This window comes from Streptomyces fumanus, assembly GCF_014655295.1.
In the GTDB taxonomy this organism is placed as follows: Bacteria; Actinomycetota; Actinomycetes; order Streptomycetales; family Streptomycetaceae; genus Streptomyces; species Streptomyces fumanus.
On sequence record NZ_BNBI01000005.1, the window covers coordinates 396,577 to 508,759 of the forward strand.

Genomic DNA, 112,183 nt, shown 5'->3' on the forward strand with positions numbered 1-112,183 from the left:
GGTTCGCCCTGAACGTCTCCGGCGGGCGGCTCAGCGTCGGCGAGGCGCTCAACGAGGTGCTGTGGCTGGACACCCCGACGCAGAACTTCGTCGGCCGCTGGGCGGTGCGCGACACCCAGCTCGGCGGGCGGCGGATCCGGGCCGGCGACTGCGTGGTGCTGGGGCTGGCCGCCGCCAACACCGACCCGCAGATCTGGCCGGAGTCGCACGTCGGCGCCGAGAACAGCGCCCACCTGTCGTTCAGCAACGGCGAGCACCGCTGCCCGTACCCGGCGCCGCTGCTCGCGGACGTGATGGCCCGTACCGCGGTGGAGACGCTGCTGGAGCGGCTGCCGGACCTGGTCCTCGCGGTGGAGCCGGAGGAGCTGACCTGGCGGCCGTCGATCTGGATGCGCGGACTGACCGCGCTCCCGGCGGAGTTCACGCCGGTGGTGCAGTAGCGGCGTCCGGGCCCCGCCCCGGGGCCCGGACCGACCGCGCGGGGGATCAGGCCGCGACGGGCGTGAACCGCACCGGCAGCGCCTGCGGTCCCCGGGTGAACACCCCTTGCTCCGCCGGGTCGAAGCCGTCGGCGAGCCGCAGGTCCGGCATGGCGTCCAGGAGCTGGTCGACGCCGATCTCCACCTCGGCCTTGGCCAGCAGCGCGCCCACGCAGAAGTGCCGGCCGAGCGCGAAGGCGAGGTGGTCGGCGGCGGCCGAGAAGGCGGTGGTGGTGGTCAGGTCGTCGCGGTGGATGTCGAAGCGGTCGGGGCCCCGGTACCGCTCCGGGTCGCGGTTGGCGGCGCCGATCAGGCAGGTGACGGTGGCCCCGGCGGGGATGGTGCCGCCGCTGAGCGTGACCTCGGTGGCCGACTGCCGCATGATCATGTGGACCGGCGGGGTGTAGCGCAGGGTCTCGGCGAAGGCCCGCGGGATCAGGGAGCGGTCCGCGCGGACGGCCGCCAACTGCTCGGGGTGGCGCAGCAGATTGGCGAATATGCTCGCTATCGCCTTGTCGGTGGTCTCGCCGCCGGCCGCCAGCAGCAGGCTGCAGAACGCCTTGATGTCCTCGTCGCTCATCCGGACGCCGTCGACCTCGGCGGCGCAGAGCGTGGACAGCAGGTCGTCGCCGAGGTTCTCGCGCCGCTCCCGGATGATCGGCAGCATGTACTCGGCGAACTCCACGCGGGTGCGCTCGCCGGCCGCCGTGACCTCCGGGTCGCCGGAGAGGTTGCCGAGGAAGGCGATGACCGCGGTGTACCAGCGGTGGAACCGGGCGTGATCGGCCTTGTCCAGCCCGAGCATGTCCGCGATCACGTTGACCGGGAAGCGGGTCGCGTAGTCGGTGACCAGGTCGGCGGAGCCGGTGTGCCGGAACGCGTCGATGAGTTCCCGCGAGTTGCGCTCGATGACCGGGAGGAACTTCTCCTGGAGGTCCGTGCCCCGGAAGGCGGGGGCGACCAGGGCCCGGCGGACCGCGTGTTCCCGGCCACTGAGCTGAAGGATCGTTTTCCCGTGCACGGGTTCGATCTGCCAGTCGTAGTTCTCGGTGGTGAACTGGCCGGCCTTGTCCTTGAAGACCCGTTCGACGTCCTCGTACCGCGAGACGATGTAGCTCCGGGTGGCCTCGTGCCAGATGAGCGGGGCGCTCTCGCGCATCACGCGATAGGCCGGATAGGGGTCCGCTGCGAACTCGGGCGAGAGGATGTCGGGGACCTGCTGCGCGGTGGACATGGAGCTCCCTGGGTCAGTAACGGGCGTACGCCCCAAGGTTATTGATCATCCGCCATACGAAACAGGGGGTGCGGCCCGCTCGGGACCGCCCCGGAGTCTCCTTGGCCGAAAACCGGCTCCCCCGGAGGGGACCGGCTGCACGGAACCGGGCTTGCCCCTGACCCGCGGGTCAGGGATTAGCGTCGGGCCCCGGTCCGGAGCAGCGGTGCCCGGCCGGTCAGCCACGCCCGAGGAGGCCCCCCCGTGACCACCACCGCCCTGCCGCGCACCAGCCGGGAAGTGCGGCTCGCCGCCCTGCCCCGCGCGCTGCCCGAGACCGCGGACCTCACCGTCGCCGAGACCGCCACCCCCGCCCCGGCGCCGGGCCACGTCCTGGTCCGCAACCGCCACTTCCAGGTCTTCGGGGGCCTGCGCACCCTGATCGGCGGGGTGGCCGACGACACCCCCGTACCGGGCCTGCGCCCCGGCGACGCGCTGTACGGGCCCGCCGTCGGCGAGGTCGTCGCCGCCCCCGACGCGGGCCCGTTGCGCCCCGGCGACCTGGTGACGCACCTGCTGGGCTGGCGCGAGTACGCCCTGGTGCCGGTGGCCGAGTGCCGCCCGGCCGACCCCGCGCTGCCCGACCCCGCCGCCCACCTCACCTCCGGCTCCGCCGCGTACGGGGCGCTGACCCGGCTGGCCCGGGTGCGCGAGGGCGACGTGGTGCTGGTCACCGGCGCGGCCGGCGGGGTGGGCTCGCTGGCCGGGCAGATCGCCAGGCTGCTCGGCGCCGCCCGGGTCATCGGCACCACGGGCACCCCCGGCAAGGCCGCCCGGCTCACCGCGGAACTCGGCTACGACACGGTGCTGACCGCCGGTTCCTGGCGCGAACGCGGCACCGGCGACGCGGACGCCGGGTACCGCGCGTTCGCCGCGCGGCTCGCCGAGGCCGCCCCGGACGGCATCGACGTGCTGCTGGACAACGTGGGCGGCGTCCAGCTCACCGCGGCCGTGGACGCCGCCCGGCCCGGCGCCCGGCTGGCCCTGGTCGGCGCCCTGTCCGGGCAGTTCGACCCGGCGGGCACCGGCAACACCGCGCCCGCCCGGATCGACAGCTTCCGGCTGCTGTTCCAGGGGGCCTCCCTGCTCGGGTACACCGGCCGTGACCACCCCGACGTGGAGGCGGAGTGGACCGGACGGTTCGGCGCCTGGCTGCGCTCCGGCGAGATCCAACTGCCGCTGACCCGCGTCACGGGCATCGAACGGGCCCCGCGGGCGTTGTGGGAACTGACCAGGGGAGAGACCTTCGGCACGGTCGTCGTCGACCTGCCCTGACACGGGCGACGACGGCCGTGCCGGAGAGACGGGAGGGACGTATGCGCATCGGCGACGCGGCGGCCGCGATCGGCGCGACCCCCAGGGCACTGCGCTTCTACGAGCAGCGTGGCCTGCTGTCGCCGCCCCGCCGCACCAGATCGGGGCAGCGGGACTACACCGCCGAGGACCTCGCCGTGCTCCGGGGCATCCGGTACCTGCTCGGCCTCGGGCTCACCGTCGAGGACCTGGCCGGCCTCGCCGACCGCCTCCCGCTGCTCGCCGCGCGCCCGCCCGGGCCCTGCCGCCCCGACGAGCCCGGTGAACCGGCCATCATCGGCACGACCGTGGTCCGGCGGCGCATCGCCGCCCTCGACGCGGAGATCGAGCGGCTCACCCGGCTCCGGGACGCCCTGCGGGAGGGCCTCGCACCCATCCCGGCGGGCGAGCCGTCCCCGGCGGCCGGGGTCAGCCCTCCGCGAAGGCGGTGACCTGTTCCAGGGTGCCGTTGAACCGGTCGTGGTCGCCGACGATCGGCCCGGTCGAGGTGTACTGCCACATCGTGTGGTACTGCCACCCGGCAGGCAGCGGCCCGGGCGAGTCGGCGTACCGGGCGATCCACAGCGGGTTGACGGCACCGAAGCCGTCGTCGTCGCCGGTGCACTGCTTCCACCAGGCGGTGGAGGTGTAGATCACCGCGGCCCGGCCGGTGCGGGCCCGGTAGCGCTCGGTGAAGTCCCGGATCCAGGACACCATCTGGGCCTTGGTCTTGCCGTAGCAGGTCGACCCGTACGGGTTCCACTCGATGTCCAGCACCCCGGGCAGCGTCCGGCCGCCCTTCGCCCAGGCGCCGCCGTGGTCGACGAAGTAGTCGGCCTGGGCGGTGCCGCTGGAGGAGTCCGGCGTCGCGAAGTGGTAGGCGCCGCGGATCATGCCGACGTCGTACGAGCCGTCGTACTGCTGGCCGTACTTGGGGTTGCGGTAGGAGGTGCCCTCGGTGGCCTTCACATAGGCCCACTTCACCCCGCTCTTCCACAGGGCCGGCCAGTCGACGTCGCCCTGGTGGCTGGAGACGTCCACGCCCTCGGTCTGGGCGGCCCGGGTGCCGGTGGGCCGGCCCTGGACGCCCTCGTGGGCGAGGACCCCCACGCCCATGTAGGCCGAGCCCCGGGCCGGGGACTCCTCGGCCACCGGCGGGTCCCCGGACGGTGGACCGTCGTCGGCCGCCGAGTCCACGGCGCCCAGGGCGGTCAGGAGCGACAGCGCGGCGAGGACGCCGCCGGTCGCGAGCATGCGGATACGGCCGTCCGCCACGGCTACGGGTCTGCGCACGCCTTCATCTGATCCGCTGCGCCGCCGCGCCGCATCTCACAGGCACCCGGACGGTCAGCCGCCCGCCGCCGCGCCGCCGTCCCGCCCGGTCTCGCCCCCGCCCTCGCCGATGGGCCGGAACTCCACCGCCACCACGCCGTCGACATGCCGGCACATGTCCTCCAGCGCCGACACCGACACCCGCCCCGGGAGCCGTCCGCTGAGCACCACATGGCCGTGCGCCACGTCGACCTGCACCGTGGAGGGCGCCAGACCGAGGGCCCGGACCAGGATCTCCTCGATGATCTCGGTGCGGATCTCGCGGTCCTTGCGCAGGAAGACCCGCAGCAGATCGCTGCGGCTGACCACCCCGATCAGCCGGTCGGCCTCGTCGGTCACCAGCAGCCGCTTGATGCCGTGCCGGGCCATCACCCGCGCCGCGTCGACCACGCTCCAGTCCTCGCGGGCGCAGACGGCGGGGGAGGTCATCAGGCCCGCCGCGTCGGTGGCCGACGCCTTGGCCCGGACCGGATCGGCGGCGTCCCCCGGGGCACCGCCGAGGATCTTCTGCAGGAGGTCCGCCTCCGACACCACCCCCACCGGCCGGTCGTCGGCGTCCACGACGGGCACCGCGGTGATGTCGTACTCCTGCAGCAGGTGGGCGATCTCCTTGAACGGCGTGCCCCGCTGGACGCGGACCACGGCGTCGCTCATCAGCTCGCGCACCTTCTGGTGGTTCATCAGGATCTTCCTCTCCGCTGCCGGTCCCCGTCGACCGGCATCCGACCTTCTGCCTGTGCGAACGTCCGGGGCGCCCCAGGGGTGCCCCGGTGTCACGCGGAAGGCGGCGGCGCGGCGAGGAGGTAGCGGTGCACCGGCGGCAGACCGGTGAGCAGACCGGGCCGGACGGTGTCGATGACCTGCGCGCTCGGCGTGAACAGCGGCCGGGTCAGCCGGGGCAGGTCGGCGGGCTCGTGCCACTCCCAGCGGTGGATCAAATGGGGCTCGGTGACGACGGGCTCACCGGCGCAGCCGGGGACGTGCACCGCCGCCGTCACCCGGGGCATCCCGGCGGCGGTGTCCAGCAGCAGGGCGGTGAGGCGCGCGGCGGCGGGGTCGGCGACCAGCCCGGTCTCCTCGGCCAGCTCCCGGACAGCCGCCGCCACGAAGTCCTCCCCGGGGTCGGTCTTGCCGCCGGGCAGTTCCCAGACCCCGCGCACCGACCAGCCCAGCAGGAGCCGCCCGTCCGGCCGGGTGACGACGACCCCGGCGCCGGTCAGCGCGTGCGCGGCGGGCCGGCCGCGGTCGGCGCAGGTCAGACGGGCGGGCAGCGGGTCGCGCAGCAGGACGACGGCGAGGCCGTCCGCGTCGTGGCGGGCCACGGTCCCCCAGCCCGCGCCGAGCAGGTCGAGCTCGTCCCGGTCGAGGGCGATGCGGCGTCTGCCGGCCGGGACGTTGCCGGCCAGCGGGGTGATCACACAGAGGGTGCCGCCGGGGCGCAGCCTCTCGCGCAGCCGGTTCAGCACCCGGGTGCGGTCGCCGACGAAGGCCCAGCTCAGCCGGAAGGTGATCAGGTCGTACGCGGGGTGCGGCAGGTCGTCGAGCCGGTCCCGCTCGATGTCGAACCGCCGGAACCGCACCGCCGTGGCACCGGACGCCGCCTGCGCCTGGGCGAGGGCCACCGGGGAGTGGTCCACGGCGTCGACCTCGTACCCGGCCGCGGCCAGATGGCGGGCGAGTTCCCCGAGCCCGCAGCCCACGTCGAGGGCGACGCCGCCCTCCGGGGCCGGGGCGTGCTCGGCGAGCAGGCGCCGCTCCGTGTCGCCGAGCGGCCGGAAGCCGCGCCCCGCGGCGTAGTACGCGTCCCACTCGCCGGCGCCGATGTCTGCCACCCGCCTCTCCTCGTCCCGGGGCCCGCCGCCGGTCAGCCGGCCTCGGTGAGGTCGGGGAGGTACCGGCGCAGCTCCTCCACGCCGATCGCGCCGGCCCGGCGCAGCACGGGGGTGTCGCCGGTGAGGTCCACGATGGAGGAGGGCACGGCGGCCGGGGTGGGACCGCCGTCGAGGTAGACGGCCACGGAGTCGCCGAGCATCTCCTGGGCGGCGTCGCAGTCCTGCGGCGAGGGGTGCCCGGTCAGGTTGGCGCTGGAGACCGCCATCGGCCCGGTCAGCGCGAGCAGTTCGAGGGCGAGGGGATGCGCGGGCATCCGTACCGCGACCGTCCCGTGGGTCTCGCCCAGGTCCCAGTCCAGCGTCGGCCGGTGCGCGGCGACCAGGGTCAGCGCGCCCGGCCAGAACGCCTCGACCAGGGCGGCCGCCCGGTCCGGCAGCTCGGTGACGAGGTCGGACAGGGCGTCGGCGGAGGCGACCAGGACGGGCGAGGGCATGTGCCGGCCGCGTCCCTTGGCCCGCAGCAGCCCGGCGACCGCCGCCGGGTCGAAGGCGTCGGCGCCGATGCCGTACACGGTGTCGGTGGGCAGCACCACCAGTTCCCCGCGCGAGACGGCCGCGGCGGCCTCCGCCAGGCCCTCGCGGCGCCCGGAGGCCACCGCACAGTCGAAACGACGGGTCATCATCAGTCCTCTCGGGTCACGGCCGCCCGGCCGCGCGCCGGGAGGGGCGCGGCGGCCGGGGCGTCATGACGGGGCGGCTCAGGCGTCCGGGGCGTCGGCCGGGAGGTCCAGGCCGCGGGAGGCGACGAGCCGGGCGCGGCCGTCGGCCAGCGCGTAGCCCAGCCCCACCACCGCGGTGCGGCCCGCGGCGACCCGGTCGGCCAGCGCGCGGGAGCGGTCCAGCAGCAGGTCCACGGTCTGCCGGATGTGCTCGTCCAGCGCCGCCTCGGCCGAGTCGTGGCCGGCCGCGCGGGCCGCCAGCACGCTGGGCGTGACCCGCTCGACCACGTCCCGGACGAAGCCGCCCGGGGTGGCGCCGCCGTCCAGCGCGGCGCGGGCCGCGCCGATCGCCCCGCACGAGTCGTGCCCGAGCACCACCACGAGGGGGGCCTGGAGCACCCCGGCGCCGAACTCGATGCTGCCCAGCACCTCCGCACCGGTCACATGGCCCGCCGTGCGGACCACGAACAGGTCACCGAGGCCCCGGTCGAAGATGATCTCGGCCGCGAGCCGGGAGTCGGAGCAGCCGAACACCACCGCGAACGGCGCCTGGGACGGCGCCACCTCGGCGCGCCGCGCCGCGTCCTGGTGAGGGTGTTCCACGGCGCCGGAGACGAACCGCCGGTTTCCGGCCATCAGCAGATCGAAAGCCTCCTGAGCGGAGGTGTGCGAGGCAACGTCCATGGCCACAGGCTACGACGCCCGCCCCCGATCGGCCGCGCCGGGGCCGCCGTGTCGGACCGCGATCTCCCGCGGCCGACCTGATGCCGCGTCAACTCTCCCTGGCCCAGGTGTCGTTGCGATCACAGCGGGCACCTGGGTGGGACACAGGGAGACGGAACGAAACGGTAGGGGAGCGTACTTTCATGGGCGTAACCGGCAGGACGTCACGGATGACCGCGATCGCGGCGGCCGGTGTGCTGGCCGGCACGGTGCTGACCGCCTGCGGCGGCGACGGCGGCGACGCGGGCACCGAGGACGGGAAGGGCCAGGGGCAGCAGCGGACACAGGGCGCGGCGGCGGTGCGCGGGGCGTACGACAGGACCGCCGAGGCCGGGACCGCGCGGATGACGCTGAAGGTGACGACCGCCGCCGAGGGCCGGTCGGTCACCGCCCAGGGGAAGGGCGCCATCGACCTGGCCGAGGGCGACAGCGTCATGACGGTCAGCGCCGAGGGGCAGCGGATCGAGCAGCGCGTGGTGGACCAGGCGCTCTACCAGAAGCTGCCCGGCGGCAGCGGCGGCCAGCGGACCGGCGGCAAGCCCTGGGTCAAGATCGACCTGAAGAAGGCCGCCGCCCGCGGCGGGGCCGGCGACCAGGGCATCGGGGACCCGGCGCGGTCCGTCGCGTACGCCAAGGGCATCAGCGAGAAGGACGTCACCAGGACCGGCGAGGAGAAGGCCGGCGGGGTCAACACCACCCGCTACCGGGTGAACGTGGACGTCGCCGACCTGCCGCAGGGCGACACCCTGCGCGAACAGGTCGGCCCGACCCTGCCGATGGACGTCTGGCTGGACGAGCAGGGCCGCATCCGGCGCCAGCAGATCGACATGACCGTCAAGGCGTCCGGGTCCGGCGGCAGCGCCTCCCCGCAGCAGGTGAAGGTGCGCACCGTCACCGAGTTCTCCGACTTCGGCACCGAGGTCGGGGCCGAGCCGCCGGCCGCCGGTCAGGTGACCGACGTGACCGACAAGGTGCTCAAGGGGCGGTCGGCGGCCTGACGGGCGGGGCGGCGGCCGGCCGCCGCCCCACCGGACCGCTCAGCGGGCGAGCAGTTCCAGGGTGTCGATCACCCGGTGGGAGAAGCCCCACTCGTTGTCGTACCAGGCGACCACCTTGATGTGCCGCCCGTCCACCCGGGTCAGGGCCGAGTCGAAGACGGACGAGGCCGGGTTGCCGGTGATGTCGGAGGACACCAGCGGGTCCTCGGAGTACTCCAGGATGCCCGCCAGCGGCCCCTCGGCCGCGGCCCGGTACGCCGCCAGCACCTCGTCGCGGGTCACGTCCCGGGCGACGGTGGTGTTCAGCTCGACGATCGAACCGACCGGCACCGGCACCCGGATCGAGTCGCCGGACAGCTTGCCGTCCAGGCCGGGCAGGACCAGCCCGATCGCCTTGGCGGCACCCGTCGTGGTCGGCACGATGTTGACGGCGGCGGCACGGGCCCGGCGGGCGTCGCGGTGCGGCCCGTCCTGGAGGTTCTGCTCCTGGGTGTACGCGTGCACCGTCGTCATGAACCCGTGCTCGATCCCGGCGAGGTCGTCCAGCACGGCGGCCAGCGGCGCGAGCGCGTTGGTGGTGCAGGAGGCGTTGGAGACGACGGTGTGCGCGGCCGGGTCGTAGGCGTCGGTGTTCACGCCGTAGGCCAGCGTGACATCGGCGCCGTCCGACGGCGCGCTCACCAGCACCTTGCGCGCGCCCGCCGTGAGGTGGGCGCGCGCCGCACCGGCGGAGGTGAAGCGGCCGGTGGACTCCAGCGCGATGTCGACGCCCAGGTCGGCCCAGGGCAGCTTGGCCGGCTCCCGCTCGGCGAGCACCTTGATCCGGCGGCCGTCGACGACCAGGGTGTCCCCGTCGACGCTCACCGGGCGGCCGAGCCGGCCGGCCGTCGAGTCGAAGGCCAGCAGTTGGGCCAGCGCGGCCGGTTCGCTCAGGTCGTTGACGGCGACGATCTCCAGGTCGCTGTCGCGCTCCAGCAGCGCGCGCAGCACATTGCGTCCGATGCGGCCGAATCCGTTGACGGCGATACGAGTCATGAATGGCGTCCCTTCGTTCGCCCCCAGGCTCGCGCGCGCGGCCCGCGCGGGACAGCGGCGCGAGTGCCATGGTTCGCAAGGATCCCGCCAGGCGCTCCCGCGTCCGCCGCCACCCGCGCCCCCGCTGCTTCCGCTGCTCGGGCGCACCCCGTGCGGCGGTCCGGTCAGGTGTCCCGGGCGAAGGTGCGCCGGTACTCGCTCGGGGTGGTGCCGAGCACGCGCTGGAAGTGCAGCCGCAGATTGGTGCCGGTGCCCAGGCCCACGTCGGCGGCGATCTGCTCGACACCGAGCTGGGAGCGTTCGAGGAGTTCCCGGGCGAGGTCGAGCCGGGCGCGCAGCACCCACTGCATCGGCGTGTAGCCGGTGTCCTCGACGAACCGCCGGGAGAAGGTGCGCGGCGAGACCGCGGCGTGCCGGGCGAGCGCCTCCAGGGTGAGCGGCTCACCGAGCCGGTGCAGCGCCCACTCCCGGGTGGCGGCGAACCGCTCGCCCAGCGGCTCGGGCACACTGCGCGGCACGTACTGCGCCTGGCCGCCGCTGCGGTAGGGCGCGGCGACCAGGCGGCGGGCCGCGTGGTTGGCGGCGGCCACGCCGAGGTCACCGCGGAGGATGTGCAGGCACAGGTCGATGCCGGAGGCCGCGCCGGCCGAGGTGAGCACGCTGCCCTCGTCGACGAAGAGCACGTTCTCGTCGACCCGTACGCGCGGGTGCCGGGCGGCCAGCGCCCGGGTGTAGTGCCAGTGGGTGGTGGCGCGCCGGCCGTCCAGCAGGCCGGTGGCGGCGAGGGCGAAGGCGCCCGTCGAGATGGCGGCGAGCCGCGCGCCCCGGTCGTGCGCGGCGACCAGCGCCTCGACGACGGCCCCCGGCGGGTCCTCCCGGTCCGGGTGCCGGTAGCCGGGCACGAACACGATGTCCGCCCAGGCCAGCGCGTCGAGGCCGTCGGCGACGTGGTACGACAGGCCGTCGCCGCCGGTCACCAGCCCCGGCGCCGCCCCGCAGACCCGGACCTCGTACGGCATGCTCGCCCGGGTCGTGAACACCTGGGCGGGGATGCCGACATCGAGGGGCTTGGCGCCTTCGAGGACCAGGACGGCCGCGCGGCGCGGGCGGGAGGCTGACACGGGAACAGGGTAGGCGGGCCGGTGACACGCGGTGAGAGGCGTGGTGTCCGCGTGTCCTGCGGTCGTTGTGGTGCTTTCTGAACGGCGTGCCCGGAACGGTGGTACCAGGGACCGGGTTTGAGCGCGCAGTGACGGAAGTTGGTCGCTGGGAGAGCGGTGGAGCGCCGATAACCGCAATCATGCCATTTACGCACGGTAGTTGTAGGCATTCGTTTGGGTGAGCAGGTAGCGTCCCCACACACACGAGCGGACCCCGGCGCGGCGGGCAACCAGACCGGGGTCCGACTCAACCATGGTTCAACGATCGGAGAGATGGCATGTCCCCCGACCCGAACAGTCACTTCGGCCGGTTACTGGATCCGTCCCGGCCCAAGCGGTTCGACCGTAACATCCCGCAGCCGGGCGCGGTTGAAACCCACGATCTGCGTGACAAGGAAGTCAACATGCAGGTAGGGGCGTTCATCGCGGCCCCGGTCCTGGGCGTCGTGCTGGTGCTGCGGCCCGAGGCGTACGAGTTCGGCGCGGCGGCGGTCGGTCTGCTGCTGGCCGCCACCCGCCGCTCGTACCTGCGCTACCGGCGGCTTCGCACCACCTGACCGCACGGTGGCCGCCGCACGGTCCGGCATCCACCGCCGTGCGGCGGCCACCCGGCCGGCTCCGTATCCATGTCACCCGCGCGGACCGTGCGGGGGATCGGTGGACGGCTTCCGCCGAAACCCGCGATTTCCGCGACCGCCCTGCCGGTAGCCCATGCCCGAGAGGGACGCATCCGCCATGACGCCGAAAGACCCGGGACCTTTCCGCTGCCTCAACCCCGAATGCGGCAAACCGATCGACCGCACCGGCGGCTCCGGCCGCCCCCGCAACTACTGCAACGACTCCTGCGGCCGCGCCTACCGCCGCGCCCGGGAGAAGGACCCCACCCCCGACACCCTCGCCCACAACCACTTCGCCGACGGGGTCGCCGACGACCTCTCCGACGCGGTGCGCGCACTGCGGCACCTGACCCGCGAACGGCGGCCGCTGGACGCCCTCGCCCTGCTGTGCACGGTGGAGCGGGACCTGGAGGACCTCAAGGCCGCGCTGGTCCAGCAGGCCCGCGACCAGCGGGAGAAGAACGCCGAGATCGCCCGCGCGCTCCGTCTGGCCCCCGACCAACTGACCCGCAAGCTCTCCGCCGAGGCGGTACGCCGCCGGATGGCCGCCCGCCCGCTGCGCCCCCGTACCGGCCCGGCCCGCCCCGCCGCCGCGCCCGTCGGCGTGCCCGCCACCGTGGTCCGCATCCCCCGCCAGCGCCGCTCCGCCGCCCGGGACGCGGGTGCCCCGCCGTCCCGGGCCAGGGAGCCGGACACGGCGACGGCCGGCCCGGCCGCCGTCCTCGCCCGCGCCCTGTCGCACCTGCAGCGGCTCAGCGGCAAGACCTACCGGCGGCTCGCCGCGGACACCGCCATCTCCACCTCGTACGTCTCCCGGGTCCTGAACGGGGAGCGCTGTCCGTCCTGGACCGTGGCCCGCGCCCTCACCGAGGCGTGCGGCGGCGACCCCGCCGAGATCCAGCCGCTGTGGGCGGCGGCCCGCGGCCGGATACCCACGCCGCGCGGCAGTCTGACCGCCGCCCTGCGCGGCCTGCACCTGGCCGCCGCGCGGCCCCCCACCGGCGACCTGGGCGAGCGCACCCGGCTCACCGCCACCGCCATCACCGGCATGCTCAACGGCGCCGCCCTGCCCGCCTGGGAGGACGTCGAGGAACTCGCCCACGCCCTGCACGCCGAAGCCCAGCCCCTGCGCCCGCTGTGGAACGCCGCCCGTGCCGCGGCGGCCGGACCCCCGCCGCCGCAACCGCAACCGGCCGAACCCACCGCTCCCCGTCTCCTTGCCGAGGTGCCGCGATGAGTCCCTACGCCCGCCCCTACGCCCTGCGGTCGGCCCCGCGTCTCCCGGCCGCCCACCCCGTCGTGCCCCGCCGGCTCCGGACCGGCGCCCCCTACCTCCAGCAGCCCCCGCTCACCCCCGCGCTGCCGCCGGCCTTCGAGGCGTTCTGCGCCCTGCACCGGGACCGCTACCTGGACTACGCCCGCGCCCACCTCCCGGACGGCGAGGCGCACCGACTGGTCCGCGCGGTCCTGGGCGAACTCGCCGTCACCTGGTCGCGGATCGTCGGCCATCCCAACCCCGCCGCGCAGGCGTGGGCCCTGGTCGGCGGCCGGGTCCGGGAGGCCCGCCCGCTGCCCCCGCCGCTGGAGCGGTGCCCGGCCCAGCAGTACGACGCGCTGGTGCTGCACTGCCTGCTCGGGCACAGCAGCGGCGACACCGCGGCGGTCATGGGCCTGGAACCGAGCAAGATCCGCTACCTGGTGTGCTCCGCCCCGGCCGCCTGCCGCCGCGCCGTCCGGCAGCTCAAGCCCGCGCCCCCGGAGGCCGGTTGAGCGGTTCCCCGCCTCCCCGTCCTTGGAGCGGTCGGGCGTGGCCGGGCGGGTCCGGCCGCGCGGCGCCGCCCGGCCGCCGTGGGTGACCGGTCCGGCCGCGCGCCGGGCCGGGACCGAGCGGGGCACCGGTGCCGGCTCCATCCCGTGCACGGCGGTCGCTCAGCGTCCGGGGAAAAATACCTACTGGTACTTTTGCCGGCGGGAGGTGGAGCGGTGGCGCTGCAGGAACGGGCGGTCCGGACCCGGAGGGCGGTCCTCGTGGCGGCGGCCGCCGTGTTCGCCGAAGTCGGGTACGAGGCGGCGACGATCACGGAGATCCTCAGGCGCTCCGGAGTGACCAGGGGCGCCCTGTACTTCCACTTCGGCTCCAAGGCGGAACTCGCCCAGGGCGTCCTCGCCGAACAGGCCCACGCCCTCCCGCGGGTGCCCGAACGGGCCCTGCGCCTCCAGCAGTTCCTCGACGAGGCCCTGCTCCTGGCCCAGCTCCTGGAACGGGAGACCGGCGACCCCATAGTGCGCGGCAGCGTGCGGCTCACCGTCGAGCAGGGGGCGGCCCAGGAGGTTCTGGACTGCCGGACGCCGATGCGGGCCCGGGTGGAGCACACCCACGCCCTGCTCAGCGCCGCCCAGACCAACGGCGAACTGCTGCCCCACGTCGACGCCCTGGGCCTGGCCCGGCTGGCCGTCGGCGCGTTCACCGGCGTCCAACTGCTGTCCGACATCATGACCGCCCGCGCCGACATGGCCGAGCGGGTCACCGACCTCTACCGCGACCTGCTGGCGGCCAACGCCGTGCCCTCCGTCCTGTCCCGCCTCGACTTCGGCCCCGACCGGGGCGCCCGCGTCTACCGCGAGGCCACGGGGGAGCGCCGTACCGCCACGGTGCCCCCGGAGTAGGGTCATGGTCGTCACCGGACCGAGGAGGGGTCGCAGTCATGGGCGGGAACGTCACGGCGGTCAGCAGCAACGGCGAGTACTCGTTCACCAAGCCCAACCGGGAGAGCATCACCCTGCTCGCCGGACTGGGCGTCGAGGGTGACGTCCACGCCGGTGTGACGGTCAAGCACCGCTCCCGCGTCGCCCAGGACCCCACCCAGCCCAACCTGCGCCAGGTCCACCTCATCCACGAGGAACTCTTCGCCGAGGTCGGCGCGGACGGCTTCCGGGTGGCCCCCGGCGACCTCGGCGAGAACATCACCACCCGCGGCATCGACCTGCTCGGCCTCCCGGTCGGCGCCCTGCTGCGCCTCGGTGACACCGCGGTGGTGGAGGTGACCGGCCTGCGCAATCCCTGTGTGCAGATCGACCGCTTCCAGGACGGCCTGCTCAAGCGGGTCGTCGGCCGCGACGGGAACGGCCGCCTGGTGCGCAAGGCGGGCATCATGAGCATCGTGCGGGAGGGCGGTGTGGTGCGCCCCGGTGACCCGGTCACCGTGGAACTGCCCAGCGGGCCGCACCGCCCCCTGGACCGGGTGTGACCCCGGGCCCGCCCCGCCGGGCGGCGTAGTCCGTCATGCGCCCGCGGCCGTTCCCGCGCACCCTGGTGACATGGCCGGCGCCCCGCACGTAGTGATCGACCCGCCCGACGAGCGGGGCGGACGCCGTGTCCGCGTGGCCGGTGAGGTCCTGGGCCGCGCCTACGGCCTGCGGGACGTGACCGAGTTCCTGCGCCGGGCCGGTCTGGAGGACGTCGACGAGGAACAGGTGGCGGCGTCCGCGCTGATCGAGTGGCGCGGCGGCGGCCCCGCCACCTGGGACGCCTAGGCCACCGGCGCCGCGGGCCCGCGCCCGTGACGGGCCCGCCTGCGACGGTGGTGCCGCGGACCTCCCGCGCGGGCCGCTCACTCGCCCTGGTCGGCTCCCGCCTCCGGCTCGGAGGTGCCGGCGGACGCCGGGGCGGCGGGCGCGGTGTAGTACACCGAGGTGCCCTGCTTGCTGCGCTGCACCTGGTTCTTGGCCACCAGGCTCTCCAGGGTGTTGCGCGCCACCGTCGTCTTCACCTGGCGCTCGGGGTGCGCCTCGTTGAGCGCGGTGGCGACCTCGGCGGCCGAGCGCGGCTCGGTCTGCTCGGTGAGCACACCGAGGATCAGCTCACCCAGGGTCGGGGCGCCCGCCTTCTTGCCGCCCTTCGCCGGGGACTTGGCCGGTGCCTTGCCCGCCGGTGCCTTGCCCGCCGGCGCCTTCTTCGCCGTACGCCGCTGCGCCGGGGCGGACTTCTTCGCCCGGGACTTCTTGCCGCGGGTGCCACCGGCGGACCCGGCCTCCGGTGCCTTGTCGGCGGGTGCCTCGCCGGCCGGTGCCTCGGTGGCGGTGGCCCCGGTCTCCGGTGCCTCGGTCTCCGTGCGCGGCGCGGGCAGGGCGGCACCGACCAGCTCGGCGGTGCCGGCGAGTGCCTGGCGGATGTTGACCAGCACACTGTGGTCCCGCTGCAGCGCGGCCAGTTGTTCCTGCAGCGCGGCGATCTCCGCGGTGAGGCGCTCCTGCTCCTTGGTGTTGCGGTCGAGGTCGTCGGACACCTGGGTGGCGTACTGCGAGGCGATCTCGGTCGCCGGGTTCGCTGTCTCCGTCATGGTGGGTGGGTCTCCTCGGATCGGTTGCTGCCGACGGGCAATCGCCTGACACGGCACATGCCCTGGGATGCAGATAGTACGTACAAGTGGTGCCACATGTTCCCCCCACGACGGTCCGCCCGCCCCCGGATGTGCCGGAGGCGGGCGGAAGAACGGTCACCCGGGACGTTCACACGGCTGTCACCGGGTGCCGTACGACCGCGTCGAACAGGTATCCCTGGGTGTTGTGGACGGTGGTGTCCGGCTGGGTGTTCCCGGCGGTGTCGGTGGCCCGGGCCAGCAGGGTGTACGGGCCCGGCGCGGGCGGCCGCCAGTCGGTGGACCAGCGCACCCAGTCACCGCGGCGCGGGGTGTCGCGCAGCCCGGCCCGCCGCCAGGTGGTGCCGCCGTCGGTGCTGATGTCGACGTGCGCGACACCGGCCGCGCCGGACCAGGAGCGGCCGGTGAGGCGGTGGGTGGTGCCCGCCTTCAGGGTGGCGTTCCACTCCAGTTCCCAGGCGCTCTTGACGGTCTGCCGGGTCAGCGGCGCGCTGCCACCGGCGGGGTAGGTGTCGCCGAACAGCCGGTAGAAGTCGGTGTTCCACGGTGAGTACAGGGGCCGCGCGGACACCTCGATGTCACCGACCCACTTGATCGAGGAGATGCCGACCCAGGACGGCACCAGCACCCGCACCGGGTGGCCGTGGTCGGGCGGCAGGGGCGCACCGTTCATCTCGTAGGCGAGCAGCACGTCGTCGAGGGCCTTGGCGAGCGGCAGCGGGCGGCGCACCCGGCCCAGGTCGGTGCCGTCGGCGGTGACGTAGGGGGCGTCGAGGCCGCGCGGCATGACGTCCACGGCACGGTGGCCGAGGCCGGCCCGGCGCAGCACGTCGGCGAGCCGGACCCCGCGCCAGCGGGCGGTGCCGATGGCGCCGAGCGTCCACGCGGTGCCGGTGACGGTCTGGCCCTGCTGGCTGGTGAAGAAGCTGCGTCCGTTGCCCGCGCACTCGACGAACGCGGTACGGCTGACGGCCGGGAACGTCTTCAGGTCGTCGAGGCCGAACTCGACCGGGCGGCCGTGGGTGAGGCCGTCGCCCCAGATGGTGAGCGTCCAGTCGGTGGTGTCCAGGACCGGGGTGGCGGTGTGGTTGCGGACGAAGAACCGGTCGTTGGGGGTGCGGTGGCCGGTGCCGGCGAGGGCGGCGAAACGGGTCTCGGCGTTGGTGCCGCGCACCGTGAACCACTCCTCGGGCAGCGGCTTGACGATGCCGGTGGCGGTGGCTCCCGTGGTGTGCGGGGCGGCGGTGGTGGCCGCAGCGGCCGGGGCGGTGAGGGCGGTGGGGAGTCCGGCGGTGAGCCCGGCGGCCGCGAGCAGGCGGAGCATGTCGCGCCGGGCGACACCGTCGGCACGGGCGTCGCCGGCCAGCCACTGGCGCAGCCGGTGACGGTCGTAGCGGGCTTCGGGAGTGAGCATGGCGTCGGCCTTTCGCGGGGTCGGGCGGTCGGTCATCTGGTGCCGGCCGTGGGGACACCGTCCTCCGGTGTGCCGGCGGGGTGCCGTGCGGACAGGGTGCGCAGCAGCGCGCGGGCCACCGCGTCGTTCTGCCGGAACGCGGGGGCGTTGGTGCGGGGCCGGGCGAACGCGGCGACGGACCGGCTGTCGGTGGGCGCGCCGAGGGCGATGCGCCGGGGGTGCGGGCCGCCGAGCCGCGGGTCGATGACGTGGGCGTCGGCGGGGGAGACGGTGAGGAGCCCGGAGCGGTGGGTGTGGGTGGCGTCCGTGATGACCTCCTCGGTGAGGGTGCCGGCCCGGTGCAGGTGGCGCAGCAGCGGGTCCTCGGTGCGGTCGAGGGAGTGCCGGGGCAGATATGCCTCGACCAGGGCGGTGGTGTGCACGGTGTGCCCCGGCACCGAGGCACTGCCGACCGTGAAGGTACCGGTGGTCTCGTCCGTGCCGATCCTGATGCCGGCGCCGGCGAAGCGCACGATCCCGGCCCGGGACAGGGCGTGCAGTTGGCGCAGCCGGAACCCGGGCGGGCCGGAGGCGAGGAAGCTGAAGAAGCCGTGCCACCAGCCGTCCAGCCCCTCGGCGACCGAGCGGGCGGACAGCCTTCCCCCGGCCACCAGGCGCGGCAGTTGGCCGTAGACGGAGAGCAGCGCGAGGAACGCGCCGAGGTCGGCGCTGAAGGCGGGGTCCTCCCGGCGGGCGACGTCCCGGGCGATGTGTTCGCGCACGTGTTCTTGGAAGGCGTCCGGTGTCGCGAAGGTGACACCGGCCAGTGGACGGTCCAGGGCGTCCAGGTCGAGCCGGTCGGCCGGGTCGGGGACGGCGGCGGTGACGAGGGCGGTCATGGCGTCGGAGTACCAGTCCGCAGCGTCGTAGGCGGAGACGAAATCCGGCCAGGGCAGGGCGGTGCGCTCGGGGTGGGCGTGGAACAGCTCGTGGTAGTGGCCGAAGCCGATCTCCTTGGCCATCAGCGGCCACACGTCCCGCCGCAGGTCCAGCGGGCGGTCCCCGGCGAGCAGCGCGTCGACCGCCTCGGGGCCGAAGTGGCGGGGGAGCGGGGGCGGGGGCCCCTGGAGCCGGTAGTGGGTCTTGGAGTGGTACGGCACCCCGCGGCGCGAGCCGACGTGCAGGACGGGCTCGCGGCCGGAGGGCAGGTAGGTGAGGGTGCCGTCGGCCTCGGTGCGGAAGGTGCCGCCGCGGCCCTCGGTGAGCAGGGCCATCAGGTCGACGAAGGCCAGCCCGAAGCCGCGTACCGCGACGTGTTCGCCGGGGCGCAGCCCGGACAGGTCGGCGTCGGCGGTGAACTCGGGCGGCAGGTGGAAGCGGCCGTGGCGGCGGGCGAAGTCGGCGTGCGCCCGGTGTTCGGGGGCGGGGGCCGAGCCGAGGTGGCCCTGGGCGAGAACCACCAGGTCGGCGGTGAGCGGGGTGGCGCGGTCGGCGAGGGACACCTGCTGGGGGCCGTCGGCGGGGCCGGTGACGGCGGTGGCGGTGGTGCGGTGCCACACCACGGTGACGGACGGCGGGAGTTCGCTCAGGGCCCGGCGGAACACCCAGTCGAGGTAGGCGCTCTGGGCGCGGCGGGTGGGGAAGTCGGCGCCGTCGAGGGTCCGCAGTTCGGCGAGCACCTCCGGGTCGGCGGGCTCCGCGTACGGGGCGTGGCGGGGCCCGCCGGCGAACTGCGCGGCCCACTCGGCCAGCGAGGGGCCCGGCCGGACCGGGCCGTCGATGACGGAGGAGGCGTCGGTGAACATGGTGACGTCCTCGGCCATGGAGTTCATCCGCAGCAGCGGGGACTGCTCGTGCCGCCAGATCCGGCCCGGCCCCGGCGGATGTGGGTCGATCAGGTGGATGCGCAGTTCGCGTCCGCCGTCCCACAGCTCGGGCGCGTTGGCCGCGATGCGCTCCAGCAGGCCGGTGGCGCGCGGTCCGGCGCCCACGACGGCCAGGACGGCGGGGCCGGCGGAGGTGCCGCTCACCGGTCACCGCCGATCAGCGGCCGGGCGTCGGCGGCCGTGGTCTCCCGCAGCCGACGGCGCAGCGCGGCCAGCCGCAGTCGCAGGCGCTGCACGGGGGTGGGCGGCAGGGCGCGGGAGGCGCCGCGGGCGTAGTACCGCTCGACGTAGAACTGTCCGGCGCTGAGCACGGTGGTGACGGCGATGTACCACAGGGTGGCCACCATCAGCAGCGGGATGACCTGGTAGGTCTGGTTGTAGACCAACTGCACCGAGTACAGCAGGTCGTGCACGGCCAGCACACTGACGATGCTGGTGCCCTTCAGGGTGCCGATCAGCATGTTGCCGGCGGTCGGCACGATGGAGCGCATGGCCTGCGGGATGACCACGCGGCGCAGCGTACGGCGCCGGCTCAGGCCGAGTGCCTGGGCCGCCTCGGTCTGCCCGGGGTCGACGGAGAGGATGCCGCCGCGCACCACTTCGGCGGCGTACGCGGTCTCGTGCAGGGTGAGGCCGATGACCGCGGTGAGGGTGGGGCCGAGCAGGTTCACCGTCTTGACGGTGACGAACTCGGGGCCGAACGGGATGCCGAGCCCCAGGGTCGGGTACAGGGCGCCGATGTTGAACCAGAACAGCAACTGCACCAGCAGCGGTGTGGACCGGAAGATCCACACATAGCCCCAGCTCAGGGTGCGCAGCACCGGGTTGGCGGAGAGCCGCGCCACGGCCAGGACGGTGCCGAGCAGGAAGCCGAGCACCATCACCGCGGCGGTCAGCCACAGGGTGAGCCACAGGCCCTGGAGGACCGCGCCGGTGGTGAAGTAGTCGCCCACCACGTTCCACTGGAAGGCGTCGTTGCGGACGACGGAGTTGAGGACCATGGCGAAGAGCAGCAGCGCGCCGGCGGCGGCGGCCCAGCGGCCGGGGTGGCGGCGCGGCACGATGCGCGGCGGGTCCGCGTCCGGGGTGTTCGGTGACCGCGTGCGGCCGGTCTTCGTGACGGAGCGGGTGTCGGTGACTTCGGAAGGCGTGACCATCGTAGGGGTCTCCGGGGATCGCGGGCGTGGGTGACCCCGGGGGCGGGCGCGGCCGGGCAGGGGTGCCGGGCCGGTCCGGTGCGGCCGGGGGTCCGGCGTCGTCACGCTCACCGCGTCCCTCAACGCGGCCGGAGGCGCCGCCGCGTACGGCGGGGACCTCCTGTGCCGTCGATCGTATGTGCCCCTGGCATCGATGTGTCAACCAGGAGGAGCGGCCGGTCCGGTATCCGGTCGCGGCTTGACGGGGCGCGTGTCGTCCTGCTCAATTGGTCGCATGACTGCCCAGCAGCGTTTGGTCTCGCGCGGCCACATCGACTTCGGTCGGGTGTGGTCGGCCGCGTGTTGCGCCTGACTCGGCAGCGGGCCGTCTGACCGGCCCTTCCCTCCCTCGGTGACCCCGTCGCGGGCCGAGTCCTGCCGCCGCGCCGCCCCCGGGCACCCGTGCCCCGGTCCGGTGCCGCGGCCCCCGGACGCCGCTGCCGCCCCCGCCGCCCTCCCGCCATCCGGCGCCGTCACGCCCGTTTCCCCCGGTTCTCCGACCCACACTCTCTGACGCACGTCCTCCGACAAGCGCTCTTCGACACACCTTCTCTGACGCACCGTCAACATCCGGACGTCCAGCGGCCGTTCCGTCGTGCCCGCACGCGTCCGGCAGTCCCAGTGAAAGGCTCCCCCATGCCCGTGGAGTTCCTCGGCATCGCCGCCACCAACGACGGCTCGGAAACCACCCCGCGCTCCGGCCCCGCCTTCGACAAGGAGTACACGCTCCGGCTCGCCCGGGCGCACGAGGAACACGGCTGGGACCGGGTGCTGTTCGCCTACGGCTCCGGCTCCCCGGACCCCGCGCCCGCCGCTGCGTACATCGCGAGCCGCCTGGACCGGCTGCAGATCCTGCTCGCCCACCGGCCCAACGTCTCCTACCCGACCTTCGCCGCGAAGACCTTCGCCACCCTCGACCAGATCAGCGAGGGCCGGCTCACCGTGCACTTCATCACCGGCGGCAACGACCACGAGCAGGGCCGCGAGGGCGACACCCTCACCAAGGACGAGCGGTACGCGCGCACCGGCGAGTACATCCGGATCGTCAAGAAGATCTGGACCAACCACGAGCCCTTCGACCACGAGGGCGAGCACTACCGCTTCCACGACTTCGTCAGCGATGTCTTCCCCGTCCAGCAGCCCCGCCCCGGCGTCTCGTTCGGCGGTTCGTCACCGGCCGCCTACGCCGTCGGGGGCGCCGAGGCCGACATCTACTGCCTGTGGGGCGAGCCGCTGGCGAAGACCGCCGAGCAGATCGAGTCCGTGAAGGCCGCCGCGAAGGCCGCCGGCCGCACCGACGTGCCCCGCATCCAGGTCGCCTTCCGGCCGATCATCGCCCCGACCGAGGAACTCGCCTGGGAGAAGGCGCACCGCACGGTCGGCGCCATCCGCCGGCGCCGCGAGGCCGGTGTCGTACGGCACCACCGCAGCGGTGCGCCGGAGAACACCGGTTCCCAGCGGCTGATCGCCATCGCCGAGGCCGGCGAGCGCTACGACCGCGCCCTGTGGACCCCGACCGCCGCCGCCACCGGGGGCGCGGGCAACTCCAACGCCCTGGTCGGCACCCCCGAGACGGTCGCCCAGGCGCTCCTCGACTACTACGACCTCGGCGTGGACATCCTCTCCGCCCGCGGCTACCACCTGCTCGACGACGCCATCGACTTCGGCCGGTACGTGATCCCGCTGGTCCGCGAGGAGGTCGCCAGGCGCGACGCCGAGCGCGCGGCGCGGGACGGCCAGGCCCTCGCGGCGGTGCGCGGATGACCACCCCCGCACTGACCGTGCTCCGCACCGAGGTGTCCGACCCCCGGGTTCGCCCCCTGCTGCGCGAACTCGGCGAGGAGTACTCCGCGCGCTACGGCAAGGACGCCCACGCCGAGCTGGCCCGCTACCCCGACGAGGAGTTCACCGCGCCGTACGGCGGTGTGCTGCTGCTCCTGCTGGAGCGGGACGAGCCGGTGGCGGGCGGCGCGTTCCGCCGGTACGACGGGACCACCGCGGAGCTGAAGCGGATCTGGACGCACTCCGCGCACCGCCGCCGCGGTCTGGCCCGCCGGGTCGTCGCCGAACTGGAGCGCGAGGCCGGCGCCCGCGGCTACCGGCGGATCTATCTGACCACCGGTCCGCGCCAGCCCGAGGCCCGGGGCCTGTACCTGGCCACCGGCTACACCCCGCTCTTCGACACCCGCGCCGACCCGGAGTCCATCGGCCCGCTGCCCTTCGAGAAACACCTGACCCCCTTCGAGGAACACCTGACCCCCGGCCCGGCCGCCGAGCCGGCCCCCGCCCCGACCCCCGCCCGAAAGGAGACCGGCCGGTGAGCCCCGCCCTCCGGATCCGTCCGCGCCTCGCCACCGCCCTCGCGCTGCTGCCCCTGCTGGCGCTCACCGCCTGCGGCTCCGGCTCCGACGGCTCCGGCGGCACCGCCCCGGCCGGCGCGCGGGCCGCCGCCGCACCGACCGACGACCCCGTGGCGGACGTCCGCGAGGTCCCGTCCGTCGCCGCCCTGCTGCCCGCCGAGGTCCGCGAGGCGGGCACCCTGCGGGTCGGCAGCTCCATCGGGTTCCCGCCCGGCGCCTACTACCCGAACGGCTCCGACAAGGCCCCCGCCGGGCAGGACATCGACCTCGCCGACGCCGTCGCCAAGGTCCTCGGCGTGAAGCTGCAACGCCAGGACGCCTCCTTCGAGACGATCCTGCCCGCCCTCGGCAGCGGCAAGTACGACGTCGGCACCGGCAACTTCGGCGTCACCGCCGAGCGCCTGAAGACCATCGACTTCGTCACCTACATCAACGACGGCCAGGGCTTCGCCGTACGCAAGGGCGACACCGCCCTCAAGGCCCCCGTCACCGACCTCACCCAGCTCTGCGGCCTGACCGTCGGCACCGGCGCGGGCACCACCTTCGAGACGACCCTCACCGCCCAGAAGGGCGTGTGCGCCAAGGCCGGCAAGAAGCCGTACGACGTGAAGGTGTACTCGGAGAACGGGGCCACCCTCACCGCGCTCCAGCAGGGCCGCATCGACGTGATCATGTCGACCATCAACGGCCTGCGCTACCAGGCGGCCCAGCCCGCGTCCCGCACCGCCTTCCTCGGCGAGTACCACCGGCTGGACGTCGGCTTCGCCTTCAAGAAGGGCTCCCCGCTCACCAAGGCGTTCCGCGCCGCCGTCGATGAGCTGATCGAGGACGGCACCTACGCCCGCATCCTCAAGAAGTGGGGCACCTCCGCCTCCGCGATCGAGACGTCGCGGATCAACCCGCCCGAACACACGTAGAGCCGACCGGGAATCCCGCCATGACACTCACCAGCGACGCCGCCACCGTCCCCGCGGCCCCGCCCGCCGCCGACCCGGCGGCCCTCCAGGTCGTCCCCGCCCGCCACCCCGCCCGGTGGGTCGCGGCCGCCGCCGTGACCGTGCTGGTGGCCCAGTTCGCGCACGGGCTGGCCACCAACCCGGTCTGGGAATGGGGCGTGTTCGGCGACTACGTCCTGTCCGACACCATCGTCCAGGCGGTCTGGGTCACCCTCCAGCTCACCGCCTACGCCAGCGTCCTGGGCTTCCTGCTCGGCACCGTCCTGGCGTTCATGCGGCTGTCCCGCAGCCCGCTGCTGCAGACCGTCGCCTGGACCTACATCTGGGTGTTCCGGTCCATCCCGATGATCGTCCAACTGGTGTTCTGGTTCAATCTGAGCGCCCTGTACGAGCGGCTCGGCCTCGGCATCCCCTTCGGGCCGGTGTTCTGGTCGGTGGACAGCGACAGCCTGATCGGCACCATCGGCGCGGCCGTCATCGGCCTCACCCTGCACCAGGCCGCCTACGCCGCCGAGATCGTGCGCGGCGGGGTGGTCTCCGTGGACGGCGGCCAACTGGAGGCCGCGGCGGCGCTCGGCATCCCCCGGCTGCGGCAGATCCGCCGGATCGTGCTGCCGCAGGCCATGCGGGCCATCCTGCCCACCGCCGGCAACGAGATCATCGGACTGCTCAAGGGCACCTCGGTGGTCTCGGTGATGGCCATCGGCGAGCTGTTCTACCAGGCCCAGGTCATCTACGGCCGCAACGGCCGGGTGATCCCGCTGCTCCTCGTCGCCACCGCCTGGTACGTGGTGCTGACCTCGGTGCTGTCCGTCGTCCAGTACTACGTGGAGCGCCGCTTCGCCCGCGGCGCCGACCGCACCCCGCCGCTCACCCCGCTCCAGCGCGCCCGGCGGTCCCTGCGCGCCCTGCGCGCCGCGGCGGCCCGGCGTGACCGGCCCGTCGTACCCCTGAAGACCCTCCACCCCGCGGAACCCCTGGAAGGCACCCGATGAGCGATGTGATGGTGGACGTCCGAGGCGTCCACAAGAGCTTCGGCCCCCTCGACGTGCTGCGCGGCGTCGACCTCCAGGTCCGCGCCGGGCAGGTCACCGTGATCCTCGGCCCCTCCGGGTCGGGCAAGTCCACGCTGCTGCGCACCATCAACCACCTGGAGAAGGTCAGCCGGGGCTGGATCAGCATCGACGGCGAACTGGTCGGCTACCGCCGCTCCGGCGGCAAGCTGCACGAGCTGAAGGAGAAGGAGATCCTGAAGCAGCGCACCCGGATCGGGTTCGTCTTCCAGGACTTCAACCTCTTCCCGCACCTGACCGTCCTGGAGAACCTCGTCGAGGCCCCCGTCTCCGCGCTGCGCCGCCCGCGCAAGGAGGCCGAGGAGACGGCCCGCCGACTGCTGGACCGGGTGGGCCTCGCTGACAAGGCCGGCGCCTATCCCCGGCAGTTGTCCGGCGGCCAGCAGCAACGGGTGGCCATCGCCCGAGCGCTCGCCCTGGAGCCGAAGGTGCTGCTCTTCGACGAGCCGACCTCGGCGCTCGACCCCGAACTGGTCGGCGAGGTGCTCGACGTCATCAAGGACCTGGCCGGCACCGGCACCACCATGATCGTCGTCACCCATGAGATCGGCTTCGCCCGCGAGGTCGCCGACACCGTGGTGTTCATGGACGGCGGGGTCGTCGTCGAACAGGGGCCGCCCGCCGCCGTCCTGGACGCCCCGCGCCACGAACGCACCCGCGCCTTCCTCGCCAAGGTCCTCTGACCCCCTCCCGTCCCACCCCGTCCCGTCCCTTCCCCCTTTCGCACGCAAGGAGCCCGACCGTGCCCACCCTCACCGCCCGCCGGACCGCCGCCGCGGCCACCGCCGCCGTCACCGCCCTCGTCCTGACCGCGTGCGGCAACCCCACCGACGGCGGCACCACCGAGGTCGCGGCCACGACCGGCACCAAGGCGAAGATCGACCTCAGCCCGGACCAGCACCGGATCACCACCGCCAAGGTCGACTCCATCGCGGCGCGGGTGCCGGAGAGAATACGGAAGTCGGGGGTCCTGAAGACGGTCGCCTCGGCCGGCTCCGCCGTACCGCTGACCTTCTACGCCACCGACAACAAGACCGTCATCGGCGTCGAGACCGACATCGCCCACCTGATCGGCGACGTCCTCGGCCTCGAGGTGCGCATCACCCCGGTCTCCTGGGAGAACATCTTCGTCGGCCTGGACAGCGGCAAGTACGACGTGGGCGTCAGCAACATCACCGTCACCGAGGAACGCAAGGAGAAGTACGACTTCGCCACCTACCGCGAGGACAACCTCGGCTTCGCCGCCAAGAAGGGCAGCGGACTGAAGGTCACCGGCCCCGCGGACGTGGCGGGCAAGAAGGTCGCCGTGAGCAGCGGCACCAACCAGGAGAAGCTGCTCGTCGAGTGGTCGAAGGAGAACGAGAGGGCCGGCCGCGAGCCGGTGGACATCAAGTACTACCAGAACGACAGCGACACCTACCTCGCCCTGCGCTCCGGGCGGATCGACCTCTACCTCGGCCCCAACCCCACCGCCGCCTACCACGCGGCCGCCACCGGGCAGACCGAGGTGGTCGGCACCTACTCCGGGGCCGGTCCCACCCTCCAGGGGCTGATCGCGGCCACCACCAAGAAGGACAACGGACTCGTCGGCGCGCTCGCCGCCGCCCTCGACACGGTCATCGACAACGGCACCTACGCCAAGGTGCTGGACCGCTGGGGCCTCGCCGACGAGGCGGTGACCGAATCCGAGATCAACCCGCCCGGCCTGCCCAAGACCGGCCAGTAGCGCGGTCGGCGGGCGGCCCGGCGGGCCCACCGCACCTCCCGGTCGACGGCCCAGGCGTCGGCGACCGGGCCGAAGCGGCCTAGCGCGTCCATGGGGTGCTCCCGTGTGATCGTCGGTGCCTGTGTTCACGGGACGAGACAGCCCGGCGCCCTGTGCCACGAGCCGGTGTGACCTGCGTCTCCCCGCCGCCGAACGGGCCGCGGATGGCCGGTAGTCGACGCCCGCGCGGCCGGTCGACGGCCCCCCGGGCCCGTATTGTCTATTATCCCTACCGGATTCATAGGAAAGCGTTGACTCCGGATGCTCCGGGTGCGCAGGATGGAACACATGTCCACTCGGTGTGCCGGTCCGTCACGCGCTCCGGTACCGCCTGATGCGAGGGGAAGGGACGTGACGCCGATGGACCCGGTCTCGGACGAGCGGCAGGGCCGCGCCCGCTGGCTGCACATCGCCCGCGAGGTGGCCGACGACCTCGCCGCCGACGCCGTCGCCCGCGACCAGGCCGGCAAGCTCCCGTTCGACGAGGTCGCCCAATTGCGCGAGGCCGGACTGCTGACCCTGCTGATCCCCGCCGAGCACGGCGGGGGAGGGGCCGACTGGAGCACGGCGCACGCCGTCGTCCGCGAGATCGCCGCCGCCGACGGCGCGATCGGCCAACTCCTCGGCGGTCACTACGTCCTGTCCTGGACGGCCCGCTTCTTCGCCGGCCCCGACCTCGCCGACCGGGTGGCCCGGGAGTCCGCGGCCGGCCAGTGGTGCTGGGGCGGGGGCTTCGCCGCCCACGAACCGCCGCTGCGCCTGACCCCGGCCGCCGGGGGCGGCTTCCTGCTGAACGGCCGTCAGGGCGGCGTCGGCGGCGCCCGGGTCGCCGACCGGCTCGCGGTCCGCGCCGCCCGCTCCGACACCGGCGAACCCCTGGCCGTCCTCGTCGACCCCGCCCACCCGGGCGTGGTCGGCGGCGACGACGGGGACGCCTTCGGGCAGCGCCTGTCCGGCAACTGCAGCGTCGACTTCGACGCCGTACCGGTCGCCGAGGACGCCGTGCTCGGCTCGCTCTCCGCCGACGAGGGCGCCCAGCCGCCGTTCGCCGGGCTGGCCGCCGCCACCGGACGCCTGGTCTCCGCCCAGCTCTGCCTCGGCATCGCCGAGGGCGTCCTCGCCGAGGCCCGCGAGTACACCCGGGCCCGGGAGCACACCCTGGCCGGCGAGTACGGCACGTACCTCGGCCGGGTCGGCGTCCCCGTCTGGCAGGGCGGCCTGGCCCAGGACCCCCATGTGCTCGTCACCTACGGCGAACTCACCGTCGACGCCCGCGCCGCCTCCGCCCTCGCCGACCAGGCCGCCGCCGCCCTCGACGACGGCCTCGCCCGGGGCGAGGACCTCACCGATGACGAGTGCGCCGAGATCTCCGTGCTCGCCGCCGCGGCCGAGGCCGCCGCCGCCCGCGCCGTCCACGACGTCACCACCCGCACCCTGGACGTCATCGGCCCCGGCGCCGCCTCCTCCCGCCACGGCTTCGACCGCTTCTGGCGCAACGCCCGGACCCACACCCTCTCCCACCCCGTCGCCCACGGCCTGCGCGAGGTCGGCGACTACTTCCTCAGCGGCGCCCACCCGCCCTTCGCGCTCCCCGCCTGACGGCATCCGGCCGCACCCTTGACGGTCCGGGACGGCTGATCGACACTCGGTCAGTATCCCTAGTGAACCGGTAGGAAAACGCGGGGTGCCGGGAGACCGGCGCCGCCTCCTCGCCGCCCCCGGGGCCGCGCCGACGCCGCCGCGCGCCCGCCACCCACCCGACCGTCCTTCAGGGAGAGACATGCCAGCCACGCCCCCGTCAGACGCCCTGCCGCCGTTCCGGGGCCGGATCGGCCGCGACGCCCGCAGCGGCCACTACGCCGTGCCGCACCGCTACCGCCTCCACCTGTCCCTGTCCTGCCCGCACTGTCTGGGCATCGCCATCACCCACCGCCTGCTCGGCCTCGACGACGCCCTGCCGCTGACCCTCCTGCCCGACGTGCCCGACGAGCCGGACGGCGGCCACTCCGTCCTGCGCCCCCTGTACGAGGCCAGCTCCCACCGCTACCCCGGACCGGCCGCCGCCCCCGTGCTGAGCGACGACTGGACCGGACGGATCGTCAGCACCCACGCCCCGGACATCGCACGCGACCTGGCGGAGCACTTCGGCACCGGCGGACCCGCGCTGTACCCGCGCGGCACCGAGGCCGAGATCGACGCCGTACGGCACCTGTGCGCGCAGGGCGTCACCGCCGCCGCGCAGACCGCCGGAGCGGCCGACACCGACCCCGAGGAGCGCGCCCGCGCCCTGGCCGGCCTGCTGCGCGTCCTCGGCTCCCTGGAGTGGCGGCTCGCCGCCCGGGACTTCCTGCTGGGCGACTCGATCACCGCCGCCGACGTGGAGCTGTGGGTGACGCTGGTGCAACTGGACACCGTGCACCGCTGGCACCTGGACGCCGCCGCCGTCCACCGGATCGCCGACCACCCGCGCCTGTGGGCCTACGCGCGCCGCCTGGCCGCGCACCCCGCCTTCGCCGCCCACCTCGACACGGACGCCATCGCCCGCCGCCACCACGCCCAGTGCCGGGGCCTGGAGGCGGCCGGAGCGGCGGTCCGCATCCTGGACTGGGGCGTGCGCGCACCCGACGGGGTGCCGGCCGACGCCGTATGACACACACGTACGGGGAAGGCACCGGCCGCGCGGCCGGTGCCTTCCCCGGGAACGGGACGCGGGTGCGGTCAGCGGCTGACCAGCAGTCCCCGGCCGCGCAGCACCCGCCGCTCCAGCGGGCTGAAGATCAGCAGGTCGATGGCGATGCCCACGATCAGGATCAGCAGGATCGCCAAGAACACCTGCGCCATGCTGGAGTTGTTGCGCCCGTTCTCCAGCAACTGCCCCAGGCCGACGCCCAGATCGGGCGAGGAGGCGATGATCTCGGCGGCCATCAGCGACCGCCAGGAGAACGCCCAGCCCTGCTTGAGCCCCGCGAGGTACCCGGGCAGCGCGCCCGGCAGCACGATGTGCCAGGACTCGCGCAGCCCGGTCGCCCCCAGGGTCCGTCCCGCGCGCAGGAACAGCGGCGGGATCTGGTCGATGCCGGACACCAGGCCGTTGGCGATCGACGGCACCGCCCCGAGCAGGATCACCGCGTACATCATCCGGTCGTTCAGGCCCAGCCAGATCACCGCGGGCGGCACCCAGGCCACCGACGGCAGCGACTGGAGCCCGGACAGGATCGGTCCGATGGCCGCCCGCACGAACCGCACCCGGGCGACCAGCAGACCGAGCGGCGTGCCGATGACCAGGGCCAGCAGGAAGCCCAGCAGACCCCGCGAGACGGAGGTCCACACATAGTCGAGCAGGGTGCCCTCCAGCCACGCCGTGGACAGCTCGTCCCACACCGCGGACGGCGAGGGCAGCTTGTACTCCGGCGCGACCCGGGCCCACACCAGCACCTGCCAGACCACCAGGACCAGCGCGACCGCGCTGACCGGCGGCAGCACCTTGCGGGCCAGCGTCTCGCGCAGCGGCGTGCGCCGGCCGGCGGGTACGGTGTCCAGCGCGTCGAGCCCGGCCTCAAGGCCCGCGAGGTCCGGTACGTCCGCCTTGGGCGGCGTGGTGGTGCTCTCAGTCCCGGCCATGGCGGCGGATCTCCCCCCGTAGTTCCTCGGTGATCTCGGCGGACAGTTCGGCGACCGCGGAGTCCTCGATCCGGCGGGGCTGCGGGATGCCGACCGTCCAGGTGCGGGCGATCCGGCCGGGCCGGGAGGACAGCAGCACCACCCGCTGGGCCAGCTTCACCGCCTCGCGCACGTTGTGCGTGACGAACAGCACCGACACTCCGGTCTCCTGCCAGATCCGGGTCAGTTCGTCGTGCAGCACGTCCCGGGTGATGGCGTCGAGCGCGGCGAACGGCTCGTCCATCAGCAGCAGCCTGCTGTCCTGGGCCAGCGCCCGGGCGAGCGCCACGCGCTGGCGCATACCGCCGGAGAGTTCGTGCACCCGCTTGCCGTGCGCGTCCTTCAGCCGGACCAGTTCCAGCAGCCGCTCGGCCTCGCCCCGGCGCTCGGCCTTGGGCACCCCGCGCAGCCTCAGGGCGAGTTCGATGTTCCGGCCGGCCGTCAGCCAGGGGAACAGGGCGTGTTCCTGGAACATCAGCGCGGGCCGGCCGGCGGTGCCGATGGTGCCGGCGGACGGGGCGTCCAGCCCCGCCACCAGGTTGAGCAGCGTGGACTTGCCGCACCCGGACGCCCCCAGGAGGGTGACGAACTCACCCGGTGCCACATCGAGGGTGATGTCGTCCAGCACGAGCTGCTGTCCGCCCGGCGCCCCCGGGACGGGGAAGGACTTCGACACGTGCGCCACTCGGGCGGCGTGCGTCACGGCCGTGGTGTCCCCCGCGGACTCGGCGGTCGTGGTGGTCATGGTCGTCACCTCCTGGGTGCCTCACTCGTTCCGGTCCGCCGTCACCGGACGCCGAGGCCGGCGTCGTCGACCGCGGGCTCGCCCTCGGCCTTGAGGACCTTGTTGAGCGGGGCGAGGTCGTAGATGCCCTTCAGGTTCGGCTTCTCCAGCAGACCGGCCTGCACCGCGTGCTCGGCCTCGGTGTCGAGGGTGGAGGCCAGCGGGTCGTCCAGGAACTGGACGGACTTCCAGGCCGGGTCCAGGACCTCGGCGGGCAGCGCCTTGCCGGAGAGCTTCTCCAGCGCCTTGTTGGCGGACGCCTTGGCCCGGTCCGGGTCGGCGTTGATCCACTTGTTGGTCTTCACCGAGCCGCGCAGCACCGCCTCGACGACGTCGGGGTGCTCTTTGAGGAACTTCTGCGACACGATGATGTTGGTGATCACGAACTTCTTGTCCGGCCACAGGTCGGCCTCGTCGAGCAGCACCTTCGCGCCGTCGGCGACCAGCTTGGACGCGGTCGGCTCCGGCACCCAGGCGCCGTCGACGGAGCCCGACTTGTAGGCGTCCGGGGTGACCTTGTTGTCGCTGCGCACCACGGAGACGTCGCCCTTGCCGCTCTCCGCGTCGACCTTCCAGCCCTGCTCGGCGATCCAGTTGAGGAACGCCACGTCCTGGGTGTTGCCGAGCTGCGGGGTGGCGATCTTCTTGCCCTTGACGTCCTTCAGGGACTTGATCTTCTCCGGGTTCACCACCAGCTTCACGCCGCCGGAGGCCGAACCGCCGATGATCCGCAGGTTCTTGCCCTCGGACTTGGTGTAGCCGTTGATCGCCGGGGACGGGCCGATCCAGCCGATGTCGATGGAGCCGGAGTTGAGCGCCTCGATCTCGGACGGGCCGGCGTTGAAGGTCGACGGCTTGATCGTGGTCCCGCCGAGTTCCTTCTGGAACAGGCCCTCCTGGACGCCGACCAGCGCGGTGGCGTGGGTGAGGTTCGGGAAATAGCCGATGCGCACCTCATCGGCGGAGAGCTTCTCGGCACCGGCGGCGACCTTGCTCTGCTGGTCGTCGTCGTCGGACTCGGAGCCGTAGCCGCAGGCCGTCAGCAGAAGGGGAAGCGCCGCTATGGCGGCGAGGGTGCGCAGGGTGAGCGGTCTGGCGGCAGACACGACAGGTGTCCTTTCGACGGAAGGGCTGCGGAGTGCTTCTCGGTGCGTGGGGGGTGCGTGCGGGCGCCGGGAGGCCGGTGGCGGCGGGCACGGTGACGGGCCGCCGGGGACGGACCGGGGCGCGGGGGCCCCGCCGGTGCCGCGGGTCTCAGACGCGCGGGCGGACGGGGCGACAGCAGGAGCTGGACGTGCGCAGCAGATCGATGTGCCGGCGGGAGGTGAGCATCGGCAGCGGTCTGCCGGCACGGCCGAACGGCACCATGATCCCCCCCTGCTCGACGAAAAACGGCCGGTGATCCCTAGTTTCCCCACCGGGTTGATAGGGATCGTGGCAGAAGGCGACGGCATCCCCAAGGGGTGTTCCGCATAGTGGGCACCTGTGTCTCAGGGAGTGAGATCAGGGGTTGGTCCAGGCCCCCGGGACGTCCGTCAGCGCCATGACTCCGGCGGGCAGCCGGGCGGCGGCCACGTCGGCGAGCGACACGCCTTCGAGGATTTCCCGCACATTGGACCGCAGCGCGATCCACAGCGGCAGCAACGATTCGGCGGGGCCCGCGTAGGACAGTTCCGGCGGGCGCACCCCGCGCACCGACACCAGCGGGCCGTCCACCACGCGGATGACATCGGCGATGCTCACGGACTCGGCGGGCCGGGCCAGCCGGTAGCCGCCGTTGCCGCCGCGCTGGCTGACGACCAGGCCGCCGCGCCGCATGTCGTTCAGGATGCCTTCGAGGAACTTGTGCGGAATGTCCTGGGCTTCGGCGATCGCCTCGGCCTTCACCGGTCCGTCGTGTCCTGACGCGGCGAGTTGCAGCGCGGCACGTACCGCGTAGTCCGCCCTGGCTGAGATCCGCATACGGGCATTATCCCGTACGGTCACGGCCGGGGCGCCCGGCCCTCGCCTCCGCGGCCGCTCACCCGATCACGAACGGCAGCCTCCCCGCGATCCCGCCCAGCGCGGCCCGTTCCGCACCGGTCGGGGCGCGCCGGCCGGTGCCGACGAGCAGCGCGTCGCGGTCGGTGAACGACGCGGGGAACACCGTACCGGTGCGCCGCTCCAGCATCTCCCGGGACCGGGCCAGCCCCGCCGCGGGCGGTCCCGCCCGGTCCGGCAGGTGGGCGACCAGGTCCAGGTGGTGCAGGGTCCACTCCAGGACGTACGCCGAGAGGTAGTCGCCCGCGGTGAGGACCTGGTCGCGGGTGCTCACCCGCAGGTGCGGGTCGGCGAGCTCGGCGGCCCGGCCGGCGGCGGACCCCACGTCGTCCAGGTGGAACCTCAGCAGCCACGGCTCCTGGTACGCGGCGGCCAGCCGGACGGTCAGCGCGTCGAGCGGGTCGTCGCCGGTGGGCGGGGTGGTGCCGACCTCCCAGTAGGTCACCGCGTCCCGGGTGGGTTCCGCCGTGGCCGGGGTGACCAGCGTGATCAGTACGTCCTGGGCGTCGACGACGAGGTGGCACACCAGGTCCCGCACCAGCCACCCGGTGCAGCCGGACGGCTTGGCGAAGTCCTCGTCCGGGAGGCCGGCCACCGCCGCGCGCAGCGCCGACCAGGAATGCGAGAAGAGATCCATCCCCGGCACGGTAGTGCGCGCACCGGGACCGGACAACGGCCGGTCACCTGGTCCCGCCCCGCGGGCCCGGAACCGGCCAGGGATCATCGTCGTCGCGGTCCAGCGGGCGCGCCGGGCCGCCCGGCCGGGTGCCGCGCCAGTCCAGGCAGAGCACGGTGGCGTCGTCCCTGAGCCGTCCCCGGCACGCCTCGTGCACCGCGCTCACCAGCGTCCGTACGGTCTCCCGGGGGTGCAGCGAGCGGGAGTCGCGGGTCAGCGCGGCCAGGTCGACCTTGGCGGCGGCCCGGTCCTGCATCCCGTCGGTGAGCAGCAGCAGCCGGTCGCCCGGCCGCAGCCGCAGGGTCTGGACGGTGTATGACAAGGCGGGCGGGACCGGCACACCGAAGGGCAGGTTGGCGCGCAGTCTCACTTCTTCGACCGTGCCGTCGCGCATCAGCAGGGGCCGCGGATGACCGGCGTTGACGAGCTGGACGACACCGGTGTCGAGGTGGACGCGGAGCAACTGGCCGGTGGCGAAGCCCCGGTGGTGTTCGATGAGCGCCTGGTGCGCCCGGCGGGCCTGTTCCGCGATGTCGCACCCGGCGCGGCGTGCCCCCCGCAGGGCGCCGAGCAGCAGGGTGGCCAGCAGCGCGGAGTCGGTGTCGTGGCCCATGGCGTCCGTGATGGACAGGTGCAGGGTGTCCCGGTCCAGGGCGTAGTCGTAGGTGTCGCCGCCGATGTCGTCGGCCGGCACCAGGCCGCCCGCGAGGGAGAACTGCGGTGCCTCGCAGCACGACGCGGAGGGCAGCAGGTGGTGCTGTATCTCGGCGGCGAGGCTGGTCGGCGTGGTCCGCCGGCCCCAGTGGTACAGGTCGGTGAAGCGCCGGTCGGTCACGATGATGTACGCCAGGGCCAGAGCCGCCCGGTTCACCTCCCGCAGCACGCTCCGGCCGGTGTGCGGGAGGGTCATCTCCAGCACACCGACGCAGTCGCCGCGGTTGGTGACCGGCGCGATGGCGAGGAAGCCGCCCTCGGCGTCCGGTTCCACCCGCAGCCGCTGGGATCTGAGCACCTTCTCGTAGACACTGCCGCGCAGTTCGATCCGTTCCGGATGGTCCCGCTGCGGGCCGTCGGCCGTGGTGATCCGGACCAGTTCCTCCCCGATGAGGTCGACGAAGAGGAAGGACACGCACATCGCGCCGAAGCGCTTCTGCAGATGGCGTGCCACGACATCGACCGACTCCACGGGCGACGCCGACCCGGCCTCCACCAGGACGTCTCCCAGACCGAACTCGTCACCGTTCAACGCCGCCTCCCTCCGCTGCCGCATCTTCTTCCCCCCGACCGCCCGGATCTCACCTGGCAGAGCGTCGAGGGATCACGGCTGAACGGCGATGACCGGTCGGAACCGCGTGGGCAAGGCGCTTGCGCGGTTCCGGATCGTTCCGGTGCGGCCTCGGTTCCGGTGCCGGCCGAAATGGCGCCGAACCGGGTCAGTCGAGTCCGAGGACGGCCATGGTGTGCTCCGCCATGCGCCGCTCGCCGAGGGCGTTGGGGTGGACCGGGACGAGGCTGTCGGAGAACAGGAGCGGCTCGATCCACCGGGTGCCCCGGTCCGCGCAGGCGTCGTGTCCCTCGGACACCGCGGAGAGGTCCACGTAGACGGCGCCGGTCTCCTCGGCGGCGCGCTGCACGGCGGCGTTGAGGTGGGCCTGGATGTCGCGCAGATAGGGGATGTCCCCGGCGGCGAGGGGCAGTTTGACGAAGCAGGACGGGTCGGCGGCGGCGGGCGTGATCCAGGGGTAGCCCAGGGCGGCCACCCGGGCGCCGGGCGCCTTGGCGCGGACCTCGCGCAGGGCGGCCTTGAGCGCGGGGTAGGTGTTGGTGTCGATCTGGTCGGTGAAGGTGCTGCCGTGCTTGTCCTTGCAGGGGCTGCCCTTGCCGCCGGTGAGCAGGCCCGCGCTGCCGCAGGCCGTCACGGCGTTGATGAAGGTGTTGTTGTCGTTGCCACCGATGGTCAGTGTCACCAGGTCGGTGTCCGCCTTCAGCGCGTTGATCTGCGGGGGGACGCCCGGGTACTGGGCCTCGGTGAAGTCCTTGGTCTGGGCGGCGCCGCAGGTGACGTCGTTCAGGCGGGCGCCGGTTCTGGCGGCTATGACGTGCGGGTAGTTGGCGGTGGAACGCAGACACAGCAGGTTGGACAGGTCCACGGGCAGCACCCCGGAACCGGCGCTGTAGCTGTCGCCGAGGGCGACGTAGTCGAGCGGTGTGCTCGCGTGGGCGGCGGGGCCGGCGAGGCCGAGGGACAGGGCCCCCGCCGTCGCTGCTGTCGCGGTCATGACACGCAGGGCGGTGTGCTTCCGCATGTGCTGCCTCTTCTCGGTGGTCGGGCGGGACACGGGCGTGCGGGCAGGGGGAGACGGCCCGCCGGGGCGTGCGGTGGTACGGGAGGGCGTCACGAGACGCGGGCGGCTCGGACGGAGCAGCCGACGGCGTTACCGCGAGGTAACACCGACTAGTAATGTGCGTCCCGTAAGACACGGAGTCAACACGGGCGACGGGACTTCTTGCCGCCCGTCCGATGCACGGCGCCGCGCTGACGCGACGGACGTACCGCGCGTCGTCCCGCCCGGGCCCGCCGGCGACTCCGTACCCGCGTCGGCCGCCCGGCCGCCCCGGCGCACGCGGCGCCGGGTGCGGTCAGGGCTTGGTCAGGGACCGGAACCCGGTGGGGGTCACGCCGGTGCGGTGGCGGAAGAAGGCGCGTAAGACGGTGGCGTAGCCGAAGCCGACGCGTTCGCCGCGGCAAGCACGGTGCCGTCGCCGCCCGTCTGCCCGGCGGGGAACCGGAGCACCTGGCCGGGCCGCACCCACGGCCGGTCACCGGGGCCTGCCGCGCCCGCACGCTGGACTTCGCGCGCCGCTGCGCCACCGGCTGAGGCGCCCGGCGGGGAGGGGCCGGGGACGTGCCGCGTTCCGGACGAAATGCACGCCGGGGGAACGAACCTTTCCGCCGCTGGTGTTGTATGGAGGCATGACTTCACTGCACAAGCTCGGCACCTCCGATCTCGAGGTCTTCCCGCTCGCGCTCGGCGGCAACGTCTTCGGCTGGACCGCCGGTGAGGCACAGTCCTTCGCGGTCCTCGACGCCTACACGGCGGCCGGGGGCAACTTCATCGACACCGCGGACGCCTACTCGGCCTGGGCCGAGGGCAACCGCGGCGGCGAGTCCGAGACGATCATCGGCAAGTGGCTGAAGCAGCGGGGCAAGCGGGCCGATGTCGTCATCGCCACCAAGGTGAGCCAGCACCCCGAGTACCAGGGCCTGCGCGCCGACACCATCAAGGCGGCGGCCGACGCCTCGCTGCGGCGGCTCGGCACCGACCACATCGACCTGTACTACACCCACTACGACAAGCCCGAGGTGCCGGTCGAGGAGATCATCGGCGCCCTCGACGAACTCGTACGGGCCGGCAAGGTGCGCTACATCGCCGCCTCCAACATCTCCGCCGAGCGGCTGCGGGCGTCCCTGGAGTTCTCCGAACGCGAGGGCCTCGCCCGGTACGTCGCGCTCCAGCCGCACTACAACCTCGTCTCCCGCGACACCTACGAGGGCCCGCTCCAGGACGTCGCCCGGGCGGCCGGACTGGCCGCGCTGCCGTACTACTCGCTGGCCTCCGGCTTCCTGACCGGCAAGTACCGCCCCGGCGCCACCGTGGAGAGCGCCCGCTCCGAGGGCGCCGCCCGGCACCTGGCGACCGACCGCGGGCAGAAGGTCCTCACCGCGCTGGACGAGGTGGCCCGCGCCCACGCCGTCCCGCTCGCCACCGTCGCCCTGGCCTGGCTCTCCGCGCAGCCCACCGTGCTCGCGCCGATCGCCTCGGCCCGCACGGTCGAGCAGCTCCCCGCCCTGCTGGGCGTGGCCGAGCTGCGGCTCACCGACGAGGACGTGGCCAAGCTGACCGAGGCGTCCGCCTAGCCGCACCGGTCAGGAATCGAGAAGCGCCGGCCACCGCACCGGCCTAGCGTGACGGACATGGCATCCATCGACTCCGTCACCCTGGAGGTGGCCGACCCCACGGCCGCCCGGCGCTTCCTCACCACCGCCTTCGGGCCGGACCCGCGGATCGGGCTGAGTACCGCCGAGGCACCGGCGACCGGCTTCCGCGGGTTCACCCTCTCCCTCGTCACCTCCCAGCCGGCCGACGTGCGCGCCCTGTCCGACGCCGCCGTGGCCGCCGGTGCCGAGGTGCTCAAGCCCGCCGCCAAGTCCCTCTGGGGCTACGGCGGTGTCGTGCGGGACCCCGACGGGACGATCTGGCAGCTCGTGTCGTCCGCGAAGAAGGACACCGGCCCGGCGACCGGGCGCGTCGACGAGATCGTGCTGCTGCTCGGCGTGGCGGACGTGGCCGCGAGCAAACGCTTCTACGTCGGCCAGGGCCTCACCGTGGCCAAGAGCTTCGGCGGCAAGTACGCCGAGTTCGCCTCCGGGCCGGACACCGTCAAACTGGCCCTCTACAAGCGCCGCGGCCTGGCCAAGCTCGCCGGTGTCGCCGCCGAGGGCACCGGCTCCCACCGGATCGCGATCGGCTCCGCCGCCGGGCCGTTCACCGACCCGGACGGCTTCGTCTGGGAGGCCGTGTCGCCGGCCGGAGTGGGCGGGCCTCAGAAGACCAGGCAGAGGTAGCCGCCCTGCTCGCCGGTGCCGATCCGGTCCACCGGCGGCACCAGTGCGGGGTCCGGCCGCCCGTACGCGGCCACCGCGCACGCCGGGTCGCCCACCACCCCGGCGGCGGCCATCCGCCGCGCGGCGGCCTCGGCGACGGGGGACGTGTACCACGTCGTGCCGGGGGGCGGGGTGAGGGTGAGAGTCGGGGGCGGGGTGACCGGGTTCGTCCTTGTGGGTGTCGCAGCGCGTGTCGGTGTGCGTGTCGGTGTGCGTGTGGGGGCCGACGGGCGGGTGCTCGGACTCCGTACGGGTGGCGACGGTGGTGTGCTCGGACTCCGTACGGGTGGCGACGGGCGGGTACTGGGACTCCGTACGGGTGGCGAGGAGCGGGCGCTCGGGCTCCGTACCGGCGTCGACGGCCGCGCGGTCGGTGTGCGTGCCGGTGCCGTCGTGTGCGTGCCCGGCGTGCTCCGGGGCGTACGGGGCGTACGGGGCGTCGGCGTGGCCGGGGTGCCGGGGCGGGTCGGGCGGGTGCTCGGCGGGGCGGGCGGTCGGCCGGTGCCGGACGTCGCCGTGGGCCGGGGAGTCCGTGTCCGGGGCCCCGGCGACGCGGTGCCCGGGGTGCGGGTCGGTGTCGGCCGTGCTGTGCTCGACGTCGCGGACGGCAGCGGTGCCAGGGTCGGCAGGGACAGGTCGGCGGAGGACGACGGCGAGGGTTCGGGCGTGCCGTCGTCCTGGTTCACCAACGCCCACACACCGACCCCGCCGAGGATCAGCGCGGCGGTGCCGCCCGCGATCCAGGGGGCACGCCGGGGCGGGCGTCGATGACGGTTCATGTGCCCACTGTCCACCGAGGGCCGACCGGGCGCGCGTCGAACGGGCGGCGCGTTTGGTCCGGTCGGCGGTGGGTAGCGCCGACCGCCCGCACGGGACCGTACGGCCTCGTGGTCCTACAGCGCCTGGAGCCGAGGACGGCCGGCCGCTTCCGGCTGCCGGCGCGCGGGGTCGGCGGACTCCAGGCGGAGCATGGCCTCCTCGTCCGCGGTGCCGGGGACGGCCTGGTAGACGACCATGCGCTGGCCGCCCGACCGGGCCAGCCGCATCACCTCGTAGGTCAGGGTCATCAGGCCGGCCTCGGGATGCCGGAAGGTCTTCTGGCCGCCGCCGCGCTCGCAGACGTCGTACCGCTCCCAGAGGGTGGCGAACTCCGGTGACTTCAGGACCAGTTCGCCGACGAGCGCGGTCAGCTCCGGGTCGTCCGGGTCGGCGCCGGCGACCGCGCGCAGATGGGCCACCGAGCGGGCCACCGTCTCCTCCCACGGCTCGTACAGCGTCCGGCCGACCGGGTGCAGGAAGAGGTAGCGGGTGAGGTTGCGCCGCTCCTCCGGCCAGTCCCACAGGCCGGTCAGCAACCGCCGGGCGGGCGGGTTGGCGGCCAGGACGCGGTTGTAGCGGGTCACCACGTAGGCGGGCAGCGGACGGACCGACTCCAGCATCCGCAGGACCGAGTCGCGGACGGTGTCGTCGGGGGTGGCCGGCAGCTCCGAGGGCCGCCCGGAGGCCAGTTCGGCCAGTTCGTGCAGCCGCTCGTAGGCGTCGCCGCGCAGCCTCAGGGCGCGGCCGAGGGCGTCCACGACGGCGGGGGAGGGGTTGGTCTCCCGGCCGCGCTCCAGCCGGATGTAGTAGTCGACGCTCACCCCGGCGAGGGCGGCCAGCTCCTCGCGGCGCAGCCCGGGGGTGCGGCGCAGGCCCGCGCCGGCCGGCAGACCGACGTCCTGCGGACGCACCTGCGCCCTGCGGGCCTTGAGATACCGGCCGAGTTCCGTGCCTCGCGCGTCCGCTGCTGCCATCCCGTCATTGTCGCAGCCCCGGGAGGCGCGTGAGGGGCCGTGTCAGGGCCTGGAACACCGCACCCGGGTACGCCGCGGTCTGCCGCCCGGCCGCCGGAAGGCGGAGAGTCGGCCGGGAGCGGGCGGCCCGGCCGGCCGGGACCCAGGGGGTGCGTGACACCGGACCGCGGCCCGGACACCGGCCGGGGCCGCCCGCCGCGCCCCGTCCGGACCGCTCGTACAGGAGTCGTTCACCATGCCGAGCACGCCGTACCGCCCTTCGTCCCCGTCCCCGGCCCCGGCCGCCGCGCCCGGACGGCCGTCGGCGCGGGCCCGGCCGGCGGTGCCGCGGCGCGGCGGCACCGCGCTGGTCGCCTCGCTGCTCGGCTTCACGGTGATCACCATCGACGTCTCGGCGGTGAACATCGCGCTGCCCGCGATCCGGGACTCCCTCAGCGGCGGCATGACCGGCCTGCAGTGGGTGGTGGACGCCTACACGCTGATGTTCGCGGCCCTGATGCTCTCCGCCGGTGCCCTCGCCGACCGGGTCGGCGCGCGCCGCGCCTACGGCTGGGGCGTCGCCCTGTTCACCCTCGCCTCCCTCGGCTGTCGCGCTCGCCCCGGGGATCGGGGTGCTGGTCGGCGCGCGGGTCGCGCAGGGCGCCGCCGCCGCGGTCGTGCTGCCGGCCTCGCTGGCGCTGATCCGGCACTCCTACGACGACGCCCGGGCGCGGGCCCGCGCGATCGCGCTGTGGACGGTGGGCGGCTCGGTGGCGATGGCCGCCGGGCCGGTGCTGGGCGGGCTGCTCACCGACTCGGCGGGCTGGCGGGCGGTGTTCCTGCTCAACCTGCCGGTGGGCGCCGCGATCCTGCTCCTGCTGGTCCGGGTGGAGCGCTCGCCGCGCCGGCCCGCCGCGCTGGACCCCGGCGGCCAGCTCACCGCCGTACTGGCCCTGGCCGGGCTGGCGTTCGCGGTGATCGAGGGCGGCCATCTGGGCTGGACCAGCGGGCCGGTGCTGACCGCCGCCGCGCTCGCCGCCGTCTCCGGGTGCGCCTTCCGGGCGGTCGAGGCCCGGCACCCGCGGCCGATGGTGCCGCTGGGCATGCTGCGCAACCGCGGGGTGGCCGTGCCGCTCGCGGTCGGCTTCGCCCTCAACGCCGCCTTCTACGGCGGGATCTTCGTGCTGGGGCTGTACTGCCAGCAGGTGCGCGGCATGTCGGCGATCGAGGCCGGGCTGATGTTCGTGCCGATGTCGGCGGTGGTGACGGTGACCAACCTGGTCTCGCCCCGGCTCGCGGAGCGGATCGGGCGGCGGCCGGTGATCGTCGCCGGGCAGGTGGTCTTCACCGTGGCGATGCTGGCCCTGCTGCCGCTGGCCGCGCACACCCCGGTGTGGCTGGTGCTGGTCCTGCTGCTGCCGCTGAGCGTCGGCGGGGCGCTCGCCGTGCCCGCGGTGACCGCGCTGCTGATGGACGCCGTGCCCAGCGAGCGGGCGGGGACCGCGTCCGGGCTGCTCAACGCCCTGCGGCAGACCGGCGGCGCGCTCTCCGTCGCCCTCTTCGGCGGTCTGCTCGCGGGCGGCGGCGACGGGTTCTCGCTGCCGGGCCTGCGCGTCGGGCTGGTGGCCGTCGCCGCCCTGCAGCTCGGCACGGCCGGGCTCGCGCAACTGGTGCTGCCCCGGGGGTGAGCGCACCGGCCGGGGCCCGGCCGTGACGCGCGTGAGCCCCGCACCGGGGCCGGTGCGGGGCTCACGCGTACGGGCGACGGGCGCGGCGGATCAGTCGGTGCCGGACTCCATCGCGGCGCGGTCGAGCAGCTCGTCGTCGCCGGAGACCTCGCCGCGCGAGGCGATGGCCTCCGCGCCGCCCTCCGGCATGCTGCCGATCAGCCCGGTCGCGGCGGCCTGGGCGGCGCCGATGGCGGGGCTCGCGGTGCCGATCAGCCCGAGACCCGCGTACTGCTCCAGCTTGGCGCGGGAGTCGGCGATGTCCAGGTTGCGCATGGTGAGCTGGCCGATCCGGTCCACCGGGCCGAACGCCGAGTCCTCGGTGCGCTCCATGGACAGCTTGTCCGGGTGGTAGCTGAACGCGGGGCCGCTGGTGTCCAGGATCGAGTAGTCCTCGCCGCGCCGCAGCCGCAGCGTCACCTCACCGGTGACGGCCGCGCCGACCCAGCGCTGGAGCGACTCGCGCACCATCAGCGCCTGCGGGTCCAGCCAGCGGCCCTCGTACATGAGGCGGCCCAGGCGGCGGCCCTCGGTGTGGTACTGGGCGAGGGTGTCCTCGTTGTGGATGGCGTTGACCAGCCGCTCGTACGCGGCGTGCAGCAGGGCCATGCCGGGGGCCTCGTAGATGCCCCGGCTCTTGGCCTCGATGATCCGGTTCTCGATCTGGTCGGACATGCCCAGGCCGTGCCGGCCGCCGATGGCGTTGGCCTCCATCACCAGGTCGACGGCGGAGGCGAACTCCTTGCCGTTGATCGTCACCGGGCGGCCCTGGTCGAAGCCGATGGTCACGTCCTCGGTGGGGATCTCCACCTCCGGGTCCCAGAACCGCACGCCCATGATCGGCTCGACGGTCTCCACGCTGGTGTCGAGGTGCTCCAGGGTCTTCGCCTCGTGGGTGGCGCCCCAGATGTTGGCGTCGGTGGAGTACGCCTTCTCCGCGCTGTCCCGGTAGGGCAGGTCGTGGGCGAGCAGCCACTCCGACATCTCCTTGCGGCCGCCCAGCTCGGTCACGAAGTCCGCGTCCAGCCAGGGCTTGTAGATCCGCAGGTGCGGGTTGGCCAGCAGCCCGTAGCGGTAGAACCGCTCGATGTCGTTGCCCTTGAAGGTCGAGCCGTCGCCCCAGATCTGCACGTCGTCCTCGAGCATCGCCCGGACCAGCAGGGTGCCGGTGACGGCGCGGCCGAGGGGCGTGGTGTTGAAGTAGGCCCGCCCGCCCGAGCGGATGTGGAACGCGCCGCAGGCCAGCGCGGCCAGGCCCTCCTCGACCAGCGCCGCCCGGCAGTCGACCAGGCGGGCGACCTCGGCACCGTAAGTCTTCGCGCGGCCGGGCACCGAGGCGATGTCGGGTTCGTCGTACTGGCCGATGTCGGCGGTGTAGGTGCACGGGACGGCGCCCTTGTCGCGCATCCACGCGACCGCGACCGAGGTGTCGAGGCCGCCGGAGAAGGCGATGCCGACGCGCTCGCCGGCGGGAAGGGAGGTGAGGACCTTGGACATAGCAAGAGTATGCATCAACTCGCATGGTCATGCAAAGCCATACTCAACAACACGCGGGGCAAAGAAAGTTGAGCAAAGCAGATCAACATCTGGTTGGATTGGGTAGATGATCTTGAGTTACCGTCCTTGAAAGGCGACCGCTGATGACTTCCGTCCTCGACCCCGGTGCGACGACGGCCCGCCGCCGTCCGGCCGGCCGCCCCGGTGTTCCGCAGGCCCACGGTCACGGTCGCGGGGGGTTGATCATGTCGATGTCCCAGTACCCGTCCGACGCGGCGCCCGACGCCAGAGGCACCGGCCTGCTCCGGCTGATGGCCGACCCGCGCACCCCGGTCTTCGTCACCGTGTACGCCGGTGGCCGCCGCCGCTACGGCTACTGGCAGCCGTACGACGCCCGGACCGGCCGGGGCGGGTGCTACGTGGCGCTGCCGACGGCGGTCTGCGACCGGCTGTACGACACGGGACGGATCACGCTCGGCGAGCCCCTGGTGGACCCCACCAAGACGACGTACCGGGTCCGCCCGGCCCGCACCCCGGCCCCGCCGGCCCGGGCCCAGGTGGCGCCGGTGCGCATCCCCGAGGCCCCGGTGCGGGCGTCGGCGCAGCGGCTCGCCGCCTGACCGGTCACTCCGGCGGGAGCCGCCCGGTCAGCTTCCGCCAGTCCTCGCGGGCCTCCTCCAGCGCGGCCCGCGCGGCCGCGCGCCGGGGGTCCTGGCGGTTCAGCTCGCGCAGCCGGGTCAGCCGTTCGCGTGCCGTGTCGACGGCGCCGGTGTCCGCCCGCAGCTTCGCCAGCTCCGCCTCGGCCCTCTCCAGTTCCTCCGGGAGGCGGTCGCGGAACAACCTCTCCTCGGCGATCGCGTTCTGGACGGTCACGGCGAAGTCGCGCACCCGGTCCTCGTCGTAGCGGGGCTCGCTGGGGTCGGTGGCGGGCGGGGAGTGCGGGTACTTCGCCCGGTGCACGCGTCCGGTGGCGTCGGTGCAGTACACGGAGTGGTTCAGCCGCCCCGGTTCGAAGCGGACCTCCAGGTCGGCCAGCCCGATCGTCCGGGTGCCGGTGGACGTTCTGATCACGAGCCGGTGCCGGAACAGGGTGAGCTCCCCGAGCGCGTCCAGTCGCTCGCCGCGGCCGGGGGCGCGCAGCGCGGCGAGGTGCCGTTCGGCGCCGGCCAGCCGCTCCTTCCGCCCGGCCTCGGCCCCGGCCAGTTCCCGCTGCGCCCAGGACTCGTCCTGCTCCACCCTGCGCGCCCAGGCGCGGACCCCCTCGCGCGCCGCCGCCAGGGCCCGCCTGCGGTCCCGGTGCCGCCGGCCGAACGCGTGGCCCCAGGCACCCGGATACCTGGTCCGGTGCCGGGCCGCCCAAGCGAGCGCGCCCAGCACCACGAGCAAGCCGATCCCGATCAGCATCACACCCGTCCCCTCCGCCGCGATGACCCAGTCATACCGGGACCGGGCCGATCACGGCAGGGGGCACGGGCGGCCGGGGCCGCGCCGTCCGTGCCTCAGCGTGCCGCCGCCTCCCGGCGCTCCGCCCGCCGCAGCGCCGCCAGGGACGGGTCGAGGGCGGGCACGGCGGCCAGGAGCTGCCGGGTGTACGGGTCCCGGGGGGAGCGGTAGATCCCGTCGGCCGGGCCGTACTCGACCACGCGCCCCGCGCGCATCACCGCCAGCCGGTCGCTGACCTGCCGGACCACGGCCAGGTCATGGGCGATGAACACCAGTGCCAGGCCCAGCTCGCGCCGCAGCTCGTCCAGGAGCGCCACGACCTGGGCCTGCGTGGTCACGTCCAGCGCCGAGACCGGCTCGTCGCAGACCAGCACGCGCGGGTCGGCGGCCAGCGCGCGGGCGATGCCGACGCGCTGCCGCTGGCCCCCGCTGAACTCGTGCGGGTAGCGGTCGTAGTGCGCGGCGTCCAGACCGACCCGCTCCAGCAGTTCCGTCACCCGGGCCCGGACCGCCGGGTCCCGCTCGCCCCGGGCGCGCAGCGGGTCGGCGACCGACTCGCCCACGCTGCGCCGGGGGTTGAGCGAGGAGACCGGGTCCTGGAACACCATCTGCACGTCCCGGCGGACGCCCGTGACGGCCACGCCGTCGCGGCGGACCTGCCCGGCCGTCGGCTCCAGCAGCCCCACCAGCATCCGGCCCAGTGTGGTCTTGCCGCTGCCGCTCTCGCCCACCACGCCCAGCGTCTCGCCGCGCCGCACCTCGACCGACACGTCGTCGACCGCCGTGAACGCCTTCGCCCCGCGCCCGAAGACCCGGCGCAGCCCGACGGCCTCCAGCACCACCTCGCCCGGTGCCGCGCCGGCCGGGGGACGCGGGCGGGGCACGTCCACCCGGGGCACCGACTTCAGCAGTCGCCGGGTGTACGTCCGGGCCGGCGACCCCAGCACGGAGGCGACCGGGCCGTGCTCGACGGCGCGTCCGTGCCGCATGACGAGGACCTCGTCCACGCTCTCCGCGGCCACCCCCACGTCATGGGTGACCAGCAGCAGCCCCATGCCCGTCTCCTCGCGCAGCGTGTGCAGCAGGTCGAGGATCTGGGCCTGCACGGTCACGTCCAGGGCGGTGGTCGGCTCGTCCGCCACGAGCAGCTCGGGCTCACAGGCCAGCGCCATCGCGATCAGCGCCCGCTGCCGCATCCCGCCGCTGAACTCGTGCGGCCGGGACCGCGCCCGCCGGGCGGCGTCCGGGATGCCCACCCGGTCCAGCACCCGCACGGCACGCGCGCGTGCCGCCCGCCGGGACACCCGGCGGTGCGCCCGGTACACCTCGGCGATCTGGTCGCCGACCGCGTAGTACGGGTCGAGCGAGGACAGCGGGTCCTGGAAGACCATCGCCGCCGTCCCGCCGCGCAGCGCCCGCAGTTCCGCCTCGGAGGCGGTGCCGACGTCGGTCCCGGCGACCCGGACCGTGCCGGTCACCTCGGCGCCGGTGCCCCGGTGCAGCCCGAGCAGCGCCGCCGCCACCGTGGACTTGCCCGAACCGGACTCGCCGACCAGGCCGAGCGCGGCCCCCTTGGCCAGCCGCAGGGAGAGGTCCTCCACCGCGCGCACGGCACCGAAGGAGACCGACAGCCCGTCGACCTCGACCAGACTCATGACAGCACCGTCCTCCGGTCGGCCACCGCGTACAGCACGTCCGCGACGGCACTGGCGAGCACCACGAAGAACCCGGTCAGCAGGACCATGCCGACGACGACCGGCAGGTCGACGACGTTCACGGCGTGCACGAGTTCCCGCCCGATCCCGGGCAGTCCGAACAGCGACTCGGTGAGCACCGCCCCGCCGAACAGCGACCCCAGGTCGTTGGCGTTCAGCGCGATCAGCGGACCCACCGCACCCCGCAGCGCGTGCCGCCGGACGATGGCCCGCTCCCCGACGCCGTAGGCGCGGAAGGTGCGCACATGGTCCTCGGCGAGGGTCTCCAGCATCGCCGCCCGGGTCAGCCGCGCGTACTTGGCGGCCTCGATCAGGGCCAGCGACAGCCACGGCAGCAGCAGGTTCCACGCCCACTGCTCCGGATCGTCGGTGAACGGCACGTACTGCGGGAAGGGCAGCCACCGCAACTGGCCGCAGACCAGGACCATCAGCAGCAGCCCGATGACGAACACCGGCGTGGCCCAGCCGGCCAGGGTGATCCCGGTGAGCACCCGCTCCTCCAGGCGCCCGCGCCGCCACACCGCGAGGACACCGGCGCTCACCCCGAGCAGCAGCCACAGCGCCATCGCGCCGAGCGCCAGCGACGCGGTGACCGGCAGCTTGGCCAGGATGAGCCGGGTGACCTGCTGGTCGCTCTGGTACGACAGGCCCAGGCACGGTGCCGGGCAGTGCTCGGCCGAGGTGCCGGTGGAGTAGTCGTGGCCGGCGAACAGGCCCTGCAGGAAGTGCAGGTACCGCACGTACAGCGGGTCGTCGAGCCGCAGTTGCTGCGCGACCTGCTGGACCTGGGCGGGGGAGCAGCGCGGGCCGCAGGTGATCTGGGCGACGTCGCCGGGAGCGGCGTAGAAGACCAGGTACACCAGGACCGAGATGGCCAGCAGGGTGACCAGCGCGCCGAGGGCGCGGCGCAGGGCGAAGCCGAGGAAGCCGTGCGGGACGCTCACGCGCGTGCCTCCTTGCGGCGGCCGGTGCCGACACCCAGCCGGGAGGCGGCGCGCGGGTCGAGGGCGCGGCGCACCCCGTCGCCGAGGACGGTGAGCGCCAGCACGGTGACGAACAGCAGCCCGGCGGGCAGCAGCAGATACTGCGGCGCCGCCTGGTACCAGACGTTGGCCGAGGTCAGCATCTGCCCCCAGGACGGGGTCGGCGGCTTCACCCCGGCGCCGAGGAAGCTCAGCGCGGCCTCGGCGGAGATGTTCACCGGGACCAGCAGCGCGGCGTAGGTGATGACCGGCGCGCCCAGCGCGGGCAGCAGCTCACGGCGGGCGATCCGCCAGGAGCCCCAGCCGCTGAGCCGGGCGGCGGCCACATGGTCGAGCTGCTTGAGGGCCAGCGTCGACGCGCGGACGATCCTGGCGATGGAGCCCCAGCCGATCAGCCCGATCACGCTCGCGACCAGCACCGGACGCGGGAACCCGGCCGGCACCACGGCCAGCAGCGCCAGCGACATCACCATCAGCGGCAGCGCCACCACCACGTCCGTGAACCGGCTCAGGGCCTGGTCGACCCACCGGTTGCCGAGCCCGGCGGCGATGCCGATCAGGACCCCGAGGCCGACCTGGACCAGGGTCGCGGCGAGCGCCACGCCGAGGGAGACCCGGGCGCCGTACACCAGCCGCGCGAACAGGTCGCGGCCGGTCTGCGGTTCGACGCCGAGCCAGTGGTCGGCGCCGATGCCGCCGAGCGCGCCGACGGGGACCCCGCCGCGCGCCGAGTCGACCAGGCCGGGGTGGTACGTGGTCGGGCTCTGCCCCTCCAGCGCGGTGAGCAGCGGAGCGGCGAGCGCGACCAGGACGAGCAGCGCGACGGCACCGGCCGCGACGAGAGCGGCCCGCTGCGCGCGCAGCCGCCGCCAGAACTGACGGGCCCCCGAGGCGGGGGCGAGCACCAGGCCGGTGCCCGCCTCCGCGACCTCGGAGACCACTTGGGCCTCACTCATCGAACTACTTCACCGCGACCTGGGAGATGTCCAGCACACCGGTCCAGTCGCTGATCACGACGTTCTTGATGTCCTTGCCGTACAGCCGCTTGTAGACGGGGTGGAACAGCGGCACGGTCAGCGCCCGCTCGCCGATCTTCTTGTCCAGGGCGCCCCACCGCTTCGCCGCGGCGTCCAGGTCGGTGAGCTTGTTGATGGCGTCGATCTCGTCGTTGACCGACGTGTCGTTCAGGAAGCCGGTGTTGAAGTTGGCGCCGTCCTTCACGATCTGCCGGCCGTCGAAGATCGGGGCGAGGAACGGGCCGCCGGACGGCCAGTCGGCGCCCCAGTGCGCCAGGAAGAACCCGGGCTCGGTCTTCACGTCGTGGACGGTGTCGGAGTAGTCGTTGTCCTCCAGGCCCTCCAGCTTCACGGTGATCCCGGCCTTCTTCAGCGCGTCCTGGACGGCGGTGGCGATCTCCGGGCCGGTCTCGAAGTCCTTGGCGTTGGAGTGGGTGAGGGTGATGGTCAGCCCGTCGGGGTGACCCGCCTCCTTCAGCAGCTCCCTGGCCTTGGCCGGGTTCCCGGAGTCACCGGCCGGGAAGTGGTCGTAGGGCGTGTACCCGAAGGACTTCTGGTTCGGCAGGTAGGTGGTGGCCGGCTCGGCCAGCGACGAGCCGCCCGCCGCGTTGATCACCGAGCTGCGGTCCACGGCGTACGCGATGGCCTGGCGCACCTTCGGGTCGTCGAAGGGCTTCACCTTGGGGTTGAAGGCGAGGTAGTTGGTGTAGCCGAAGTGGCCGGTGCCGACCCGGGAGGCGAGTTCCTTGTCGCCGCTGACCTGGGCGAGTTCGGCCGGGCCGAGGTTGGTGTCGGTGGTGACGGCGGCGGCGTCGGCGCCCTGGGAGGCGGACAGCCGCTGGTTGACGACCGAGGAGTCCAGGCCCGAGCGGACGTCGATCCGGTCCGGGTACGCCTTGCGTTCGGCGTCCGTCTTCGCCGACCAGTGCGGGTTGCGCTCCAGGACCAGCCGCTCGCCGTCGTTCTGGTTCTCCACCACCTTGTACGGGCCCGAGGAGACGGGGTGTTCCTCGTACTTGGTGCCCTTGTCGGCGGACTTGGGCACCGGCGCGAACTGGGTCTGGGTGGCCAGGTAGGGGAACTCGCCCTCGGGCTTGTTCAGATGGAAGACGATGGTGCGCTCGTCCGGCGTCTCGATCGAGTCGAGCCCCTCGCCCTTGTCCTTGTAGGGCCCCTGGTAGTCGGCGCCGCCGATCAGCCAGTCCCGCAGGTACGGTGCGCCGCCGGACAGTTCGGGGGCGAAGGACCGCTCGATGCCGTACTTGATGTCGGCGGAGGTGATCGCGGTGCCGTCCTCGTACTTCAGCCCTTCCTTCAGGGTGTACGTCCACACGGTGGCGTCCTTGCTGGGACGGCCGGTGTCGGTGGCGAGGTCGGGCACCACCTCGGCGCCCTCGGCCCCGTTCTCCCGGTTGCGGGTGGTCAGGGTGCGGAAGACCAGGGAGGGCACGTTGCCGCCGCCGGAGGTGTAGAGCCGGGCCGGGTCGAAGTCCTGCTGCGGATCGGCGTTGAGGACGGTGAGGGTGCCGCCCTTGTGGGGTTCGGCGTCCGCGCCACCGGAGGTGGCATCGTTGTCCTCCGGCCCGCAGGCGGCCGCACCGGCCGTCACGATCAGGCTGACGGTCAACGCGGCGGCGGCGCGGCGCGTTCTGCGGGACGAGTGGAACATCGGGGAACGACCTCTCGAAAGGAGCCGCCTCGCTTCGCGGGCGGCGGTGGCACGGGGGCAACGGTGCGGCGGAGTCCGCCCCGGCGCGCTCGTGACGGCCGCCGGACACCCCCCGGGTACGCCGATGGCGTGCGGGGAGGGGGACCGGAGGAGGCCAGGAAAGGTCGGGCAACGCGACGTGCGCGCCGGAGGCGGACGTCAGCGACAGAGAATGTCGGCCACGCAGAGCGGGGTCACGCCGATCAGCGCCAGCTCGAAGGCGGCGCGTGCGGTGGCGTGGACGGACGACATGGGCAGAAATATGAACGAACATGCGACAGAAGTCAAAAGCGACCGGGGCGCCGAAGATCCGCGGGGCGGGAACACGGGGCGGGGGCCGGGCGTTGGGACTCACGACGAGATGTGCGAGGCGCGCCCCGCGCCCTGACGAGGGAGGTGACCGACGTGGCCCGGACAGCCCACGTGGTGCACCTGTACTCCCGGCCCCACATCGACCTCCAGCGCGTGGCCGGCGCGCTCTGTCGCTCCTGACACCCCCGCCCGGACCCCCGTCCGGGCGCTCCGCCGGCTCCGCACGCGCGCCTCCGCTGTGCCCGCGCGAGGGCCGGCGCTTCCCTCGTGGATCCGCATGGATCCGCATGGATCTGCCGAAGGCTTCTCCCGGACCTCCAGGAAGGCGTCCCCGTGCCCTCGACTCCCCTTGCCCCGCTGCACCTCGCCGTCGCGCTGGACGGCACCGGCTGGCACCCCGCCTCATGGCGGGAGCCGGTCGCCCGGCCCCGTGAACTGTTCACCGCCGCCTACTGGGCCGACCTGATCGCCGAGGCCGAGCGCGGCCTGCTCGACTTCGTCACCATCGAGGACGGCCTCGGCCCCCAGTCCTCGCACTTCCTGGACCCGGACGACCGCCGTGACCAGGTCCGCGGCCGGCTCGACGCGGTCCTGATCGCCGCCCGTGTCGCACCCCTGACCCGGCACATAGGGCTGGTCCCGACCGTGGTGGCCACGCACACGGAGCCGTTCCATATCTCCAAGGCCATCGCCACCCTCGACTATGTGAGCACCGGCCGTGCGGGACTGCGCGTCCAGATCACCGCCCGGCCCAACGAGGCCGCCCACTTCGGCCGCCGCACCCTGCCCAGGATCGCCGCCTACGACGATCCGGCCGCCCGGGAGGTGGTGACCGACCTGTTCGACGAGGCCGCCGACCACGTGGAGGTCGTACGGCGCCTGTGGGACAGTTGGGAGGACGACGCCGAGATCCGGGACGTCGCCACCGGCCGGTTCATCGACCGCGACAAGCTGCACTACATCGACTTCGAGGGCCGGTACTTCAGCGTCAGGGGCCCTTCCATCACCCCGCGCCCCCCGCAGGGCCAGCCGCCGGTCACCGCCCTCGCCCACGACACCGTGCCCTACCGCCTGGTGGCCCGCGCCGCCGACGTCGGCTACGTCACCCCGCACGACACCGGCCAGGCCCGCGCGATCATCGCCGAGATCCGCGCCGAGCAGTCGGCCGCCGGACGCGCCGGGGAACCGCTGCACGTCTTCGCCGACCTCGTGGTCCACCTCGACGACGACCCCGCCGAGGCGGCCGCCCGCCGCGACCGGCTCGACACCCTGGCGGGCGAGGAGTACACCAGCGACGCCCGTGTCTTCACCGGCACCCCCGCCCAACTCGCCGACCTGCTCCAGGAGTTGCAGTCGGCCGGGCTCACCGGGTTCCGGCTGCGGCCCGCCGTCGCCGGGTACGACCTGCCCGCCATCACCCGGGGCCTGGTCCCCGAACTCCAGCGCCGCGGCGCCTTCCGCCGCGCCTACGAGGCCGACACCCTGCGCGGCCTGCTCGGACTGCCCCGCCCCGCCAACCGCTACGCCGCGGCCTGAGCCGAGGAGCCCACGACACCATGACCAAGCCGCAGAAGCAGATCCACCTGGCCGCCCACTTTCCCGGCGTCAACAACACCACCGTCTGGAGCGACCCGGAGGCCGGCAGCCACATCGAGTTCGCCTCCTTCGCCCACTTCGCCCGCACCGCCGAACGCGCCAAGTTCGACTTCCTCTTCCTCGCCGAGGGCCTCCGGCTGCGCGAACAGGGCGGCAAGATCTACGACCTGGACGTCGTCGGCCGCCCCGACACCTTCACCGTCCTCGCCGCGCTCGCCGCCGTCACCGACCACCTCGGCCTGACCGGCACCATCAACTCCACCTTCAACGAGCCCTACGAGGTGGCCCGCCAGTTCGCCAGCCTCGACCACCTCTCCGGCGGCCGCGCCGCCTGGAACGTCGTCACCTCCTGGGACGCCTTCACCGGGGAGAACTTCCGCCGGGGCGGCTTCCTGCCGCAGGAGGAGCGCTACTCCCGGGCGAAGGAGTTCCTCGCCACGGCCAACGAACTCTTCGACTCCTGGCGGGACGACGACCTCGTCGCCGACCAGGCCGCCGGTGTCTTCCTGCGCGACGCCGGGGCCGGCGCCTTCGTCCACCGGGGGCAGCACTTCGACATCCACGGCCGGTTCAACGTGCCGCGCAGCCCCCAGGGCCGCCCGGTGATCTTCCAGGCCGGGGACTCCGACGAGGGCCGCGAGTTCGCCGCCGCCGGTGCCGACGCCATCTTCAGCCGGTACGCCGCCCTGGACACCGGCCAGTCCTTCTACACGGACGTGAAGTCCCGCCTCGCCCGGTACGGCCGCCGCCCCGACGACCTGCTCATCCTGCCCGCCGCCAGCTTCGTCCTCGGCGACACCGACGCGGAGGCCGAGGAACTCGCCAAGGAGGTGCGCCGCCGGCAGGTCAGCGGGGCGACCGCCATCAAGCACCTGGAGTTCGTCTGGAACCGCGACCTGTCCGGGTACGACCCGGACGGGCCGCTGCCCGACGTCGACCCGCTGCCCGGGGAGCACACCGTCGCCCGCGGCCGGGCCCAGGTCCGCATGTACCGCGACCCGCTGGCCACCGCCCGGGAGTGGCGGGAACTGGCCGCGGCCCACAACTGGTCCATCCGCGACCTGGTCATCGAGACCGGCAACCGGCAGACCTTCGTCGGCTCCCCGGCCACCGTCGCCGAGACCATCAACGCCTACGTCCAGGCCGACGCCGCCGACGGCTTCATCCTCGTCCCGCACATCACCCCGGGCGGCCTCGACGGGTTCGCCGACCGGGTCGTCCCGCTGCTCCAGGAACGCGGGGTGTTCCGCACCGAGTACACGGGCCCCACCCTGCGCGACCACCTCGGGCTCGCCCACCCCGACGACGCGCGCGGCGAGCGGGCGGCGTCCTGACGTCCCGTCGCCGGGGCGGGTGACCGACCCGGCGACGGCCCTGGCACGCCACCGCCCCCCTCGGGCCACCCGGGCGTGCCAGGGCCGGCCCTTCCGGTCCGTCGGACGGGAAGGGCCGGCCGCCGAGCGCGAGGACATCGCTCAGGCCCTGTCCTTGGGCGGTGTTCTCACACTGGTCGTCCTCGCACGGCGCCCCGAGGACGCGGGAATGACCCAGGCGCGCACAGGCGAGGACATGGCCGGAGTGGTCGTCGGCGTAAGGACTCCGGCCGCTCTTGGTCGGTCATGGCACGACCCGGGGGCCAGGGGTCAGCAAAGCGACACGCGGTCGGATGCCGAAGCATCCGGCCCTGCGGTCGCCGCCCCCAGAGTAGGGCACCGCGCGGCGGTCGGAACCGGTATTTCCGGCCGTTCGGCCGCGCCCGGCCGGGCCGGTGCGCGGGTCCGCCGAGCCCCGCCCGCCCCTCCGGCGGGCCGTCCGGCGCGGTCCGGGGCACGGCGGCGGTCCGTCGCCGCCACGCGGGGGCACCGGAACCCCGCCGGCACCACCGGGCCGCGCCGCCATGGCACGGGGTGACCGCGCCCGGCCGACGCGACGACTGTCCGAAGCCGACCCGCCGGGGGCCGGGGGCGCCGATTCCGTTCGTCCCTCACATAGGGGGACGGGGGGCACCGATTCCGTTTGTCCCTCACGCAGGGGGACGGGGGCCCGATGCCGTTCGTCCCTCAGGCCCGGCCCCGGCCCGCCGTCGTGCGCAGGGTCAGTTCGGCCTGCGCCAGGGCCTCGACCGGTGCCGGGTCGTCGAGTCCGGGTACGCAGACCACCTGGCCGGCGTCCAGCGCGGCCAGCGAGGCGTGGACCACCTGGTCCACCGGCATCCCGCCCTCGTCGTGCACGGTCTGCTCCCGTCCGGCGACCGGCGCCTCGCCCCGCGACCGGTGGAACTCGGTGGCCGTCAGCCCCGGGCAGAGCACCTGGACGCGCAGCGGCGAACCGGCCAGTTCGGCGGCGAGCGTACGGGTGAAGGTGACGACGTACCCCTTGGTCCCGCCGTACACCGCCCGCTGCGGCAGCGGGCCGGGCGGCAGGGAGCCGGCGAAGGCCAACTGGGAGGCCACGTTGACCACGGTGCCCCGCCCGCGTTCCAGCATGGCCGGGACCACCGCCCGGGTCAGCGCGGTCACGGCGACGACGTTGACGGTGAGGACCTTCGCCATCAGGTCGGGTTCCAGTTCGGCGAACGGGCCGTAGCCGTTGATGCCCGCGTTGTTGAGCAGGAACCCGATGTCCTCGCCCGCCGCCCGCTCGGCCACCCGCGTCAGGTCGTCGGGGTCGGAGAGGTCGGCCACCAGGGTCTCCACCGTCGTGCCCGTCTCCTCACGCAGCCGCCCGGCGAGGTCGTCGAGCCGCTGCGCCCGCCGGGCGACCAGGACGGTGTCCCAGCCCGCCGCGGCCAGTCGCCCCGCGTAGGCCGCGCCGATGCCGGAGGAGGCGCCCGTCACCAGGGCCGTGCCGTGTCGTGTACTCACTCTTGCCTTGCCTTTCGCCCCGCTGTCCGGTTCTTGCCGTGATCGCTCACAGGTACCCGGTCCGGCCCGGACCCCAACCGGCGGGTCGGCCACCCGGGGGCCCGGTCAGGGCGCCGGCGCGGGGTCGGAGACCTCCAGCTCGGCGACCAGCCGGTCCAGGGCGGGCAGGGCGCGGGCGAGCACCGCGCGGTCGGCGGGGGGCAGCGCGTCGACGACCCGGGTGAGCGCCGCGGTGCTGGCCCGGTCGTAGCGGCGCAGCAGGTCCTGTGCCTCGCGGGAGGCGGTGAGGACGACGGTGCGCTGGTCGTGGTCGGGCCGGACGCGTTCCACCAGGCGCGCGGCGGACATCGTCCGTACCAGATTGCTGACCGTGGACGGCGCCACCCGCAGCAGGGCGGCCGCCGCGCCGGGGGAGAGGCCCTCGGGGGACGTGGACAGCGCGCGCAGCAGCTCGATCTGCGCCTCCGGCAGGTCGGGGAGGCCCTCGGCGTTGCGGGTGGCCCGCAGCACGGCCCGGCGCAGCGGTCCGAGCAGCCCGCCGAGCCCGGCCGCGACGCGGGCGGCGTCCGCGTCCTCGGCCGGCTCGCCGCCGCCGTGTCCGTGCGTCGCCTGGTCCGTGCTGTGGTGCGTCCCTGTCATCCCTCCATTGTGCGGCCGGCGCCGGGAGGGTCTCAGGGCCGGGGCCGGAACGCCGCGCCCTGCGCGGGCGGGCCGCCGCCGATGGTGGTGAGCATCTCCCGGCACAGGTCACGGAGCTTGATGTTGCGGCGCTGGGAGGCCATGCGCAGCAGCCTGAACGCCTCGTCGGCGTCGCAGCGCTGCTGGCCCATGATCACGCCGATCGCCTGGTCGATGACGCTGCGGGACTCCATCGCGGTCTGCAGGTCGGTGGCGTACTCCTGGGCGTCGGAGAGCCGCTGCGCGAGCGCGATCGCCCCGGTGGCCTGCGCGGCGAGCGCCCGCAGGTTGTCCAGGCCGGCCTCCAGGAAGCCGTCCACCGTCGACGAGTACAGGTTGAGCGCGCCGGCCGTGTCGGTGTGGGGGGCGATCGGCAGCGAGGCGGACGACCGGGTCCCGCGGGCGACCGCGTAGGCGGGGTAGGGGCCCCAGCGGGTCTCGTCGAGCATGTCGCTCACGATGACCTCCCGGCCCGTGCGCAGCGCCTCCAGGCAGGGCCCGTCGTCCTGTCCGTACTGGGCCTCGTCCAGGTCGGGGGCGATGCCGCCGGCGCTGGCCACGGTCAGCGGGCGGTGCTGCCGCTCCACGGTGATCCCGGTCCCGGCGGCCGTGGGCGCCATGGACAGGGCGCGCTCCGCGAGCATCTGGAGGAACTGTTCGAGGGAGTCGGTGCTCAGCAGGAGTGAGGTCACGTCTGGGAGCCCGTGCGCCTGGTCGGTCATGATGTCTCGCTTCCTTCGGGGCACCCGGCCCGTGGGCCGGCGTCCTGGACGGTCACCGGGGACGACGGTATGCGACCCGAGGAGAGGTCTCCGGCGGGGCCGGCCGACCGGTCCGGCCGGAGACGGACCTGACGGCGGCCGCTCCTGCCACTATGCCTCGCCCACCGGCCCCGAGGCGTCATCCCGCCGTGACGGCGGGCCCCGGAGGCCGGGAATGCGGCCGGGGGCCAGATGGTTGAACGGTGCGTCTGACGTGTTCGAGTCAATCGGCTCGGGCGGTGGACGGAAGGAGCACCTCATGGCACGCGCCACCACGCGACCGGTCGTCAAGCTGAAGTCGACGGCCGGCACCGGGGTCACCTATGTGACCCGCAAGAACCGACTGAACGACCCCGACCGGCTGGTCCTGCGCAAGTACGACCCGGTGGCCGGCGGGCACGTCCTCTTCCGCGAGGAACGCTGACCCCCCGCCCCGTCCGCGCCCCGCACGGCGCGGGCGGGGCGCACGCGGGTGCGGTCAGGGCGCGGGCGCGGACATCGCGCGCAGGCCCCGGTCGGCGAAGTCGATCAGCCACTCGAAGCTCTCGTCGATGTCCGCGCTCCAGCGGAAGCCTCCGGCCGACTGGAGGGTGGCGAAGCCGTGGCAGAGGCTGCGCAGGGTGCGCAGGGCGTGGTCCACGTCGGACTCCGCGACGGCGTAGCCGCGCAGCACCGCGGTGAACGCGCCGAGCAGCTTCCGGCCCGCGGCGGCCACCGGATCGTCGGGGCCGGACGGCTCCACCCCGATCGTCGCGGCGTACCGCCCGGGGTGGGCGAGGACATAGCCGCGGAAGGCGCGGGCCGCGGCGGCCAGGGCGTCGCGGCCCGCGTACCCCTGGACCGCGCCGCCGACGGCGTCGGCCGCCTCGCCGAGGGTGAGGGCGGCGATCCGCCGGGTGAGGTCGTCCTGGCCGGACACGTGCTTGTAGAGGGAGGGCGTGCGCACGCCCAGCTTCTCGGCCAGCAGTCCCATCGTCAGCCCGGCGGCGCCGACCTCGTCGGCGAGGGCGGCGCCGGCCGCCACCACCGCCGCCGGGTCCAGGCCCGCCCTAGGCACGGGCCGCCTCCGGCCGCAGGAAGGCGAGCACCAGCGACGCCACCCGGTCGGGGAACTGGTCGTGCGGATAGTGCCCGGCGCCCTCGATCAGCTCCAGACGGCCGAGGCCGGGCGGCAGCGCCCCGACGACCGCCGCGCCCTCGGCGCCCGGGTCGGCCCAGTCCGGATCGAGCGTGCCCATCACCACCAGGACCGGGCAGCGCACGTCCGCCAGGCGCGCGCCGGCGTCGGCCGGGGTGCTGCGGCCCATGCCGCGCAGGGCGTTCATCCGGCCGGGCTCGCGCAGCAGCGCGTCGATACGGGCCAGCCGCTCCGCCCAGTGGGCCGGTTTCGCGCCCGGATAGGCCACGTCGAGGTACGAGCGCCAGAGCCGCGCGCTGCCGAACAGGCCCGCGCCCAGCAACCGGATCATGCCCCGGCGGAACCGGCGCACCCGCAGGTCGGCGAGGCGCACCGACTGCTCGCGGGTGAACGGCGCCAGCTCGACGACGGCGGTGACCAGCGAGGGTTCCCGGGCCGCGGCGATGGTGGCGGCGCCGCCGGAGACCGAGTGGCCGACGAGCACGGCCGGGCCGCCCAGATGGCGGACGACGGCGAGCAGGTCGCCGGCGAGGGCGGTGCGGCTCCACTCCGGCCAGTCGGCGCTGGACTCGCCGCAGCCGCGCAGGTCGACGGCGGCGACCCGGTACCCCGCGGCGACCAGCGGGGGGATCACCGCCCGGTACGCGGCACGGCTGTCGCCCATGCCGTGCGCGAGCACGATCAGCGGGCCGGCGCCCGTCACCTCGTACGCGATGGTGCCGCCGTCGACGGCGAGGTACTCGGTCATGGCTTCCCCCCATGTGGCTAATGTTGTTAGCCACAAGCTAACGCCATTAGCCGTTTTCGTCAACGGGTGCGTCCGGGGCGCGGACGTCGGCCAGGGTGGTGGCGAGGGACTGCCAGATGTGGGCCGCCAGGTCGAGGTTGCGGGACTCCGTCGCCTCCCGGCCGAGCCGTTGCAGGACCGCGATGCCCTCGTCGACCCGGCCGGCCAGGATCGCCAGTTGGCCGTCGAGGACCCGCAGCCGCACGCGGTCGCGGTAGGACAGCCGCAGGTCCTCGTCGCCGAGCAGGGCGCGGCTGAGCGCCCGGGCCCGGTCGAAGTCTCCCTGGTGGAAGGCGAGATGGGCCTGGAGGGCGCGCAGTTCCTGGATCTGCAGCGGGGTGCCGATCAGGTCCAGGACGGAGGCGGCCTCGCCCAGCCAGCGGCCGGCCGCCGCCACCCGGGGCGGTGACATCTGCAGCGCGGCGGCCGTGGCGGCGGCCCGCAGCCGGGTCCACAGGACCGGGTCGTCCTTGCCCTGGAGGAGTTCCAGGGCCGTCTCCAGTCGGGCCTGGGCGGTGGCGTGGTCGCCCTGGCGGTTGCTGACCATGGCGGCGGTCCACAGCGCCTCGGCCGCCTGGGCCGGTGCGGCGCCGGGCAGCAGGTCCCGCTCCAGCTCCGCCACGTGCCGGCCGGCCGTCTCCAGTCGGCCCAGCTCCGTCTCGATGCTGATCAGCACCATCAGGGCGGCCGTGGTGTCGGACGCGGACAACTGCTCGGCGCGGGCGATGGCCAGGGCCTCCACGGCCGCCGGCTCCGCCGCGCGCATGTCGCCGAGGGCGCGGGTGCAGCGGGCGTACCGCACCCGGGACCGGGCGCGCAGCTCGGCGGCTCCCAACCGGTCGCTCAGCTCGATCAGTTCCTCCAGCAGTGCGTGCTCCCGCTGGTAGTCGCCCTCGCGGCCGGCCGCGCGGCTCAGCAGCCACAGGGCCTGCCAGCGGGCGGCGGGATCGTCCCCCGGGTCCTCCTCGACCGCGCGGCTGATGGCCGCGGTGTCGTCCACGCCGGGCGGCGCCGACGCCACGGCGGCCAGCACACCGGTCAGGGACCTGCTCCGGTCGGGCCCGGTCAGCGCGGACGGGTCGACGCCGAGGCGCTCCGCTAGATAGGCCACCGCCCGTTCGGTGGGCCGCCGTTCGCCCGACTCGAGGCGTGACAGATATCCCGTCGACATGCCGTCGCCGACGAGGCTCGCCTGGCTCAGGCCCCGCTCCAGCCGGAGCCTCTTCAGCCGGCGGCCGAAATGCGGCTGCGCGAGCATCTCCCCCCTCTGGTCCGATGGTCGTGCGTGAATCAAGACCTCCGTCCCCGGCCCGTCCGGTCGGGCGTGTGGAGTTGTCAACACTTTATGGAGCACTTGACAGGGCGGCAAGTCGTTATGCGACACGGTGAGTTGCCAGCTCAGAGGGGTTGCCGGGCCCTCCGGACGGATCTTGGGCGACGACTGTGCAACGGTCGAATCACGATGTTCCGAAAGGAAGTTGACAGGTTGCCCAGGTCACCTGGCAAAGCCTTGTCAGGTCAGTTGCCGACCTTTACTCTCAAGGTGCCGTCTCGATGCGATCCCCCAACTCGTCTCGTGGAGGTTCTCGTGCCGCCTCACGCCCGTCCGGGCTCATCGCGCAGGTCGAACGGCGAGATCGAATGGCCCTGACAACGTTATCCGGGTGCCCGGCCGCACCGGCTCCCGTTCCCTTTCAGCCCCTCTTGCTCCACCACCCCTGATCCCCGCACGACGCGGAGTCCCGGCCGCGGTCACCGACGTGGTGCCGCGCGCCGGCCCGGACGCCTGCCGACACCCCGGCAGCGGCGTACCGGTCAACTCCGCGCCCGCGACCCCTTCCCCGGCCCCCCACGCTCAGGAAGAAGGACGGTACGTCCGTGGCGACCACGAGTTTCCCCGACGCCTCGCCCCGCAAGGAGAACCAGCCCCACCGCACCGCCGCGGGCGGCGCACCGCTCGGTGCCGCCTCCCGGGGTGCCTGCACCGCCCATGTGTCCCCCGGGGACCTGCTCGTCACCGCCGCGGACCCGGCGTTCGCCCGCCAGTTCGGCCTGGGCGCCGACGAGATACGCGGCCACGGCCTCGCCGACCTGCTCCGTTCCGCCGGCCCCGCACCGCTGCGGGAGCAGTTCGCCGCCCTCTGCTCGGGACGCCGCCGGCGCGTCACGGACCGGGTCACCGGCCGGGACGGCGACGGCCGCGCCTTCGCCGCCGAGATGACCGGGACCGCCACCCGCGATGCCACGGGCGAGACCGTCCGGATCGTCGTCCTGCTGCGCCGCACCGGGGACGCGCGGCGGCCGGAGCACGGCACCGCGCCGGGCGCCGGACCGGTGCTCAGCGCCCTCGACGCCCAGGTCCTGGAGGGCGTGGCGAGCGGCGAGTCCACGGTGCAGATGGCCTCCCGTCTCTATCTGAGCCGGCAGGGGATCGAGTACCGGGTCGGGCAGATGCTGCGCCGGTTCGACGCGCCCAACCGGCCCGCCCTGGTGGCACGGGCGCACGCGCTGGGGATGTTCGCCACCGGCCAGTGGCCGCCGCGCGTCCTGCCCGAACACGTGAGGTGACCCGGACCGGGGTATGACGGCCGTGGCGGTGCGCACCGCCACGGCCGCCGTCGTCCCGCCGCCCGGTGCCTCACGCCGCCGAGGGCTGCCACGCCTCCTGGAACCGGCGGCGGGCACGGAACAGACGGGAGCGGACGGTGCCCACGGGCAGGGCGAGCACCTCGGCCATCTCCTCCTCGTTCAGCCCGTACACGCGCAGGGTGAGGACCTGGCGGTGCGCCTGGGAGAGCCGCTCCAGCACATCGCTGATGTGGACGGCGTCCAGGGGGTTGGTCTCCTGCCGCGACTCCATCTGCGAGCAGGTGCGTTCCTCGCCGTAGCGCTTGGCGGTGCGGACGGCCTCGCGGACCGTCACCGAGCGCACCCAGCCGTAGAACGCCGCCGGTTCGCGCAGCGAGCCCAGGCCGCGGTAGATGGCGAGCAGCGCCTCCTGCGTGGCGTCGGCACCGTCGTCGTGGGTGATGGACCGGCAGATGCGCGCCACGTAGGGCGTGATGTGGGTCAGCAGGTGGTTCATCGCCTGCTCGTCGCCCGACTGGGCGCGGGGCAGCAGGGTCAGGGGGGAGGGGAGTTCGGTGACGGTGGTCATGGCGGGGGAGGGCTCCTTACGGCGGCCGGGCCGGCGGGTGCGTGAGCGGGGAGGGGGCGGGCTCAGCCCGCGGCCGCGTGGACGCGCTCGGGTTCCGCCGCGTGCGCGAAGCCGAGCAGCGTCTCGCGCACGTCGTCGCGGAACGCCCGCATGAAGGCGGGGCTGAAGCAGGCGGTGAAGTGCGGGAACTCGATGGCGAGCCGGCCCTCGAAGGAGACCACGCACGCCATGACGGGGCTCCGGCCGGCTCCGGGGAAGTACTCCTCGCGGCCCGGCACCAGACGGACGTCGACCGCCCGCAGCCCCTCCGGCAGCCTCGGGCCGGGGACGACACCCATGTTGGTGACGATCACGGTGGCCAGTTGCAGCGCCGGGTTGCGGGGGATCTCGGGGGTGATGCGCAGCTCGTGGAAGTGGTCGCCCCGGGCGAGGAAGCCGGTCAGCCGGGCGTGGACGGTGCGGGCCAGCTCCAGGTGGTCCGGGGACCCGGACACCTCCAGCGTCTGCAGGTGGGTGGTGACGGCCGGGACCATCTCGGAGGCGGGCCGCGGCGGTGACAGCCGGGAGCGCAGGTCGACGGGGGAGAGGCAGCCCAGGGTGCGGGGACCGTCGCCGTCGAGCCGCCGCCGGGCGGTGTCCAGCAGGGCCGCGGCGATCAGCGCGTGCACGGAGAGACCGGCACCGCGCGCGGTGTCGCGCAGCCGTGCGGTGAGACCGGTGTCCAGGGTGAGCCGGCGCACCTCGATGTGCCCGTCGGTGTCCTGGGGCCGTACGTCGTAGGGCACCAGCTCCACGGGGTGGCGCCGCGCCCGCTCGGTGCGGGCGTCGAGGTACGCGGCGGTGGCGGCGGCGTCGGCCGGGGGCAGCGACTCGCTGATCGGTCGCGGCCACCGCGGTACGTCGCCGGCCGGGGCGTGGGGGAGGGGCTCGCCGCCGACCAGGGCGCGGTAGCGGTCCCACAGGGCGTTGTGCAGGGCGATGCTGCTGTGGCCGTCGGTGACGGTGTGGTCGATCAGCAGGACGAACAGGTGGCTGTCCCCGTCCGGGGCGCTGACCAGCGCGGCACGGCTCAGCGGGCCGCCGACGGGCAGCGGGCGGTTCAGCTCGGCCGCGTAGGCGGTCTCCGGGTCGCCGGTGCGGGTGGCCAGCCGGGGCCGCTCGTCCTCGTCGAGCAGGCGCAGCACGTATCCCGCGCCGTCCTCGGCGATGCGGGACCGCAGGGTCGGGTGGTCCTGCGTCATGGCGTCGAACGCGGCCGACAGCGCCGCCACGTCGACGCGTCCGCGCAGCAGGCAGGAGAGGACGGCCCTGCTTCTCTGGCCCACGTAGAGCGTCTCGACCGGACACAGCGCACGGAACATGCCGTCAGCTCTCTTTCACTCGTTCATTTCGGACACCCACGGCCCGGGAACCGGTCGGCCGGAACCGGCGGACCGCAGGGGGGAATCGGAACGCTGTCGAGACTGCACCGCGCGGCGTGGCCGAATCCAGCCGGGAACCCGGCCGACGGCGAACTCGCGTGAATTCCCTAGAAGTTGGTTTGTCCGGCGCACTCCCTCGCCCGCGATACTCCAGGGAATTCCCTGAACCGGCGCCCCGGGGACGGTCCGGCCTTGACCCGGCCGGTGCCGGTGCCGCACCGTCGTGTGCCGGGAAATCCGGGCCGGGTGACCTGCTTCCCCGTCCGGACGTGCGGCCTTTCCGCATCCCCGCTCCGCGCATCCCGCGCGCGGGCGGCGGCCGCCCCCGTTCCGATCCGGCCGGGCCTTCGCCGTCCGGGACATTACGGCTTGCCACGTGAGGGTTGTGCTATGTCACTCCAGGAGGACGGACGTCGACCGCTGTCGGGGGCCCAGGAGGGCCTCTGGTACGCCGGCCGGCTGGCACCGGACAGCGCCGCGTACAACACGGCGGAGGCGGTGGAGGTCCACGGGCCCCTCGACACCGGCCTGTTCGAGACCGCGCTGCGCCGCACCGTCGCCGAGGCCGACACCTTCGCCCTGCGTTTCACCGACACCGACGACGGCCCCGCCTGCCACCGCGCCCCGGACGCGGACGACTGGCCCCTGCACCGGGTCGACGTCAGCGACGCCGGCGACCCCGAGGCCGCCGCGTGGGCGCACGTCCGCGCGGAACTCGCCGCCCCCGCCGACCTGGACAAGGGCCCGCTGTTCTCGCACACCTTGCTGACCCTGGCCCCCGACCGGTTCCTCTGGCTGCTCCGCGCCCACCACATCCTGCTCGACGGCTACAGCTACAAGCTCCTCGGACGGCGCCTGGCCGAGACGTACAACGCGCTGGCCGAGGGCCGCGACCCGGAGCCCTGCCGGTTCGCCCCGGTGGCCGGGCTCCAGCAGCAGGAGGCGGCCTACCGGGCCTCCGAGGCGTACGTCCGCGACCGCGACCACTGGGCCGGACGGCTGGCCGGACTGCCCGAACCCGCCCGGCTCACCTCCCGCACCGCCGCCCCCGCCGCCCCCTTCCTGCGCCGCACCGCCGACCTGGCGCCCGAACGGGCCGGCGCCCTGACCGCCGCCGCCACCCGGCTCGGCGTCTCGCGCACCGACCTGCTGACCGCCGCCACCGCCGCCTACCTGCACCGGATGACCGGCGCCGGGGACCTGGTGCTCGGCCTGGCCACCATGAGCCGCCTCGGCAGCGCCGCCCTGCGCACCCCCGGCACCGCCTCCGACATCCTCCCGCTGCGGGTGGCCGCCGCCCCCGACACCACCGTCGCGGAGCTGACGCGAGCCGTCGCCGAGGAACTGAGGGCACTGCGCCGGCACCAGCGCTACCGGGGCGAGTTCCTCCGCCGCGACCTGGGCCTGCTCGGCACCGGGCGGCGCCTGTACGGGCCGGTGCTCAACATCGTCCCGTTCGACGAGTCCCTGGTCCTCGGCGGCCACCCCACCACCTGGCACCACCTGTCCGGCGGGGCGGTCGACGACCTCCAGATCTCGGTCCGGCCCGGCACCCGCCCCGGCGGGCTCTGGCTCGCCTTCGACGCCAACCCCGCCCTGTACGAGGAGGCCGAACTCGCCCTGCACCGCGACCGGTTCCTCGCCCTGCTGGACCGACTGGCCCAGGCCGCGCCGGACACCCCGCTGCGCGACCTGGACCTGCTGCTGCCGGGCGAGCACCCCTGCGACACCCCCGTCCGTACGTATCCCGTGCGGCGGACCCTCACCGAGCTGTTCGAGGAGCGGGCGGCGGCCGGACCCGAGCGGACCGCCGTCGTCTGCGGGGACCAGCGGCTCACCTACGCGGAACTCAACGCCGGCGCCAACCGGCTGGCCCGGCTGCTGACCGAACGCGGCGCCGGACCCGGCCGGGTGGTGGCGCTGGCCCTGGAGCGCGGGCCGCGGCTGCTGCCCGCCCTGCTCGCCGTCCTCAAGACCGGCGCGGCCTACCTGCCCCTGGACCCCGGCCACCCGGCCGAGCGGCTCCGGCTGGTCGTCGAGGACACGGCACCCGTGGTCCTGGTCGCCGAGGGCCCGCACCCGGCCGGGGACACGGTCCCCGTGGTCCGCCTGGACGACCCCGCCGTCACCGCGGACCTGGCCCGCCGCTGCGCCGCCGACCTGACCGACGCCGACCGGCACGGGCCGACGAGCCCGGCCGACACCGCGTACATCATCCACACCTCCGGCTCCACCGGCCGCCCCAAGGGCGTGCCCGTCCCGCACGCCAACGTGGTGCGGCTGTTCGAGGCCGCGGCCGGGCACTTCGGCTTCGGCGCCGACGACGTGTGGACGCTGTTCCACTCGTACGCCTTCGACTTCTCGGTGTGGGAGATCTGGGGCGCCCTGCTGCACGGCGGGCGGCTCGTCGTCGTCCCGTACGCGGTCAGCCGCTCGCCGGGGGAGTTCCTGGACCTGCTGCACCGGGAGGGCGTCACCGTCCTCAACCAGACCCCCTCGGCGTTCGAGCAGTTGATCGACGCCGACCGGGAGCGGGGCGGCGACAGCGGCGCGTTGCGGTACGTCGTCCTCGGCGGGGAGGCGCTGCGTCCGGCGCGCCTGCGGCCCTGGGCCGACCGGCACGGCCTGGACCGTCCGGCGCTGGTCAACATGTACGGCATCACCGAGACCACCGTCCACGTCACCCACCACCGCCTCACCCGGGCCGACCTGGACGACCCGCGCCGCGGCAGTGTCATCGGCACCCCGCTCGCCGACCTCAGGGTCCACCTGCTCGACGCCGGGGGCCGCCCGGTGCCGCCCGGCGCCACCGGCGAGATGTACGTCTCCGGCGCCGGGGTCGCGGGCGGCTACCTGAACCGGCCCGAGCTGACCGCCGAACGCTTCCTCGACGACCCCTTCGGCCCGCCCGGCACCCGCATGTACCGCTCGGGCGACCTGGCGCGGCGCCGCCCCGACGGCACCCTGGACTACCTGGGCCGGGCCGACGCGCAGGTGCAGCTCCGCGGCTTCCGCGTCGAGCCCGGCGAGATCGAGGCCGTCCTCGCCGCCCACCCCGGCGTCACCCGGGCCGCCGTCGTGGTCCGCCGCGCCGACCACGGCGCCCAGCAGCTCGTCGCCTACGCGGTGCCCTCCGGCGACCGCCCGGTCGACCCCGCCGAGCTGCGCGCCCACGCCGCCACCCACCTGCCCGAGCACATGGTCCCGGCCGCCTGCGTCCTGGTCGGCACCCTGCCGCTGACCGCCAACGGCAAGCTCGACACCGCCGCGCTGCCCGCCCCCGACTTCACCGCCGCCGCCTCCGGCACCCGCCCGGCCGACCGTCAACAGGCGTTGGTGTGCGGCCTGTTCGAGGACGTGCTCAAGCTGCCCCGGGACACCGTGGGCACCGACGCCAACTTCTTCGACCTGGGCGGCGACTCCCTGCTCGCCACCCGACTGCTGGCCGGGCTGCGGCACGCCACCGGCGCCGAGATCCCCATCACCGCCCTGTTCGAGACCCCCACCCCGGCCGCCCTCGCCCGGCGGCTCACCCTGCCCGGCACCACCGCCGCGCCGCGCCCGGCCCTCGGCCAGGCGGTACGCCCGGAACGGGTGCCGCTGTCCTTCGCACAGGAAGGCATGTGGTTCCTCGACCGGCTCGGCGAGGGCGCCGCCACCTACCACATCCCGCTCGTCGTCCCCCTGGACGCCGACGTCGACCCCGAGGCGCTCCAGGCGGCCCTCGGCGACCTGACCGACCGCCACGAGAGCCTGCGGACGGTCTTCGCCGAGCACGACGGCGTGCCCCACCAGCGCATCCTGCCGCCGGGACAGGCCCGCCCGCGCCTGCGCCGCGTGGACTGCCCGGCCACCGAGACCGCCGCCCACGTCACCGCCGCTCTGCGGCACCGCTTCGACCTCACCGCCGACCTCCCCCTCGCCGCCTGGCTGCTGGGCACCGGCACCGACCGGACCCTGCTGCTCGTGCTGCACCACAGCGCGGCCGACGGCTGGTCGCTGCGCCCCCTCGCCGACGACCTGAGCACCGCCTACGCCGCCCGCCGCGCCGGCCGCGCCCCCGAGTGGCCCCCGCTGCCCGTCCAGTACGCCGACTACGCCCTGTGGCAGCGGGCCCTGCTGGCCCCCGGACCGGACGGCCCCGGACGACTGGAGCGGCTGACCGAGCACTGGTGCACGGCGCTGGCCGGTCTGCCCGAGGAGTGCACCCTGCCCGGCGACCGGCCCCGGCCCGCCGCGCCGCGCGGCACCGGCGCACACGTGGAGACCGCCGTCGACGCCGCCCTGCACCGGGAGCTGCTGGGCCTGGCCGACCGGGAGGGCGCCAGCCTGTTCATGGTGCTGCACGCCGCCGTCGGCGCCCTGCTCACCCGCTGCGGCGCCGGCCAGGACATCGTCCTCGGCACCCCCGTCGCCGGCCGCACCGACCCCGCCCTGGACCCGCTGATCGGCCTGGTCACCAACACCGTGGTGGTGCGCGCCGACACCTCCGGCGACCCCGCCTTCCGCGACCTGCTCGCCCGGTCGCGCACCGCCGCCCTGGCCGCCCTGGACCACCAGGACCTGCCCTTCGACCGGCTCGTCGAGGTCCTCAACCCGCCCCGCAGGCCCGGCCGGCACCCCCTGTTCCAGGTCATGCTGGCCCTGCAGAACAACGAGCCCGCCGTGCTCCGGCTCGACGGCACCCGCACCCGGCTGCGGCCCACCGCCACCGGCACCGCCAAGTTCGACCTCTTCGTCGACGTCCTGGAACGGCACACCCCCGACGGCACCCCCGACGGCCTCACCCTGCACCTCGAGTACGCCACCGACCTGTACGACACCGCGACGGCCGAGGCGTTCGCCCACGCCCTGCGCGAGACCCTGCGCACGGTCAGCGCCGACCCCGGCACCCGGCTCGGGCGGCTCCCGGCCCTCCCCGCCCGGACCGCCGCCCCGGGCCCCGGCCCCGCCGCACTGGAGGACACCGCCCGGTCCGTGCCCGGCATCCGCGACGCCCACGCCCTGCCCGGCGCCGACGGCGGCACGCCCCGCCTGTACGTGGTGCCCGGCCGCGCGGACGCCGCCGAACGCGTCGAGGACGCGCTGCGCCGGGCCGGCCACGACACCGTCCGGGTCACCGCCGTCAACACCCTGCCCCGGCACGACGACGGCACCCTCGACACCGAGGCGCTGCGCGCCCTGCCCGCCGTCGACCGCGCCGCCGCCGACACCTGGCGGCGGACCCTGGCCCGCCTCCCCGGCGTCACCGCCGCCGAGGTGACCGCCGAGGACGCCCCCGGGGAGCTCGGCCGCCGCCACACCGGCCTGCCCGGCCGCGCGCCCGCACCCGCCGCCCCGGCCGCCGGCCGCGCCGGCCGCGCCTCGGCCGTCCCCGCGCTCAGCGAGGGCCCCGCCCTGGCCGAACCGTCCGTGCCGGACTGGGCGACGGCCCTGCGCCGCGCCGCCGAACGGGACCAGGGCGACATCGTCCACGTACACGCCGACGGCAGCGAGCACCGGCGCGACTACGCCTCGCTGATCGCGGAGGCGTCCCGGGTGCTGGCCGGGCTGCGCCGGGCCGGACTGCGCCCCGGCGACCAGGTGATCCTCCAGTGCGACGCCACCGAGGACTTCCTCGCCGTGCTGTGGGGCTGCGTCCTCGGCGGCTTCGTCGCCGTCCCGCTGACCGTCCCCGCCTCCTACGACACCCCCTCCGCGGCGCTGACCAAGCTGGAGGGCATCTGGCGGATGCTGGGCCGCCCCTGGGTCGTGTGCTCCGCGCCCCTGGCGGCCGGGCTGCGCGGTCTGGCCGCCCGCCAGGACGGACCCGCGATGCGGCTGACCACCGCCGACGACCTGCGCGAGGCACCCGAGGACCAGGACTGGCACCCCGCCCGGCCCGACGACCTCCTGCTGCTGCTGATGACCTCCGGCAGCACCGGCCTGCCCAAGGCGGTGCGGCTCACCCACCGCAACGTGCTGACCCGCTCCGCCGCCACCGAGCAGATGAACGGCCTCGGCCCGGCCGACGTCTCCCTCAACTGGATCCCGCTCGACCACGTCACCGGCGTGGTGATGTTCCACCTGCGGGACGTCTACCTGGGCTGCCGCCAGATCCACGCCCCCACCTCGTACGTCCTGCAGGACCCGCTGCGCTGGATGGACCTCGCCGACCGCCACCGGGTCACCGTCACCTGGGCGCCCAACTTCGCCTTCGGGCTGCTCGCCGAGGAGTCCCACCGGTTCACCGGCCGGATGTGGGACCTGTCGCCGATGCGGCTGGTGATGAACGCCGGCGAGGTCGTCGTGGCCTCCGCCGCCCGCCGGTTCCTGCACGCCCTGGAGCCGTACGGCCTGCCGCAGGACGTGATGCACCCCGGCTGGGGCATGTCCGAGACCTGCTCGGTGGTCACCGACGCCGTGCTGCCCGCCGCCCCCGCCCCCGACGAGGGCACGTTCGTGAGCTGCGGCCTGCCCTACCCCGGGTTCGCCATGCGGATCGTCGACGAGCAAGGCGCCCTCCTCACCGAGGGCGAGGCGGGCCGCTTCCAGGTCCGCGGCACCTCCGTCACCGGCGGCTACCACGACAACCCGGCGGCCAACGCCGAGGCGTTCACCGAGGACGGCTGGTTCGACACCGGCGACCTGGCGTTCCTGCGCGACGGCGAGCTGTACATCACCGGCCGCGCCAAGGACGTCATCATCGTCAACGGCGTCAACCACTACAGTCACGAGATCGAGGCGTGCGTCGAGGAACTGCCCTGCGTGGAACGGAGCTTCACCGCCGCCGTCGCGGTCCGCACCGACCCCGCCTCGCCCACCGACGAACTCGCCCTCTTCGTCCACCTCGGCCCCGAGGTCACCGCCGACGCCCTGCGCGAGATCGCCGGCAAGGTCACCCGGGAGATCGGCGTCAGCCCCGCCTTCCTCGTCCCCGTCGAACGGGACGCGATCCCCAAGACCGAGATCGGCAAGATCCAGCGCACCAAGCTGCGCAAGGGCTTCGAGGCCGGCGCCTTCGACGAGGAGGTGCGCCGCGCCCAAGTGCTGCTGGGCACCGCCGCCACCGTGCCCGACTGGTTCCTCCGCCCGGTCTGGCAGCGCGCACATCGGCCCCGCGCCGCGTCCCTGCCCGGCCGGCACACCCTCGTCCTCACCGGCGGCGACCCCCGCGGCCGGCGGCTCGCCGACCGGCTCGCCGACGCGCTGCGGGCCGACGGCGGCCGGTGCACGGTGGTCACCGACGGAACCCCGTACACCCGGACCGACGCCGCCCGCTACCGGCTCCGCACCGGCGAGGAGACCGAACTCGCCGAGCTGCTGCGGCGGTTGGACGACGACCAGCGGCCGGTCGACGCCGTCGTCCGCCTCGCCTCACCGCACGGCACCGACGCCCCGGACGACGACACGGACACGCTCGGCCTGCTCGCCCTGGCCCGCGCCCTCACCGCCCGGCCGGGCACACCCCGACCGACCGACCTGCTGTACGTGACGGCCGGCGCCCAGGCGGTACGCCCCGGCGACCGTCCGCACCCCGCGCACGCCATGGCGGGCGCCCTGCTCAAGTCGCTGGCGGAGGAGTCCGGCCACCTGCGCGGCCGGCACCTCGACCTCGACCCGGACGACGCCGACCCGCTGCCCGTCCTGCTGGCCGAGGCGGCCGCCCGCTCCGACGACGCCGACGTGGCCTACCGCGACGGGCACCGGCACGTACGCCGCCTCGCACCGCTGCCCGACACACCGCCCCGCGCCGCCACCCCCGCACCCGACGGATTCACCCTGATCACCGGCGGACTGGGCGGTGTCGGCACCGAACTGGCGGCCCATCTGCTGCGCACCCCCGGCACCAAACTGCTCATCACCGGCCGCACCCCGGCCGAGGTCCCGCCGCACCTGCGCGAGCTGGGCGAGGTCCGCTACGCCCGCGCCGACGTCACCGACGAACACCAGGTACGGGCCGCGATCGACGCGGCCGGCCGGGCCTGGGGCGTGCCCCTGACCTCCGTACTGCACCTGGCCGGCACCCTCGTCGAACGCCCCGTCGCCGACCTCGACACCGCCACCTGGCAGCGGGCGCTCGCCGCGAAGGCGCGCGGCGCGTGGACGCTGCACCGCGTCACCGCCGACCACCCCGTCACCTCCTTCGTCACCTTCTCCTCGGTCAACGGCTACTTCGGCGGTGCCATGAACGCCGCCTACGCCGCCGCCAACGCCTTCCTGGACGCCCTCGCCGGGTACCGCCGCGCCCTCGGCCTGCCCGCGCAGTCGCTGGCCTGGAGCATGTGGCGGGAACGGGGCATGAGCCGCGGCTACCGGTTCACGGCGCTCACCGAGGCCCGCGGCTACCGGCTGCTCGACCTCCCCGCCGCGCTGCGCTCCTTCGACCTCGCCCGGGCCCTGGACGCACCGCACCTGCTGATCGGCGCGGACCGCGGCGCCCCCTGGGTGCGCAGCCACGTGACCGCGCCGGTCCGCCAGGTGCGCCGGCTCGCCGCCCGCGTCGGCCTGGAGGACGGCGCCGACCTCGGCGCCCTGTACCGCGCGGCGGCCGACGGGGCCCGCGCGGCCGGGCTGCCCGACGAGGGCTGGACGCTGCGCTCGGCCGGGACCGGCACGCCCCGCGACCGGGCGGACGGCGAGCGGGACCCGCGGGAGCTGGAGGCCCGGCTCGCCGAGGTGTGGTGCGGTGTCCTGGGCCGGGACCGGGTGGACCGGGACGAGAACTTCTTCGACCTGGGCGGCAACTCGCTGCTGCTGGTGACCGCCCAGTCCGCCGTCAACCGCGCGTTCGGCACCGACCTGTCGGTGGTCGACCTGTTCGCCCACCCCACCGTGCGGGACCTGGCCCGCCACCTGGCGGCCCTCGGCGCCGCCCCGGTGGCGGACGCCGGCCGGCCGGCACCGGGGGAGTCCGGCGGCCTGGACCGCGCCAAGGAACAAGCACAGCGCCGGCGCGCGGCCCGCGCCCGCCGCACCGCCCGGCACGGGAAGGACCGAGGCCATGCCTGACGACACCGGCATCGACACCTACACGGACACCGGCATCGACACCGACGCGAGTGCGCCGTACGACGAGGACCTCCCCGCCGTCGCCGTGATCGGCATGGCGGGGCGGTTCCCCGGCGCCGACGACCTGGACGCCTTCTGGGAGAACATCGCGGCCGGCCGGGAGTCGGTGCGCCCCGTCTCCGACGAGGAGTTCCTCGCCGCCGGCGGCGACCCCCGCGACCTCGACGACCCCACCCTCGTCCGCATGGCGTCGGTGGTGGAGGGCATCGACCGCTTCGACTCCGGGTTCTTCGGCTACACCCCCGCCGAGGCCGCCGTGGTCGACCCGCAGCAGCGGCTGCTCCTGGAGACCGCCTACCACGCCCTGGAGGACGCCGGCTGCCTCGGCGGGGACCGTACGGGCGAGGCGTTCGGCGTGTACGCGGGCGCCGGCGACAGCCGCTACTACCCGGCCCACGTGTACCCCCGCTACGCCGGGCAGCCCGGCTCGGTCGAACTCGTGCACGCGGCCACCGCCAACTCCCTGGGCACCCTCGCCACCCGGGTCTCCTACGAACTGGGCCTGACCGGGCCGAGCGTGTCGCTGCAGACCGCCTGCTCCACCGCGCTGGTCGCCGTGCACACCGCCTGCCAGGACCTGCTCGACCACCGCTGCGACACCGCGCTGGCCGCCGCCGTCTCCCTCAACCCCTCGGCCGCGCTGGGCTACCGGCACGTCCCCGACGGCCCGTTCTCGCCCGACGGGCACTGCCGGGCCTTCGCCGCGGACGCGGCCGGCACCGCCTCCGGCGACGGTGTGGGAGCCGTCGTCCTCAAGCGCCTGGAGGACGCCCTGGCCGACGGCGACCGGATCCGGGCCGTCATCCGGGGCAGCGCCGTCAACAACGACGGCCGCCGCAAGGTCGGCTTCAGCGCGCCCAGCGCCGCCGGGCAGACCGAGGTCGTGCTCGCTGCGCAGGCCCAGGCCGAGGTCGACGCCGGCACCATCGGCCTGGTCGAGGCGCACGGCACCGCCACCAAGCTCGGCGACCCCATCGAAGTGGCCGCGCTCTCCGAGGCGTTCCGGCAGAGCACCGGGCGGCGCGGCTTCTGCGCCCTGGGCTCGGTGAAGACCAACATCGGCCACCTCGGCGCGGCCGCCGGCATCGCCGGCCTGATCAAGGCGGTGCTCGCCCTGGAACACCGGAAGATCCCGCCGAGCCTGCACTTCGACCGGCCCAACCCGCTCATCGACTTCGCCTCCGGACCCTTCCGGGTGCCCACGGAACTGGAGGACTGGCCCGCGGGCGAGCACCCCCGCCGGGCCGCCGTCAGCGCCCTCGGCATCGGCGGCACCAACGCCCACGTCGTCCTGGAGGAGGCCCCGCCCGCCGCCCCCGCCGCGCCCCGGCCGCCCCAGACCGGGCGCCGCCTGGTGCTGCCGCTGTCCGCGCGGACCGCCGGTGCCCTGCGCGGCCAGGCCGAGGCCCTCGCCCGCCACCTCGAACGCCGGCCCGACCTGCGCCTGGACGACATCGCGCACTCCCTGCGCACCGACCGGCCCGCGCTGCGCCACCGCCTCGCCGTCACCGCCGCCACCCGCGAGGAGGCCCTCGACGCGCTGCGCACCGCCGCGCCGGTCACCCCGCCGCTGTCCGACGAGCCCGCCCGGGTGGCCTTCCTGCTGCCGGGCGGCGGCACCCAGTACCCCGGCATGGGCGCCGGGCTGTACCGCGAGCACACCGTCTACCGGGACACCGTCGACGAGTGCGCCCGCATCCTGCGGCCCGCGCTCGGCGCCGATGTGCGCACCGCCCTCTTCGAGGACCCGCGGCCCGACGACACCGCCGCGTTCCTCGGCCTGGTCGTCACCCAGTACGCCCTGGCCCGCACCCTCATCGAGCAGGGCGTCCGCCCGGACGCGCTGATCGGCCACTCCCTGGGCGAGTACACGGCGGCCTGCCTGGCCGGGGTGATCGACCTGGCCGACATGCTGCCCCTGGTCACCGAGCGCATCCGGCTGATCCGCTCGGCCGGCGGCGCCACGGTCGGCGTGGCCGCCCCCGCCGGGGAGATCAGGCCGCTGCTGGACGACGAGCTGTCCCTGGCCGCCGACAACGGCCCGAACGCCTGCACGGTCGCCGGGCACCCCGCCGCCGTCGACCGCTTCGAGGCCGAACTCACCCGCCGGGGCGTGCCGTTCCGCAGGCTGCGCATCCCGGCCGCCGCCCACTCCCACGTCCTCGACCCGGTCCTGCCCGCCTTCGAGGCCCACCTGAGCCGGGTCGCGCTGCGCCCGCCGCGCGTCCCGTACGTCACCAACGTCACCGGCACCTGGGTCACCGACGACCGCGCCACCTCCGTACGGCACTGGCTCGACCACACCCGGAACACCGTGCGGTTCGCCGACGGCATCACCGCCCTGTGGGACCGGCTGCGCCCCGTGCTGGTCGAGATCGGGCCCGGCGACACCCTGACCAAGCTCGCCGCCGCCGGGCTCGGCGACGCGGCGCCCGTCACGGTGACCACCATGCGGCACGCCAAGGCCGAGGCGTCCGACGGCTTCGTCCTCGCCGAGGCGCTGGGCCGCCTGTGGAGCGCGGGCGTCGACACCGCCCTCCCACCGGTCCCGGGCACCCCCCGCCGCGCCCCGCTCCCGCCGTACGCCTTCGAACGGCACCGGCACTGGATCGACGCCCCCGGCGCCCGTACCGACCCCGCCGCCCCCGACACCCCGGCCGCCGCCGAACCCGCCGCGGACCTCGCCCCCCGGCCCCGGCTCACCACCGAGCACGTACCGCCGCGCTCCCCGCGCGAGGCGGCCGTCGCCCGACTGTGGGAGGAGACCCTCGGCATCGGCGGCATCGGTGTGCACGACAACTTCTTCGACCTCGGCGGCGACTCGATGCGGGCCGTGCTGCTGGCCGGGCGCCTGCGCCGGGCCGGGGTCCTGGACATTCCGGCGGCGGAGCTGATGGCCGCGCCCACGGTCGCCGGGATCCTCGCCGCGTCCGAGGAGCGGGACCGGGACGCGTCCGGGGCCGCCCCCACCGCGCTCGGCCCGCTGCTGCCGCTGCGCGCCGAGGGCACCGCCCCGCCCCTGTTCTGCCTGCACCCCGGCGCGGGCGTCTCCTGGCGGTACACCGGCCTGCTGCCCCACCTCGGCGGCGACCAGCCCGTCTACGGCATCCAGGCGGCCGGCCTCGACGGCACCCGGCCGCCCGCCGCCGACGCCGCCGCCATGGTCGGCGAATACCTGGAGCTGGTGCGCGAGGTGCGGCCGCACGGCCCGTACCGGCTGCTGGGCTGGTCCTACGGCGGTTTCGTCGCGCACGCCATGGCCTGCGCCCTGCAGGACAGCGGCGAGCGCGTCGAACTCCTGGCCATGCTCGACGCCCCGCAGCCGCACGGCACCGCCTACCACCCCGACGCGGCCGAACGCCAGGTCGCGGCCCTGCTGGCACGGGTGGCCGGCCTCCCCGCCGGGGCCGGGGCGGTGCCGCCGGACGTCGACACCGTGCTCGACCGCATCGGTGCCGCCGTGGCCGCCGACCCGGCCGGTGTGCCCGTCACCCGCGCCGAGGCGGCCGCCATCGCCGCCGTCATGCGCAACAACCTGCGCATCGCCCCGCAGTTCACGCCCCGCGTCTACCACGGGGACGTGCTGTTCTTCAGCGCCCGGGAGGAGCCCGCCGGGGGCCCGGCGGACCTGGCGGTGCTGCCCGGCAAGGCCGACAGTTGGCGGCCCTGGGTCGACGGCACCCTCCACGACCACCAGGTGCCCTGCGGCCACTACGAGATGACCGAGCCCGAGCCGATCGCCCGGATCGGCGAGACGGTGGCCAAGGCACTGCGCGCGCTCACCGGCTGAGACCGGGGTGATTCACACCGGGCCGCGGGGGTACCCGCGGCCCGGTACGACGCACGCGCAACGCCGGGAGGTATCCCATGGGCAAGCTGGGTGACATGGCCGCCAAGGCCAAGGCGATGGCGAAGGGCCATCCCGACCAGGCCGACAAGGGCGTCGCCGGCGCCGAACGAGCGGTCGACCAGCGGACGGGCGGCAAGTACGACGCCCAGACCGACAAGGCCGCCGACGCGGTGCGCCGCTCCTACCGGGACGGCGGCCCGACGCGGCACTGACGACCGCGGCACACACGTTCGCCGCCCCCGGTGCACGGCACCGGGGGCGGCGAACGCGCGTTCGCTTCAGGTCACACCCGCAGCGACTTCTTGAGGATCTTCCCGGCGGGGTTGCGCGGCACCCGCTCGATGAACTCCACCCGCCGCGGGCGCTTGTACGGCGCGAGCAGCCCCGCCACGTGCGCCAGCAGCTCCCCGGCGCCCGGGTCCGCGCCCGGCTCCAGGGCGACGTACGCCAGCGGCACCTCGCCGTAGTCCTCGTCGGGCATGCCGACCACCGCGGCGTCCCGTACCGCCGGGTGGGTCAGCAGGGCGCGCTCGATCTCCGAGGGGTAGACGTTCTGCCCGGCGCGGATGATGACGTCCTTGGTGCGGTCCACCAGGCTGATCCGGCCCTCGTCGTCCACGAACCCCAGGTCACCGGTCTTGATCCAGCCGTCGAGGGTGATCTCGCGGGTGGCCTCCGGGTCGTTCCAGTACCCCTGCATGACACCGGGCCCGCGCACCACGATCTCGCCGATCTCGCCGCGCGGCAGCTCCCGGCCGTCCCCGTCCACCGCGCGGGCCGACATGCCCGGCACGACCCGGCCGCAGGGGATGCGGGCGGTGACGTCCCCGGGGGCGGGGTGCTCGTCGGGGCCGAGGGTGACGAACGGGCCGCCGACCTCGGTCATGCCGTACACCTGCCGGAAACCGCAGGCGAGCCGCCGTACCGCGTCGGCGTACACGTCGAGCGGCATCGGAGCGGCGCCGTAGAGGATCTCCCGAAGGGAGGACAGGTCGGTGCGGTGGGACGCCTTGGCCTGGAGCATGAAGCGCAGCATCTGCGGCACCAGCCACATGTGGGTGGCGCGGTGCCGTTCCACCGCGGCGAGCGCCCGCTGCGGGGTGAAGCCGGGCATCAGCACCACGGTGGCGCCGGCCGCCAGGTACGTCAGGGACACCACCATGCTGCCGTGGTACAGCGGGCAGCAGTTGACCATGACGATGTCGTCGGTGGGCCGGGCCATCACCAGCCAGCCCAGGGCGATGGCCCGGAACGAGCCGCTGTCGACGGTGACCCCCTTGGCCCGCCCGGTGGTCGCCGAGGTGTGCAGGACGGCGATGGGGTCGGTGTCGGCCACCCGCGGCAGCTCCCGCTCGGCGGCCAGGGTGCCCAGCGCCTCGAAGGCGGGCTTGTCCAGCGCCATCCTGATCCGTACCGACGCGGGCAGTTCGGTGTGCCGGTCCAGCAGCTCGGACTCGCCGAGGACGGCCACCGCGCCGACGCGTTCGACGATCCCGGCCACCTCGGGCACGGCCAGGCTGTGGTTCAGCGGCACGAACAGGGCGCCGAGCCGGGCGAGCGCGAAGTAGGTCTCCAGCACCTCGATGCGGTCCTTGGCCAGCACGGCCACCCGGTCACCCCGCTCGATCCCCAACTCCGCCAGCCCGTAGGCCAGTTGCAGCGTGCGGTCGTGGAACTCGGCCCAGGTGACACTGCGCTCCTCGTCCACCAGCGCGGTCCGGTCGGGCCAGCACTGGCGGTTGCGCTCCAGCAGTTGGGTCAGCCACATCACACACCGCCGGTGGCACCGGCGACCGAGTGCCGGGCCACGAAACGCTCGTAGTCGGCGATCGTGTGCAGCTCCGCCATGTCCTCCGGCGCGATCTCCACACCGAGCCGCTGCTCGATCAGCAGGACGAGACGCACCAGGTCCCCGGAGTCGATGCCGCTGGCGGCCAGGTCGGTGTCGTCGTCGACGGCGTCCGCGTACTCGGCGGTGCCGGTGAGTTCGACCAGCAACTCCCTGATGGTGCTCATGGTTTCCCCTTTCGCCTCGGCGTGCCGGCCGCCGTGCGGTACTCGACTGTCACCCCCACAAGAGGCGGCGGCGGCCGGTGCCACTCCCGCCCCCGGCCCGTGAGCTTTGTCACGCGCCCCGGCCGCGCGCGGCGGGGATAGCCGGGGCCCGTGCCCGGCCTCTTACCGCAACGAAGACACCCGCTCCGCCCGGGACCACCCCGGGCGGAACCCAGCCGAAGGAGTGATGCGAGTGCCCAGGCAGCCGGTACCGGTGCGGGCCGCCGCGCACGCGGCGCACCCGGGCGGTGTCGCGTGAGCGCGCCGACCGCCACCGCCACCGTCACCGCCGCTCCCGCCGTCCCCGCCGCCACGGACCGGTCCGCGGACCAGGACGGACCGCTCGCGCACTTCGAGGCGCTCATCGCCGCCGGCGAGACCGTCGAACCGCGGGACTGGATGCCCGACGGATACCGCCGCATGATGATCCGTCAGATCGCCCAGCACGCCCACTCGGAGATCATCGGCATGCAGCCGGAGGGCGCCTGGCTCACCCGCGCCCCCTCCCTGCACCGCAAGTCGGTCCTGCTCGCCAAGGTGCAGGACGAGGCGGGCCACGGCCTGTACCTGTACTCCGCCGCCGAGACCCTGGGCGTGGACCGCGCCGACCTGCTCGACGCCCTGCACCGGGGACAGCAGCGCGCCTCGGCCACCTTCAACCACCCCGCGCTGACCTGGGCCGACACCGGTGCCATCGCCTGGCTGACGGACGGCGCCGCCGTCATCAACCAGGCCCCCCTGTGCCGCACCTCCTACGGGCCCTACGCCCGCGCGATGCGCCGGGTCTGCCAGGAGGAGGCGTTCCACGTCCGGCAGGGCTACGACCTGATGCGCGCCCTGTGCCAGGGCACACCGGAGCAGAAGGCGATGGCGCAGGACGCGGTGGACCGCTGGTGGCTGCCGGCCGTGGCGCTGATGTTCGGGCCGCCCGACACCGAGGCGGGCGGCGCCGACGCCCGGACGGCCGCCCTCGGCGCCGCGGTCTCCCGCCGCGCCATCGCCTGGGGCATCAAGCACCACACCAACGACGAACTGCGCCAGCGCTTCGTCGACACCTGCGTCCCGCAGGCCGAACGCCTCGGCCTGACCCTGCCCGACCCGGCGATCCGCTGGAACGAGGAGCGCGGCCACTACGACTTCACCCCGGTCGACTGGGACACCTACCGCGAGGCGCTGGGCGACGGCACCCACTGGGCGCGGCAGCGCCTCGCGCACCGCAGGGCCGCGCACGAGGACGGCGCCTGGGTACGGGAGGCGGCCGCCGCCTGCGCCACGGCGGGAGAGACCACATGAGCCGCGAGCGGGAGGGCGCGCCGGCGTCCTGGGAGGTGTTCCTGCGGGCCCGCCGGGGCCTGGCCCACCAGCACGTCGGCTCGGTACGGGCGGTCGGCCCGGACGCGGCGCTGGCCGCCGCCCGCGACCTCTACACCCGCCGCGGCGACCCGCTGTCGCTGTGGGTGGTCCGCTCCGACGCCGTGCACGCGGCCTCCCCGGACGAGCACGACCCGTACTTCGCGGGCGCCCGCCACAAGCCGTACCGGTACCCCGAGCACTTCGCCCCCCTGACCGAGGAAGGCCCCGAAGGTGACCACCACCCGTGACGCCCCGGCGCGGCCCGCGACCGGCACCGACCTGGCGCTGCACCTGCTGCGCCTCGGTGACGACGCCCTCGTCCTCGGCCAGCGGCTGTGCGAGTGGATCACCCGTGCGCCGACCGTCGACGAGGACCTGGCGCTGTCCAACATCGCCCTGGACCTGATCGGGCACGCCCGGGTCCTGCTCACCCGCGCCGGACGACTGGACGGCACCGGCCGCACCGAGGACGACCTCGCCTACACCCGCTCGGAGCGCGAGTTCACCAACGCCCTGCTGACCGAACTCCCGGGCGGCGACTTCGCGCAGACGGTGGCCCGGCAGCTCGTGTACACCCACTACGCGGTCCTGTACTACGAGGCGCTGGCGGGCTGCGCCGACCCCGAACTGGCCGCCTTCGGCGCCCGCGCCGCCAAGGAGACCGCCTTCCACCGGCTGCACGCCGACCGCTGGACCGTCACCCTCGGCCGCGGCACCGCCGAGAGCGCCCGCCGGATGCGGCGGGGCCTGGAACGCGTGTGGCCGTACGCCGGTGAACTCTTCGAGGAGGACGACGTGGTACGGCGACTGGCCGCCGCCGGCACGGTGCCCTCGCCCGCGCCGCTGCGCGCGGAGTGGGACCGGCGCGTCACCGACGTCGTCACCCGCGCCGGGCTGACCGTCCCCACGCCGTCCTGGTCGGCGCGGGGCGGCCGGGCCGGGCTGCACACCGAGGAGTTCGGGCCGCTGATCGCCGAACTGCAGTCGGTGCGCCGTCAGTTCCCCGGAGGCACCTGGTGACCGCGCCGGCCCCGGCCCCGGCCGGTGAGGTGCGCGAGCGGGTGGCCGCGCTCCCGGACCCGGAACTGCCGGTGATCACCCTGGGCGACCTCGGCGTGGTGGGCCCGGTCGCCCCCGGCGCCGACGGCGTCCTGGAGGTCGAGATCACGCCCACCTACCTGGGCTGCCCCGCGCTGCCCGAGATCACCGCCGCGGTACGGGAGGTCCTGGCCGCCTGCGGCCACCCCGACGGCCGGGTGCGGCAGGTCCTCTCCCCGCCCTGGACGACGGACCGGGTCACCCCCGAGGGGCGGCGCAAGCTCGCCGCGCACGGCATCGCCCCGCCCGTCTCCCCGGCCCCCGGCGGCCCGGTCCCGGTCCCGCTGGGCGGGGTGCCCTGCCCGCACTGCGGTTCGCGGGCCACCCGCCCGCACAGTGTCTTCGGACCGTCCCGCTGCCAGTCGGTGCTGTGGTGCACGGCCTGCCGCGAACCCTTCCCCCACCTGACCGCCCTGTGAGGCAGACCGTGCACACCACCGACAGCCACCCCGGGCGCACCACCACGGCCACCGCCGGGGACCCGCCCGGCCGCACCGCGGGCACCGCCACCGCCGGGGACCCGCCAGGCCGTACCGCGAGCACCGCCACCGCCACTGCCGGGGATCCGCCCGGCCGCACTGCCGGCACCGGCCGCACCGCGAGCACCGCCCCCGCCGGGAACCCGCCCCGCCGCACCGCGTGGCACCGGCTGCGGGTCACCGACGTGGGCCACCTGACCGCCGACACCGTGGCCGTCACCCTGGACGTGCCCGCCTCGCTGCGCGAGGTCTTCGCCCACCGGCCGGGCCAGCACGTCGTCGTCCGGCACCGCCGCGCGGGCGGCGAGCTGCGCCGCAGTTACTCGGTCTGCCCGCCGCCGCGCGACCCCGGGGCGCTGCGCCTGGTGATCCGGCGGGGCGGCCCCGACGGCTTCGGCGCCCACGCCACCACCCGGCTCGCCGCCGGTGACGCGCTCGAACTCTCCTCGCCCACCGGCACGTTCGCCCTGCCGGAGCTGCCCGGTGGCCACCACGTCCTGCTCGCGGGCGGCTCCGGCATCACCCCGCTGGCGACGATGGCCGCCCACGCCCTGCGCCGGGACCCGGCCTGCCGGGTCTCCCTCGTCCACTCCGTCCGCACCGCCGCCGACGCCCTGCTCGCCGACGAACTGGCCGAGCTGAAGGACGCGTTCACCGACCGGTTCACCGTCCTGTACGTCCTCACCCGCGAGGACCGGGGCCCGGGCACCCCCGGCGGCCGGATCGACGCGGACCGGCTGTCCCGGCTGCTCGCCGCGGTGGACGCCCGCCCCGGCCCGGACACCGCGTTCGCCCTGTGCGGCCCGCCCGGCCTGGTCGACACCGCGCGGCGGGTCCTCGACCGGCGGGGAGCCGACCCGGCGCTGGTCCGCTGGGAGCTGTTCACCGCGCCCGGGACGCCCCCGCCCCCGGCGCGGACGCCCGACCCGGCTCCCGGCGCCGGGGAGACCCGGGTCACCGCCGTCCTGGACGGGCGCCGCCGCCTCGCCACCGTCCGGCCGCAGGACCCGGCGATCCTCGACGCGCTGCTGCGCGCCCACCCCGACGTGCCGTACGCCTGCCGCGAGGGCGTGTGCGGAAGCTGCCGCGCGAAGGTCCTGTCGGGACAGGTGACGGCCGACCGCGAACACGCCCTGGACGCCCGCGACCGCGCCGCCGGCTACACCCTCACCTGCCGCGCCCGGCCGCGCACCCCCGACCTCACCCTCGACTTCGACACCTGACCCGCGCCCGCACCCCGCCCCGCATCCCCGCGCACCGAAGGAGCAGCACGTTGACCACCCCCACCCCCCGCCACGAGGGCCGGACCGCCCTGGTCACCGGAGGCAGCCGGGGCATCGGCAGAGCCGTCAGCCGCCGTCTCGCCCGCGAGGGCGCCCTGGTGGCGGTGCACTACGGCCACGACGAGACGGCCGCCGAGCGGACCGTCAAGGAGATCGAGGCCGACGGCGGCCGGGCCTTCCCCGTGCACGCCGAACTCGGGGTGCCCGGCGACGCCGACACCCTCTGGGCGGCCTTCGACCGGGCCCTGGCCGAGCGGGGCGCCGAACCCGGCGTGGACATCCTCGTCAACAACGCCGGCATCACCGTCCCGCGCCGTATCGACGCCGTCACCGAGGCCGACTACGACCGGGTGTTCGCCATCAACACCAAGGCGCCGTTCTTCATCGTCCAGCGCGGCCTGAACCGGCTGCGGGACGGCGGCCGGATCGTCAACATCTCCTCGGTGGTGACCCGCATGGCCTACCCGCACCTCGTGTCGTACGCGATGACCAAGGCCGCCCTCGACCACCTCACCCTGACCCTCGCCCAGGAGCTGGGCCCCCGGGGCATCACCGTCAACGCCGTCGCGCCCGGCTACACCGAGACGGAGATCAACCCCACGCTCGCCGTCCCGGAGATCCGCCGCCGGTACTCCGAGGCGTCCGTGTTCGGCCGGCTCGGCGACCCGGCGGACATCGCCGACGCCGTCTCCTTCCTGGCGAGCGACGACGCCCGCTGGGTGACCGGCCAGTGGCTCGACGCCTCCGGCGGCGCCCACCTCGGTGTGTGACCCGCAGGCACCCCTAGGAGTTGCGATGAACGACAGCACGACCGCGCTCGCGGACGACTCCCTGACCCGGCCCTTCGCGGGCGTCAGCCCCTACGACACCTATGTGCGCGCCTCGGTCCTCAACTCGCTCCAGCACCCGCTCACCGAGGCCCCGGACGAGATGGGCTTCCTCGTCACCACCCAGGTGATGGAGCTGTGGTTCACCCTCATCGTGCACGAGTGGCGCGCGGCCCGGGTGGCCCTGGCCAAGGACGACCTGGACGCCGCCCTGGACGCGCTGACCCGCAGCCGCCGGGCGCTGACCGCGCTGGGCGCCGCCTGGGCACCGATCGCCGCGCTGACCCCGGCCCAGTTCAACGGCTTCCGGGCCGCGTTCGGCCAGGCGTCGGGGTTCCAGTCGGCGATGTACCGGCACATGGAGTTCCTCCTCGGCGACAAGTCCGCCGCGATGCTGCGCGCCCACCGCGGCGACCCGGCCGTCCACGAGGCGCTCGGCGAGACCTACCGCGAACCCTCCCTCTACGACGAGGTGCTGGCCTACCTGCACCGGCGGGACCTGCCCGTCCCGCGCCACGTCCTGGAGCGGGACATGACGAGCCCGTACACCTCCGACCCCGGGGTGGTGCGGGTGTGGCGGCAGGTCTACGCCGGGCCGCCGCACCACCCCCACCTCACGCTCGGCGAACTCCTCACCGACATCGCCGAACTCGTCACCCGCTGGCGGTTCGAGCACGTCCTGGTGGTGCGCCGGGCCATGGGCGCCAAGCCGGGCAGCGCCGGCTCGGCGGGACTGGCCTGGCTGGAGCGGCGCGCGGCCCGCCCGGTCTTCCCCGAACTGTGGGAGGTGCGCGGTGACCTCTAGGACCATCTCCGCCTTCGCGGCCGAGGAGGAACGCCGGGTGCTGAGCCTGAAACCGGTCCTCGCCCCGGTGCACGGCCGCTACGGCGACCACCCCCACCAGACGTACGACGCCTGGCCGTCCGAGGACCCCGGCGCCCCGCTGGTCGTCCTGCTGCACGGCGGCTACTGGCGCTACGACCGGATGCACCTGACCCCCTTCGCGGCCTACCTCTCCCGGCAGGGCTTCGACGTGCTGCTGCCCGGCTTCCGCCGCTCCGGCGGCGCGGGCGGCTACCCCGAGACCTTCGACGACATCGCCCGGATCGTGGACACCCTGCCCCAGGGCCGCCCGTACGTCCTGGCCGGTCACTGCTCGGGCGGGCACCTGGCGCTGTGGTGCGCGGCCCGGGGCCTGCTGCCCCCCGGCTCGCGCTGGCACACCCGGACCCTGCCGACCAGCGTGCTCGCCCTCGCGCCGATCACCGACCTCACCGCCACCCGCCGGGACGGCCTCAGCGACGGGGCCGCCCTGCAACTCCTCGGCGGCGAGGCGGAGTTCGAGCGGCGGCTGCCCGAGGTCGACCCGATGACGCTGCTGCGCGCGGCCGGCACCACCGGGGTGCCCACCGTGCTGCTGCACGGCGCCGCCGACGAGGAGGTCCCGCTCAGCCAGTTCACCGACTACGCGGCCGTCCACCACGACCTGCGCACGGTCGTGCTGCCCGGCACCGGCCACTACACCCTCATCGAACCCGGAGCGCCCGGCGCCCGCGCGGTCGCGGACACCCTCCGGGACCTGGCCGCCGCGTTCCCCCACCGAGCGGGCGAGGAGGCCGCACCCCGATGACCACCGCCCCGGCCGCCCCCACCGCCCCGGCCGCCCTGCGCGAACGGGCCGCCCGGCTCGACGCGGACGACCCCCTGGCCGCCCTGCGCGACCGCTTCCTGCTCCCGCCGGACACCGTCTACCTCGACGGCAACTCCCTCGGCCCGCTGCCCGCCGCCGTGCCCCCCGTCGTACGGGACGTGCTGACCCGCCAGTGGGGCACCGACCTGATCGCCTCCTGGCACACCAACGGCTGGTGGGAGGCGCCCCTGCGGGTGGGCGACGCCATCGGCGCGCTCATCGGGGCCGCGCCCGGCCAGACGGTCGCGGGCGACTCCACCAGCGTGCAGCTCTTCACCGCGCTCGACGCCGCCGCCGCGCTCCGCCCCGGCCGGACGCTGCTGGTCACCGACCCGGAGCACTTCCCCACCGACCGCTATCTGGCGGAGGCGGTGGCCCGCCGCCGGGGCCTGGACGTCCGCCGGGTGCCCCCGGCCGCGCTGCCCGGGTTCCTGGACGCCGAGGGCCACCGGGTCGCCGTGGTCAGCTACTCGCCCGTCGACTTCCGCACCGGCGAGCTGTACGACATGCGGGCGCTGACCCGGGCCGCCCACCAGGCCGGTGCGCTCGCGCTGTGGGACCTGTGCCACGCGGCCGGTGCCCTGCCCCTGGACGTCGACTCCCTCGGCGTCGACCTGGCCGTCGGCTGCGGCTACAAGTTCCTCTCCGGCGGCCCCGGCGCCCCCGCCTACCTGTACGTGGCCCGGCGCCACCACGCCGGGCTGGAGACGCCGCTGCCCGGCTGGACCGGCCACGCCGACCCCTTCGCCATGGCCCCCCAGTACACACCGGCCCCGGGTGTCGCCCGCGCCCGCGTCGGCACCCCGGCGATCCTGTCCCTGCTCGCCCTGGAGGCCGCCCTCACCGCGTTCGACGGCGTCGACCTCACCGAGGTCCGCGCCAAGAGCCTCTCCCTGACCGGGTTCTTCCTGCGCTGCGCGGAGGAGCTGCTGGCCCCGCTCGGCTTCACCGCCGTCACCCCGGCCGACCCGGGCCGCCGCGGCAGCCAGGTCAGCCTGCGCCATCCCGGCGCCCGGGCACTGACCGCCGCCCTCGCGGAGCACGGGGTGATCGCCGACATGCGCGTACCCGACCTGCTGCGCTTCGGCGTCAACGCCCTCTACACCACCCACCAGGAGCTGCTGACCGCCGTCCTGCGCCTGCGGGACGTCGCCCGCGCCCGGGGCGCCGACGGCTCCTGACGCACCGCTGCCCGCTCAGGGCACCTCGGTGGGCGGGACCACGGGGCTCGGGACGGCGGCGGGCGACGCGGACGGCGTGGGCTCGGCGGGCACCGGCGTGGCGGAGCGGGGCACGGGGGCGGGCGGGTCGGGGGCCGGGGCCAGGGGGACCGCCGGACGGGCGGGGGGCTCGGCGGCGGACCACGGGAACGGCAGGACGAGCAGGGCCGCCCCGGCCGCGACCGCCGCGGTGCCGGCCGCCGCGCGCAGCAGGCGCCGCCGGGACGCCGCCCGCCGGACGGCCTCGTACCGGCCGGGCGGCGGGCTCAGGTAGCCGGCGTCCGGGCGGAGCACGACCAGCAGCGGGTCGTCGTCCCGTCCGGGCTCCTGGTCGTCGTCAAGGCGTGTGGTCAACGCTCCTCCTCAGGTGGACGCGGAGCAGTTCGCGGGCCGCGTGCAGATCGGCCTTGACGGTCCCTTCCTTGCGTCCGGTCAGCACGGACACCTCCCGGATCGGCATGTCGGCGTAGTAGTGCAGCAGGATCGGCACCCGCAGCCGCTCCGGCAGCGACTGTACGAGCATCCGCACCGAGGGGTCGGCCGGTTCGTGCGGGGGCGCCACCGCGGCCTCCGCGGTGGCCTGGCGCACCGCCCGGCGCTCGCGCTCCAGCTTGCGCCAGTGGTCCCGGACCAGGTTGGCGGCGGTGACGTAGAGGAAGCCGCGGGGCTCCTCCACCGCCGTCCAGCGCGCCCAGAGCCGGGTGAACGCCTCCGAGGCGATCTCGTGGGCCGTCCCGTCGTCGTCGACGAGACGGCGGCACCAGCCCGCCAGGCGCGGGTACAGGGCGGCGAACAGCTCGGACGCCGCCCGCTCACGGGACCGTTTCACCGCTCTCCATGGTCGTGAGGGGACCGGCCGGGCGCGGCCGGTCCGGCGAAGACGATGACGTTGTCCCGGTACTCGCCGCCGGAGCGCGGGCCGCCGCAGGTGATGAGCCGCAGCTCCGGGCGGTCCACGTCACCGTAGACGTCCTCCGTGGGGAACTCGGCCTTGGCCACCGTCCGTACGGAGGTGACCGCGAACCGCGCGGTGGTGCCGTTCTCCAGGCGGGCCTCGATCCGGTCGCCCCGGCGCAGCTCCGCGAGGTGCCGGAAGACGCCGTCCCCGTGGCTGCCGACCGTGACGTGGCCGAGGATCACCGAGGGCCCCGGCCGGCCCGGGGTCGGCGAGTGCTCGTACCAGCCCGCCCGGTCGTGCGCGGTGACCGGCGGCACCTCGACCGTGCCGTCCGGCGCCAGCCCGAGCCGCAGCACCGGGGTGTCGACCCCGATGGCCGGGATCCGCAGACCGACCGGGACCGAACGTTCCAGGGGCCGCGCCGGAGCGGTGGCGGCGGGGGAGGGGGAGGAGCGGGCGGGCGGCGCGGTGTCCGCCCGGCCCTCGGGCGGGCTGCCGCCGCACCCGGCCAGGGACACGGCCAGCGCGGCGACGGCCAGAGCCCGCCCGGAGAACCGGCTCATGCCCCGGTCGCCGCCCGCCGGCGGCGTACGGCGACGAGGGCCGCGCCGCCCGCCGCGAGCGCCGCGCCGGAGCCCGCGCCGATCAGCCCCGCGCCCGGCCCGGACGACCCGTCCTCCGCGACCCCGGTGTCGGGAGCGCCCTCGGGCACGACGGAGACCTGCCCCTCGGCCACGGGCGACGGCGCCTCGGTGGGCACGGTGGCCACGGGCGACGGCACCTTGGTGGGCTCGGTGCCGGGGCTCGGGGCGTCGGAGGCCGGGACGGCGGACGGCACCGGGGAGGGGCCGTCGGCGAAGGCCGGCGCGGCGCCCGCCAGCAGGGCGGCTCCCGTCAGGGTCACGGCGCTGAGGATGATTCGGCGCATGGGTCGCTCTCTCTCGTCGGCCGGTCCGCGCGGCGCGGACCGGGGATCGGACGGAGAGACGAGGCGGAACCCGCACGGGTTGTAAAGAGACGGCAAAGCCGCCGGGGGGGCCGCGCGTCAGCCGAGGGTGAAGCGCAGCGGCGTGCCCGCCACCGCCTGGGCCGCCGCCGCGAGGGCGGGTTCCGCGACGACCGCGACGACCGGGTAGCCGCCGGTCGTGGGGTGGTCGTGCAGGAAGACCACCGGACGGCCGTCCGGCGGGACCTGGACGGCGCCCAGCACCATGCCCTCGCTGGGCAGTTCCCCGGCCCGCGCCCGTTCCAGGGGCGGCCCCTCGGTGCGCAGCCCGATGCGGTTGCTGTGCGGGGAGACCCGGTAGGCCGCCGAGGTGAGCGTGCGCAGCGCGGCCGGGGTGAACCAGTCGGCGCGGGGCCCCGGGCGCACCGGCAGGACCAGTTCCGCGGGCGGGCCCGGCCAGGGCACGGCGGCGGGCGCCGCGGGCCCCGGCGCGGGGGCGCCCAGCGGGAGCACGTCCCCGTCGCGCAGGGGAGCGGGGCCGAGGCCGGAGAGCAGGTCGGTGGAGCGGCTGCCCAGCACCGGGTCGACGGCGACGCCCCCGGCGACCGCGACGTACGCGCGCACGCCCGAGGTCACCGCCCCGACGTCCAGGACCGCGCCCGCCGGCACCCGTACGGGGGTGCCCCAGGGCGCCGGACGCCCGTCCACCCGTACCGGGCAGGGGGCGCCGCCGACCACGACGGCGACCGCGCGGTCGGGCCGCAGGGCGCAGCCGGTCAGGGTGGTCTCCAGGACGGCGGCCCCGGGATCGTTGCCGAGCAGCCGGTTGCCGAGCCGCATCGCGGGCGCGTCCAGCGCGCCGGACCGGGGCACCCCGAGGTGCGCGTGCCCGCGCCGCCCCTCGTCCTGCACGGTGGTGAGCGCACCGGCCCGCACGACGGTCAGCTTGACGGTCATACGGCACCTCCGGCGGGAGAGGCGGGGGTGCGGGGGACACCCGCGGTGGTGCCGGTCGCGTCGGGCGTCCCGGCTTCCCCCCGGCCGCCGTCCCCCACCGCCACGAACCGCACCCGCGTCCCCGGCGTCAGCAGCGCCGCCCGTTCCCGCGCCGGGTCCCACAGCGGGCCCGGGTCCGGCATGGTGCCGATCAATCGCCAGCCGCCCGGCGTGGCCCGCGGGTAGACCGCGCTGTACGGCCCGGCCAGCGCCACCGCCCCGGCCGGCACCCGGGTGCGGGGCGTGTCACGACGGGGCACGTGCAGTTCGGGGGGGAGTCCGGTGAGGTAGCCGAAGCCGGGGGCGAAACCGCAGAACGCGACCCGGTAGGTGACGGAGGCGTGCCGGGCGCCGACCTCCTGCGGCGCGACCCCCCACAGCGCCGCCACGTCGGCCAGGTCGGGACCGTCGTACCGTACGGGGATGTCCACGAGGTCCCCGTCGTCGGACGTGACCGGCGGTATCTCCCAGTCGGTGAGGCGGCGGGCCAGCGCCTCGGGGTCGGGCACGCCGTCGAGCAGGACGGTGCGCGCCCCCGGCACGATCTCCGTCACCGGCGGCAGCGTCCCGGCGGCGCGGCGCCGCAGTACCTCCGCGTGGAAGGCCGCGGTGCCCTCGGCGTCGGGCAGCTCGACGAGCAGCGCGTGCCGCCCGGCGGGGCGTGCCGTGAGCGGCCGGTCGCCGGTCATGCGAACGCCCCGACCCCGACCCCGGCCGACTCCAGCGCCTCGCGGACCCGGGCCGCGATCCGGGCCGCGCCCGGGGTGTCGCCGTGCACGCACAGCGACCGGGCGGCGACCGCGACCGTCGACCCGTCCACGGCCTCGACCGTGCCGTCCACCGCGAACCCCAGCGCCCGCCGCACCACCGCGTCCCCGTCCGTCACCACGGAGCCCGCCTCGCCGCGCGGGACGAGGGTGCCCCCGGGCGTGTAGGCGCGGTCCGCGAAAGCCTCCGGCACCCCGGTGAGACCGGCCTCCCCGGCGGCGGCGAGCAGGCGCGAGCCGGGCAGCCCGAGGACCGGCAGCGCCCCGCCCGCCAGCTTCACGCCCGCGACCACGGCACGGGCCTGCCCGGCGTCGTGCACGGTGCGGTTGTAGAGCGCGCCGTGCGGCTTGACGTACGCCACCTCGGCGCCGGCCGCCTCGGCGAACACCCGGAGCGCGCCGATCTGGTAGGCCACCTCGGCGGCCAGTTCACCGGCCGGTACGTCCATGGCGCGGCGCCCGAAGCCGGCCAGGTCGCGGTAGGACACCTGGGCCCCGATCCGTACCCCGCGCTCGGCGGCGAGGGCGCAGACGCGGCGCATCACCGAGGGGTCGCCCGCGTGGAAGCCGCAGGCGACGTTGGCGCTGGTGACGACGGAGAGCAGGGCGTCGTCGTCGGTGAGGGTCCAGCGGCCGAAGCCTTCACCGAGGTCTGCGTTGAGGTCGATCACGCTCCGAACGTAATCGATCGTTGAACGATCCGACAAGAGATCGGCGCCGTATCGGGACTCCTCCGGAAGCCGGGAGGGCCTTTCCCGGAATGTGCGAGGACCTTCCCCGGAGTCCGCACGGCGTTCACGAGCCGCGTCCGTCCGGCGTCACGAAAGTCACCCTTGTTAGATCGTTCAACGATCCCTTAGGGTCCGTGCATCTGCCACGCATCCCGAAGCTTCCGGATCGTGTCCTGCCCCCTCGCCTGAAGAAGGCCACCGAATGATCGTTCTTCTCGGTGTGGTCGTGGTGATCCTCGGATTCGTCACGCGCCGCAATCCCGTCCTCGTGGTGGGCGTCGCCGGTATCGTCACCGGACTGCTCGGCAAGATGAGCCCGCAGGAGGTCCTCGCGGCCTTCGGCCGGGCCTTCGCCGACAGCCGCTCGGTCACCGTCTTCGCCCTCGTGCTCCCGGTGATCGGCCTGCTGGAGCGCTACGGCCTGCGCGAACAGGCCCGGCACCTCATCGGCCGGCTCGGCAGGCTCAGCGCCGGCCGCTTCCTCACCGTCTACCTGCTGGTCCGGCAGGTCACCGCGGCCTTCGGCCTGAACAGCATCGGCGGCCCGGCGCAGACCGTGCGACCGCTGGTCGCGCCCATGGCCGAGGCCGCCGCCGAGCGGTCCACCGGTGCCAAGCTGCCCGACCGGCTGCGCGAGAAGGTGCGCTCCTATTCGGCCTCGGCCGACACCGTGGGCGTCTTCTTCGGCGAGGACTGCTTCATCGCCATCGGCTCGATCCTGCTGATCACCGGCTTCGTGAACTCCACCTACCAGCAGCACATCGAACCGACCCAGCTCGCCCTGTGGGCCATCCCGCTCGCCGTCTGCGCCTTCCTCATCCACGGCGCCCGGCTGCTGCTCCTGGACCGGTACCTGGAGCGCGAGATGGCGCTCGCCGCCGCCGAGCACGACCTTCCGCTGCCCGAGGGGACCGACAAGTGATCAAGGTCGAATGGCTCTACTGGCTGGTGGGCCTCGTCTTCGTCGTCATGGCCGCGCAGATGGCCGCCGACCGCAGCAACCCCAAGCGCTGGACCACCGCCGCGTTCTGGGGCCTGCTCGGACTGACCTTCCCCTACGGCACCGGCGTCGCCAACGCCACCGCCGGCAAGGACGGCTGGACCCTGCCCGCCGAACCCCTCGGCGTCGCCGTCCTCGCCCTGATCGTGCTCGCCGGGTTCACCTTCCTCGGCAAGGGCGTCCCGGTCACCACCACCGGCGAACAGCGCGAGGCGTCGGCCCGCCGGCTCGGCAGCAGGATCTTCCTGCCCGCGCTGACCATCCCGCTGGTCGCCATCGTCTGCGCCGCCGTGCTGGACGACTCCGGACTGTTCGAGAAGGGCCAGGCCACCCTCCTCGGCCTGGGCGTCGGATGCGTCGCCGCGCTGATCGTCGGCCTGCTGGTCACCGGCGAGAAGAAGATCTCCGTACCCCTGCACTCCGGACGCTCCATGCTGGAGGCGATGGGCTCCGCCCTGCTGCTGCCCCAGCTCCTGGCCGTGCTCGGCTCGATCTTCGCCGCCGCCGGGGTCGGCACCCAGGTCGGCGAGATCGTGAACGACGTCCTGCCGGACGACTCCAAGTACCTCGCCGTGATCGCGTACTGCGTCGGCATGTTCCTGTTCACCGTGATCATGGGCAACGCCTTCGCCGCGTTCCCCGTGATGACCGCGGCGATCGGCTGGCCGGTGCTCATCCAGCAGATGCACGGCAACGAACCCGCCGTCCTGGCCATCGGCATGCTCGCCGGGTTCAGCGGCACCCTGTGCACCCCCATGGCCGCCAACTTCAACATCGTCCCGGCCACCCTGCTCGAACTGAAGGACCAGTACGGCCCGATCAAGGCACAGCTCCCGACCGGGATCGCGCTCCTCGGCTGCTGCACCGTGATCATGGCGTTCTTCGCCTTCTGAGCCCGCCCCGCCCTCCCGACCTTCGTGAAGGAAGTGCCGTGACCCGCGTCCTCATCACCGGCTTCGCCCCGTTCGGCGGCGAGCGGGTGAACCCGTCCTGGCAGGCGGCGTCCCTGGTGGCCGCCGAACCGCCCGCCGGGCTCACCGTCACCGCCGTCGAACTGCCCTGCGTCTTCGGCGAGTCCCTCGACGTCCTGCGCGACGCCCTCCGCGCCACCGGCCCCGACCTGGTGGTCTGCCTGGGCCAGGCGGGCGGGCGCCCCGGCGTCACCGTCGAACGCGTCGGCATCAACGTCGACGACGCGCGCATCCCCGACAACGCGGGCCGGCAGCCCATCGACGAACCGGTGATCCCCGACGGCCCCGCCGCCTACTTCTCCACCCTCCCCGTCAAGGCGTGCGTCGCCGCGCTGCGCGAGGCCGGCGTCCCCGCCGCCCTCTCGCACACCGCCGGCACCTTCGTCTGCAACCACGTCGCCTACGGCCTCGGCCACCTCATCGCCACCGAGTTCCCGCACGTCCGGGGCGGGTTCGTACACGTGCCCTGGGCGCCGGAACAGGTCACCGACGGACAGTCGCCCGCGCTGCCGCCCGCCACCGTCGCGCACGGCCTGCGCGCCCTGCTGACCGCCGCCGCCCGCACCGAGCGGGACCTGAAGGTGACCGAGGGAGCCACCCACTGATGACCCTCGCCCGCCACGCCGCCCCCTTCGCCCGGCTCGCCCTGGCCAACATCACCCGCGAGTACCCCAACTTCCCGGCCCACCTGATCACCACCCCCGACGAGCTCCTCGCCCCGCGCACCCTGCACCCGGCGTTCTACGGCGCCTACGACTGGCACTCGTCGGTCCACATGCACTGGCTGCTGGTCCGGCTGCTGCGCCGGCACGGCGGCACCCCCGCGCTGCCCGGCACCGCACCGGCCGTCGCCGTGCTCGACCGGCACCTCACCCCCGGCCACCTCGCCACCGAAGCCGCCTACCTGCGCGACCACCCGTCCTTCGAGCGGCCCTACGGCTGGGCCTGGCTGCTCGCGCTCGCCGCCGAGTGCCGGGCGTACGGCGGCCCGGCGGGCGCCCGCTGGACCGGAGCGCTGGCCCCGGCCGTCGCCACCGTCGACCGGCTGCTCGCCGACTGGCTGCCCAGGGCCACCTACCCGGTGCGCCACGGCAACCACCCCAACAGCGCCTTCGCCCTCGGCCTCGCCCTGGACTCGGGCCTGCTGACGGAGCCGACCGAACGGGCGGTACGGGAACGGCTGCTGGCCTGGTTCGCCGACGATCACGACGCGCCCGCCCACTGGGAGCCGTCCGGGCAGGACTTCCTGTCCCCGGCGCTGACCGAGGCCGACGCGATGCGCCGGGTGCTGCCGGGCGAGCGGTTCGCCCCGTGGCTGGACCGCTTCCTGCCCGCGCTGGCCGCCGGGGAGTCCTGCCCGCTGCTGGAGGTGCCGGTCGTCTCCGACCACACCGATCCGCAGATCGGCCATCTGCTCGGCCTCGCCCTCAGCCGGGCGGCGGCGCTGCGCTCCCTGGCCGCCGCCCTCCCGGCCGGCCCGGTCCGCGACCGCCTGGCCGGCGCGGCTGAGGCGCACCTCGCGGCCGGCCTGCCCGCCGTGCGGCGCGGCGACTTCACCACCGACCACTGGCTGGCCACCTTCGCCACCCTCGCCCTGGACGCTGCGTAGGACCGGGGCCGGTCACCGCCGCTCGGCCCTGAAGCGGCGCCGGTACTCCGTCGGGGTCGTGCCCAGGCGCCGGCGGAACGCCCGGACCAGGGTGTCGGTGGTGCCGAAACCGCAGTCGCCGACGACGCGTTCGAGCGTGGCGTCGGTGGATTCGAGCTGGTTGCGGGCCCGCTCGACCCGGACGGACTCGATGTACGCGCCCGGGGTCATGCCGAGTTCCGTCTTGAAGATGCGGGTGAGCTGCCGCTCGCTGACATGCGCGTAGGCCGCCACGTCGGCGACGGTGAGCGGGGTGTGCAGATGGCGCAGGATGTGGTGGCGCAGGTCCTCCACGCGCCGGGTCGGGGAGACCGGGTCGAGGGGCACGCTGAACTGGCTCTGCCCGCCGGGCCGTTTCAGGTACATCACCAACTGCCGGGCGACCCGCAGCGCGGTCGCCTCCCCGAAGTCGTCGGCGACCAGGGCGAGGGAGAGGTCCAGGCAGGCGCTGATGCCCGCGCCGGTCCACACCTCGCCCTCCCGCACGAAGATGGGATCGGCGTCGACCTCGATCTCCGGGTGCTCGGCGGCCAGTTGGCGCGCGGTCGACCAGTGCGTGGTGGCGCGCTTGCCGTCCAGCAGCCCGGCGGCGGCCAGCACATGCGCCCCGACGCACACCGAGGCCACCCGCCGGGAGGCGGCGGCGAGCCCGCGCACCCGGTCGACCACCGCCGGGTCGGTGCGCGCCCGCACCCGGCGCCGCTCGTCGATGTCCACCGCGCCGGGCACCAGCAGGGTGTCGATCCGGCGCGCCGCCACCTCCGCGAAGGTCGCGTCGGGCAGCACCCGCACCCCCGCGGCGGTGGTGACCGGGTCCCCCGTCTCGGCGGCCAGCACCACCTCGTACGCCGCCGGGTCACCGGTCTCGCGGCGCACCAGGGAGAACACCTCCGGCGGTCCGGTGACGTCGAGCAGGTCGACCCCGTCGAAGAGGACGATGACGACGAGGCGTCCGGCAGTGCTCACGGGATCTCCGTCCGGTCGGCGGCAGCGCGAAATGCGATGTCCGGATCTGCAGGTTAGACGACATTGCCGACACAGGGGAGGCGGCCCTAGCGTTCTTCACACGGCCCCGCCACCCGGCGCGGACCGGCCACCACCGCCCTCTGGGGGAGACCGCCATGCCCACCCTGCGTGAACTCAACGGCTTCGACGAGACGCCCGCCACCCTCGCCGAGTCCACCCTGATCCTCGTCGACTACCAGAACACCTACGTCGGCGGCGTCATGGAACTCGACGGCTGGCAGGCCGCCCTCGACTCCGCCGCCGACCTGCTGGCCCGCGCCCGCGAGGCCGGCACCAAGGTCATCCACGTGATCAACGACGGCGGCGAGGGCAGCCTCTACGACATCCGCGCCGAGATCGGCCGGATCCACCCCCGCCTCGCCCCGGCCGAGGGCGAGACCGTCGTGGTCAAGAAGGTGCCCAACGCCTTCGTCGGCACCGACCTGGGCACCCACGTCGACGCCGCCGGCCACCAGGACGTGATCATCGCCGGGTTCATGACCCATATGTGCGTCCTGTTCACCACCGAGGGCGCCTTCCTGCGCGGCAACCGGCCCACCGTGGTCGCCGACGCCTGCGCCACCCGCCCGCTCGGCTCCCCGGACGCCGACCTCACCGCCGGGCAGGTCCACCAGAGCGCCCTCGCCACCATCGGCGACCTGTACGGCGTCGTCGTCCGGTCGGTGAAGGACCTCACCTGATCACCATGCGTGAACCCCGCCGCCCGGGGATACCTGGTGCGGCATGGCAAGAGTCACGAACCCGCCGCCCACGGCGGCCCCGGAGGGCCCGGCGCTCAAGCGCGCCCTGACCACTCCGCTGCTCTACTTCTTCATATTGGGCGACGTCCTCGGCGCCGGTGTCTACGTCCTGGTCGGACAGGTGGCCGCCGACGCCGGGGGAGCGGTGTGGGCGCCGCTCGCCGTCGCGCTGCTGCTCGCCCTGCTCACCGCGGCCTCCTACGCCGAGCTGGCCACGAAGTACCCCCGCGCGGGCGGCGCCTCGCACTACGCCACCCGCGCCTTCGGGCCGTTCGCCGGGTTCGTCGCCGGCTTCTGCATGCTCGCCGCCGGCATCGTCTCCGTGGCCGCGCTGGCCCGCGGCTTCGGCGGCGACTACCTGTCCGCCTTCGTGACCCTGCCCGTCTCACTCGTCGCCGTGGTCTTCCTCGCGCTGCTGGCGCTGGTCAACGCCCGCGGCGTCAAGGAGTCCACCCGCGCCAACGTGGTCGCCACCGTCGTCGAGGTCGGCGGTCTGCTCGTCATCGTCGCCCTCGGCGCGTGGCTGCTGCTGCGCGGCGACGGCGACGTGGGGCGGCTCGGCTCGCTGGGCACTCCCGAGAAGGGGGCCGCCGCCGCGCTGCTGAGCGGCTCGGTCCTCGCGTACTACTCCTTCGTCGGGTTCGAGACCTCGGTGAACGTCGCCGAGGAGACCCGCGATCCCCGCCGCTCCTACCCGCGCGCCCTGTTCGGCGCGCTCGCCACCGCCGGCGCCGTGTACGTGCTGGTGGGCATCGCGGCCTCGGCCGCCGTCCCCACCGACCGCCTGGTGGCGTCCAGCGGTCCGCTGCTGGAGGTGGTCAAGGAGGCCGGCGGGGTGCCGGTCAAGCTGTTCAGCGCGATCGCCCTCGTCGCGGTCGCCAACGGCGCGCTGCTCACCGGCATCATGTCCTCCCGCCTCGCCTACGGCATGGCCCGCGACGGTCTGCTGCCCGCCCCGCTGGCCCGGGTGCTGCCCGGCCGCCGCACCCCGTGGGTGGCGATCGCCGTCACCTCCGTCCTGGCCATGCTGCTGGCGCTCACCGGCAATGTCGCCACCCTGGCGTCCACTCTGGTGCTGCTGCTCCTGGTGGTGTTCTTCATGGTGAACATCGCCGTGCTGGTGCTGCGCCGGGACCCCGGCGAGAGCGATCACTTCCGCGCCCCGACGGTGCTCCCCGTGCTGGGCGCCGCGTCCTGTGTCGCGCTGGCCACCCAGATCGAGGCCGAGGTCTGGCTGCGCGGCCTGCTCGTCCTGGCCACCGGGGTGGTGCTCGCCGCGGTCGCCACGCTGCGGCGCCGGCGCACCGCCCCGTAACGGAGCGGCCGCACCCCCCGTCAGGCCGTGTGCCGCCGGATACGCGCGAGCAGGGTACGCAACTGCTCGCGCTCCTCCGCGTCCAGGGCCGCCGTCGCCTCGGCCAGCGCCAGCCGGTCGACCTCCTCGGCCTCGCGGTGGCAGCGCACCCCCTCCGGGGTGAGGCGCAGCAGGAACGCCCGCCGGTCGTGCGGGTGACGCACCCGCTCCACCAGGCCGTCCCGTTCCAGACTGTCGACGATGCTGGTCGCGGTCCGCGCCGCGATGCCCGCCATCTCGCTCAGGTCCCGCATCCGCAGCGGCTGTTCGGCCCGGGCCAGCATGCGCAGCGCCCGCAGCCGGGCCACCGACGCGCCCTTCTCCCGCAGCCGGGCCTCCACGAACTGCCGCAGCCCGTTCGTCGTCTCGTACAGCTCGTCGATCAGGATGTCGCTGCTGCCCTGTACCGCCATGGCGTGTCCCCGTCCCGTGGTCGCGTCTCTCCGTGCCGGTCGGAACCCATTCTATGAGTACGCACATAGTGTGTATGCTCAGCACATGCGCCGACGTCACTCCTCCGTGCTGTCTGCCCTGCCGCTCCGTCTCAGCCAGCGCCTGGTCGTCCCGGTGGTCTGCGTCTGCGTGACGTTCATCGCCATCGTCGACGGCGCGATCACCACCGTGGCCCTCCCGTCGATCGCCCGGCAGTTCGACCTGACGACGGCCGCCCTGGACGGGGTGGTCGTGGTCTACCCGGTCTGCCTGGCGATGGCGATACCCGCCTCCGCCTGGCTGGTCGAGCGGTTCGGCGGCAAACGCGTCCTGCTCACCGCCCTCGTCGGGTTCCTGGTCTCCTCCGCGCTGTGCGGCTCGGCGGCCGGCCTCGGCGTGCTCGTCGTCTACCGCGCGGTGCAGGGCCTGTCCGCCGGGCTGCTGCTGCCCGCCTCGGCGGCGCTGCTGTTCGGCACGTTCACCCCCGCCGAGCAGGTGCGGGTCTCCCGCTACATGATCGTCCCGCAGCAGATCGCCCCGGCCGCCGCCCCGATCCTGGGCGGCCTGCTGGTGGACCACCTCTCCTGGCGGTGGGTGTTCTACGTCAACGTGCCGGTGGGCCTGCCGGCCGTGGTGTTCGGCGCGCTGTTCCTCGCCGGGCACCACGGCGGCCGGCCGGGGCGCTTCGACCTGACCGGGCTGCTGCTCAGCGCGGCGGCACTGGGCACCGTCATGTTCGGCGTCTGCGAAGGCCCCAACCGGGGCTGGTCCTCGGCCGCCGTCGTCACCGCGCTGGCCCTCGGAGCCGTCCTGCTCACCGCCGCCGTCGTCCAGCAACTGCGCGTCGGCGAACCGCTGCTGAAGCTGCGGCTCTTCGCCGACCGGCTGTTCCGGGACACCAACCTGCTCAACCTGGTCGGCCTGATCCCCATCCTCGGCGCCATGTACCTCGGCCCGCTCTTCCTCCAGCAGGCCCAGGGCCGCACCGCCTCCGAGTCCGGCCTGGCCACCTTCCCCGAGGCGTTCGGCGTCCTGCTGACCGTCCAGGTCGTCGGCGTGCTCTACGCCCGCATAGGTCCCCGGATCATCGTCGGCTGCGGCATGACCGGCGTCTGCGCCGTGCTGCTGGCCTTCGCCACCTGCGACGCGGACACCGGCCCCTGGACCTTCCGCGCCTACATGTTCCTGCTCGGCCTCGCCATGGGCTGCTTCTTCATACCCACCACGGTGGCCTCCCTGGCCACCGTCGACCGCTCGGACCTGCCCCAGGCCACCACCCTGAACACCGTCGTCCGGCAGACCGGCGGCGCGCTCGCCCCGGCCATGGTGACCACCGCCCTGGTCCTGGGCACCCCGGCGGCGGCCGCCGCCGACCCGCCCGTCTCCGCCTACCAGCACGCCTACCTCGTGCTCGCCGCGCTCGCCGCGGTGACCGCCGTCTTCGCCTTCACCCTCCCCGACGGCCCCGCCCGCGCCGCCGCCCGCGGCGGCACGGCCACCGCCCCCGCCCGCCCCGCCCGCTTCCGCGGCCGGGGGCAGCCGGTGGACTCCTGACCGCACCGCCGCGCCGCCGGAGCCGAAGCCGCGCGGCGGCACGCGGCTGCCCCGGCAGGGCGGCAGGCTCTGGCCCGTTCTCACCCGGGAACTGTGGCTGAGGGCGTACGACCTGTGACGATAAAGTGTCTCCGGTCAGTTCCGGCGACAGGACCTGTGAGGTATCCGCGACCATGCCGACGGAAACGCATGAGTTCCAGGTAGAGGCCCGTCAGCTACTGAAGCTGATGATCCACTCGGTCTACTCGAACAAGGACGTCTTCCTGCGGGAACTCGTCTCCAACGCCTCCGACGCGCTCGACAAGCTCCGCCTGGAGAAGCTGCGGGACGACTCCCTCGACGCCGACGTCTCCGACCTGCACATCGAGATCGAGACCGACAAGGACGCCCGTACCCTCACGGTGCGGGACAACGGCATCGGGATGTCGTACGACGAGGTCGGGCAGCTCATCGGCACCATCGCCAACTCGGGCACCGCCAAGTTCCTCCAGGAGCTGAAGGAGTCCCAGGACGCGCAGAACGCCGAAGGGCTCATCGGCCAGTTCGGCGTCGGCTTCTACTCCGGTTTCATGGTGGCCGACGAGGTCACCCTGCTGACCCGGCGGGCCGGCGAGACCCAGGGCACCCGCTGGACCTCGCGCGGCGAGGGCACGTACACGCTGGAGACGGTCGACGACGCGCCGCAGGGCACCTCGGTCACCCTGCACCTGAAGCCCGCCGACCCGGAGAACCAGCTCCACGACTACACCGCCCCCTGGAAGATCAGGGAGATCATCAAGCGGTACTCGGACTTCATCACCTGGCCCGTCCGGATGGTGCCCGAGAAGCCCGCCGAGGGCGACCAGGCCCCCGAGCCCGAGACCCTCAACTCGATGAAGGCGCTGTGGGCGCGGCCCCGCGACGAGGTCACCGACGACGAGTACCACGAGCTGTACAAGCACATCGGCCACGACTGGCGCGACCCGCTGGAGACGATCCGGCTCCAGGCGGAGGGCACCTTCGAGTACCAGGCCCTGCTGTTCCTGCCCGAGCACGCGCCCCACGACCTGTTCACCCGGGAGTACCGCCGGGGCCTGCAGCTCTACGTCAAGCGCGTGCTGATCATGGACGAGTGCGAGGCGCTGCTGCCGCCGTACCTCCGCTTCGTCAAGGGTGTCGTCGACGCGGCCGACCTCTCGCTCAACGTCTCCCGCGAGATCCTCCAGCAGGACCGGCACATCGAGATGATGCGGCGTCGGCTGACCAAGAAGGTCCTCTCCACGGTCAAGGACCTGATGACCAAGGACCAGGACCGCTACGCCACGTTCTGGCGGGAGTTCGGCACCGCCGTGAAGGAGGGCCTGGTCACCGACCCGGAGAACCGGGACGCCATCCTCGCCGTCGCGTCGTTCGCGAGCACGCGCCACGAGTCCGAACTCACCACGCTCAAGGACTACGTGGCGCGGATGAAGGAGGGCCAGGAGGACATCTACTACCTGGCCGGCGAGTCCCGGCAGGCCATCGAGAACTCCCCGCACATGGAGGCGTTCCGGGACCGGGGCATCGAGGTGCTGCTGCTCACCGACGCCGTCGACGAGGTGTGGGCCGACGCCGTCGGCGAGTTCGAGGGCAAGAAGCTGCGGTCCGTCGCCAAGGGGCAGATCGACCTCGGCGCCAAGGACGAGGACGGCACCGAGGAGGACCGGGAGAAGCGGACGGAGGAGTACTCCGGGCTGCTCGACTGGATGAAGGAGAAGCTGGCCGAGGACGTCAAGGAGGTCCGCCTGTCCTCCCGGCTCACCGTCTCCCCGGCCTGTGTCGTCTCCGACACCGGCGACCTGACCCCGGCGCTGGAGAACATGTACCGGGCGATGGGCCAGGAGGTGCCCGCGTTCAAGCGGATCCTGGAGCTGAACCCGGACCACCAGTTGGTCAAGGGCCTCAACCAGGCGTACAAGGAGCGCGAGGACCGGGACGCCCTCGCCGACACCGCCGAGCTGCTGTACGGCCTGGCGGTGCTCGCGGAGGGCGGCCAGCCCAAGGAGCCGACCCGGTTCGTGAAGCTGATGGCGGACCGCCTGGAGCGGTCCCTGTAACCGCGCGCCGCCGGGCGCCGGCGAGAACACCGGCGCCCGGCCCCGCCGACCCGGCCTGTCCGCCGCCCGCCCCGGCCCGGCGACCGTGACCGTGCCCGTCAGTCCGCGACCCGGCTGCGGTTCTGGTAGGCGAGGTCGCGGTACTCGGGGTGCCGGGCCATCCAGCCCGCGATGAACGGGCAGGTGGCCAGCACCGGCAGGCCCCGCTCACGGGCGTCGTCCAGGACGGCCCGCGCCAGGGCGGAGCCCAGCCCCATGCCGTTGTACGCCTCGTCGACCTCCGTGTGCGGGTACACCACCAGCTCCCGGGTCCGCAGATAGTCGGCGAGGCCCACCGTGCGCCCGTCGACGCGTACTTCGAAGCGGGAGGACTCGGGGACATCGACGACCTCCACCTGGCTGCGGTCGGAGGCGGTGGGCGTGGTCATGGGGCACTCCTGTGATCGGACGGGGCGACGGGCCCGAGCGTAACCCGCCGGGGCGGGCCGGCTTGCCGGTGCGCGCCCGGGGCCGCGCCGCTCAGCGCACCAGCCGCGCGGGCAGCGGCACCCAGCGCCGCGGCCCGTGCCGGTCGGCGGCCCCCCTGCCGTCCGTGATCCGCAGCCCGGCCGCGGCACAGGCGTAGGCGAGCAGGTCGGCGCCGTACGGGAAGGCGGGTCGGCGCTGCCAGAACCGGAACGTCCAGTACGCGTCCGGGTCCGAGGCGTGCGGGCCGATGCCGATCTCGTCACGGGCGACGATCTCGCCGTCCCGGGCCAGCGTCCCGAAGGTCCCGCCCTTGGGGTTGAAGTACACCCCGTAGGCCGCGGTGCCCGCCGATATCGCGCGCAGCACGCCGTCGTCGCTCGGCAGGTACCCGTCCTGGGTGAGCACACAGCCGCCCGGGTCGCCGGCCACACCGAGCACGCCCACATGGCGCAGGGACTCCTCGTAGTCGTCCGGGTCGAAGGACGCGTCCTCCTCATCGGCCACGGAGCAGCGCGCCGGGTCGGCGCCGAGCCGCCGGATCACCTCGTCCTCGGCCAGCCCCCGCACGAAGCAGATCCCGAGCCCCTCCGTCCACAGCGGCTCCTCGCCGAAGGCCGCGATCAGCGCGTCCGCGGCCGCCACCGCGGCAGCCTCCCCGGCGGACAGCTCCACGGCCCCCGGCAGGTCCCGCACCAGGGGCGCGAGCGGGGTGGTCAGCAGCAGCCGGCCCGGCGACCAGCGCTCCGACTGCGGCGTCCACACGTCCGCCCCGGCGGCGATCAGCGCGCGGACCGTGTCCGCGTCCATGCTCCGCACGGCGTACCACAGCGGGGTGTGGCCCTCCTCGTCGCGGGCGTCGACCTCCGCGCCCCGCGCCAGCACGGCCGACACCGCCTCCACCGCGCCCTCCCCCGCCGCCAGGTGCAGCGGCGTGGCGGCACGCCACCCGACGGCGGCGGACGGCGGAGCGCCGCCGTCCAGCCGGGCCCGGACCAGGGCCGCGTCCGCCCAGTCCTGGGAGGCCAGGCCCGACCAGTCGGCCCGCGGCACATAGCGCTGCCGGGCCTCCTCCGCACGCCGTACCGCCTCTTGCTGCTCCCGGGTCAGCGGCGGGGCGAGGAATCCCGGCGGGCCGCTCATCTCCATCGTGGCGAACCAGCCCAGCCGGTCGTCCGGCTCCGGTTCCGCGAGCCCCGGCCACACCTCCACCGCCCGGCCCGCCGCGGTGTGCAGGGCCACCGCGTCGACCGGGGTGCGGGTCTCGGGTATCCCCTCGTCCGGCCACTCGACGACCAGCTCGGTCTCCCCGAGGGGCGGCAGCTCCGGCAGATACAGGTCGACGTCGGTCTTGAACAGGGAGCGGTGCGCGTGGTGCAGGCCCGGATCGAGCGGGATCAGCCCGACCGCCTGCTCCGTCGCCGCCGTCCCGGCCGGGCCGGCGATCAGGACGGCGCGCGTGACCGTGCCGTCCAGCGAGGTGACCCGCCGGCCGTCGGCGAGGAGCAGCCCCACCCGGAGGCCGGACTGCCGTCCCCTCGGCGCGGACTGCCGGCGGACCTTGCGGAACACCGCGAGGTGCAAGGTGACCGACCGCGGCCACACCGACCAGCCCGTGACCAGCACCCGGGTCTCCGGGCCGGCACCGGCCACATCGTGCCGCGGCAGCAGGGCGGGCGCGAAGCGGTCGACGGGAGGGGAGTACGTCCCCTCGTCGGGGCCCGGCGGCCTCAGTTGGGCCGTCACGGGCCGCTCGCCGACCGGTTCCTCCGCCAGCACCAGATCATCGAAGAATCCCATGCCCCGAGCCTGGCACGCCCCACTGACAACGCGAGGACGACAACACCCCGGACGCGTGCGGTACTTCCTGGAAAGCGGCCGGTGCGAGGCCGGCCGCTGAGCACCCGCGGCACGGACCGCCGGCCCTCCCGGCCGGTTCACCGGCCCGTCGGACCGGAAGGGCCCGAGGCCCCGGGCGGGGTGAACTCGGGCTGGTCCAGGAGGCGGAGCCAGCTTCCGTCGGGCTGGCGCCGGACCACCTGCGCGCGGGCCCCGCTGCCGTCCTTCGGCGGGGTGGCGGTGAGGGCGATGTCGCCGCTGACCAGCGTCGGCAGCGGCGGCTCCGGCTCGAAGCGCGGGCGGTCGGCCAGAACCTTCTCCCACAGCGCGCGGATCGCCTCCCGGCCCACCGTCCGGCTTCCCGGCGGATAGGCCAGCACCGCGTCCTCCTCGTAGAGGGCGGCGACCCCGGCCGCGTCACCGGCGTTGGACCGCTCGACGAACAGACGGGTGAGATCCTCGGGCCGCATGGCCTTCTCGTACTCCGGCATGACGTGCTCCTGACGTGACGGGCTCCGTGCCCGTGCACGGTGCTCGCCGCACCGTGCACGGTGCTCTGTGCCTCCCAGCGTCGGCGCCCGACGATCAGAAGTCCAACAGATGATTCTTCTGGGGATCAGAAGCAGCGGTCATAGACTGGGCGGCATGGAACTGAGGCAGCTCGCCTACTTCGTCGCGGTCGCCGAGGAGCGGAACTTCACCCGGGCCGCCGAGCGGGTGCGGATCAGCCAGTCGGGCATCAGCGCCCAGATCCGCCAGTTGGAGCGGGAACTCGGGGCCGAGCTGTTCGACCGTTCCGCCCGCGCCGTCACGCTCACCGCCGCCGGCGAGGCCGCGCTCGGACCCGCCCGCGCGGCGCTCGCCGCGGCCGGGGCGATGGGACAGGCCGTGGGCGAGGTGACCGACCTGATCCGTGGCCGGCTCACCGTCGGGATGGTCGTCGGCTGCACCGTCACGCCCCTGTTCGACGCGCTGGCGGCCTTCCACCGGGCCCACCCCGGGGTCGAGATCGCGCTGCTGGAGGACAACTCCGACCGGCTCGTCGACGGCGTACGCGCCGGGAGGCTCGACCTGGCCCTCGTCGGGGCCGCCGGTACCGCTCCGGACGGACTGGAGGCGCTCACCGTGGTCGAGGACCGGCTCGTGGTGGTGGTCCCGCGGGGGCACGCCCTGGCGGAGCGGCCGGGGACCGTCCGGCTGCGGGACGTCGTGGCCCACCCCATCGTGTGCATGCCGGCCGGTACCGGCCTGCGGACGGTGTTCGACCGGGCCTGCGCCGCCCGGGGGCTGCGGCCCGCGATCGCGCTGGAGGCCGGCGCGGCGGAGGCGGTCGCCGGTCTCGCCGCCCGGGGGCTGGGCGTCGCGGTCCTCAGCGAGTCGATGGCCGGCCCGGACCGCGACCGCGTCACCGTCCGCCGCATCGAGGACGTCACGACGCCCGCCCTGCTCTGCCTGGTCTGGCGCGGCACGCACAGCCCGGCCGTGCGCGCGGTGCTCGCCCACTGCCGGCGCGCCTTCACCGGCAACGCGTCCGGCTAGCGCCGCCGGCCGCGCTCAGGACGCGACGAACCGCGCTATCTCGCCCAGCACGATGGTGTCCGCGAGGTATCCGATGTGGGTCTGGCAGAGCACGTTGTTGTTGGTCGCGCCGCTCAACCGGGTGCTGGTGTACGGGAGGATGATGCCGTCGCACGCCGAGTACCAGGTGGCGTACCGGGTGTCGCCCGGCGTCTCGTCGCCCGAGGAGATCTGCGAGATGAACGACGAGCCCGGGTACATCTGCTGACAGGTCGTGTAGATCAGGCAGGCCCCGGCGAACGTGGTGCCGTGGTTGGCGCCGGCGATCGAGGCGAGGTGGCTGACGTTGGTGTGGCCGCCCAGCACCTTCAGGTAGTACTGGCTGACCAGACCGCCCATCGAGTGGTTGACGATCGCGACCTTGCTCGCGCCGGTGCGCGCCTTGACGGTGTTGATGTACGAGGCGAGCCCCTGCGCGTTGGTGACGTTGTTGCCGTAGGAGTTGTACTCGTAGGCGAACAGGTCGGAGCTGGACCAGCCGTTGAGCCGGAAGACGCTCATGGCGGTGATCCAGTTGGACGCGTTGCCGGTGTACCCGTGCACGAAGACGACCGGGGTGCTGGTGGACAGCGGTCGCACGGCCGCGTCCGCCGACCGGGAGGCGGCGGGGCCCGCCTCGGCGGCGCCGGCCGTCGAGGCCGAGGCGAACAGGGTCAGCGCGGCCGTGGCGGCCGCGAGCGCGCCGAGAAGCCGGCGGGGGGAACGACGACGCATGGAGCCCTCCGGAGGAAGGTGCGGGGATGCTGACCCGCTCAGCGTCGGGGGGCGGGGCGCGGGTGCCATCGGCTGAATCACCAGTGAGCGGCCGATCGCAGCCGTTAAGTTTTGTCACAAACATATTTTGTGGCACAGTGAAAGAAGGGCGGCGGCACCCCACGCCGCCCGGCACAGCCGCAGCACAGCGAGGAGCACCACCATGACCATCGGCCAGGACACCCCGACCACCGTCGAGAACCCCGTGCCGCCGCAGGACCTGTCCGGCATCACCGGGCACCGGTTCATCTACACGTACGCCAACGGCTGGCAGTACGAGATGTACGTGAAGAACGCCACGACCATCGACTACCGCATCCACACCGGCATGGTCGGCGGCCGCTGGGTCAAGGACCAGGAGGTCGACCTGGTGCGGCTCGCCGACGACGTCTACAAGGTCTCCTGGCACGAGCCGACCGGCACTTCCGTCGTCGTCAACGTGCTGCCCGGCCGGCGCGTCCTGCACGGCACCATCTTCTTCCCGCACTGGATCGAGCAGGACGGCGCCAAGACGGTCCTCTACCAGAACGACCACTTGGACGAGATGCGCGCCTACCGGGACGCCGGCCCCACCTACCCGGTCTACGTCGTCCCGGAGTTCGCCCGCATCACCCTGTTCGAGTACGTCGGCGAGAACGACGAGAGCGTCGTCGCGGTGGGCCCGGAGGACCTCCCCGCGGGCTTCGCCGACCGGGTCAACTGACGGACGGCTCCTCGGGCGCCAGCAGGACCGCGATGCGGCTGGCGTGGGCGACCGCGTCGCTGATCCGCGGGTTGATGAACGCCTTGAGGGAGCCGCGGTGGTGGGGGCTGAGGACCAGCAGGTCGGCGTCGAACTCCTCGGCGGCGGCCGCGATGGTGGTGGCGATCTGCGTGGTCAGCGTGGTGGTGACGGTGCCCTCGGCCTCGACGCCCGCCTCGCGCAGCGCGGCGAGGGCCTCGTCGACGACGGCCTTGGCCTCCGCGTCGTCCTCCAGCGGAACGACCGCCGCGAGCGTGGCCGCGGAGGCGGCGATGTGCAGTACGCGGACCTTGGCGCCGGTCAGCCGGGCCATGTCGCCGGCCAGCCGGACGGCGGAGTGACGGGCCGGGCTGGGGTCGACGGCGACGAGTATGCGGTGGAACATGGCCTGCTGGTCCTCTTCCTGAGTGCCGAGGGCCGCCCGGTGGACGGCCGTCAGGCGGGTCGTCCGGCGGACGGGGTGCCCGCCGGGCCCGATCCGCGACCTTCGTCGTGATCAAGCTCTGTTGCCAACATCGCGCCCCCCGCATGTGTTCCGGCCGGACGGGACGGAGCCGTTCGCCTTGATAGGCAAGTCGTCACTTGCCTATTGTGGCGGCATGGCGGACGATGTGTTCAAGGCACTGGCCGACCCCACCCGTCGGCGCATAGTGGACGAGCTGGCGGAGCGGGACGGCCAGACCCTGTTCGAGATCTGCGCACGGCTGGTGACCAAGCACGGCCTGGGGCTGTCCCGGCAGGCGGTCAGCCAGCACCTCGCCGTCCTGGAAGCGGCGGGCCTGGTCGTCACCCGGCGTCAGGGCCGCTACAAGTTCCACGACCTCGACACCGAACCCCTGCGGCGCGCCATGTCCCGATGGCTCAGGCCCGACCCCCCGGAGAGCACCCCATGAGGATCCACATCACCAGCGTCTTCGTCGACGACCAGGAGAAGGCCCTGCGCTTCTACACCGAGGTGCTCGGCTTCGTGAAGAAGCACGACGTCCCGGTGGGGGACACCGACCGGTGGCTGACCGTGGTGTCGCCGGAGGACCCCGACGGCACGGAACTCCTCCTGGAGCCGTCCGGCCACCCGGCGGTGGGGCCGTACCGGACGGCGCTCGTCCAGGACGGCATCCCCGTCACCTCCTTCGCCGTGGACGACGTGGCCGCGGAGTACGAGCGGCTGCGCGGCCTCGGGGTCACCTTCACCCAGGAGCCCCTGGAGATGGGGCCCGTCACCACCGCCGTGCTCGACGACACCTGCGGCAATCTGATCCAGCTCGTGCACGGCGCGTGACGCCGGAAGCGGCCGGTCGCGTCACGCGACCGGCCGCTTCCTTCGCGGGGGGACGGGTCAGGAGATCAGCTTGATCGCCTGCCAGCCGCCCGTACCGGCCACCGTCGGCGGACCGACCAGCCCGGTGCGCCGGCCCGGCACGAACTCCAGGCCCGCGGTGGTGTTCGCCGTCGTCGACCACAGGTCCGGCACCCCGTCGCCGTCGCTGTCGCCGGAGGCGGTGAACGCCGGGCGGGCGGTGGTGGTCCAGCCACTGCCGTACGCCGTGCGGCTGGAGCCCGCGCCCAGCGAGGCCGGGTCGGTGCCGCCGTCCGGCACCCCGTCGCCGTCCGCGTCGCCCCGGGACTTGCCGTGGTACACCCACAGGTCGCCGGTGGAGGTGTTGCGGGCGATCAGATCGGTGAAGCCGTCGCCGTCCACGTCGCCGGGGGAGGCGAGCTGCATCACCGACCAGCCCGAGTTGCCGATCAGGTACCCGGCGTCGACGGTGCCGTAGGCGTACCCGGGCAGGAACCACAACTGGTCGCCGATGACCGCCACGAAGTCGGGGTTGGCCGACTCGTTGTCCGGGGTGATGTCACCGACGGAGACGATCTGCTTGATCGTCGCCGGGTCGATCGCCGTCTCGGTCTCCGGGTCCGGGAAGAAGTACACCTCCTGCTTGGTGTCCTCGGTGAACTCGCCCAGCCCGTTGTTCGGGTAGAGCCACAGCTTGCCGTCGGAGCGGCGGGCCACCAGGTCCTCGTAGAAGTCGCTGGTCCAGTCGCCGCGGTGGGTCAGCAGCGCCCCGCCCCAGCCCCCGCCGGAGGACAGCGGCAGCATCGTCGCCACCTGGCCGCCGCCCGTACCGCCGTACAGCCGCAGGTTGTTGCTCCCGTCGACGGCGAAGAAGTCCGGCGTGCCGTCACCGTTGACGTCGCTCGGCCTGTCCGCGACGCCGGGGCTCTTGACGTAGAACCGGTACGGGTAGACCGGCCCGGAGTTGCCGCCGGCGTCGACCATGCGCACGTACAGGGTGTGCGGTCCCGGGGTGAGCGGGGTGACGGCGGCGGTGGCGCTGCCGCCCTTCGCGGCCGGCTTGGCCTCCTTGCTCGGCGGGGTGCGGTCCAGGTCGTACAGGTACTTGGTGGTGTCGGAGACGCCGTTGGCGCCGAACGCGAACACGCCCTCGGTGCGGGCCAGCGCGCCCTCCACCGGCTCCATGTCGGCGGCGGTCTCCGGGAACAGGCCATCCTGCGAGGTGACGGTGGGCATCACGGTCGGCGCGTTCGGGTCGAAGCCGAAACGGCAGCCCGCGGCGCCCAGCGTCGGCGTCCAGTCCGAGGCGAACGACGCGTCGGACACGTCCTCGGCCTGCGCCTTCCAGGAGAACTGCCCGTTACTGGCGCCGATGTGCTGGGCCAGCAGCGTCTTGGGCACCTGGATGCGGGCCTGCGCGCCCTTGGAGTCGTCGGCCCGGACGGTGACCTTCACCCGTTTGTCGAAGATGACACCGGGCGCCCCGTCGTGCTTGCCGGTGGGCCACAGGTGGAACTGGACGTTGACGGAACCGCCGTCCGGGTCCCACACCTGCGCGGTCAGCGTCACATCGGTGTTGCCGACCGTCACATACGTCGAACCCTGGCCGCACTCGGTGGCGCCGACCTTGGTGCTGGGGATGGTGTCCAGCGCCCAGGGGGCCTTCGGCGGCCGGTTGTACTCGACGATCAGCTTGGCGTCCGGGCTGAACTTCTTCCAACTGTAGGCGTCCTTGTTCTCCTCCGCGCTCGCCGGGGCCCGCAGCCCGAAGGTGACATTGGACCACTTGCCGGCCGCCGCCTTGACCGCCGCGTCCTTGGCGGTGAAGTCGACCGCCTTGTTCGGGCAGCCGTAGGTCTCGTTGCCGTGCGCGTAGTCACGGCTGTCCTGCCGGGCCGACCAGGAGGGCTGCGCGCTCCAGGTGGTATTGGCGGAGATGCCGCCGGTCAGCCACAGCTCCACCGGCTTGGGGGTGCAGGACCACGAGTGGGTCTCGGTGATCTGGAACTGCGCGTCGATCACCTTCACCCCGGCCAGGAACTTCGAGCCGACCCGGAAGAAGGAGCGGGCGGTGCCGCCGGTCGAGGACTCGTAGCCGACCCGGGCCTCGTTGGTGGTGCCGCCGCCCCACCCGGTGCCGTTCCAGTAACTGCTGGTCGGATGCGGCTTGTACGCGATGGTCCACGCCTCGCGGGTGCCGGTCATCCGCGGGTCGATGTAGACGGGGAACTCGGTGTCCGGGGCGTCGAGCAGCTCCTGGTCCGGGGTGAGCAGGATCTTGCCGTCGGTGATCTCGACACCGACCTCGCTGCTCTTGGTGCCGGGGGTCAGCGGGGACGGCTCCGGCTCGGCGGCCGGGGCCTGCGCGGCGGCGGCCGTCGTGCGGGCCGAGGTGGACACGGGCGCCGGGGCCTGCTCCGTCTCGCCGGAGGAGTCCCACATCCGGGCCGTGGAGGACGCGAACACCGTCTGGCCCGCCGCGTTCACCGCCCGCAGGGTGCCCGTCTCGGCGTCCTTCCGTACCGTCAGGCCCTCGGTGCGCAGGCCGAAGCCGACCTCGGTCAGCTCCGGGCGGTCCGCGGCCTCGGGCGTCTTGACGATCAGGGCCTGGCTGAAGCCGTCCACGCCGGCCCGGACCGCCAGGTCCACCCCGGGGAAGACCTCGCGGTAGGTGGCGGTGGCGCCGTCCAGGACCGGCTCGGGCAGCGCCTCGGGCCAGGTGAGGGACAGTTCACCGCCCCGGTCGGCGAGGGTGACCAGCGCGGTGTCCCCGCCCGCGGAGAAGGTGACGTCACCGGGTGTGGCCGCGGGCCGGACCCGGCCCGCCCGCTCGGTGAGCGTGGTGTCGACGGGCAGCCAGGCGCCCTCGCGCTTCACCCGCACCGGCAGGGTGTGCTGGGTGGTGCGCAGATGGCCGTTGGGCAGGGCGTGGGTCTCGCTGGTCTCGGACCGGGCGGACACCACCTCCACCGGCTCACCGGTCTCGGCGGCCCGTTCCAGCGCGCGTTCCTCGGCGCTCGCGGACGCCGTGCGGGCCAAGTCCGCCGCGGCGGCCGGGGCGGGCGCGAGCGAGGGCAGCGGGGTCAGTCCGAGTGTCCCGCCGGCGAGCGCCGCGACGAGCGCGGCGCGGCTGAAGCGCCGGGCCGGGCGCTGTCTTCGGGATGTTTCTGGCATGGGCGAATCCCCCCGGAGTCGTTGCCGTGCGAACTCCCCCGGAGTCCGCCGCGAGCCCCTTCACACGGGCCGCAGCGCCGAACAGTACACGTTTACAGGGCAGTTCTTTACTCACCCATGGGCGAAGTGGGGATGATCGCATTGCCTCCGCTTTGCTTGCCTCGGTGATCTTCACAGCCTACTGTCTGACCGTTCACCACTCGATCACACAGAGTGAGTAAGGGGGAGGTCCTTCAGTGGACCATCTGATAAGACAGTTGCGCTGGCTCGCGCACTGGCACAGATCCGTGTCCCTGTTCGTGGGACTCGTTCTCTGCGTCGGTCTGATACCCGACGACGCCAGTGCCGCCGACGGCAGCACCCGCACCGCGGGCGTGCAACGCGAAAAGTCCGTCCCCGGCAGGGACTTCGACAGGAAACGCCCCGCGGTACGGAACGACGCCGAGGGCGCCTTCCGGCCGACGACCGGAAAGGTCACCGCCGACACCTTCACCACCCTCGTCACCGACCGCCGGGACAAGCTGCCCCGGCGGACCCCGCCGGTCACCGGCGCCTCCCCGGCCCCGACCGCCGTGCGGGACCGCATGGTGAGGGTCCGTCAGGCACCGGACGGCAGCGGCGGCACCGGCAAGGGCGTCCGCACCCGCGGCACCGCCCCGAAGCGCGCCGCCGCCGAACCCGGCACCGCCGTCCGGGTCCAGGTCAAGGACCAGACCGCCGCCCGCGAGGCCGGGGTGAACGGCGTCCTGTTCACCGCCGCGCCGGCCGGCGCGGGACTGGCCCCCGCCGCCTCCGGCGCGGTCGAACTGGAGCTGGACTACGCCGCCATCAAGGACACCTACGGCGGCGACTGGGGCTCCCGGCTCCGCCTCTACCGCCTCCCGGCCTGCGCGCTGACCACGCCGCACCTGGAGAAGTGCCGCACCCGCACCCCGCTGCCGGGCGCCAACGACCCGGCCGCGCGCACCGTCACCGCCACCGCCGACCTGGCGTCGGCGCCCACCGTGTTCGCCGCGGCGGCCACCGCCTCCGGCCCCGGCGGCAGCCACGAGGCGACCTCGCTGTCCCCGTCCGGCTCCTGGATGGCCGGTTCGTCCTCCGGCGGCTTCGCCTGGACGTACCCGATCGAGGCGCCCGAGGTGCCCGGCGGCCCGCAGCCCGAGGTCGAACTCTCCTACTCTTCCCAGGCCGTGGACGGCCGCACCGCCTCCACCAACGCCCAGTCCTCCTGGATCGCCGAGGGCTGGGACTACGAGCCCGGCTTCATCGAGCGCCGCTACCGCTCCTGCTCGGACGACAAGGGCGAGGTCGACGGCAAGAAGCCCAACAACACCGGCGACAGCGGCGACCTGTGCTGGGGCTCCGACCACGTGGTGATGTCCCTGGGCGGCAACACCACCGAACTCGTCAAGAAGGACGG

General features: G+C 74.4%; 107 protein-coding genes and 1 pseudogene (2 of these 108 running past the window's edge). 53 read left to right on the forward strand and 55 right to left on the reverse strand.

Annotated elements, in window-relative coordinates; translation table 11 throughout:
* Positions 1-440, forward strand: the 3' portion of a protein-coding gene (locus IE316_RS13615) for a cytochrome P450 (protein WP_190204532.1). 826 nt of this gene lie to the left of the window's left edge; the window shows 440 of its 1,266 coding nt (coding positions 827-1,266); its start codon lies beyond the left edge, outside the window; it ends in the stop codon at positions 438-440.
* Positions 441-486: 46 nt separating this feature from the next.
* Here the strand turns inward: IE316_RS13615 and IE316_RS13620 are convergent, their stop codons facing one another.
* Entirely contained in the window at positions 487-1,713 is a 1,227-nt protein-coding gene (locus IE316_RS13620; RefSeq protein ID WP_190204533.1) for a cytochrome P450, read from the reverse strand.
* A gap of 243 nt (positions 1,714-1,956) precedes the next feature.
* Here IE316_RS13620 and IE316_RS13625 point away from each other — a divergent pair, with 243 nt between their 5' ends.
* A complete protein-coding gene (locus IE316_RS13625; protein WP_229910377.1) occupies positions 1,957-3,027 on the forward strand; it encodes an MDR family NADP-dependent oxidoreductase in 1,071 nt (356 codons plus the stop codon).
* 41 nt (positions 3,028-3,068) lie between these two features.
* Positions 3,069-3,497, forward strand: coding sequence for a helix-turn-helix domain-containing protein (locus IE316_RS13630; RefSeq protein WP_190204534.1), 429 nt, complete (start codon positions 3,069-3,071; stop codon positions 3,495-3,497).
* Here the strand turns inward: IE316_RS13630 and IE316_RS13635 are convergent.
* The 5 genes from IE316_RS13635 to IE316_RS13655 all read right to left on the reverse strand — a co-directional run bounded on the left by IE316_RS13635 (position 3,475) and on the right by IE316_RS13655 (position 7,612).
* Positions 3,475-4,338 carry a lysozyme gene (locus IE316_RS13635; RefSeq protein ID WP_229910378.1) on the reverse strand — a complete coding sequence of 288 codons (864 nt, stop codon included), beginning with the start codon at positions 4,336-4,338 and terminating at the stop codon, positions 3,475-3,477. The two genes, IE316_RS13630 and IE316_RS13635, sit on opposite strands and share 23 nt — an antisense overlap.
* Positions 4,339-4,392: 54 nt before the next feature.
* Positions 4,393-5,058: a CBS domain-containing protein gene (locus IE316_RS13640; protein ID WP_190204535.1), complete on the reverse strand. Its 666-nt coding sequence runs from the start codon at positions 5,056-5,058 to the stop codon at positions 4,393-4,395.
* 92 nt (positions 5,059-5,150) lie between these two features.
* A complete protein-coding gene (locus IE316_RS13645; protein ID WP_190204536.1) occupies positions 5,151-6,209 on the reverse strand; it encodes a bifunctional class I SAM-dependent methyltransferase/NUDIX hydrolase in 1,059 nt (352 codons plus the stop codon).
* Positions 6,210-6,241: 32 nt separating this feature from the next.
* On the reverse strand, positions 6,242-6,889 hold the full coding sequence (locus IE316_RS13650; RefSeq protein ID WP_190204652.1) for an L-threonylcarbamoyladenylate synthase: 648 nt from the start codon (positions 6,887-6,889) through the stop codon (positions 6,242-6,244).
* Between the two features lie 78 nt (positions 6,890-6,967).
* A complete protein-coding gene (locus IE316_RS13655) occupies positions 6,968-7,612 on the reverse strand; it encodes a carbonic anhydrase (protein WP_190204537.1) in 645 nt (214 codons plus the stop codon).
* A gap of 209 nt (positions 7,613-7,821) precedes the next feature.
* Here IE316_RS13655 and IE316_RS13660 point away from each other — a divergent pair, with 209 nt between their 5' ends.
* Entirely contained in the window at positions 7,822-8,649 is an 828-nt protein-coding gene (locus IE316_RS13660; RefSeq protein WP_229910379.1) for an SCO4651 family lipoprotein, read from the forward strand.
* Between the two features lie 39 nt (positions 8,650-8,688).
* Here the strand turns inward: IE316_RS13660 and gap are convergent, their stop codons facing one another.
* Positions 8,689-9,684, reverse strand: coding sequence for a type I glyceraldehyde-3-phosphate dehydrogenase (gap, locus tag IE316_RS13665; RefSeq protein ID WP_190204539.1), 996 nt, complete (start codon positions 9,682-9,684; stop codon positions 8,689-8,691).
* Between the two features lie 164 nt (positions 9,685-9,848).
* Positions 9,849-10,805 (reverse strand): GlxA family transcriptional regulator, encoded by a 957-nt coding sequence (locus IE316_RS13670; protein ID WP_190204540.1) that lies wholly within the window; start codon positions 10,803-10,805, stop codon positions 9,849-9,851.
* 443 nt (positions 10,806-11,248) lie between these two features.
* Between IE316_RS13670 and IE316_RS13675 the strand changes: the two genes are divergently transcribed.
* The 6 genes from IE316_RS13675 (at position 11,249) to IE316_RS13700 (ending at position 14,995) form a co-directional block, all read left to right on the forward strand.
* Complete coding sequence (locus IE316_RS13675) at positions 11,249-11,401, forward strand: hypothetical protein (RefSeq protein WP_190204541.1); 153 nt, start codon at positions 11,249-11,251, stop codon at positions 11,399-11,401.
* Positions 11,402-11,579: 178 nt separating this feature from the next.
* Positions 11,580-12,698, forward strand: a complete 1,119-nt coding sequence (locus IE316_RS13680; protein WP_190204542.1) for a helix-turn-helix domain-containing protein — start codon at positions 11,580-11,582, stop codon at positions 12,696-12,698.
* The gene (locus tag IE316_RS13685) at positions 12,695-13,231 is read left to right on the forward strand and encodes a hypothetical protein (protein WP_190204543.1); all 537 of its coding nucleotides are present in this window, start codon (positions 12,695-12,697) and stop codon (positions 13,229-13,231) included. Before IE316_RS13680 ends, IE316_RS13685 begins: the two co-directional genes overlap by 4 nt.
* A gap of 213 nt (positions 13,232-13,444) precedes the next feature.
* On the forward strand, positions 13,445-14,128 hold the full coding sequence (locus IE316_RS13690; RefSeq protein ID WP_190204544.1) for a ScbR family autoregulator-binding transcription factor: 684 nt from the start codon (positions 13,445-13,447) through the stop codon (positions 14,126-14,128).
* Positions 14,129-14,166: 38 nt separating this feature from the next.
* Positions 14,167-14,709 (forward strand): MOSC domain-containing protein, encoded by a 543-nt coding sequence (locus tag IE316_RS13695; RefSeq protein ID WP_190204545.1) that lies wholly within the window; start codon positions 14,167-14,169, stop codon positions 14,707-14,709.
* Between the two features lie 70 nt (positions 14,710-14,779).
* On the forward strand, positions 14,780-14,995 hold the full coding sequence (locus tag IE316_RS13700; RefSeq protein WP_190204546.1) for a hypothetical protein: 216 nt from the start codon (positions 14,780-14,782) through the stop codon (positions 14,993-14,995).
* A gap of 77 nt (positions 14,996-15,072) precedes the next feature.
* Here the strand turns inward: IE316_RS13700 and IE316_RS13705 are convergent, their stop codons facing one another.
* From IE316_RS13705 to IE316_RS13720, 4 genes are all read right to left on the reverse strand, one after another.
* A complete protein-coding gene (locus IE316_RS13705; RefSeq protein WP_190204547.1) occupies positions 15,073-15,801 on the reverse strand; it encodes a hypothetical protein in 729 nt (242 codons plus the stop codon).
* 169 nt (positions 15,802-15,970) lie between these two features.
* Positions 15,971-17,254 carry a sulfite oxidase gene (locus IE316_RS13710; RefSeq protein WP_229910380.1) on the reverse strand — a complete coding sequence of 428 codons (1,284 nt, stop codon included), beginning with the start codon at positions 17,252-17,254 and terminating at the stop codon, positions 15,971-15,973.
* Between the two features lie 32 nt (positions 17,255-17,286).
* Positions 17,287-19,263 (reverse strand): FAD/NAD(P)-binding protein, encoded by a 1,977-nt coding sequence (locus IE316_RS13715; RefSeq protein WP_190204549.1) that lies wholly within the window; start codon positions 19,261-19,263, stop codon positions 17,287-17,289.
* Complete coding sequence (locus IE316_RS13720; RefSeq protein WP_190204550.1) at positions 19,260-20,276, reverse strand: amino acid ABC transporter permease; 1,017 nt, start codon at positions 20,274-20,276, stop codon at positions 19,260-19,262. Before IE316_RS13720 ends, IE316_RS13715 begins: the two co-directional genes overlap by 4 nt.
* A 675-nt stretch (positions 20,277-20,951) precedes the next feature.
* On the opposite strand from IE316_RS13720, the gene IE316_RS13725 reads away from it, so the two are divergent.
* The 8 genes from IE316_RS13725 to IE316_RS13760 all read left to right on the forward strand — a co-directional run bounded on the left by IE316_RS13725 (position 20,952) and on the right by IE316_RS13760 (position 29,119).
* On the forward strand, positions 20,952-22,079 hold the full coding sequence (locus IE316_RS13725; RefSeq protein ID WP_190204551.1) for an LLM class flavin-dependent oxidoreductase: 1,128 nt from the start codon (positions 20,952-20,954) through the stop codon (positions 22,077-22,079).
* Positions 22,076-22,636 carry a GNAT family N-acetyltransferase gene (locus tag IE316_RS13730; RefSeq protein WP_229910381.1) on the forward strand — a complete coding sequence of 187 codons (561 nt, stop codon included), beginning with the start codon at positions 22,076-22,078 and terminating at the stop codon, positions 22,634-22,636. Before IE316_RS13725 ends, IE316_RS13730 begins: the two co-directional genes overlap by 4 nt.
* Positions 22,633-23,592 carry an ABC transporter substrate-binding protein gene (locus IE316_RS13735; RefSeq protein ID WP_229910382.1) on the forward strand — a complete coding sequence of 320 codons (960 nt, stop codon included), beginning with the start codon at positions 22,633-22,635 and terminating at the stop codon, positions 23,590-23,592. The genes IE316_RS13730 and IE316_RS13735 overlap by 4 nt, the downstream gene beginning before the upstream one ends.
* Positions 23,593-23,612: 20 nt before the next feature.
* Positions 23,613-24,626 (forward strand): amino acid ABC transporter permease, encoded by a 1,014-nt coding sequence (locus tag IE316_RS13740; RefSeq protein ID WP_190204552.1) that lies wholly within the window; start codon positions 23,613-23,615, stop codon positions 24,624-24,626.
* Positions 24,623-25,387, forward strand: coding sequence for an amino acid ABC transporter ATP-binding protein (locus IE316_RS13745; RefSeq protein ID WP_308438916.1), 765 nt, complete (start codon positions 24,623-24,625; stop codon positions 25,385-25,387). The genes IE316_RS13740 and IE316_RS13745 overlap by 4 nt, the downstream gene beginning before the upstream one ends.
* 59 nt (positions 25,388-25,446) lie before the next feature.
* Positions 25,447-26,430: an ABC transporter substrate-binding protein gene (locus IE316_RS13750; RefSeq protein ID WP_190204553.1), complete on the forward strand. Its 984-nt coding sequence runs from the start codon at positions 25,447-25,449 to the stop codon at positions 26,428-26,430.
* A gap of 399 nt (positions 26,431-26,829) precedes the next feature.
* Positions 26,830-28,068 (forward strand): acyl-CoA dehydrogenase family protein, encoded by a 1,239-nt coding sequence (locus IE316_RS13755; RefSeq protein WP_229910388.1) that lies wholly within the window; start codon positions 26,830-26,832, stop codon positions 28,066-28,068.
* A gap of 181 nt (positions 28,069-28,249) precedes the next feature.
* On the forward strand, positions 28,250-29,119 hold the full coding sequence (locus tag IE316_RS13760) for a glutathione S-transferase C-terminal domain-containing protein (RefSeq protein ID WP_190204555.1): 870 nt from the start codon (positions 28,250-28,252) through the stop codon (positions 29,117-29,119).
* A 68-nt stretch (positions 29,120-29,187) separates the two neighbouring features.
* Here the strand turns inward: IE316_RS13760 and IE316_RS13765 are convergent, their stop codons facing one another.
* The 8 genes from IE316_RS13765 to IE316_RS13795 form a co-directional block, all read right to left on the reverse strand.
* Positions 29,188-30,090 carry an ABC transporter permease gene (locus IE316_RS13765; protein ID WP_190204556.1) on the reverse strand — a complete coding sequence of 301 codons (903 nt, stop codon included), beginning with the start codon at positions 30,088-30,090 and terminating at the stop codon, positions 29,188-29,190.
* Entirely contained in the window at positions 30,077-30,874 is a 798-nt protein-coding gene (locus tag IE316_RS13770; RefSeq protein ID WP_190204557.1) for an ABC transporter ATP-binding protein, read from the reverse strand. Before IE316_RS13770 ends, IE316_RS13765 begins: the two co-directional genes overlap by 14 nt.
* Positions 30,875-30,915: 41 nt before the next feature.
* Positions 30,916-32,019, reverse strand: coding sequence for an aliphatic sulfonate ABC transporter substrate-binding protein (locus tag IE316_RS13775; RefSeq protein ID WP_190204558.1), 1,104 nt, complete (start codon positions 32,017-32,019; stop codon positions 30,916-30,918).
* 148 nt (positions 32,020-32,167) lie between these two features.
* Positions 32,168-32,281: a putative leader peptide gene (locus tag IE316_RS36225; RefSeq protein WP_351057104.1), complete on the reverse strand. Its 114-nt coding sequence runs from the start codon at positions 32,279-32,281 to the stop codon at positions 32,168-32,170.
* Between the two features lie 135 nt (positions 32,282-32,416).
* On the reverse strand, positions 32,417-32,875 hold the full coding sequence (locus tag IE316_RS13780) for an RrF2 family transcriptional regulator (protein ID WP_190204559.1): 459 nt from the start codon (positions 32,873-32,875) through the stop codon (positions 32,417-32,419).
* A gap of 58 nt (positions 32,876-32,933) precedes the next feature.
* Positions 32,934-33,590, reverse strand: coding sequence for a maleylpyruvate isomerase N-terminal domain-containing protein (locus IE316_RS13785; RefSeq protein WP_190204560.1), 657 nt, complete (start codon positions 33,588-33,590; stop codon positions 32,934-32,936).
* Between the two features lie 43 nt (positions 33,591-33,633).
* The gene (locus IE316_RS13790; RefSeq protein ID WP_373311176.1) at positions 33,634-34,875 is read right to left on the reverse strand and encodes a PP2C family protein-serine/threonine phosphatase; all 1,242 of its coding nucleotides are present in this window, start codon (positions 34,873-34,875) and stop codon (positions 33,634-33,636) included.
* Between the two features lie 187 nt (positions 34,876-35,062).
* On the reverse strand, positions 35,063-35,935 hold the full coding sequence (locus tag IE316_RS13795; RefSeq protein WP_190204562.1) for an SGNH/GDSL hydrolase family protein: 873 nt from the start codon (positions 35,933-35,935) through the stop codon (positions 35,063-35,065).
* Between the two features lie 668 nt (positions 35,936-36,603).
* Between IE316_RS13795 and IE316_RS13800 the strand changes: the two genes are divergently transcribed.
* The gene (locus IE316_RS13800) at positions 36,604-37,548 is read left to right on the forward strand and encodes an aldo/keto reductase (protein WP_190204563.1); all 945 of its coding nucleotides are present in this window, start codon (positions 36,604-36,606) and stop codon (positions 37,546-37,548) included.
* A 57-nt stretch (positions 37,549-37,605) separates the two neighbouring features.
* Positions 37,606-38,256 carry a VOC family protein gene (locus IE316_RS13805; protein ID WP_190204564.1) on the forward strand — a complete coding sequence of 217 codons (651 nt, stop codon included), beginning with the start codon at positions 37,606-37,608 and terminating at the stop codon, positions 38,254-38,256.
* On the opposite strand, the gene IE316_RS35940 is transcribed toward IE316_RS13805, so the two are convergent.
* Positions 38,235-38,369 carry a hypothetical protein gene (locus IE316_RS35940; RefSeq protein WP_268257640.1) on the reverse strand — a complete coding sequence of 45 codons (135 nt, stop codon included), beginning with the start codon at positions 38,367-38,369 and terminating at the stop codon, positions 38,235-38,237. The genes IE316_RS13805 and IE316_RS35940 overlap by 22 nt on opposite strands.
* 193 nt (positions 38,370-38,562) lie before the next feature.
* Between IE316_RS35940 and IE316_RS13810 the strand changes: the two genes are divergently transcribed.
* Positions 38,563-39,066, forward strand: a complete 504-nt coding sequence (locus IE316_RS13810) for a hypothetical protein (RefSeq protein WP_190204565.1) — start codon at positions 38,563-38,565, stop codon at positions 39,064-39,066.
* A gap of 122 nt (positions 39,067-39,188) precedes the next feature.
* On the opposite strand, the gene IE316_RS13815 is transcribed toward IE316_RS13810, so the two are convergent.
* Positions 39,189-40,088, reverse strand: coding sequence for a helix-turn-helix domain-containing protein (locus tag IE316_RS13815; protein ID WP_190204566.1), 900 nt, complete (start codon positions 40,086-40,088; stop codon positions 39,189-39,191).
* Positions 40,089-40,130: 42 nt separating this feature from the next.
* Entirely contained in the window at positions 40,131-40,532 is a 402-nt protein-coding gene (locus IE316_RS35520) for a hypothetical protein (protein WP_229910391.1), read from the reverse strand.
* Here IE316_RS35520 and IE316_RS13820 point away from each other — a divergent pair.
* A pseudogene (locus IE316_RS13820) lies at positions 40,462-41,755 on the forward strand (MFS transporter). The gene IE316_RS35520 and the pseudogene IE316_RS13820 overlap by 71 nt on opposite strands.
* A gap of 90 nt (positions 41,756-41,845) precedes the next feature.
* Here IE316_RS13820 and argG read toward each other — a convergent pair.
* Positions 41,846-43,291: an argininosuccinate synthase gene (gene argG, locus IE316_RS13825; RefSeq protein ID WP_190204567.1), complete on the reverse strand. Its 1,446-nt coding sequence runs from the start codon at positions 43,289-43,291 to the stop codon at positions 41,846-41,848.
* 245 nt (positions 43,292-43,536) lie between these two features.
* On the opposite strand from argG, the gene IE316_RS13830 reads away from it, so the two are divergent.
* Positions 43,537-43,911, forward strand: a complete 375-nt coding sequence (locus IE316_RS13830; RefSeq protein WP_229910383.1) for a hypothetical protein — start codon at positions 43,537-43,539, stop codon at positions 43,909-43,911.
* 4 nt (positions 43,912-43,915) lie between these two features.
* On the opposite strand, the gene IE316_RS13835 is transcribed toward IE316_RS13830, so the two are convergent.
* From IE316_RS13835 to IE316_RS36230, 6 genes are all read right to left on the reverse strand, one after another.
* Positions 43,916-44,695: a hypothetical protein gene (locus IE316_RS13835; RefSeq protein ID WP_190204568.1), complete on the reverse strand. Its 780-nt coding sequence runs from the start codon at positions 44,693-44,695 to the stop codon at positions 43,916-43,918.
* A 95-nt stretch (positions 44,696-44,790) separates the two neighbouring features.
* Positions 44,791-46,389, reverse strand: a complete 1,599-nt coding sequence (locus IE316_RS13840; protein WP_190204569.1) for a dipeptide ABC transporter ATP-binding protein — start codon at positions 46,387-46,389, stop codon at positions 44,791-44,793.
* Positions 46,386-47,393: an ABC transporter permease gene (locus tag IE316_RS13845; RefSeq protein WP_190204570.1), complete on the reverse strand. Its 1,008-nt coding sequence runs from the start codon at positions 47,391-47,393 to the stop codon at positions 46,386-46,388. Before IE316_RS13845 ends, IE316_RS13840 begins: the two co-directional genes overlap by 4 nt.
* Positions 47,390-48,388, reverse strand: coding sequence for an ABC transporter permease (locus IE316_RS13850; RefSeq protein WP_190204571.1), 999 nt, complete (start codon positions 48,386-48,388; stop codon positions 47,390-47,392). The genes IE316_RS13845 and IE316_RS13850 overlap by 4 nt, the downstream gene beginning before the upstream one ends.
* A 4-nt stretch (positions 48,389-48,392) precedes the next feature.
* Positions 48,393-50,117 (reverse strand): ABC transporter substrate-binding protein, encoded by a 1,725-nt coding sequence (locus IE316_RS13855; protein WP_190204572.1) that lies wholly within the window; start codon positions 50,115-50,117, stop codon positions 48,393-48,395.
* A 198-nt stretch (positions 50,118-50,315) separates the two neighbouring features.
* The gene (locus IE316_RS36230) at positions 50,316-50,408 is read right to left on the reverse strand and encodes an Ms4533A family Cys-rich leader peptide (RefSeq protein ID WP_351057097.1); all 93 of its coding nucleotides are present in this window, start codon (positions 50,406-50,408) and stop codon (positions 50,316-50,318) included.
* Positions 50,409-50,582: 174 nt separating this feature from the next.
* Between IE316_RS36230 and IE316_RS36235 the strand changes: the two genes are divergently transcribed.
* The 3 genes from IE316_RS36235 (at position 50,583) to IE316_RS13865 (ending at position 53,398) form a co-directional block, all read left to right on the forward strand.
* Positions 50,583-50,648, forward strand: a complete 66-nt coding sequence (locus IE316_RS36235) for a putative leader peptide (protein WP_361164240.1) — start codon at positions 50,583-50,585, stop codon at positions 50,646-50,648.
* 153 nt (positions 50,649-50,801) lie between these two features.
* Positions 50,802-52,004 (forward strand): LLM class flavin-dependent oxidoreductase, encoded by a 1,203-nt coding sequence (locus IE316_RS13860; protein ID WP_190204573.1) that lies wholly within the window; start codon positions 50,802-50,804, stop codon positions 52,002-52,004.
* A gap of 20 nt (positions 52,005-52,024) precedes the next feature.
* Entirely contained in the window at positions 52,025-53,398 is a 1,374-nt protein-coding gene (locus tag IE316_RS13865) for an NtaA/DmoA family FMN-dependent monooxygenase (RefSeq protein WP_190204574.1), read from the forward strand.
* A 726-nt stretch (positions 53,399-54,124) separates the two neighbouring features.
* On the opposite strand, the gene IE316_RS13870 is transcribed toward IE316_RS13865, so the two are convergent.
* The 3 genes from IE316_RS13870 to IE316_RS13880 all read right to left on the reverse strand — a co-directional run bounded on the left by IE316_RS13870 (position 54,125) and on the right by IE316_RS13880 (position 56,328).
* Positions 54,125-54,928, reverse strand: coding sequence for an SDR family NAD(P)-dependent oxidoreductase (locus IE316_RS13870; protein WP_190204575.1), 804 nt, complete (start codon positions 54,926-54,928; stop codon positions 54,125-54,127).
* 105 nt (positions 54,929-55,033) lie between these two features.
* Positions 55,034-55,567 carry a MarR family winged helix-turn-helix transcriptional regulator gene (locus tag IE316_RS13875; protein ID WP_190204576.1) on the reverse strand — a complete coding sequence of 178 codons (534 nt, stop codon included), beginning with the start codon at positions 55,565-55,567 and terminating at the stop codon, positions 55,034-55,036.
* A 32-nt stretch (positions 55,568-55,599) separates the two neighbouring features.
* The gene (locus IE316_RS13880) at positions 55,600-56,328 is read right to left on the reverse strand and encodes a GAF and ANTAR domain-containing protein (RefSeq protein ID WP_190204577.1); all 729 of its coding nucleotides are present in this window, start codon (positions 56,326-56,328) and stop codon (positions 55,600-55,602) included.
* 298 nt (positions 56,329-56,626) lie between these two features.
* On the opposite strand from IE316_RS13880, the gene rpmG reads away from it, so the two are divergent.
* Entirely contained in the window at positions 56,627-56,791 is a 165-nt protein-coding gene (gene rpmG / locus IE316_RS13885) for a 50S ribosomal protein L33 (RefSeq protein WP_190204578.1), read from the forward strand.
* Between the two features lie 54 nt (positions 56,792-56,845).
* On the opposite strand, the gene IE316_RS13890 is transcribed toward rpmG, so the two are convergent.
* The 3 genes from IE316_RS13890 to IE316_RS13900 are packed head-to-tail and all read right to left on the reverse strand — an operon-like array spanning position 56,846 to position 59,550.
* A complete protein-coding gene (locus IE316_RS13890) occupies positions 56,846-57,394 on the reverse strand; it encodes a TetR/AcrR family transcriptional regulator (RefSeq protein WP_190204655.1) in 549 nt (182 codons plus the stop codon).
* Positions 57,395-57,416: 22 nt separating this feature from the next.
* Positions 57,417-58,253, reverse strand: coding sequence for an alpha/beta fold hydrolase (locus tag IE316_RS13895; protein WP_190204579.1), 837 nt, complete (start codon positions 58,251-58,253; stop codon positions 57,417-57,419).
* A gap of 46 nt (positions 58,254-58,299) precedes the next feature.
* The gene (locus IE316_RS13900; RefSeq protein ID WP_190204580.1) at positions 58,300-59,550 is read right to left on the reverse strand and encodes a helix-turn-helix domain-containing protein; all 1,251 of its coding nucleotides are present in this window, start codon (positions 59,548-59,550) and stop codon (positions 58,300-58,302) included.
* A 620-nt stretch (positions 59,551-60,170) separates the two neighbouring features.
* Between IE316_RS13900 and IE316_RS13905 the strand changes: the two genes are divergently transcribed.
* The gene (locus IE316_RS13905; protein WP_190204581.1) at positions 60,171-60,860 is read left to right on the forward strand and encodes a PAS domain-containing protein; all 690 of its coding nucleotides are present in this window, start codon (positions 60,171-60,173) and stop codon (positions 60,858-60,860) included.
* Positions 60,861-60,930: 70 nt separating this feature from the next.
* Here IE316_RS13905 and IE316_RS13910 read toward each other — a convergent pair whose 3' ends face one another.
* Positions 60,931-61,449: an RNA polymerase sigma factor gene (locus IE316_RS13910; protein ID WP_190204582.1), complete on the reverse strand. Its 519-nt coding sequence runs from the start codon at positions 61,447-61,449 to the stop codon at positions 60,931-60,933.
* A gap of 62 nt (positions 61,450-61,511) precedes the next feature.
* On the reverse strand, positions 61,512-62,810 hold the full coding sequence (locus IE316_RS13915) for a phthiocerol/phthiodiolone dimycocerosyl transferase family protein (RefSeq protein WP_190204583.1): 1,299 nt from the start codon (positions 62,808-62,810) through the stop codon (positions 61,512-61,514).
* A gap of 450 nt (positions 62,811-63,260) precedes the next feature.
* Between IE316_RS13915 and IE316_RS13920 the strand changes: the two genes are divergently transcribed.
* The 3 genes from IE316_RS13920 (at position 63,261) to IE316_RS13930 (ending at position 75,983) form a co-directional block, all read left to right on the forward strand.
* The gene (locus IE316_RS13920) at positions 63,261-71,861 is read left to right on the forward strand and encodes a non-ribosomal peptide synthetase (protein ID WP_190204584.1); all 8,601 of its coding nucleotides are present in this window, start codon (positions 63,261-63,263) and stop codon (positions 71,859-71,861) included.
* Positions 71,854-75,711, forward strand: a complete 3,858-nt coding sequence (locus IE316_RS13925; RefSeq protein WP_190204585.1) for a type I polyketide synthase — start codon at positions 71,854-71,856, stop codon at positions 75,709-75,711. The genes IE316_RS13920 and IE316_RS13925 overlap by 8 nt, the downstream gene beginning before the upstream one ends.
* A gap of 77 nt (positions 75,712-75,788) precedes the next feature.
* Entirely contained in the window at positions 75,789-75,983 is a 195-nt protein-coding gene (locus tag IE316_RS13930) for an antitoxin (RefSeq protein ID WP_190204586.1), read from the forward strand.
* A 71-nt stretch (positions 75,984-76,054) separates the two neighbouring features.
* Here the strand turns inward: IE316_RS13930 and IE316_RS13935 are convergent, their stop codons facing one another.
* Together IE316_RS13935 and IE316_RS13940 are read right to left on the reverse strand one after the other, a co-directional pair.
* Complete coding sequence (locus tag IE316_RS13935; protein WP_190204656.1) at positions 76,055-77,539, reverse strand: class I adenylate-forming enzyme family protein; 1,485 nt, start codon at positions 77,537-77,539, stop codon at positions 76,055-76,057.
* Positions 77,539-77,787, reverse strand: a complete 249-nt coding sequence (locus IE316_RS13940; protein WP_190204587.1) for an acyl carrier protein — start codon at positions 77,785-77,787, stop codon at positions 77,539-77,541. The genes IE316_RS13935 and IE316_RS13940 overlap by 1 nt, the downstream gene beginning before the upstream one ends.
* Positions 77,788-78,189: 402 nt before the next feature.
* On the opposite strand from IE316_RS13940, the gene paaA reads away from it, so the two are divergent.
* From paaA to IE316_RS13985, 9 genes are read left to right on the forward strand one after another with little or no spacing between them, the layout of a single operon-like run.
* Complete coding sequence (paaA, locus tag IE316_RS13945) at positions 78,190-79,119, forward strand: 1,2-phenylacetyl-CoA epoxidase subunit PaaA (protein ID WP_373311179.1); 930 nt, start codon at positions 78,190-78,192, stop codon at positions 79,117-79,119.
* Positions 79,116-79,427, forward strand: a complete 312-nt coding sequence (locus tag IE316_RS13950) for a 1,2-phenylacetyl-CoA epoxidase subunit B (RefSeq protein ID WP_190204589.1) — start codon at positions 79,116-79,118, stop codon at positions 79,425-79,427. The genes paaA and IE316_RS13950 overlap by 4 nt, the downstream gene beginning before the upstream one ends.
* Positions 79,411-80,199, forward strand: coding sequence for a 1,2-phenylacetyl-CoA epoxidase subunit PaaC (gene paaC / locus IE316_RS13955; RefSeq protein ID WP_190204590.1), 789 nt, complete (start codon positions 79,411-79,413; stop codon positions 80,197-80,199). Before IE316_RS13950 ends, paaC begins: the two co-directional genes overlap by 17 nt.
* A complete protein-coding gene (gene paaD / locus IE316_RS13960) occupies positions 80,196-80,696 on the forward strand; it encodes a 1,2-phenylacetyl-CoA epoxidase subunit PaaD (RefSeq protein WP_229910384.1) in 501 nt (166 codons plus the stop codon). Before paaC ends, paaD begins: the two co-directional genes overlap by 4 nt.
* Positions 80,697-80,704: 8 nt before the next feature.
* The gene (locus IE316_RS13965; RefSeq protein WP_229910385.1) at positions 80,705-81,979 is read left to right on the forward strand and encodes a 2Fe-2S iron-sulfur cluster-binding protein; all 1,275 of its coding nucleotides are present in this window, start codon (positions 80,705-80,707) and stop codon (positions 81,977-81,979) included.
* Positions 81,980-82,029: 50 nt separating this feature from the next.
* A complete protein-coding gene (locus tag IE316_RS13970) occupies positions 82,030-82,809 on the forward strand; it encodes an SDR family oxidoreductase (protein WP_190204591.1) in 780 nt (259 codons plus the stop codon).
* Positions 82,810-82,834: 25 nt separating this feature from the next.
* Complete coding sequence (locus IE316_RS13975; RefSeq protein ID WP_190204592.1) at positions 82,835-83,671, forward strand: tryptophan 2,3-dioxygenase; 837 nt, start codon at positions 82,835-82,837, stop codon at positions 83,669-83,671.
* The gene (locus IE316_RS13980) at positions 83,661-84,497 is read left to right on the forward strand and encodes an alpha/beta hydrolase family protein (protein WP_190204593.1); all 837 of its coding nucleotides are present in this window, start codon (positions 83,661-83,663) and stop codon (positions 84,495-84,497) included. The genes IE316_RS13975 and IE316_RS13980 overlap by 11 nt, the downstream gene beginning before the upstream one ends.
* Positions 84,494-85,738 carry a kynureninase gene (locus IE316_RS13985; RefSeq protein WP_190204594.1) on the forward strand — a complete coding sequence of 415 codons (1,245 nt, stop codon included), beginning with the start codon at positions 84,494-84,496 and terminating at the stop codon, positions 85,736-85,738. Before IE316_RS13980 ends, IE316_RS13985 begins: the two co-directional genes overlap by 4 nt.
* A gap of 15 nt (positions 85,739-85,753) precedes the next feature.
* Here IE316_RS13985 and IE316_RS35945 read toward each other — a convergent pair whose 3' ends face one another.
* The 7 genes from IE316_RS35945 to IE316_RS14020 form a co-directional block, all read right to left on the reverse strand.
* A complete protein-coding gene (locus tag IE316_RS35945) occupies positions 85,754-86,131 on the reverse strand; it encodes a hypothetical protein (RefSeq protein WP_190204595.1) in 378 nt (125 codons plus the stop codon).
* Complete coding sequence (locus IE316_RS13995; RefSeq protein ID WP_190204596.1) at positions 86,115-86,606, reverse strand: RNA polymerase sigma factor; 492 nt, start codon at positions 86,604-86,606, stop codon at positions 86,115-86,117. Before IE316_RS13995 ends, IE316_RS35945 begins: the two co-directional genes overlap by 17 nt.
* On the reverse strand, positions 86,603-87,238 hold the full coding sequence (locus IE316_RS14000; RefSeq protein ID WP_190204597.1) for a class F sortase: 636 nt from the start codon (positions 87,236-87,238) through the stop codon (positions 86,603-86,605). The genes IE316_RS13995 and IE316_RS14000 overlap by 4 nt, the downstream gene beginning before the upstream one ends.
* Positions 87,235-87,603, reverse strand: coding sequence for a Tat pathway signal sequence domain protein (locus tag IE316_RS14005; protein WP_190204598.1), 369 nt, complete (start codon positions 87,601-87,603; stop codon positions 87,235-87,237). Before IE316_RS14005 ends, IE316_RS14000 begins: the two co-directional genes overlap by 4 nt.
* 117 nt (positions 87,604-87,720) lie before the next feature.
* The gene (locus IE316_RS14010; RefSeq protein WP_190204599.1) at positions 87,721-88,578 is read right to left on the reverse strand and encodes a 5-oxoprolinase subunit C family protein; all 858 of its coding nucleotides are present in this window, start codon (positions 88,576-88,578) and stop codon (positions 87,721-87,723) included.
* A complete protein-coding gene (locus IE316_RS14015) occupies positions 88,575-89,306 on the reverse strand; it encodes a 5-oxoprolinase subunit B family protein (RefSeq protein ID WP_190204600.1) in 732 nt (243 codons plus the stop codon). The genes IE316_RS14010 and IE316_RS14015 overlap by 4 nt, the downstream gene beginning before the upstream one ends.
* Positions 89,303-90,055: a LamB/YcsF family protein gene (locus IE316_RS14020; protein WP_190204601.1), complete on the reverse strand. Its 753-nt coding sequence runs from the start codon at positions 90,053-90,055 to the stop codon at positions 89,303-89,305. The genes IE316_RS14015 and IE316_RS14020 overlap by 4 nt, the downstream gene beginning before the upstream one ends.
* Positions 90,056-90,317: 262 nt before the next feature.
* On the opposite strand from IE316_RS14020, the gene IE316_RS14025 reads away from it, so the two are divergent.
* The 4 genes from IE316_RS14025 to IE316_RS14040 are packed head-to-tail and all read left to right on the forward strand — an operon-like array spanning position 90,318 to position 93,695.
* Positions 90,318-91,037, forward strand: coding sequence for a DUF969 domain-containing protein (locus tag IE316_RS14025; protein ID WP_190204602.1), 720 nt, complete (start codon positions 90,318-90,320; stop codon positions 91,035-91,037).
* Positions 91,034-92,008, forward strand: coding sequence for a DUF979 domain-containing protein (locus IE316_RS14030; RefSeq protein WP_190204603.1), 975 nt, complete (start codon positions 91,034-91,036; stop codon positions 92,006-92,008). Before IE316_RS14025 ends, IE316_RS14030 begins: the two co-directional genes overlap by 4 nt.
* 38 nt (positions 92,009-92,046) lie before the next feature.
* Positions 92,047-92,691 carry a pyroglutamyl-peptidase I gene (pcp, locus tag IE316_RS14035; protein WP_190204604.1) on the forward strand — a complete coding sequence of 215 codons (645 nt, stop codon included), beginning with the start codon at positions 92,047-92,049 and terminating at the stop codon, positions 92,689-92,691.
* On the forward strand, positions 92,691-93,695 hold the full coding sequence (locus IE316_RS14040) for a DUF2891 domain-containing protein (protein WP_190204605.1): 1,005 nt from the start codon (positions 92,691-92,693) through the stop codon (positions 93,693-93,695). Before pcp ends, IE316_RS14040 begins: the two co-directional genes overlap by 1 nt.
* Before the next feature lie 12 nt (positions 93,696-93,707).
* Here IE316_RS14040 and IE316_RS14045 read toward each other — a convergent pair whose 3' ends face one another.
* Positions 93,708-94,700 (reverse strand): GlxA family transcriptional regulator, encoded by a 993-nt coding sequence (locus IE316_RS14045; RefSeq protein ID WP_190204606.1) that lies wholly within the window; start codon positions 94,698-94,700, stop codon positions 93,708-93,710.
* 155 nt (positions 94,701-94,855) lie between these two features.
* Here IE316_RS14045 and IE316_RS14050 point away from each other — a divergent pair, with 155 nt between their 5' ends.
* Positions 94,856-95,440 (forward strand): cysteine hydrolase family protein, encoded by a 585-nt coding sequence (locus IE316_RS14050; RefSeq protein ID WP_190204607.1) that lies wholly within the window; start codon positions 94,856-94,858, stop codon positions 95,438-95,440.
* Positions 95,441-95,483: 43 nt separating this feature from the next.
* Positions 95,484-96,815, forward strand: coding sequence for an APC family permease (locus IE316_RS14055; protein WP_190204608.1), 1,332 nt, complete (start codon positions 95,484-95,486; stop codon positions 96,813-96,815).
* Positions 96,816-96,835: 20 nt separating this feature from the next.
* Here the strand turns inward: IE316_RS14055 and IE316_RS14060 are convergent, their stop codons facing one another.
* Entirely contained in the window at positions 96,836-97,267 is a 432-nt protein-coding gene (locus tag IE316_RS14060) for a MarR family winged helix-turn-helix transcriptional regulator (protein ID WP_190204609.1), read from the reverse strand.
* A 169-nt stretch (positions 97,268-97,436) separates the two neighbouring features.
* On the opposite strand from IE316_RS14060, the gene IE316_RS14065 reads away from it, so the two are divergent.
* Both IE316_RS14065 and htpG read left to right on the forward strand, forming a co-directional pair.
* The gene (locus IE316_RS14065; RefSeq protein ID WP_229910389.1) at positions 97,437-98,840 is read left to right on the forward strand and encodes a DHA2 family efflux MFS transporter permease subunit; all 1,404 of its coding nucleotides are present in this window, start codon (positions 97,437-97,439) and stop codon (positions 98,838-98,840) included.
* A gap of 173 nt (positions 98,841-99,013) precedes the next feature.
* On the forward strand, positions 99,014-100,915 hold the full coding sequence (htpG, locus tag IE316_RS14070; RefSeq protein ID WP_190204611.1) for a molecular chaperone HtpG: 1,902 nt from the start codon (positions 99,014-99,016) through the stop codon (positions 100,913-100,915).
* 98 nt (positions 100,916-101,013) lie between these two features.
* Here htpG and IE316_RS14075 read toward each other — a convergent pair whose 3' ends face one another.
* The 3 genes from IE316_RS14075 to IE316_RS14085 form a co-directional block, all read right to left on the reverse strand.
* A complete protein-coding gene (locus IE316_RS14075; RefSeq protein WP_190204612.1) occupies positions 101,014-101,343 on the reverse strand; it encodes a GNAT family N-acetyltransferase in 330 nt (109 codons plus the stop codon).
* Positions 101,344-101,434: 91 nt separating this feature from the next.
* A complete protein-coding gene (locus tag IE316_RS14080; protein ID WP_190204613.1) occupies positions 101,435-103,180 on the reverse strand; it encodes an ankyrin repeat domain-containing protein in 1,746 nt (581 codons plus the stop codon).
* Between the two features lie 137 nt (positions 103,181-103,317).
* The gene (locus IE316_RS14085; protein WP_190204614.1) at positions 103,318-103,710 is read right to left on the reverse strand and encodes a YybH family protein; all 393 of its coding nucleotides are present in this window, start codon (positions 103,708-103,710) and stop codon (positions 103,318-103,320) included.
* A 154-nt stretch (positions 103,711-103,864) separates the two neighbouring features.
* Here IE316_RS14085 and IE316_RS14090 point away from each other — a divergent pair, with 154 nt between their 5' ends.
* Positions 103,865-104,758, forward strand: coding sequence for a LysR family transcriptional regulator (locus IE316_RS14090; RefSeq protein WP_190204615.1), 894 nt, complete (start codon positions 103,865-103,867; stop codon positions 104,756-104,758).
* A 15-nt stretch (positions 104,759-104,773) separates the two neighbouring features.
* On the opposite strand, the gene IE316_RS14095 is transcribed toward IE316_RS14090, so the two are convergent.
* Positions 104,774-105,511 carry an esterase/lipase family protein gene (locus IE316_RS14095; protein WP_190204616.1) on the reverse strand — a complete coding sequence of 246 codons (738 nt, stop codon included), beginning with the start codon at positions 105,509-105,511 and terminating at the stop codon, positions 104,774-104,776.
* A 202-nt stretch (positions 105,512-105,713) separates the two neighbouring features.
* Between IE316_RS14095 and IE316_RS14100 the strand changes: the two genes are divergently transcribed.
* Positions 105,714-106,253 carry a phenolic acid decarboxylase gene (locus IE316_RS14100; RefSeq protein WP_190204617.1) on the forward strand — a complete coding sequence of 180 codons (540 nt, stop codon included), beginning with the start codon at positions 105,714-105,716 and terminating at the stop codon, positions 106,251-106,253.
* Here the strand turns inward: IE316_RS14100 and IE316_RS14105 are convergent.
* Positions 106,246-106,677, reverse strand: coding sequence for a universal stress protein (locus IE316_RS14105; protein WP_190204618.1), 432 nt, complete (start codon positions 106,675-106,677; stop codon positions 106,246-106,248). The two genes, IE316_RS14100 and IE316_RS14105, sit on opposite strands and share 8 nt — an antisense overlap.
* A 214-nt stretch (positions 106,678-106,891) precedes the next feature.
* Between IE316_RS14105 and IE316_RS14110 the strand changes: the two genes are divergently transcribed.
* Both IE316_RS14110 and IE316_RS14115 read left to right on the forward strand, forming a co-directional pair.
* On the forward strand, positions 106,892-107,185 hold the full coding sequence (locus tag IE316_RS14110) for an ArsR/SmtB family transcription factor (protein WP_190204619.1): 294 nt from the start codon (positions 106,892-106,894) through the stop codon (positions 107,183-107,185).
* On the forward strand, positions 107,182-107,571 hold the full coding sequence (locus IE316_RS14115; protein ID WP_190204620.1) for a VOC family protein: 390 nt from the start codon (positions 107,182-107,184) through the stop codon (positions 107,569-107,571). Before IE316_RS14110 ends, IE316_RS14115 begins: the two co-directional genes overlap by 4 nt.
* Before the next feature lie 57 nt (positions 107,572-107,628).
* Here the strand turns inward: IE316_RS14115 and IE316_RS14120 are convergent, their stop codons facing one another.
* Positions 107,629-110,763 carry an FG-GAP repeat domain-containing protein gene (locus IE316_RS14120; protein ID WP_190204621.1) on the reverse strand — a complete coding sequence of 1,045 codons (3,135 nt, stop codon included), beginning with the start codon at positions 110,761-110,763 and terminating at the stop codon, positions 107,629-107,631.
* Positions 110,764-110,999: 236 nt separating this feature from the next.
* On the opposite strand from IE316_RS14120, the gene IE316_RS14125 reads away from it, so the two are divergent.
* Positions 111,000-112,183: part of an RHS repeat domain-containing protein coding region (locus tag IE316_RS14125; RefSeq protein WP_190204622.1), annotated on the forward strand (this coding region is incomplete at its 3' end). Its footprint extends 4,655 nt past the window's final position; the window shows 1,184 of its 5,839 annotated nt.

What these genes read in the sequence shown, in the direction of transcription:
- IE316_RS13620 (WP_190204533.1), bottom strand. Translation starts at nt 1,713, where the DNA reads ATGTCCACCGCGCAGCAGGTCCCCGACATCCTCTCGCCCGAGTTCGCA.
- IE316_RS13630 (WP_190204534.1), top strand. Translation starts at nt 3,069, where the DNA reads ATGCGCATCGGCGACGCGGCGGCCGCGATCGGCGCGACCCCCAGGGCA.
- IE316_RS13640 (WP_190204535.1), bottom strand. Translation starts at nt 5,058, where the DNA reads ATGAACCACCAGAAGGTGCGCGAGCTGATGAGCGACGCCGTGGTCCGC.
- IE316_RS13650 (WP_190204652.1), bottom strand. Translation starts at nt 6,889, where the DNA reads ATGACCCGTCGTTTCGACTGTGCGGTGGCCTCCGGGCGCCGCGAGGGC.
- IE316_RS13655 (WP_190204537.1), bottom strand. Translation starts at nt 7,612, where the DNA reads ATGGACGTTGCCTCGCACACCTCCGCTCAGGAGGCTTTCGATCTGCTG.
- IE316_RS13660 (WP_229910379.1), top strand. Translation starts at nt 7,822, where the DNA reads ATGACCGCGATCGCGGCGGCCGGTGTGCTGGCCGGCACGGTGCTGACC.
- gap (WP_190204539.1), bottom strand. Translation starts at nt 9,684, where the DNA reads ATGACTCGTATCGCCGTCAACGGATTCGGCCGCATCGGACGCAATGTG.
- IE316_RS13675 (WP_190204541.1), top strand. Translation starts at nt 11,249, where the DNA reads ATGCAGGTAGGGGCGTTCATCGCGGCCCCGGTCCTGGGCGTCGTGCTG.
- IE316_RS13680 (WP_190204542.1), top strand. Translation starts at nt 11,580, where the DNA reads ATGACGCCGAAAGACCCGGGACCTTTCCGCTGCCTCAACCCCGAATGC.
- IE316_RS13685 (WP_190204543.1), top strand. Translation starts at nt 12,695, where the DNA reads ATGAGTCCCTACGCCCGCCCCTACGCCCTGCGGTCGGCCCCGCGTCTC.
- IE316_RS13695 (WP_190204545.1), top strand. Translation starts at nt 14,167, where the DNA reads ATGGGCGGGAACGTCACGGCGGTCAGCAGCAACGGCGAGTACTCGTTC.
- IE316_RS13700 (WP_190204546.1), top strand. Translation starts at nt 14,780, where the DNA reads ATGGCCGGCGCCCCGCACGTAGTGATCGACCCGCCCGACGAGCGGGGC.
- IE316_RS13705 (WP_190204547.1), bottom strand. Translation starts at nt 15,801, where the DNA reads ATGACGGAGACAGCGAACCCGGCGACCGAGATCGCCTCGCAGTACGCC.
- IE316_RS13710 (WP_229910380.1), bottom strand. Translation starts at nt 17,254, where the DNA reads ATGCTCACTCCCGAAGCCCGCTACGACCGTCACCGGCTGCGCCAGTGG.
- IE316_RS13720 (WP_190204550.1), bottom strand. Translation starts at nt 20,276, where the DNA reads ATGGTCACGCCTTCCGAAGTCACCGACACCCGCTCCGTCACGAAGACC.
- IE316_RS13725 (WP_190204551.1), top strand. Translation starts at nt 20,952, where the DNA reads ATGCCCGTGGAGTTCCTCGGCATCGCCGCCACCAACGACGGCTCGGAA.
- IE316_RS13730 (WP_229910381.1), top strand. Translation starts at nt 22,076, where the DNA reads ATGACCACCCCCGCACTGACCGTGCTCCGCACCGAGGTGTCCGACCCC.
- IE316_RS13740 (WP_190204552.1), top strand. Translation starts at nt 23,613, where the DNA reads ATGACACTCACCAGCGACGCCGCCACCGTCCCCGCGGCCCCGCCCGCC.
- IE316_RS13745 (WP_308438916.1), top strand. Translation starts at nt 24,623, where the DNA reads ATGAGCGATGTGATGGTGGACGTCCGAGGCGTCCACAAGAGCTTCGGC.
- IE316_RS13755 (WP_229910388.1), top strand. Translation starts at nt 26,830, where the DNA reads ATGGACCCGGTCTCGGACGAGCGGCAGGGCCGCGCCCGCTGGCTGCAC.
- IE316_RS13760 (WP_190204555.1), top strand. Translation starts at nt 28,250, where the DNA reads ATGCCAGCCACGCCCCCGTCAGACGCCCTGCCGCCGTTCCGGGGCCGG.
- IE316_RS13765 (WP_190204556.1), bottom strand. Translation starts at nt 30,090, where the DNA reads ATGGCCGGGACTGAGAGCACCACCACGCCGCCCAAGGCGGACGTACCG.
- IE316_RS13770 (WP_190204557.1), bottom strand. Translation starts at nt 30,874, where the DNA reads ATGACCACCACGACCGCCGAGTCCGCGGGGGACACCACGGCCGTGACG.
- IE316_RS36225 (WP_351057104.1), bottom strand. Translation starts at nt 32,281, where the DNA reads ATGGTGCCGTTCGGCCGTGCCGGCAGACCGCTGCCGATGCTCACCTCC.
- IE316_RS13780 (WP_190204559.1), bottom strand. Translation starts at nt 32,875, where the DNA reads ATGCGGATCTCAGCCAGGGCGGACTACGCGGTACGTGCCGCGCTGCAA.
- IE316_RS13785 (WP_190204560.1), bottom strand. Translation starts at nt 33,590, where the DNA reads ATGGATCTCTTCTCGCATTCCTGGTCGGCGCTGCGCGCGGCGGTGGCC.
- IE316_RS13795 (WP_190204562.1), bottom strand. Translation starts at nt 35,935, where the DNA reads ATGCGGAAGCACACCGCCCTGCGTGTCATGACCGCGACAGCAGCGACG.
- IE316_RS13800 (WP_190204563.1), top strand. Translation starts at nt 36,604, where the DNA reads ATGACTTCACTGCACAAGCTCGGCACCTCCGATCTCGAGGTCTTCCCG.
- IE316_RS13805 (WP_190204564.1), top strand. Translation starts at nt 37,606, where the DNA reads ATGGCATCCATCGACTCCGTCACCCTGGAGGTGGCCGACCCCACGGCC.
- IE316_RS35940 (WP_268257640.1), bottom strand. Translation starts at nt 38,369, where the DNA reads ATGGCCGCCGCCGGGGTGGTGGGCGACCCGGCGTGCGCGGTGGCCGCG.
- IE316_RS13815 (WP_190204566.1), bottom strand. Translation starts at nt 40,088, where the DNA reads ATGGCAGCAGCGGACGCGCGAGGCACGGAACTCGGCCGGTATCTCAAG.
- IE316_RS35520 (WP_229910391.1), bottom strand. Translation starts at nt 40,532, where the DNA reads ATGCCGCCGCTGAGGGAGTCCCGGATCGCGGGCAGCGCGATGTTCACC.
- argG (WP_190204567.1), bottom strand. Translation starts at nt 43,291, where the DNA reads ATGTCCAAGGTCCTCACCTCCCTTCCCGCCGGCGAGCGCGTCGGCATC.
- IE316_RS13830 (WP_229910383.1), top strand. Translation starts at nt 43,537, where the DNA reads ATGTCGATGTCCCAGTACCCGTCCGACGCGGCGCCCGACGCCAGAGGC.
- IE316_RS13835 (WP_190204568.1), bottom strand. Translation starts at nt 44,695, where the DNA reads ATGCTGATCGGGATCGGCTTGCTCGTGGTGCTGGGCGCGCTCGCTTGG.
- IE316_RS13840 (WP_190204569.1), bottom strand. Translation starts at nt 46,389, where the DNA reads ATGAGTCTGGTCGAGGTCGACGGGCTGTCGGTCTCCTTCGGTGCCGTG.
- IE316_RS13850 (WP_190204571.1), bottom strand. Translation starts at nt 48,388, where the DNA reads ATGAGTGAGGCCCAAGTGGTCTCCGAGGTCGCGGAGGCGGGCACCGGC.
- IE316_RS13855 (WP_190204572.1), bottom strand. Translation starts at nt 50,117, where the DNA reads ATGTTCCACTCGTCCCGCAGAACGCGCCGCGCCGCCGCCGCGTTGACC.
- IE316_RS36230 (WP_351057097.1), bottom strand. Translation starts at nt 50,408, where the DNA reads ATGTCGTCCGTCCACGCCACCGCACGCGCCGCCTTCGAGCTGGCGCTG.
- IE316_RS13865 (WP_190204574.1), top strand. Translation starts at nt 52,025, where the DNA reads ATGACCAAGCCGCAGAAGCAGATCCACCTGGCCGCCCACTTTCCCGGC.
- IE316_RS13875 (WP_190204576.1), bottom strand. Translation starts at nt 55,567, where the DNA reads ATGACAGGGACGCACCACAGCACGGACCAGGCGACGCACGGACACGGC.
- IE316_RS13880 (WP_190204577.1), bottom strand. Translation starts at nt 56,328, where the DNA reads ATGACCGACCAGGCGCACGGGCTCCCAGACGTGACCTCACTCCTGCTG.
- rpmG (WP_190204578.1), top strand. Translation starts at nt 56,627, where the DNA reads ATGGCACGCGCCACCACGCGACCGGTCGTCAAGCTGAAGTCGACGGCC.
- IE316_RS13895 (WP_190204579.1), bottom strand. Translation starts at nt 58,253, where the DNA reads ATGACCGAGTACCTCGCCGTCGACGGCGGCACCATCGCGTACGAGGTG.
- IE316_RS13900 (WP_190204580.1), bottom strand. Translation starts at nt 59,550, where the DNA reads ATGCTCGCGCAGCCGCATTTCGGCCGCCGGCTGAAGAGGCTCCGGCTG.
- IE316_RS13910 (WP_190204582.1), bottom strand. Translation starts at nt 61,449, where the DNA reads ATGACCACCGTCACCGAACTCCCCTCCCCCCTGACCCTGCTGCCCCGC.
- IE316_RS13915 (WP_190204583.1), bottom strand. Translation starts at nt 62,810, where the DNA reads ATGTTCCGTGCGCTGTGTCCGGTCGAGACGCTCTACGTGGGCCAGAGA.
- IE316_RS13920 (WP_190204584.1), top strand. Translation starts at nt 63,261, where the DNA reads ATGTCACTCCAGGAGGACGGACGTCGACCGCTGTCGGGGGCCCAGGAG.
- IE316_RS13925 (WP_190204585.1), top strand. Translation starts at nt 71,854, where the DNA reads ATGCCTGACGACACCGGCATCGACACCTACACGGACACCGGCATCGAC.
- IE316_RS13930 (WP_190204586.1), top strand. Translation starts at nt 75,789, where the DNA reads ATGGGCAAGCTGGGTGACATGGCCGCCAAGGCCAAGGCGATGGCGAAG.
- IE316_RS13935 (WP_190204656.1), bottom strand. Translation starts at nt 77,539, where the DNA reads ATGTGGCTGACCCAACTGCTGGAGCGCAACCGCCAGTGCTGGCCCGAC.
- IE316_RS13940 (WP_190204587.1), bottom strand. Translation starts at nt 77,787, where the DNA reads ATGAGCACCATCAGGGAGTTGCTGGTCGAACTCACCGGCACCGCCGAG.
- IE316_RS13950 (WP_190204589.1), top strand. Translation starts at nt 79,116, where the DNA reads ATGAGCCGCGAGCGGGAGGGCGCGCCGGCGTCCTGGGAGGTGTTCCTG.
- IE316_RS13975 (WP_190204592.1), top strand. Translation starts at nt 82,835, where the DNA reads ATGAACGACAGCACGACCGCGCTCGCGGACGACTCCCTGACCCGGCCC.
- IE316_RS13985 (WP_190204594.1), top strand. Translation starts at nt 84,494, where the DNA reads ATGACCACCGCCCCGGCCGCCCCCACCGCCCCGGCCGCCCTGCGCGAA.
- IE316_RS14000 (WP_190204597.1), bottom strand. Translation starts at nt 87,238, where the DNA reads ATGAGCCGGTTCTCCGGGCGGGCTCTGGCCGTCGCCGCGCTGGCCGTG.
- IE316_RS14005 (WP_190204598.1), bottom strand. Translation starts at nt 87,603, where the DNA reads ATGCGCCGAATCATCCTCAGCGCCGTGACCCTGACGGGAGCCGCCCTG.
- IE316_RS14010 (WP_190204599.1), bottom strand. Translation starts at nt 88,578, where the DNA reads ATGACCGTCAAGCTGACCGTCGTGCGGGCCGGTGCGCTCACCACCGTG.
- IE316_RS14015 (WP_190204600.1), bottom strand. Translation starts at nt 89,306, where the DNA reads ATGACCGGCGACCGGCCGCTCACGGCACGCCCCGCCGGGCGGCACGCG.
- IE316_RS14025 (WP_190204602.1), top strand. Translation starts at nt 90,318, where the DNA reads ATGATCGTTCTTCTCGGTGTGGTCGTGGTGATCCTCGGATTCGTCACG.
- IE316_RS14040 (WP_190204605.1), top strand. Translation starts at nt 92,691, where the DNA reads ATGACCCTCGCCCGCCACGCCGCCCCCTTCGCCCGGCTCGCCCTGGCC.
- IE316_RS14050 (WP_190204607.1), top strand. Translation starts at nt 94,856, where the DNA reads ATGCCCACCCTGCGTGAACTCAACGGCTTCGACGAGACGCCCGCCACC.
- IE316_RS14055 (WP_190204608.1), top strand. Translation starts at nt 95,484, where the DNA reads ATGGCAAGAGTCACGAACCCGCCGCCCACGGCGGCCCCGGAGGGCCCG.
- IE316_RS14060 (WP_190204609.1), bottom strand. Translation starts at nt 97,267, where the DNA reads ATGGCGGTACAGGGCAGCAGCGACATCCTGATCGACGAGCTGTACGAG.
- htpG (WP_190204611.1), top strand. Translation starts at nt 99,014, where the DNA reads ATGCCGACGGAAACGCATGAGTTCCAGGTAGAGGCCCGTCAGCTACTG.
- IE316_RS14075 (WP_190204612.1), bottom strand. Translation starts at nt 101,343, where the DNA reads ATGACCACGCCCACCGCCTCCGACCGCAGCCAGGTGGAGGTCGTCGAT.
- IE316_RS14080 (WP_190204613.1), bottom strand. Translation starts at nt 103,180, where the DNA reads ATGGGATTCTTCGATGATCTGGTGCTGGCGGAGGAACCGGTCGGCGAG.
- IE316_RS14085 (WP_190204614.1), bottom strand. Translation starts at nt 103,710, where the DNA reads ATGCCGGAGTACGAGAAGGCCATGCGGCCCGAGGATCTCACCCGTCTG.
- IE316_RS14090 (WP_190204615.1), top strand. Translation starts at nt 103,865, where the DNA reads ATGGAACTGAGGCAGCTCGCCTACTTCGTCGCGGTCGCCGAGGAGCGG.
- IE316_RS14095 (WP_190204616.1), bottom strand. Translation starts at nt 105,511, where the DNA reads ATGCGTCGTCGTTCCCCCCGCCGGCTTCTCGGCGCGCTCGCGGCCGCC.
- IE316_RS14100 (WP_190204617.1), top strand. Translation starts at nt 105,714, where the DNA reads ATGACCATCGGCCAGGACACCCCGACCACCGTCGAGAACCCCGTGCCG.
- IE316_RS14105 (WP_190204618.1), bottom strand. Translation starts at nt 106,677, where the DNA reads ATGTTCCACCGCATACTCGTCGCCGTCGACCCCAGCCCGGCCCGTCAC.
- IE316_RS14110 (WP_190204619.1), top strand. Translation starts at nt 106,892, where the DNA reads ATGGCGGACGATGTGTTCAAGGCACTGGCCGACCCCACCCGTCGGCGC.
- IE316_RS14115 (WP_190204620.1), top strand. Translation starts at nt 107,182, where the DNA reads ATGAGGATCCACATCACCAGCGTCTTCGTCGACGACCAGGAGAAGGCC.
- IE316_RS14120 (WP_190204621.1), bottom strand. Translation starts at nt 110,763, where the DNA reads ATGCCAGAAACATCCCGAAGACAGCGCCCGGCCCGGCGCTTCAGCCGC.